The sequence below is a fragment of the Arthrobacter sp. M2012083 genome (assembly GCF_000281065.1).
Classification (GTDB): Bacteria; Actinomycetota; Actinomycetes; order Actinomycetales; family Micrococcaceae; genus Arthrobacter.
This window is the reverse complement of record NZ_AKKK01000008.1, coordinates 1-92,646: the sequence shown is the minus strand read 5'-3', so window position 1 is coordinate 92,646 and position 92,646 is coordinate 1. Positions and strand designations below refer to the sequence as shown.

The window sequence follows — 92,646 nt, the reverse complement described above, 5'->3', positions numbered from 1 at the left end:
CCGGGCACCCCGCCGTGACCAGCATGGCTAGGCTCGCCTATCCGCCGTCGGAGGTGGATGCGGGTGTAGTGGTGGGCGTCGGCAGCGAAGGTAGCTCGCCGACGTCGAACATGAGTCCCGGCAGCTCAGGTAGCGCCGCTCCCCAGGCAGTGCTCCTGCGGGCAGCGGCCAGAAGGCCGTCAACGGCCCACGTGCGGGTCTCATCCGTAGACAGTGCCACCAGATCACCGAGTCGAGGCAGTAAAGCACGTTCCACGGAACCCAGGAAAGCGGCAGGGTCCTGGGCGAACTGTTCCGGCAGCCGGTAGCCGGCCTCGCCATGAGGCGCTTCTGCGCAATTGGCGCTGGTGAGTGATTCTGCCTGCTGGAGCTGGGCCTCGTGCATTTGCAAGTACTTGGCAGCAGTCGCCGAGTTCGAAGTGTCCAGCCGCTTCAGTGCCACTTGGTAAACGTAGATCGCTTCTTGTTGCGAGCGAACCACGGCAGCCAGGGCTGTGTCGGTAGTGGCGGACGTCGGCTCCGGTGTGGGGCTGGCTGATGGGCAGGAGGCCGCCAAGGGCGTTTCCGCAGGAGAATGGGTGTCCGCTGCTGTTGGCCGCTGTGGCAGCAGTAGCTGCCACTCGGCAGCGAGCCTTTCCGCCTGAAGCAGCTGCGCGGTTCCGACGGCGGCGAGCAGCCGGGCGATCCCGCCGTCGGCCTCGCGGGCGTCGTCCAGTCGCTTTTGCCCGCTGTCAGCCAACCCGGTCAGGAAGGATGCGCGGCTGGTTGGTGTGGCTGCACTCTCTTGATCAGCAGTGGCCGGACCGGTGGAGGATGGGGCGCGGGACGCAACACCGCTGGGGCCCTGCAGAGCCTGCGCATGGGTTGTCAGCAAAGTCACAGCGTTGCCCAGTGTCGGCTTCCCGGCATCAGAAGCCGACGCCTCAGCGAGCAAGGTGGCTGATTCCCGCAGCAGCAGCGTGTCCTTCAGCGCTACGATCCGGGCGGTTTCGGAGAAGGGAACCGACGGGGGAGTGCCGGAATCACGCGGAATAAGCACCATTCCGGTGCCCGCAACAAGCAGCGCCACCACGGCAACCAGCACAACCCGGCCCCAGGGTGGTGTTCGTCTTTTTTCGCTTGTCTGCCCGTTCACAACAGACCATGGTGTCACGTGGACGGGGAAGTCCGTGCACCAAGTTGCCGGGAAAATCGTTAGGCTAGTAGTCACAACAACATCTATCGGGAGGCGGCGGGCAACGTGAGTGACTCGGAAGCCACGACTTCAACAGACCGTTCTGAATCGAACTCAACGGCCACCATCCACAACCCGGAAGAGAGCAGGCTTAAGGCCCTGCTTGAACCGGCCGTCCTTGCCAGCAGGCTCTACCTCGAGGATGTTTCCATCCACGTTGCCGGTTCACACCGCACGGTCCACGTCGTCGTGGACCTTCCGCAGGAGGAGACCGGGGGCGTTAGCCTTGACGCCATCGCGGACGTCTCCCGAGGCCTGTCCGATATTCTGGACAACGACCCCCATGACGACGGCCGTCCGTACGACCTTGAGGTTTCTTCCCCGGGAGTAGGCCGTCCCCTGACCGAACCGCGTCACTGGCACCGTGCCCGCGGCCGCATGGTCAGGGTCAATGTCATCCAAGGGGACAACCTCCTGGGCCGTATCGCCTCGGTTGGGGATGACGCCGTGACGCTCATTCCCGAGCACGAGGTCAAGAAGGGCATGAAGCCCAAACAGGGCGAACCCATCACTATTCCTTTCGACAGGATCCGCCAAGGAAAAGTCGAGATTGAATTCAGCCACCTCCACGAGGCTGCGCTGGAAGACGAGCACAACGGACCTTCCGAGGAGGCCTAATGGATATTGACATGAGCGCACTGAGACTCCTGGAGCGTGAGCGTGAAATCCCGCTGGATCTCCTGATTCCCACTATCGAGCAGGCGCTGCTGGTGGCGTACCACAAGACGCCCGGTGCCTTCGAAAAGGCCCGCGCTGAACTGGACCGCAAGAGCGGCCACGTGACCATTTGGGCCACGGAAATCGACGACGACGGCGAGCCCATCGGCGAGTTCGAGGACACTCCGGCCGGTTTCGGCCGCATCGCGGCAAGCACCGCCCGCCAGATCATCCTGCAGCGCCTTCGTGACGTGGAAGACGACAACGTGCTGGGCGAGTTCAAGGGCCGTGAAGGCGAGCTGGTAGCCGGCATGATCCAGCAGGGCAACAACCCGCACATGATTCAGGTCAACCTTGGAGCTGTGGAAGCGTTGCTGCCACCACCCGAGCAGGTCCCGGGTGAGAAGTACCTCCACGGAAGCCGCTTGCGTGCCTTCGTGGTGGACGTACACCGCGGTGCTAAAGGCCCATCAATCACGTTGTCCCGCTCGCACCCTGGCCTGGTCCGGAAGCTGTTCGAAATGGAAGTTCCGGAAATTGCGGACCACTCCGTGGAGATCGTGGCCCTGGCCCGCGAAGCCGGTCACCGCACCAAGATTGCCGTTAAGGCGAACACTCCCGGCGTCAATGCCAAGGGTGCCTGCATCGGTGAAATGGGATCCCGTGTCCGGGCAGTCATGACCGAACTCAACGACGAAAAGATCGACATTGTCGACTTCAGCGACGATCCCGCGACCTTCATCGCCAACTCGTTGTCGCCGTCGAGAGTGAATTCCGTCACCATCACGGATGAGTCCACCCGTTCCGCCCGCGTGGTGGTGCCCGATTACCAGCTTTCACTGGCGATCGGGAAAGAAGGCCAGAACGCCCGACTCGCGGCCAAGCTGACTGGCTGGCGCATTGATATCGTCTCGGACGCTGCTCCGGCCAAGACGGACTAGCGGTTCAACCGGCGGTCGTGCCGCCGGTTCCGCGCCGCGCTGGCGGCGTACTTGGTTTCGGGAGACCGGGGCCGGGGGGCTAGACTAGATGGAACCGGGCTTACGTCCGGTATCCGCGCGCTTTGGCGTGCCTCAGCTGCACGAGCAGGATGGGGGCCCGTCGGGTGCCAGTAGCGTAAGGCAGGTTGGACACGTCGTGGCTGAACTGCTTGAACATGGCCACGGGCCTGTTCGCACGTGCATCGGATGCCGGAAGCAAGGCTCCCGGTCCGAGCTTGTCCGGCTGGTCGCCCAAGGCAGCGGTTCGTCCGCTGTCCTGGTGGATGAACGACGCCGGATGGCCGGCAGGGGTGCGTGGCTGCATCCCAGCGAAAAGTGCTTGGCATTGGCGATCAAGCGGCGAGCTTTTGGAAGGGCCCTTGCGGGTGCTTCCGATATAGGCGCCGTGGAACGATACCTGATGTCCGGCACGCCACTTGTGGAGGCCCCGGCCGCCGCAGGAAAACCGTCCAAACCTGAAAGCGGGTCAGAAAACTGATGGAAACCCGATGAGTTCCCAGCGATGAGTGCGTAACGATGACAACTTTGTTGCGCTCTGCAATGGGCCTTTCAATCGCGCAAGCGGAGAAGGCCCGCAGTAAGAAGTAGACGGTTCGTGCCTGGCTCGGTGCGGACCGAGACAGGAGAAATGTGGCCAAGGTCCGCGTACATGAGCTCGCCAAAGAGCTCGGTATTACTTCCAAAGATGCAGTAACCAAACTGCAGGAATTGGGCGAATTCGTTCGCTCCGCCTCTTCAACCATTGAGGCCCCCGTCGTGAAGAAACTTCGCGACGCCTACCCGGGTGCCGGCGCTGCCAAAGCCGCCGCACCCGCTGCAGCCCCCAAAGCTCCCGCAGCATCCCGTCCGGCAGCGCCGGCACCGGGTCCTGCAGCGCCGAAGGCTCCGGCACCGGCACCTGCAGCCCCCGCTCCGGCTGCTACTACACCGGCAACTCCGGCTGCCACTACACCGGCAGCTCCTGCTGCCACTGCGCCGGCAGCCCCTGCCCCGGCGGCTCCCGCGGCTCCTGCCGCATCCACCCCGGTTTCGGCCAAGCCCGGCGCCCGTCCTGCTCCCAAAGCAGAGACTCCGGCCCCGGCACGTCAAGGTGGCCAGGCTCCGCGTCCCGGCGGTCCCCGTCCGGGCAACAACCCGTTTGCTACGTCCCAGGGCATGCCCCGGGGCCGTGGCGGCGATGGAGACCGTCCGCCGCGTCCGGGCAACAACCCGTTTGCACCGTCCCAGGGCATGCCCCGAGGCGAACGCCGCAACGATGGCGAACGCCCCGGTGGACCGCGTCCTGCGGCTGGCGCAGGCGGACCCCGTCCCGCAGCAGGTACCGGTGGGCCCCGTCCGGGCGCACCGCGCCCCGGTGCACCCCGTCCGGGCGCTCCGCGTCCCGCCGGAGGTCCGGGTGCCGGAAACCGTCCTACTCCGGGCATGATGCCCAACCGCACTGAGCGTCCGGCTCCCGGTGGCGCAGGCCGTCCGGGTGGCGCAGGCCGTCCAGGTGGCGGGCCCGGTCGTCCCGGTGGCGCACCTGGTGCAGGCACCGGTGGCGGCGCTCCCGCCGGCGGTGGCTTCGGCAAGGGTGGTCGCGGTCGCGGTGGCACACAGGGTGCCTTCGGTAAGGGCGGCGCCGGTCGTGGCAAGCAGCGCAAGTCGAAGCGTGCCAAGCGCCAGGAACTGGAGCAGATGAGTGCTCCGTCGCTGGGCGGCGTATCAGTACCCCGCGGTGACGGCGAGACCATCATCCGCCTTCGTCGTGGCTCGTCCATCACGGACTTTGCCGAGAAGATCGATGCGAACCCCGCATCGCTGGTAACCGTACTGTTCCACCTCGGTGAGATGGCTACGGCTACGCAGTCCCTGGACGAAGACACCTTTGGCCTGCTTGGCGCCGAACTCGGCTACAAGCTCCAGGTTGTTTCCCCCGAGGATGAAGAGCGCGAGCTGCTGGACCAGTTCGACATCAACATCCAGGACGAACTCGACGCCGAAGGCGACGACGTCCTTGAGGCCCGCGCACCGGTTGTCACCGTCATGGGTCACGTTGACCACGGTAAGACCCGTCTGTTGGATGCCATCCGCAACTCGAACGTTGTGGCCGGCGAGCATGGTGGCATCACCCAGCACATCGGTGCTTACCAGATCAGCCACGTCCACGAGGGCACGGCCCGCGATATCACCTTCATTGATACCCCCGGTCACGAGGCCTTCACGGCCATGCGTGCGCGTGGTGCCAAGGTCACTGACATCGCGATCCTGGTTGTCGCAGCCGACGACGGTGTTATGCCGCAGACGGTGGAAGCACTCAACCACGCCCAGGCAGCAAACGTGCCGATCGTCGTCGCCGTGAACAAGATCGACAAGGAAGGCGCCAACCCTGACAAGGTCAAGGGCCAGCTGACCGAGTACGGCCTGGTTCCCGAAGAATACGGTGGAGACACCATGTTCGTTGAGGTCTCTGCCCGCCAGAACCTCAACATCGACGAACTGATCGACGCCGTTCTTCTGACGGCCGATGCCGCACTGGATCTGCGCGCCAACCCGGACAAGGACGCTCGAGGCATTGCCATCGAAGCGAACCTCGACAAGGGCCGCGGTGCCGTTGCTACCGTCCTGGTGCAGTCCGGAACCCTGGCAGTGGGCGACACCATCGTGGCCGGCACGGCTCACGGCCGCGTCCGCGCCATGTTCGACGAGAACGGCGAGGCACTCGATGTCGCACTGCCGTCCCGCCCGGTCCAGGTCCTCGGCCTGTCCAACGTGCCGCGTGCTGGTGACACCTTCCTGGTGACACCTGACGAGCGTACGGCCCGTCAGATCGCTGAGAAGCGTGAAGCTGCCGACCGCAACGCTGCACTGGCCAAGCGGCGCAAGCGCATCAGCCTGGAAGACTTCGACCAGGCCGTTGCCGAAGGCAAGATCGACACCCTCAACCTCATCCTCAAGGGTGACGTGTCCGGTGCCGTGGAAGCCCTCGAAGACGCCTTGCTCAAGATCGACGTCGGGGACGACGACGTTCAGCTTCGCGTCATCCACCGCGGTGTGGGTGCCATCACGCAGAATGACGTCAACCTCGCCACGGTGGACAACGCCATCATCATCGGCTTCAACGTCAAGCCGGCCGAGCGTGTTGCTGAACTGGCTGACCGTGAAGGCGTGGACATGCGCTTCTACTCGGTCATCTACGCAGCAATCGATGACATCGAGATGGCCCTCAAGGGCATGCTCAAGCCGGAATACGAAGAAGTCCAGCTCGGTACTGCCGAGGTCCGCGAAGTCTTCCGTTCTTCCAAGTTCGGTAACATCGCCGGCTCGATCGTCCGCACGGGCATCATCCGCCGTAACTCCAAGGCACGTGTCAGCCGCGACGGCAAGGTCATCGGTGACAACCTCACCGTTGAGACGCTCAAGCGCTTCAAGGATGACGCCACCGAAGTCCGCACCGACTTCGAGTGTGGTATCGGTCTTGGCTCCTTCAATGACATCACTGAAGGCGACATCATCGAGACCTTCGAGATGCGCGAAAAGCCGCGTAGCTAACCAGGTTCCGTATGGAACGGGTCCGTCGGGTAGCCCCGGCGGACCCGTTCCTTCCCCTTTTCTACTTTCCAGGAGGAAGTCATGGCTGATCCCGCACGCGCTGCCAAGCTGGCACAGCGGATAAAGGTCGTCGTCGCTGAGGCCCTCGGACGCCGGGTCAAGGATCCGCGCGTCGAGTCCATCACGGTCACGGACGCCCGCGTCACCAACGACCTTCAGCACGCCACCATCTACTACACCGTTTTTGGTGACGACGTTGCCCAGGCAGATGCTGCCAGGGCGCTGGAGAAGGCCAAGGGTGTGCTGCGCCAGGAAGTCGGCCGCAACATCACTGTTCGCCTTACTCCGACACTCGAGTTTGTGGCCGACCAGATTCCGGTTAATGCTTCCAACCTTGAGGAGCTCCTCCGTGAAGCCAAGCGTCGCGACGCAGAGGTAGCCGCTTTGGCTGCCAGTGCCAAGCACGCAGGCGAGGCAGACCCTTACAAGGGCGACTCTCCGGAGGACCTCGACGAGGACGACTTCGACGAAGAGGACACTGACCTTTCCGGCGATAACGAACTCGACGAAGACGCCAACCGCTAGTTTCTGTGCAGCTGATGCCCCTAAGAACACTTCTTAGGGGCATTTGTTGTACTCAAACTCGCTATGATCGGGAGCATGTCGCCGCACAGTGCTCAGCAACGTGATGAATACCTGAATCTGGCCATCAAGCTGGCCGTGCACAACGTTTCCGACGGCGGCGGCCCTTTCGGCGCCGTCGTGGTCACCCCGGACGGAACCGTCCATGAGGGAGTCAACCGGGTCACGCGGGACCACGATCCCACAGCACATGCCGAAGTGGTGGCGATTCGCCGTGCCGCAGCTGCGACCAAGAGGTTCGACCTCACGGGTTCTGTTCTCTACGCCAGCTGTGAGCCATGCCCGTTGTGCTTATCCGCCACGCTCTGGGCAAGGATAGGGCACGTCTACTTCGCTGCAGATCGGCACGGAGCGGCCAGGGCAGGCTTCGACGACGCCGTGTTCTACGAGTATTTCGCAGGCACCCGGCCGGAGCTGCTGCCCGTGGAGCATGCGCAGTTGGACACTTCCGATGAACCCTTCGACGCATGGCGGAACCATGCGCACCGGACGGCCTACTGAGCCCCCCTTACTCAAGGAGCCGATAGTGGACCCTTGGCTGGGAGACGGCTGACGCCGTCGAGAAGGTCTTGTTGACCGCCGCAAAGGGCGATCCTGATCCAGCCTTCACCGATCGAGCCGAATGCCGTACCCGGAGCGAAGGACACTCCGGACTCAGCCAGGAAGGCCCGCACCCAGGCCCTGACGTCCCCGCCGCTCACGTGCGAGACGTCAGCCCAAAGGTAAAAAGCCCCTTGGGCACCCAAGAACGGAATTCCCTTCTTCGCCAGCACGCCGGAGGCTGCATCCCGGTTACTCCGGTAGTGGTCGCGAGCCTGGGAGACATAGTCCTGGGGCCCTGTCAGCGCGGCCAAGGCGGCGTACTGCGAAGGCGACGCGACGCAGGACACGATTGACTCCATCACGTTGTTCATCTTCCGCTCGAACCCTGGCGGGCAAATGAGCGCTCCAATCCGAAGGCCTGTTAGCCCATAGGTCTTGGACAGTGTCAGGGAAGTGAAGACCCGGGCCTCACCGGCGAGGTCGCTGTCGAAGCGGGCAGGACTGACATGGGGGACATCGAAAGTGAAAGCTTCATAGCACTCGTCGGAGATGATCCAAAGGTCATGGCGAACGGCAAGCTCCACCAGTTGGCGCGTGGACTCCTCGCTGAAGACGGCGCCCAAGGGATTGGAAGGGGAGTTCAATATGAGGACGCGGGTCCTTGGCGTGATAAGAGCCTCGATGTCCTCGATGCGCGGCTGGAAATTGTTGTGCGGATAGAGCGGATACTGAACCGGCACGGCGTGCAGCAGCCTGCTGGTCATGGCGAAGGTGGGGTAGCCGGGGTTGGGGATGAGAATCTCGTCGCCAGGGGAGAGGAGGAGGCTCATGGCGAAGTGCAGTCCCTGCTGGGCGCCGTCCACTACGTACACACGCTCCGCGCCGATATCCACGTTTTGCTGTTCTCGGAAGCGGGCGGCAAAGGCTTCGCGGAGGGCAGGGATCCCGGCGTTGGGTGTGTAGTTGGTCTCATCGCGATCCAGGCAGTCAATGCCGGCGTCGAGGATATGCCGGGGTAAGGCAAAACCCGGCTCCCCGATGCTGAGGACGATTGCTCCGGGAGTGGACCACGCAGCTTCGGTGATCTCACGGATCTGGTTCACAGGGACGTCGCGGACGTGCGCGGCAAGCTCAGGCATGGGAGCCATCCTAGCCACCCATATACTGGTAAGCGTGCTTTCTGGACTGGTAATCGTTGACAAACCGCAGGGATGGACCAGCCATGATGTGGTTGGCCGGATGCGGCGGCTGGCCGGCACCCGGAAAGTGGGCCACGCCGGCACGCTTGATCCCATGGCAACAGGCGTCCTGGTGCTCGGCATCAACAAGGCCACACGCCTGCTGACCTACATCGTGGGCACGTCCAAGACGTACACCGCCACTATCAGGCTGGGCGAAACCACCATCACTGACGACGCCGAGGGCGAGGTTACGGAGGCCCGCACGGCAGCGGACATTACTGATGAAGCCGTTGCCGCCGGTGTTGCCGCGCTCACCGGGCCCATCCAGCAGGTTCCCAGCAGCGTCAGCGCCATCAAGGTCAACGGCGAACGCTCCTACGCCCGCGTCCGCTCGGGCGAAGAGGTCAAGCTCGCGGCACGTCCGGTCACCATTCACCGCTTCGATGTCCATTCCATCAGCAGGATCGACGGCGGCAGGGTAGTTGACGTCGATGTCACCGTTGAGTGTTCTTCCGGCACGTACATCAGGGCGCTGGCCCGGGATCTCGGTAACGCCTTGGGCGTCGGTGGGCACCTCACAGCCCTGCGCAGGACCCAAGTTGGCCCCTACTCCCTCGATCAAGCGCGCACGTTGGAGGAGCTGGCAGAAGAGCTCGAGGTGCTGGAGATGTCCCTGGCCGCACGCTCCCTGATGCCCAACCGGGAGCTGAGCGAGGAAGAAACCACAGAGATCTCCTTTGGCCGTCGCATCGCTGCCGGCCCGGGAGCGGGAACGCCGGAGGCCGCAACGACGGAAAAGCCTGCCGCAGCGTTCGCGCCGTCGGGGGAGCTTGTGGCACTGCTGGCGGACGCGGGCAGCTTCGCCAAACCGGTCTTGGTCTTTGCTCCGGGAACTGGAACAGGGCAGGCGAAATAGGCATGGACGGATACTTTTACGCCATCCTCATCGTTGGATTGGTGTCCACGATCATGTGCGTCGTGGCTGGCTTGATGAAGAAAGCCCCGAATGACCCCACCATCTTTTCCGTGCTCGCCGTTGAGCTTGTACTGCTGGTGTATTTGGTGGGCTCGATCGTCCGCGTTGCCATGGGTGAGCAGATGGCCGGTGAAGCATGGGAATTCTGGGGCTACCTCATTGTTGCCCTGATGATTCCTTTGGGGGCCGTCTATTGGGCCATCCTTGAACGAACCCGCTGGAGCAACTTCGTCCTTGCTGCGGTGGGCGTTACGGCATTGGTGATGGCCGCCCGCATGAACCAGATCTGGTACTGACCATGAAGGAAGAACACAACGTGACTGGAACCGAGACCAACCCGGCCAACCGGCAGTCGGGGCAAAAGGACACCCGAAACACAGGGCCTGGACGCCTGCTGATCGCGGTCTACGCCGTGTTCGCGTTGTCCGCGACGGCACGTGCCGGCTACCAGATCGCCACAAAGTTCGCCGAAGCTCCGTTGGCGCACATCCTGTCTGCGTTCGCCGCCGTCGTTTACATCGTGGCCACCATCTCACTCGCAAAGCCGGGCAGGACCTGGTTCAAGGTTTCCCTGGCCGCTGTGCTCACTGAGCTCGTGGGGGTGCTGGTGGTAGGAGCCATCAGCCTCTTCGATCCGGTCGCGTTCCCGCACGACACCGTATGGTCCCTGTTTGGCCGCGGTTATGGTTTTGTCCCGCTGGTCCTGCCGATCCTTGGCCTTCTATGGCTCAACAAACGCCGGCCGTCCTGAGTCAAACACCCTAGCGGGTAACCTTAGAATGTTCCGGCGCCGGGAGGTTGCCGGGCGGAACGAACATCTGCAGTAAAAAGGCGAGGTTGATGGTCCACATCTGGAACGATCCCACCGAAGTCCCTCAGGACTTCGGACCTACTGTCGTTACCATCGGGAACTTTGACGGCGTCCATCGTGGCCACCAGCACGTCCTGTCGCAGTTGACCGACACGGCAAAGCGGCACAATATTCCGTCGGTTGCCGTGACGTTCGATCCCCACCCCGCCCAAGTGCACAGGCCGGATTCTGCTCCGGAGCTCATTATGGGGCTTCAGGACAAACTTGAGGCCCTCGGCGATACCGGCGTGGACGCTGTCCTGGTGATGAAGTACACCTTGGACCTCGCTGCGATGAGCCCGCTGGAGTTTGTCCGCGAGGTCCTTCTCGACGGACTTCACGCCGCACACCTCGTTGTAGGGCACGACCTCCGCTTCGGTGCCGGCAACGCCGGGGACGTAGTCACCATGCAGGAGCTGGGCGACCAGCTCGGCTTCGGGGTTCAGGTTGTTCATGAATACGGCGCGGGAGGCTTTCCGGTCCACGACGACGGCGATGCCGACCGCCGCTGTTCCTCTACCTGGGTGAGGGAGGCCTTGTCCGAAGGCGACGTAGTGACTGCTGCTGCGGTGCTGGGCCGGCCCCACCGCATGCGCGGGGAAGTGGTGCACGGAGCTGCCCGCGGGCGGGATCTTGGTTTCCCGACTGCAAACCTCTCCCACGATTCCACCGGTTATGTCCCGGCGGACGGCATCTATGCAGGGTGGCTGATCGACCAGGCCGGCACGCGCTGGCCCGCCGCCATCTCCGTTGGCTCCAACCCCACGTTCGATGGCGTCAGCCGACAAGTTGAGGCTCACGTGATCGACCGTCCTGAAGAGAACGTTGAAGACTTCGACCTCTACGGGCAGACCGTTGCAGTCGAATTCACGCAGCGCCTGCGGGGGATGGTGGCCTACCGGGGACCGGAAGCGTTGGTCGAACAAATGTGCCTGGACGTAGCCCAGGCGCATGAGCTGTTGACCCGGCACTAGGGGCATTTCGACAACACTGCTGACGTGCCGGTAAACTGATGAGTGGATCCGGCTGCAGTCCGTGGCGGCTGGACCTGTTTTTGTGTGCGGCAACGTACCAGGGACAACCCGTCAGCGAGGCGCTGCACCGGGAGGCACGGCACAACTCTAGGAGTTCACGTGGCACTTGACGCCGCTGTAAAGCAGTCCATCATCAAGGAATATGCAACCTCTGAAGGCGACACCGGTTCGCCCGAGGTTCAGGTTGCAGTCCTGACCCAGCGGATCAAGGATCTGACTGAGCACATGAAGGAGCACAAGCACGACTTCCACACCCAGCGCGGTCTGCTGGCCATGGTTGGTCGTCGCAAGCGCATGCTTTCCTACCTGAAGAACACTGACATCGCCCGCTACCGTGCGCTCATCGAGCGTCTCGGCCTGCGCCGCTAGTCTGCCTTTAGGGGCGGCCCGCTCCTTATCGGAACGGGCCGCCTTCTTTACCAACAACTAAAAACAGGAATCAACCGCATCGCGCATTCGCGGTCCTCGGTAGTGATTCCCGGGAAGCCATCTGTGACGATGAGCCCGTGGATCTCGATCGATGACCGGGTGTCGTACAGGCCAGGAATAAAGAAGAGGCCTGGGTTGATGCGGCGGACTTCCGCTAACAGAAACGGAGGTGACTCTCTATGGAGGGTCCCGAAATCCAGTTCTCCGAAGCCATTATCGACAACGGACGTTTCGGCAAGCGTGTTATTCGCTTCGAAACCGGCCGCCTTGCCAAGCAGGCAGCCGGCGCCTCGATGGTCTACATCGACGAAGACACCGCACTGCTCTCGGCAACCACCGCAGGCAAGCAGCCGCGCGAAGGTTTCGACTTCTTCCCGCTGACGGTTGATGTCGAAGAGCGTATGTATGCTGCCGGCCGTATCCCGGGTTCGTTCTTCCGCCGCGAAGGCCGCCCCTCCACGGAAGCCATCCTGGCATGCCGCCTGATGGACCGCCCGCTGCGCCCCGCCTTCGTGAAGGGCCTGCGCAACGAGGTTCAGATCGTTGTTACCGTCCTGGCCATCAACCCGGATGAGCTTTACGACGTCGTCGCCATCAACGCGTCCTCGATGTCCACGCAGCTTTCCGGTCTCCCGTTCTCCGGCCCGATCGGTGGCGTTCGCGTCGCCCTCATCGCCGACGAACAGGGCTCACAGTGGGTCGCCTTCCCCAAGCACTCCCAGCTTGAGAACGCCGTGTTCAACATGGTTGTTGCCGGCCGCATCGCCGGTGACGACGTCGCCATCATGATGGTTGAAGCCGAAGCCACGGACAACTCCTGGAACCTCATCAAGGAACAGGGCGCAACGGCTCCTACCGAAGAGGTTGTTTCCGAGGGCCTCGAGGCTGCCAAGCCGTTCATCAAGGCACTCTGTGAAGCACAGGCAGACCTGGCAGCCCGCGCTGCCAAGCCCACGGTTGAGTTCCCGGTCTTCCTGGACTACCAGGACGATGTCTACGCTGCTGTTGAAGCCGCTGCCGCTGACAAGCTGGCTGCTGTCTTCCAGATCGCTGACAAGCAGGACCGCGACAACGCCTCCGATGAGCTCAAGGATGAGGTCCTTGGCTCACTTGCCGGCCAGTTCGAAGGCCGCGAGAAGGAACTGTCCGCAGCTTTCCGCTCGGTCACCAAGCACGTTGTGCGCCAGCGCATCCTCAAGGACCAGGTCCGCATCGACGGCCGTGGCCTGACGGACATCCGCCAGCTGACTGCCGAGGTAGAGGTTCTGCCCCGCGTTCATGGTTCCGCGATCTTCGAGCGCGGCGAAACCCAGATCATGGGCGTCACCACGCTGAACATGCTCAAGATGGAGCAGCAGATCGACTCGTTGTCGCCGGTAACGCGCAAGCGCTACATGCACAACTACAACTTCCCGCCGTACTCCACCGGTGAAACCGGCCGCGTCGGTTCCCCGAAGCGCCGCGAAATTGGCCATGGTGCCCTCGCTGAGCGCGCCCTGGTACCGGTTCTGCCTACCCGTGAAGAGTTCCCGTACGCCATCCGCCAGGTATCCGAGGCCCTCGGTTCCAACGGCTCGACGTCCATGGGTTCGGTCTGTGCTTCGACGCTCTCCATGCTTAACGCAGGTGTGCCGCTGAAGGCAGCTGTCGCCGGTATCGCCATGGGCCTGGTTTCCGACCAGGTTGACGGCCAGACCCGCTACGCAGCCCTGACCGATATCCTCGGCGCCGAAGACGCATTCGGTGACATGGACTTCAAGGTTGCCGGTACGTCCGAGTTCGTCACGGCCATCCAGCTGGACACCAAGCTTGACGGCATTCCTGCTTCCGTGCTGGCAGCAGCCCTGAAGCAGGCCCGCGAAGCCCGCCTCCACATCCTCGAGGTCATCAACGCAGCGATCGACACCCCGGACGAGCTCTCCGAGTTTGCACCCCGCGTTATCGCCGTCAAGATCCCAGTAGACAAGATCGGCGAGGTCATCGGCCCCAAGGGCAAGATGATCAACCAGATCCAGGAAGACACGGGCGCGGACATCTCCATCGAAGATGACGGCACGGTCTACATTGGCGCCACCAACGGTCCGTCTGCAGATGCAGCCCGCTCCGCCATCAACGCCATCGCCAACCCTCAGGTGCCGGAAATCGGTGAGCGCTACTTGGGTACGGTCGTCAAGACCACCACGTTCGGTGCTTTCGTTTCCCTCACCCCGGGCAAGGACGGCCTGCTGCACATCTCCGAGCTCCGCAAGCTGGCCAATGGCAAGCGCGTGGACAACGTTGATGACGTCGTCTCCGTTGGCCAGAAGGTCCAGGTCGAGATCACCAAGATCGACGACCGCGGAAAGCTGTCCCTCTCCCCGGTAGTTGCCGAGGAAGAAGGAGCGGCCTCCGAGGACGCACCGGCCGAGGCCGCTGAAGAGTCAGCAGAGTAGTCTGTAAGCAGTACACCCGGCAGGGCCGGTGGGCTTGAAAAAGCTCCACCGGCCCTTCCGGCCTTAACCTGAAAGGCCTTAATGACTGTCGTACCCTTGCCGCTGGAGCAGACCCTTCCCGGTGGCGAATTGATCCATGGTGCCGAGGGTGGTTCCGTCGTGCGGCGCTCCGTCCTTCCCGGCGGTGTGCGCGTCTTGACCGAGGCGATGCCCGGCCAACGTTCGGCCACCATCGGGTTCTGGGTGGCAGTGGGTTCACGCGACGAAGCGGACGGCCAGCACGGTTCCACACACTTCCTTGAGCACCTGCTGTTCAAGGGCACCAAGCGGCGCACAGCCCTGGAGATCGCCTCCGCCTTTGACGAGGTGGGCGGCGAATCCAACGCGGCCACCGCCAAGGAAAGCACCTGCTACTTCGCCCGGGTCCTGGACACGGACCTGCCCATGGCCATCGATGTCATCGCTGACATGATCACCGGCGCGGTTCTCGATCCTGCCGAGTTGGAGCAGGAACGCGACGTCATCCTTGAGGAAATCGCCATGGATAGCGACGACCCCACAGACGTCGCCCACGAAAAATTCGTAGCGGCCGTGCTCGGCCACCACCCTCTGGCGCGGCCGATTGGCGGAACCCCGGATGCCATCAAGGCGGTGGCAAGGGATTCGGTTTGGGCGCACTATCAGCGCTACTACCGCCCGGAGGAACTGGTCATCACCGCGGCGGGCGGACTGGATCACGACGTCGTTTGCCAGCTCGTACTGGATGCCCTCAAAGCTGCCGGCTGGCAGCTTGACGCCGAAGCCGCTCCCGTCGACCGCCGGGGTACTGACCGGGCCATCATCACAGGCACATCAGGTCTGCATGTGGTGAAGCGCCCCGTGGAGCAAGCAAACATCATCATGGGTTGCCCCACGATCGTGGCCACGGATGACCGCCGGTTCGTCATGAGCGTGCTGAACGCTGTACTGGGTGGCGGCATGTCTTCCCGCCTGTTCCAGGAAATTCGTGAGAAGCGCGGCTTGGTGTACTCCACGTACTCGTTCACGGCAGCATATGCGGACGCCGGCTACTTCGGGATGTACGCCGGTTGTACGCCCTCCAAGGTTCGCCAGGTATTGGAACTCCTGGGCCTGGAGCTGGACAAGCTGGCCAAGGAAGGGATCACTGACGAAGAGCTCCGCAAAGCTGTAGGTCAGCTCAGCGGCGGGATCGTCCTCGCGCTTGAGGACACCGGATCGAGGATGTCACGGCTTGGCCGGGCAGAACTGGTGTCAGGGGAATTCCAGGACATTGACGAGACCCTGGCACGCATCAAGGCCGTCACGGTGGAGGACGTTCAGGAACTTGCCCGCGAACTGGCATCGGCGCCCCGCACGATCACCGTTGTTGGTCCGTTCGAGGAAACCGAGACTTTCGGCCTTTAGCTTCCCATCCGGAATCTCTGGACTACCGCACTGTAAACAGGGCAGCATGATCACACGATGATGCTGCCCTGACTACTTTGGAGACCTGATGGATCTGCCCTCAAGCGGCCACGTTGCGGAGATGCTGCGGGATTTCATCGGTCATTGGCGAGGCATCACGGAGATCGCTGCGTCCCCGTGGGGAACTGCGCGGACAGCCGAGGCAGAAGCGGTATTTACCAAGGCTGCCGGAGGCTATGCCGTGGTTCAGAGCTACAGGCACCGCGAAGCCGACGGCACGCACTTCGAAGGCCACGGCATGTTCACCGTGGACCGGGACCACGGAGACACGCTGTGGTACTACGTGGACAGCATGGGACGACCGCCAGCCAGCCCGGTTCGTGGTACGTGGCACGCAGGAACGCTGACCCTGGACCGGAGAACGGCCGACGGCGTAGCCAGGCATACGTTCCGCGTCGAAGACGGCGTCTTGGTGCACACCGCTGACTTGAGGCTCGAAGGAACTGCCGAGTTCAGCCCGTTGTTGAAGAGTGTGTTCCGGAGGGCCTGAGCAGGGCGGCGAGGCGGGTTGTTAGCTACTTGGTCCTAGCCGCCCGCGAAGGGGGGCAGGACGTCAATGATGTCGTCGCTTCCCAGGGGAGCCGCCCGGTCCCGGACAGCCACCTCGTTGCGGAGGAAACTGCTGCGGGCCACGATCCTGGCAAGCGGAGGGGTGCCTTCGGGAGGCAGTGGACGTTCGACGGCGAGCGCAGCTTCCAGCAGCGCCTCCAGGCTGGTGCCTTCCGGGAGGACGTGAAGTTCTTCTTCCACACCGGCGGCCGCGCGTGCGGCAGCGAAGTAACGGACAAGCAAGGGTTTAGCCTCCGATTGCGCTCATGCTGCGGTCCGGCTGGACGAAGTCCGCTGCGCCGAGACCTGTGTGATCCATGCCGTGGGCTTTGGGTTTGACCCACATGGCGTCCTGCCACCGTGATGCCAGTTGGTCATCCGTGGCGCCCCCACGGAGGAGGCCCAGGAGATCGAATTCTTCGCGGGAGAAAAGGCAGCTCATGATCTTGCCCTCAGCAGTGATCCGGGTACGGCGGCAGTCGGAACAGAAAGGCTCAGTGACGGAGGCGATGATGCCCACTGTACCGAGGACCGGACCCGTGGCAGCGCCCGTTGCCGTGTCCCGGCGTCGTACTTCAAAGCGTTCGGCTGGTGCGCCGTCCCGCTCGCGGGGGTCCTTGTCCAGCACAAAGTCGCGGGAGAGCAGGTCACGGATCTCTGCGGCGGTGATCATGTTGCGCCGTGTCCATCCATGGTCGGCATCAAGTGGCATCTGCTCGATGAAGCGAAGCTCGTAGCCGCGTCCCAGGGCCCACGCCAGAAGGTCCGGCGATTCGGCGTCGTTGATCCCGCGCATCAGCACAGCATTCAGTTTCACCGGGCCCAACCCGGCTGCCCAGGCGGCGTCTACGCCGGCCAGTACGCGGTCCAGGAAGGGGCGCCGGGTGAGTTTGGCAAAGGTTTCCTCGTGGAGGGAATCGAGTGAGACGTTGATCCGGGTGAGGCCCGCGGCCTTCAACGCGGCGGCCTTCTTATCCAGCCCCACGCCGTTGGTGGTCATGGAAATGGGGAGGTCCGGGTGGTCGTTCCGAATGCCGGCGATGATGTCCACCAGGTCTGCGCGGACCAAGGGCTCACCGCCCGTGAGGCGAAGCTCCCGTACGCCCAAAGCGTTGACGCCGATGCGGACGATGCGGATGATTTCGTCTTTGCTCATTACCGCTTGTTTCGAGAGCCATTCCAGCCCCTCGGCAGGCATGCAGTAGGTACAGCGGAGGTTGCACTTGTCCGTCAAGGACAGGCGCATATCCGTGGCACGCCGGCCATAGCGGTCCCACAGCCCGGCGGGCGTGCCTGTAGGACGTTGGGGCGGAACTGCCACGCCGCTTTCCGTGCTGCCTGTGGCACCGCCCGAAGGGGGTACCGGCATGCCCAGCTGAACACTCATAAATTCAGGCTACGCCACCACGGCTGGATCAGTGACACCGATTACAGTCATGAAGTTCTTACGGATTCCATACACTTGTGGCCTCGGGGCCCGGATCGGGTGCTGCGCGGCGTCCGCAAACCTATGCTGAAAGCGTGACCACAAATACGGCATCATCTGCGGAGCCAGGGAATCGCCGCATCCTTCTGGTAGAGGATGAACAGACCATAGCCGACGTTGTCCGCGATTATCTGCTGAAAGCAGGATTCCAGGTGGACATGGCGGGGGACGGCTTCACAGCGCTTAAGCTGGCAGCCTCACGCCAACCCGATCTGGTGATCCTGGACCGGATGCTGCCGGGACTGGACGGTGTTGAGGTGTGTCGCCGACTCCGCCAAAACATGAGCGTGCCCGTCATCATGGTCACGGCCCTGGGAACCGAGGACGACCGGATTCTGGGCTTGGAGATGGGGGCGGACGACTACGTCACCAAGCCCTTCTCACCCCGCGAGCTGGTCCTGAGGGTGAAATCGGTTCTGCGCCGGAGCATCAAGGAATTCACGCCCGAACCGCCGGTTGAAGCCGCGGGACTCGAACTCGATCCCGCTTCCCGGACAGTCACGCATGGCGGAGTTCCCTTGGCGCTGACCGTCCGCGAATTCGACCTCCTGGCTTTCATGATGCGCAGGCCCCACCAGGTCTTCAGCCGGGAAGAACTCATCAAGGCCGTGTGGGGATGGGACTTCGGCGATTTGTCCACGGTCACGGTCCACGTCCGTCGCCTGCGGGAGAAGATCGAAGCCAACCCCACCAAACCCGAGCTGCTGAAAACCGTATGGGGCATCGGCTACCGCTTCGACGGTAAGCGGTCTGACGCTGTCTCTGTGAGTCTGGACGAGGAAGGGGGTGACCATGGAGGGCAGTGAGCTGTGGACCATCCTCGCGTGGGTCCTGTTCTGGGCCGTGCTCATCGGGGCCACCACATGGGTGCTCCTCCGGCTTCTTCGACGGGCTTCGGTACTCGCCCAAATCTGCATGGTTGTTGTGGCTACCGTCGCCGTGCTGGTGGCGGGAATGGTCAGTGCTTTCAATGCGATGTTTATTTCCGCCAGGGACCTCGAAGTCATGTGGTACATCCTTGCCACTGCCTCGGGTGTTGCCGTTGCGTTGTCCCTCATGCTGGGTGCCGGTGTCTCCAGGAACGCTGCCCACTTGGTTGACGCCGCCCGGCGACTGGGCCGAGGTGAAACCCTGGAACACACAGTGGCCGAGGGGCGGGGCAGCGCTCCGGGCATGACGTCCGAACTCGCGGAACTAGCTAAGGAACTTGAGGCCAGCAGCCGGAGCCTGGCCGAGTCCCGGGAACGCGAGGCAGCCTTGGAGACTGCGCGACGCGAGCTTGTGTCGTGGATTTCCCATGACCTCCGAACACCCTTGGCCAGCATGCGCGCCATGACCGAAGCCCTTGAGGACGGCATGGCAACAGATGTGCAGGGCTACTACCGGAAGATCATCGGGCAGACCGAACAAATGACGGCCATGGTCAATGACCTCTCGGAACTGTCCAAGATCCAGGCCGGCACCCTCCGCCTGCGCGCTGAACCCTTGGACCTTTACGACCTCGTCAGCGATGCGCTCTCGGACCTCGCGCCCTTGGCTGAGAAACGCGGCATCAGGCTCGACGGCGGCGGGGAACGCGAGTGTATGGCCGTCGCCGACGGACCAAGCCTCGCCCGGGCTGTTCGGAACGTGCTCCTCAACGCCATCATCTACAGCAAACCAGGCAGCGACGTCCATATCAGTGTCGGACGGGACGGCCCTGAAGGGAAGAACGCTGGAAATGCCGTTATCGCCGTCCGGGACCAATGCGGCGGCATCCCGGACGAGGACCTCCCGCACTTGTTCGAAACGGGCTGGCAGAAAGATCCCGCCCGCCGCACCAGCGAAGCATTACAGGGCAGCTACAGCGGGGCCGGCATCGGTCTCAGCATGGTGGCCGGCATCGTCAAGGCTCATGGGGGATCGGTCACAGTGGACAACGTCGAGGGCGGCTGTCGCTTTGCGTTGTCACTTCCGGCCGGGGCAACCCCACCCGGGTCGTCGACGACTCCTGACCAACAACCCATCGCAATGGACAACCGCCTCGGAGGCATGACATGAGCACGCTCGCACCCGGTACCACCAAGCAGCGACGCCTCACGGGTAAGCCTGCCCTGTGGGCTGCTGCCGCGGGTGTGGCTGCCGGCGCCGCCGGGATCGCTGCAGGCGAACTGACCGCCGGCCTCTTGAGCCCTTTGGTTTCGCCCGTCACGGCCCTTGGCGGAGCGGTAATCGACGCCGTGCCGCCAGGGGTCAAAGACTTGGCAGTGCAGTTATTCGGAACCGCCGACAAGATTGTGTTGGTCGCTTGCATCGTGGGCGTGGCAGGAATTCTTGCAGCGCTCGCCGGTGTCTTGGAGCGTCGCCGCAATGGCTGGGGCCTGGCCCTCGCCGGACTGGCGGGTGTCGCAGGGCTGGCTGCCGTCGTGACCCGGGCCCAGGCCAGTCCCCAGGCAGCGCTTGCGCCGATTGTTGCCGCGGTACTCACCATGGTGCTGCTGCGAAACCTCGTGCGTCGGCTGGCAACCTGGGCTCCGTCGGAAGAAATCCCGGGCCGTGAGGAAGCGCCACTGGCTCGGCGGAGCTTCCTGAACGCCTTGGCTGGAACTTCCCTTGCCGCCGTCGTAGCCGGAACGGTGACCACCGTCCTTACGCGGGCCACAGCGGTGGCTTCAGGCTTCCGGGGCTCCATGACGCTCCCGGAACCCGCCACACCGCTGCAAACCATCCCGGCCGGCGCGTCCCTGTCCGTGGATGGCATCAGCCCTTTGGTTACACCAAATGCCGATTTCTATAGGATCGACACAGCATTGACCGTCCCGGCCATCGACCCCCCTGCTTGGAAACTGAGGGTCACCGGAATGGTGGAACGCGAGGTTGAAATCGACTTTGCTACCCTCCTCGCCAAGCCCATGACAGAGCGCCATGTCACTATCGCCTGCGTGTCCAACAACGTCGGCGGTGACCTCATCGGCAACGCCCTATGGCTGGGTTGGCCCGTGAGGGAACTATTGGCAATGGCAGGTCCCAAAGCCGGTGCTGACATGGTCCTGTCCACCAGTAACGACGGCTGGACGGCCAGCACTCCCTTGGAGGCCCTCACCGACGACCGTGATGCGCTCCTGGCCGTCGGCATGAACGGTGAACCGCTTCCGCTGGAACATGGCTTCCCGGTGCGGATGATTGTGCCGGGACTCTATGGTTTTGTTTCTGCCACCAAATGGTTAACCGAACTGAAAGTCACACGTTTTTCAGACGACACCGCGTACTGGACGCCTCGGGGTTGGAGCGATCACGGGCCCATCAAAACGCAATCGCGCATCGATGTACCGCGCAGCGGACGAAGCGTCCAATCGGGCAAGGTCCAATTCGGCGGTGTGGCTTGGGCCCAGCACAGGGGCATCAACCGCGTAGAGCTTCGCGTCAATCGGGGACCATGGCAGCAGGCTACGCTGGCCGGCGCGATCTCCACCGACACGTGGTACCAGTGGCAATTGGGCATCGACCTGACGCCAGGGGAGTACGAAGTGCAGGTCCGGGCCACCGATTCCACGGGACAACCCCAGACCGAAGACAAGGCACCAGTGGCTCCCGATGGTGCCACGGGCTATCACACGATCAACGTCAAGGTGGGCTGAGGCCCTAGTCTGGGTACGTCCGGAGAATTCCCGGAAGCCAGCGTGTCCACCCAGGAGGATGTCCGTGCCCAGATCTGTTGCAGTCCACCGCCAGGCAGTGGTGGAACTGCTCACCGACGTTTCTGCGGGCAAGGGCAACATCACCCTGCCACTGCTGGAGGCGTTGGGTAAAGCGCTCGCCGTCGATGTCTACGCGCCGCTCTCCTTGCCCCCGTTCGCCAATTCCCAAATGGACGGTTTTGCCGTCCGCTCAGCAGATATTCCCGACGGCGGTGCGGAGCTCCAGGTAGCGGAGCCGGTTCCGGCAGGCGCCGCGCCAGAAGCACTGAAGCCCGGCTTTGCCGCCCCCATCATGACCGGGGCAATGATCCCCGACGGGGCCGACGCCGTCGTGCCCATTGAAAAGGCGACGCCAAACTTTTTTCCGGATCCTGCCGCAGTGGAGGCTGTCGTGGAACTGCCTCCGGTCGCTCCCGGCACCTACGTGCGGGACAGCGGCAGCGACATCGGGAAAGGCACACTGGCGCTGCCCGCCGGTACCCGGATGGGACCCGCGCAGTTGGGGCTTTTGGCGGCGTTGGGGCTGACAACCGTCGAAGTCCGCGAACCTTGGTGCGTCCTGCTGGTCACCACCGGGGACGAGGTAGTGGAACCGGGGGAAGAACTCACCGCCGGCAAGATTTTCGATTCCAACGGAACACTGCTCGAAGCCTCCCTACGACAGGCCGGCCTGGACGTGGTCCGCACTGGAATATCCGATGACGACCCCTCCAAGCTGCTGGCGGTGCTCCGCCGTCACACCGCGCAAGCGGATAGCCGCGTCGATGTCATTGTCACCACCGGGGGAGTGAGCAAGGGAGCCTACGAAGTGGTCCGGCAAGCCATGGCGAACCAGCCAGTGGATTTCCTTCCGGTGGCCATGCAGCCAGGAGGACCCCAGGGATTGGGCACCTTTGACGGTGTTCCGTTCCTTGGCTTTCCGGGAAATCCGGTCAGCTGCCTGGTGTCATTTGAGATGTTTCTCAGGCCGGCCCTTTCGCAGGTACTGGGAACGCCCGCGCCGAGGCCGGTGCTGAAGGCCCGCTTGGCCGAATCCCTGGCCTCGCCGGAAGGCAAACACCAGGTCCGTCGGGGGACCGTGGACGCGGACGGAACGGTCCGGATGGAAGGTGGTGCGGGTTCGCACCTTGTCCATGCCTTGGCCCGGGCGAACGCCCTGGTTCAGATACCCGGCGACGTCACGGAACTCACCGACGGAGACGAAGTGGAAGTATGGATGCTGTGAAGCAAACTCCCGCGACTACAGAACACTCCGGCGGACTGACCCACCTCAGGCAGGACGGCACTGCACAGATGGTGGACGTCTCCGAAAAAGCCGTCACCACACGTGTAGCAACAGCTACAGCCACTGTCCGCAGCACCCCCAACGTACTGGCACTCCTTGGGGCCGGCGAACTGCCCAAGGGAGATGCCCTCGCCGTGGCACGCGTAGCGGGGATCATGGCGGCGAAGAAGACTCCTGAGCTGATTCCGCTATGCCATCCGTTGCCGATCTCCAAGGTCACTGTGGATTTCGAGCTGGGCACTGACTCGGTTGACATCCTGGCCACCGTCAAGACCCGGGGAGTGACCGGCGTCGAGATGGAAGCACTGACGGCGGCTTCCGTAGCGGCCTTGAGTGTCTACGACATGATCAAGGCCGTGGACAAGCACGCAGTGCTGACCGATATCCGCGTGCTGGCCAAGAGCGGTGGGAAAAGCGGCGACTGGGACATCTCCGGAGCATCAACAGTAGAGGAGGCCGGGGCATGAGCGCGTGCGAGCCGAACGTTCCGCGGAAGGCCGGCGTCGTCATCGCATCAACCCGTGCAGCCGCAGGCGTGTATGCCGACGAAACAGGTCCGATCATTCTCGATTGGCTCAACGAGCACGGCTTCGATACCTTCCCTGCCATGGTGGTACCGGACGGGGAGCCGGTTGGTGCTGCCCTGAGGGCCCTCCTGACACAGGAACCCGCGGTGATCATTACCAGCGGCGGAACGGGTCTTAGCCCGGATGACCGCACACCCGAAATGACGCTGCCGCTGCTCGAGCGCGAGATTCCGGGCATCATGGAGGGTATCCGGCACGCCGGTGCCACCAAAACCCCCATGGCCATGCTGAGCCGTGGCCACGCCGGGGCAGCGGGGAAGACGTTCGTCATCAACCTGCCTGGATCCCCGAAGGGCGTCATGGACGGTTTGGCTGTCCTGGACCCTGTGATCGGGCACCTCTGCGAGCAACTGGAAGGAAGCCATGGGCACTGAAGCAAACTTTGAGGTGGTCAGCGCTGTCCTTAGCGCCGAGCCCATTTCCGTGGATCAAGCCATAATGGCGGTGGAATCCGATACAGCCGGGGCAGTGGTCAGCTTCAGCGGCGTCGTTCGGAATCACGACGGCGGCAAGGCTGTGGACCGCCTAAGCTACAGCGCGCATCCCACGGCGCACCAGGTGATGTCAGACGTCGTTGCGCAGTTGGTTTCAGAGCACTCCGGTGAAGCTGCGCAACCCGTTCGCATCTGGGCCGCCCACCGGATCGGCATGCTGGAGATCGGTGATCCGGCGCTGGTATGTGCTGTAGCCGCTGCCCACCGCGGCCAGGCATTCGCTGTGTGTGCTGAGCTCGTGGACCGGGTCAAAGAGCAAGTCCCCATTTGGAAGGAACAGTTCTTCACTGACGGCACCGTGGAGTGGGTCGGAGCGGGGGAGTAGGCCGGAGTAACGGTTCCTGCCGGGCTCCGGCCCGGCGGTAGGGTTAACGGCATGACCGAACAACTTGCTGTTGCAGTGCTGGGCGCCCACGGGCGTATGGGAATTGAAGCCGTTAAGGCTGTTGAAGCAGCCGAAGACATGAACCTCGTAGCCGCTCTCGGCCGCGGCGATTCCCTGGAGAAACTGCTCGACGCCGGTGCGCAGTACGTTGTTGACCTGACCGTTCCGGACATCACGGAGACCAACGTTCGGTTCGCCGTGGAGCACGGCATCCACGCAGTTGTAGGCACCACGGGGTGGGATTCCCGCCGCCTTGATTCCTTGCGGAGCCTCTTGGAGCAGAAGCCGGACACCGGCGTTTTGATCGCCCCGAACTTCGCCCTCGGATCGGTGCTTGCGTCCGCGTTCGCTGCGAAGGCGTCGCAATATTTCGAGTCCGTGGAGATCATCGAACTGCACCACCCCAACAAGGTGGATGCTCCGTCCGGAACTGCAGTGCGCACGGCACAGCTGATAGCCGAGGCGCGCCAGGAAGCCGGCGTCCCGGCGAGCCCGGACGCCACTGAAACATCGTTGGACGGTGCGCGTGGCTGCGACGTGGACGGGGTTCGTGTCCACAGCGTGCGCCTCCGTGGCCTGGTTGCTCATCAGGAAGTGCTTTTCGGAGGCCCGGGTGAGCAGCTGACGTTGCGCCACGATTCGTTCGACCGTGCCTCCTTTATGCCTGGCGTCCTGCTTGGGCTGCGGAAAGTTGCAGCCAACCCCGGCCTCACCGTGGGCCTGGACGGTTACTTGGACTTGGGGCTCTAGGACCATGGGCAATTTCTGGACTTCCTTGAAGAAGAACCGCACCAAGATCTGGGTAGGAGCCATCACCCTGCTGTTGGTGCTTTACCTGGTGGTTTCCGTGCAGCGTTCGTTCCTCTTGCTCGCCGACCCCAACCTGGTAGCCAAGGGGATCGGCGCGGCCTACCTGGTCCTGCCGGTGGTGGGCGCATGGGCACTCATCCGTGAGCTGCTTTTTGGTGCCCGTACCGAGCAGATGGCCAAGGTTCTCGAGGCCGAGGGCGGTTTGCCGGTGGATGACCTTCCGCGCACTCCGGGCGGACGAATAGTCCGGGCTGCAGCTGACGCCGAGTTTGAGAAGTACCGGGCAGAGGCCGAGGCCGCTCCGGATGACTGGCGTTCCTGGTTCCGACTGAGCTGCGCCTACGATGCCTCAGGCGACCGCAAACGTGCCCGTGCGTCGATGCGTGACGCCGTGAAGCTCTTCCGCTCTCAGCCCACTGCAGCAGGCCGGTGACGGCCCAGGCTTGATGCCGTGTGGGCTACCCACTCCAGTGGTCCGCGGCGTCGGAGAACGGCGAAACAGACGCCAATGACAACCGCGGTGACTGCTTGGGCCCAGTACATGCCTTCGTCCGTCCACCCCGAGGGCAGTGGCTGGTTGGTGAACCCGGACACTACCCAGACATGGGCTGAGTAGAGGCTCAAGGTCATGGCCCCGGGGCCGCTCAGCAGGATCAGGAAGTTAACCTTGATCCGTTCCGCCAGGGTGCCGAGCAGCAGGAACAAACCGACCACTGCCGCCGCTACGCCACCGCTATGCAGCAGGTCCAGGCTGGTCCCGGCATGCGGGGCCGCCGTCGCCAGCCACCACCAGGAGCCGGTCTGCTCCAGGCCGGTGACATTGACCTGAAGCATGCTCTCCAACGGGTATCCCCTGGTGACCTGGAGGGCTGACAATGCAGCCCGCCCACCCCACGCCTCCATGGCCAGGATCCCGACGATTTTCGCCAGGCCGGCTACCGCGATTCCGCAAGTGAGCAACAGAACCTGAACTCTCGCCGTCGTCAGTGCCAATCGTCCGAGTACCAATCCGATCAGCAGGTATGAGATCCATTGGAATGCGGGGTAGTACCCGGTGAAGAAGAGGTCGGCAAGGAGGCGTCCGGGCGTCCCGAAATCATCCCAGTTGGGGTTGTGGCCCAACGTCAGGGGAGGGTTCGCGTCCAGTAGTAGAGGCCGTACCAGATAGGCCAGCAGCGGGGACAGCAGGACCCAGCCGAGCGCCCAGAAGCAGAGCGCCTTGAGCCGGAGGCCAAGGAACGGCAGGATGCATAGGAACAGGACGGCGTAGTGAACCAGAATTATGGCGACGTTGACGTCCAGGCCGCCCAGCATCAGTCCGACGACGGCGATCACCACAGCGCGCATGGCAACCCCACCTCGTGCCGCCCACAGTTCCGTGCCGCTACGGGGCTGCTGCTTACCTGTACTGAGAGCCAACCCGATGCCGGCAAGTACGGCAAAGAGGGCCGCGGACCGGCCTGAAAACACCAAACCTACGAACGTCGGGTCCCACTGGGGGGAGGGTCCGAACGTGGGCATCAAGTGCGTGGCCATCATTCCCAACAAGGCCGCGCCCCTGGCAGCATCTATCCCTGTGAGCCGAGGGGAGATCAGTCGGCCGCCGGGTGCTTTTCGCGTCGGGGCCGTCTCTTGCGAAGTCATGCAGCGATCGTCTCATAAGCCGCTGAGTGGCAACTGTGATGTGACGGAAACCCCTTGTGTTCGAATATATGTTCGAATAGCATTGCCGCATGAACGATGTTCCAAAGCCGCCGGAAGGCCTTCACGGACCCATGAAAGCGATGAGCCCCGGCGTCGTCGATTTCCTTTTCAGGCAGCTCGTGGCCGGCGAGCCTCCGGAAGACACCCAGTGGCGCCGCGAAGGTACTGCCCTTGCGGAGCAGGTACCGGGAGCGGAGCTGGCGCGCCGGTTATCCGAGGCGGACCTGGCATCATTGACTCCCCTTGAACTGTTTGAGTACGTCCGTGCCTCGCAGCGTCTGGTGGCTTGGGCGGAGCAACTCAAGGAGCGGGCCGTGGCGCACTACTGTGCGGAGGATCCCGCGCGGACGCCGAAACCCGCGTGACAACCGCCGAATAGGAGGACGGGGTGATCCACGCACAGCGAACCGTCCACGTCCCATGGCAAAGTTGAAGCGGTCCAGCCTCGATCGCTACAGGTCGACCCCCAGTGAATGAGGACCATCACGCGGGACCCATTCTTCCAACCAGCCTGTCACAGGGTAACGTTTTTCGTATGTCTGACTTGCGCGCCCACGTTCCCGCCCTTGGTACCCTGCTGACCGCTATGGTCACCCCGTTCACTGAGGACGGCAAGGTGGACTATGACCAAGCCGCAGCGCTGGCGGAAAAGCTCGTTCAGGATGGTTGCGATGGACTCGTGGTCACCGGTACCACTGGAGAGACCTCAACCCTTACGGACGATGAGAACCTCGGCATGTTCCGGGCCGTCAAAGAGGCCGTTGGTGGCAAGGCTGCCATCATTGCCGGGACCGGCACCAACGACACCGCCCACTCCGTGCACCTCTCCCAGCGTGCAGCTGAACTCGGCGTCGATGGTCTGCTGATCGTCACCCCGTACTACAACAAGCCCAGCCAGGCAGGCGTTCGTGCCCATTTTGAGACGATTGCGTCGGCCACGGACCTTCCCGTCATGCTCTACGACATTCCGGGCCGTTCCTCCATTGCGATCGCTCCCGAGACCATGATTGGGCTCGCGAAGCACCAGAACATCGTGGCCGTCAAGGACGCCAAAGCGGACTTTGCTGCCGCAACGCGCGTCATGGCTGAGACGGACCTGCTCTTCTACTCCGGTGATGACGGATTGACGCTGCAATGGATGGCGCTGGGCGCCGTCGGCCTGGTAGGTGTTACCACCCACGTCGCAACACGCCGCTTCCGTGAGCTCATCGACGCCGTCAACGCCAGCGACCTCGCCAAGGCAAGGGCCATCAACTTTGAACTGGAACCCGTCATTCGTGCAACCATGACGCGGGTCCAAGGCGCTGTAGCCGCCAAGCAGATTCTCAAGTGGCAGGGAGTCCTGCCCAACTCGGTTGTCCGTTTGCCCCTCGTGGAGCCGGACGCGGCCGAGATCGAAATCATCCGCGGGGATTTGGCGGAAGCCGGAATGGACTTTGAGGTCCAGGACGGTTCCGCCGGAAAGTAGCAAAACATGACCCAAACCGCCCTTCCCGGACTGGTTACTCCGCCGAAACTGCCGAAAGGCACGCTGCGGATTGTCCCGCTCGGTGGACTGGGAGAGATTGGCCGCAACATGGCGGTCTTCGAAATCGACGGCAAACTGCTGGTGGTTGACTGTGGCGTGCTCTTTCCCGAGGAAACCCAGCCCGGCGTCGACTTGATCCTGCCTGATTTCTCCTACATTGAGGACCGCCTGCAGGACATCGTAGGCGTCGTCCTGACCCATGGCCATGAGGACCACATTGGCGCTGTTCCCTACCTCTTGCGCCTCAAGGCCGACATCCCGCTGATCGGATCCCAGCTGACCCTTGCCCTGGTGGAAGCAAAGCTTCAGGAACACCGGATCAAGCCGTACACCCTGACGGTGACGGAGGGGCAGGTTGAGCAGTTCGGCCCGTTCGAGTGTGAGTTCGTGGCAGTCAACCACTCCATCCCGGATGCGTTGGCAGTTTTCATCCGCACAGAGGGTGGAAACGTCCTTCACACGGGCGACTTCAAGATGGATCAGTTGCCGCTGGATGGCCGCATCACGGACCTCCGGCACTTCGCCCGCTTGGGAGAAGAAGGCGTGGACCTGTTCATGGCAGACTCCACCAACGCGGACGTGCCGGGCTTTACCACTGCCGAGAAGGAAATTGGTCCCACCCTGGACCGCTTGTTCGGACAGGCCAGGAAGCGCATCATCGTAGCCTCCTTCTCGTCCCACGTGCACCGTGTCCAGCAAGTCCTGGATGCCGCAGCCAAGCATGGGCGCAAGGTGGCCTTCGTTGGCCGTTCCATGGTCCGCAACATGGCCATCGCAGCCAAGCTCGGCTACCTCGATGTCCCGGAGGGCATCTTGGTGGACATCAAGAACATCGACAACATGCCGGATGACCGCGTGGTCCTCATGTCCACCGGCTCTCAGGGTGAGCCGATGGCTGCGCTTTCCCGTATGGCCAACGGCGACCACCGTGTGATCGTGGGCAAGGGCGATACCGTAATCCTTGCCTCCAGCCTCATCCCGGGCAACGAGAACGCCGTTTTCCGTATCATCAACGGCCTCCTCAAGCTCGGTGCCGACGTGATCCACAAGGGCACTGCGAAGGTTCACGTGTCCGGGCACGCAGCCGCCGGTGAGCTGCTCTATTGCTACAACATCCTCGAACCCCTCAACGCGATGCCGGTGCACGGTGAAACCCGCCACCTGATTGCCAATGGCAACATCGCGCTCGAATCGGGCGTTCCGTCCGACGGCATCATCCTGAGCGACAACGGCACAGTTATCGACCTCAAGGACCACAAAGCAAACGTGGTCGGCCAGGTGGAAGTCGGTTTCGTTTACGTAGATGGTTCCAGCGTGGGCGAAATTACCGATGCCGACCTCAAGGATCGCCGCGTCCTGGGCGATGAAGGCTTCATTTCCGTTATCACGGTCATCAGCCGCACCACCGGCAAGATCGTGTCCGGCCCGGAGATCCACGCCCGTGGCGTGGCCGAGGATGACTCCGTCTTTGACGAGATCATTCCCAAGATCAACGCCGCCCTCGAAGAAGCCGTGCTTAACCACACGGATCACACCAACCACCAGTTGCAGCAGGTGGTCCGCAGGATCATCGGCACGTGGGTGAATCGAAAGCTTCGCCGCCGTCCCATGATTATCCCGGTCGTCCTGGAAGCGTAGCCAGCCAGCAACATGCATGCCCAAGGGGGCCTGAAATCCGCGGATTTCAGGCCCCCTTGGGGTAGCGTGGCACTTATGGCGACCCGTACTACCTCCACGCCACGAGGCAGCTCCAGCAGTAAATCCGGCGGCACAGGCCGGAGCACAGCCGCATCCAAAACCAGCGGTGCTGCTTCGAAAAGCAGCGCAGCCGCGACCAAGAGCGGGCGTGGCAGCACTGCCCGTACCAAGCAAGCGGCCGCCGTCGAACCGCATGCTCCGCTGCCGCTGCGAATGCTCTCAGGTTTCTGGCAGGGGATTGGCCATGTGGTAGGTGCCGGGGTGCGGCGAATCGGCTATGACGTCAGCGATCTGGACCCCGATGACCGTCGGGATGGCGCAGCCCTGTTCAATTTGGTGTTGGGCATCGCGATCGCCACCTTCGCTTGGTGGGGTCTGACCGGCTGGCTGCCTGACATGGTCTACAGCGTGGTCAACGGCACGTTCGGGTGGATGTCCCTGATCCTGCCCTTCATGCTGTTCGTCTGTGCATTCAGGCTTTTCCGGAAGCCACAGGACGGTCGTGGGAACAACCGCGTGGGCATCGGTTTCATGATCATGACGCTGGCCGGTTCGGGCCTGGCACACGTCATCGGAGGTCTGCCCACCGTTGCGGATGGCTTCGACGGCCTGCGCAAGGCGGGCGGAATGCTGGGCTTCCTCGCAGCGGCGCCCTTGGCTGCAATTCATGTGGCTGTCCCTGTTGTCCTTTACGGACTCCTGGCGTTTGTGTCCGTGTTGATCGTCACGGCCACACCGTTTGGTGCCATCCCGTCCCGGATCAGGGGCGCTTACGAACACCTTATGGGCGTTGACCTGATGGACGAGTCCGGCAAGGACGCCCATGACCGCAGCTACCTTTACGAGAACAACGCTCTCGCTAAGCCGAAGAAGAAGCGCATGCGCTTCTTCGGTAAGGACGAGGAAACAGATACGAGCTTGGAGGGTTACGTCGGGGACGAAGCCTTCGAGCACGCAATAGTCGACGACGACGAAACCCCGGATGCGTCCGCACCGCGCGTTCCGCCGGGCGTACGTCGTCCAACGCAGGCAGAGATCGCCGTCGGGAAGATCAAGGCGGCCCAAGGCCTGGGCGCCACGCCCGGGATCGAGAACCCAACCGAAGCCATTCCCATTCTTACTCCGGAGATGACCGCACCCGCGGCTCCCGTGGCACAGGTTCCGGCGAAGCCTGCAGGGGCGCCCCTCCCACAGACGCCCATCCCGCAGCGCACGGAGCAACTGTCCCTGGCGGGGGATGTCACGTACACCCTGCCGGCATCGGACTACCTGACGCCCGGCTCCATTCCCAAGGAGCGTACGGAAGCCAATGACGCCGTCGTCGCTGCACTGACGGACACCCTCACGCAGTTCAATGTAGAGGCCGCTGTGACTGGCTTTAGTCGTGGTCCCACTGTGACGCGTTATGAAATCGAGCTGTCTCCGGGTACCAAAGTGGAGCGCGTCACCGCGCTGTCCAAGAACATCTCCTACGCCGTGGCGTCCAGTGACGTTCGCATCCTGAGCCCGATTCCCGGCAAGTCCGCCATCGGCATCGAGATTCCCAACACAGACCGCGAAACCGTGTCGCTGGGCGATGTACTGCGAAGCCAGAACGCACGCCGGACCGACCACCCGATGGTCATGGGCGTCGGCAAGGACGTTGAGGGTGGCTACGTGGTGGCCAACCTCGCCAAGATGCCCCACTTGCTTGTTGCCGGTGCCACCGGTGCTGGTAAGTCGAGTTTCGTGAACTCCATGATCACCTCCATCCTCATGCGCGCTACGCCGGATGAAGTGCGCATGGTCATGGTGGACCCCAAACGCGTGGAACTCACGGCCTATGAGGGCGTGCCGCACCTCATCACGCCCATCATCACCAACCCCAAGAAGGCCGCTGAAGCCTTGCAATGGGTGGTTCGCGAGATGGATGCCCGCTACGACGACCTCGCCAATTACGGCTACAAGCACATTGACGACTTCAACAAGGCGGTCAGGGCGGGCAAGGTTGTGCCGCCGGTGGACTCCAAACGAGTCATCAAGCCCTACCCATACTTGCTGGTGATCGTTGACGAGCTCGCCGACCTCATGATGGTTGCCCCGCGCGACGTTGAAGACTCGATTGTCCGCATCACGCAGCTCGCACGTGCCGCCGGCATCCACCTGGTGCTTGCGACACAGCGCCCCTCCGTGGACGTGGTGACAGGCCTCATCAAGGCCAACGTGCCATCGCGTATGGCGTTCGCTACGTCGTCCGTTACGGACTCCCGCGTGGTGCTTGACCAGCCGGGCGCCGAGAAGCTCATTGGCCAAGGTGACGCCCTGTTCCTTCCCATGGGTGCCTCCAAGGCAATGCGTGTCCAGGGTGCCTGGGTTACGGAATCCGAGATCCACAAGGTTGTGGAGCACGTCAAGGGACAACTGCAGGCCGTCTACCGGGACGACGTCGCTGCGGAGGCGCCCAAGAAGCAGATCGACGACGACATTGGAGACGACCTCGAGGTCCTGCTTCAGGCAACAGAGCTTGTGGTGACCACGCAATTCGGCTCAACGTCCATGCTCCAGCGAAAGCTTCGTGTGGGCTTTGCCAAGGCCGGCCGCCTCATGGACCTCCTTGAGTCCCGTGGCGTTGTTGGTCCTTCGGAGGGCTCCAAGGCGCGCGATGTCCTGGTCAAGCCCGACGACCTCGCCGCGGTGCTTGCCGCGATGAAGGGCCAGGATTCACCCGCGGCGCCCGACGCACACACGGCGGCCTTGAGCGATAACGCGAACTCGAACATCGCCGTCGGAGGCTATGCGGAAGACCTTGTCCAGGCGGACCTGGACAACCGGACGCAGGCCATCGAATACTACGACGGCGCCGATGGTCCGAACGACGACGAAGAGGGTGGCGAGGACGCCTGGTCGCTGACGGGGCGTTAGCCCAAAGAAGGTAGCCTTGTGGGGTGACTACAGCCGAGGGTGATAACGCGACTTCCAGCAGCTCCGACGTCTGGAACCTACCCAATATCCTCACGATGCTCCGCATCGTCCTGGTTCCATTCTTCGTATGGTTCCTGGTGGCGGACGACGGTGAGTACGGGATCTGGCGTTGGGCAGCTGTTGTGGCCTTTGCGGTCGCCATCTATACGGACAAGCTCGACGGCGACATCGCCAGGGCGCGGGGCTTGATCACCAATTTCGGCAAGATTGCCGATCCCATCGCCGACAAGCTGCTTATCGGTTCCGCGCTGGTTCTGCTGTCCATCCTGGGTGAGCTGCCTTGGTGGGTCACCATCCTCATCCTGGTGCGGGAATGGGGGATTACCGCGCTTCGGTTCGTCGTTATCCGGTACGGCGTCATGCCGGCCTCCCGCGGTGGCAAGCTGAAAACAGTAGTCCAGACCGTGGCCATATTCCTCTACATCCTGCCGCTGAAGGCGATCGCTCCCTGGCTGGGCGACGTCGCCTTCTGGGTGATGATGGTGGCGCTGGGCATCACCTTGTGGACCGGCGTCGAATATGTCATCCAAGCGTTGAAGCTTCGCGCGGCCGGGCGGCGTGCATGACGCTCCATGTCGGCCTATCCGCCGCCGCGCAATCGTCGACGGCGGCAGTCGCTATGGCTGTTGGGAACAAACTCACCGTGGCCACGGCTGAATCCCTCACCGCGGGGATGGTTGCGGCAACGCTGGCGAACACGCCTGGAGCATCCGGGATGCTGCAAGGCGGCGTGGTTGCTTACCAGAACTCCGTGAAGGCTGGTGTCCTGGGGGTGTCGCAGGAGCTGCTTGCCGAGGTCGGTTCCGTTGACGGTCAGGTGGCCGAAGCCATGGCCGACGGCGCCCGGCGCGTCTGCGGCGCCGATCTTGGAATTTCCACGACGGGTGTGGCCGGACCCGAGCCGCACGACGGCAAAGCAGTAGGAACTGTGTTCATCGGGATTTCGGGCAAATCCGGAACCGAAGCGTTTGAGTACAGTTTTTCGGGGGACAGACAGTCCATCAGGGAGCAGGCCTGCGAGGCCGCCTTGGCGCGTCTGCTTGCTGCACTGAGTGACGTTGGTTACCGTTCGTAAAGTAGTCGGGAACAAAAACTGATTACCAATAGTTGTGTCATTGTGTCGCTTCGGAAGAGCCGGGGCGCCTAGGATGTATAAACCAACCCGGTCCGCCAGCCAGCGAACCGGATGAATGAGGGAGCAAGGCGATACAGATGGTAAAGCAGCCCGTATCCGTGAACGGCGTTGTCCGCTGGAAGGATGTGGGCTTGGCTGATCAGGCACAGAGCGAACAGAAGGAGCGCAAAATGGTTGTACTACGCCACGAGATCGGTGATGTACTGCGCGATGTCCGCCAGCGTCAGGGCCGTACCCTCCGCGAGGTTTCGCACAGCGCCCGCGTCTCACTTGGTTACTTGAGTGAAGTTGAACGCGGCCAGAAGGAGGCTTCTTCCGAGCTCCTGTCCTCTATCTGCACAGCCCTCGATGTTCCGTTGTCCCACATGCTTCGCGAAGTCAGCGACCGTGTGGCCGTCGCAGAAGGTGTTGCAGTTCCGGACACCGTTCCGCAGGAATTCTCCCAGCGTTACGGTCGCGATCTCGACCTCACGGACGATTTCCCGCAAGGAATGCTTTCCGGAGCCCGGTAACGATCCAGCAAGACCATGGAAAAGGTCCCCAGCCTCAGGCTGGGGACCTTTTTCGTTGAGGTTGGGCGTCGGTTGAGGCTAGGCGCTGCTCAAACGCCTGCGGGCTTGTCCTCGACGTCGCTTTCGGGTTCTTTCACGTTGAGCACGCCGTCCCCGTAAATGGCGTTGAGGCGGCCCATGTAGTCAGCAAGCGTCTGGACATCCTCCAAGGGCCATTCGCCGAGTCGCTCACGGAAGACCTGCCTGCGGGCATCTTGGACCTGGTGCATCTTCTGTTCGCCCTTATCCGTCAAACGGATGGACTGGGCCCTGCCGTCCTGGGGATCTGCTTCCTTGTAGACGAGGCCGATGCTCTCCAGGAAAGCGATCTGGCGGCTCACGGAAGGCTTGCCCACTCCGATGCAGGTGGCCAGGTCCGTGAGGCGGATGGGACCCTCCCTGCGGATGACCGTGAGAAGCCCATAGGCGGCCGGTTCCATGTCGGGATGTACTTGGCGTGACAACTGATGCGAGATGGAGCGGGCGCGGCGCCAGAGCAGGCTCAGCTGGTGTTCCACCTGCTGGAGGGCGTCGTCCACGGCGTCGCCTGGCAATGCCGGACCTGGCTTGCTCTGGAGAGGATTGCTCATGGCAACCATTCTAGAGTCCGGCGCCATGAGAGACTCTATCCGTGAGGGCAAGTGACTTTTGGCGATTAATGGACGACGAATTCGGGACAGGCTACTCCCGGGTCCTGGCCAACTCCCTGGTACTCGCCGGCGTTGGCGGGCGAACTGCCGTAGAGGCTTTGGCCTCCGGTTATCAACCTCGCGACGTCTGGTTGGCCGTGTGCGAGGTTCAGGACGTTCCCCCCGAGCGCAGGCTTGGCAGGGACATCAAACCGGCTTCCAACTGAAGTCCGACACGTGGCGGTTACTGCCCGAAGGGTAGGGACACGCCGGAACATTGTTCGAATATCTGTTCGGATAGGGATATGCTCCTGTGAGAGGAAAATTGATTTCGAAGGACGCATTCCAGAGGTTCCGGCAGCCCAGGTTATCCACATAGCCAGTGCCGGCTACTAAAAATGTCAGAGCACCGCACTAGCGTCAGACATGACAGGAAAGCGGCCTTTCGGGCCACTCCACAGCGAGAAAGCATCAGAGGTGTGAACCATGGCGGCAACCCCGGATCGTGAAAAGGCGCTCGAAGCAGCGCTTGCCCAGATCGACAAGCAGTTCGGCAAAGGCTCCATCATGCGCCTGGGTGATGACACCCGCGCCCCGATTGAGGTTATTCCCACCGGCTCCATTGCACTGGATGTCGCTCTTGGCATTGGCGGCCTGCCCCGGGGGCGCGTGGTGGAAATCTACGGTCCGGAATCCTCGGGTAAGACCACCGTTGCACTTCATGCTGTAGCCAACGCACAGCGGGCAGGTGGCATCGCAGCGTTCATTGACGCCGAGCACGCACTTGACCCGGACTACGCCGCCAAGCTTGGCGTGGACACGGATGCACTCTTGGTGTCACAGCCGGACACCGGTGAGCAGGCATTGGAGATCATGGACATGCTGGTGGGCTCCGGCTCGCTCGACATCGTCGTCATTGACTCCGTGGCTGCCCTGGTACCCCGCGCCGAAATCGAAGGCGAAATGGGTGACTCCCACGTTGGCCTCCAGGCTCGACTCATGAGCCAGGCCCTGCGTAAGATCACGGGCCGCTTGAGCCAGACCAAGACAACCGCCATCTTCATCAACCAGTTGCGTGAAAAGATCGGTGTGTTCTTCGGATCACCCGAAACCACCACCGGTGGTAAGGCCCTGAAGTTCTACGCGTCAGTGCGAATCGACGTTCGTCGCATCCAGACCTTGAAGGAAGGTGCCGACTCTGTCGGTAACCGCACCAAGGCAAAGATCGTCAAGAACAAGATGGCTCCGCCCTTCAAGATCGCCGAGTTCGACATCATCTACGGTCAGGGCATCTCCCGCGAGGGAGGCATCATTGACATGGGTGTGGAGCACGGCATCATCAAGAAGTCGGGCTCGTGGTTCACGTATGACGGCGATCAGCTGGGTCAAGGCATGGAGAACTCGCGCAGATTCCTGCGCGACAACCCTGAGCTCGCCCAGGAACTGGAGCGCCTCATCAAGGAAAAGCTTGGCGTGGGCGTTGTGAAGGCTGAAGAAGATTCCCCGAAGCTGAAGGCCGTTGACGGCTAGGAGAGGGCCGGATCCGGATTCTTCCGTTGCGGCCGATCCCGAACCTGATCCTGAATCCGTGGCGCGTGCCATCGTCCTGAGGCAGTTGACGATGGCGCCGCGGAGCCGGCTGCAACTGTCCCGGAAACTCGCTGAACGGAATGTTCCCGAGCATGTGGCTGAGGCAGTCTTGGACCGCTTCGAAGAAGTTCAGCTGATCGACGATGCTGAATTTGCCAGGATGTGGGTCCGCAGCCGATCCCAGAGCAAGAAGCTCGCCAAGGGCGCCATTCGTCGAGAATTGGCAGACAAAGGCATAGAGCTGGATGCAGCGGAGGAAGCCCTATCGCAGGTCAGCGACCAAGACGAAGAACTGGCTGCCCGGGAGCTCGTTCATCGCAAGCTGCGGCCAAGCATGGACCTGTCGGATCGGGCCGAGCGGGACAAATACACCCGACGGCTTGCGTCGATGCTGGCACGCAAGGGCTACGCCCCCTCCATGGCGTTCAGGATCGTCGGTGAGGTGCTGGCGGAAGCCGGTACCCTTGAGTAGTGAGTTTGACCATTCCTTCCCCCACAGTTGCCGCCACTCCTTCCGCCGAGCCCAGGACGTACCAGGTTCGGACATTTGGCTGCCAGATGAACGTCCATGATTCTGAGCGCATGGCGGGGCTCCTTGAAGAAGCAGGGTACGTGCCTGCGGACGGTGAGGTGGCCGACGTCGTGGTCTTCAACACGTGCGCTGTGCGGGAGAACGCAGACAACAAACTCTATGGAAACCTTGGGCAGCTCCGGCAGGTCAAGGAAGCTAACCCCGGAATGCAGATTGCCGTCGGTGGTTGCCTGGCCCAGAAGGACCGCGAAACCATTGTGAAGAAGGCGCCGTGGGTTGACGCCGTGTTCGGAACGCACAACGTGGGAGCCCTGCCGGCCCTGCTGAACCGTGCCCGGCACAACAATGAGGCTCAACTCGAGATTCTCGAATCCTTGGATGTGTTCCCGTCAACGCTCCCCACCAAGCGCGACTCTGTGTATGCAGGGTGGGTGTCAATCTCTGTGGGTTGCAACAACACGTGCACGTTCTGCATCGTGCCCTCGCTTCGTGGCAAGGAGAAAGACCGGCGTCCAGGCGAGATTCTGGCGGAAATCCAGGCGCTCGTGGATGACGGGGCTGTGGAAGTCACGTTGCTCGGCCAGAACGTGAATTCCTATGGTGTGGAATTCGGTGACCGCCAGGCGTTCTCCAAACTCCTGCGGGCATGCGGCGAAATCGAAGGCTTGGAACGGGTTCGTTTCACCAGCCCCCACCCCGCCGCATTTACGGACGATGTCATTGACGCCATGGCCGAAACACACAACGCCATGCCCCAGTTGCACATGCCGCTGCAGTCCGGCTCGGACAAAGTGCTGAAGGACATGCGCCGTTCGTACCGTTCCAGCAAATTTTTGGGAATCCTGGACAAAGTGCGGGAACGCATCCCGCATGCCGCCATCACCACCGACATCATCGTGGGCTTCCCGGGCGAAACCGAGGAAGATTTCCAAGCAACCCTGGATGTGGTGGAGAAGTCGCGTTTTGCGTCCGCCTTCACGTTCCAATACTCCAAGCGGCCTGGCACGCCGGCTGCGAACCTTCCGGAGCAACTGCCCAAGGCCGTGGTGCAAGAGCGCTACGAGCGCCTCACAGCGCTGCAGGACCGTATTGCCGCAGAAGAGAACGCCAAGCAGTTGGGGCGGAAGGTGGAAGTCCTGGTCACAGCGCAATCAGGACGAAAAGCCGGCGAAACACACCGGCTGTCCGGCCGTTCGAAGGACCAAAGGCTGGTGCACTTCTCCGTGCCGACCGGAGCCGAAACTCCTCGGCCGGGTGACTTCGTCACTGTGACTATTACTGAGGCCGCTGCCTTCCACCTGGTAGCTGATCCGGCAACAGTGGAAGAGTACTTTTTGCGCCGCTCCCGTGCAGGCGATGCCTGGGATCGTTCGCAGGCTGATTCTTGCGGGGTCCCGGCAGCAGGATCGGCGTCGGGCAAGACCGGCGTGTCCTTGGGCATGCCGTCGTTGCCGGTTCGCCGCGCCTAGGTACGTGAGCCAGGACCACATGTCGTTCTCCAGTCCGGAACCCCTTCTGCCTGTCATTGCCGTTGTCGGTCCCACAGGTTCCGGTAAGTCGGATCTGGGCGTCAACCTCGCTCTGGCCCTGAATGGCGAGGTGATCAACGCCGACGCCTTGCAGTTCTACCGTGGCATGGACATCGGAACTGCCAAGATCACGGTGGAAGAGCGCCAAGGTGTGCCGCACCATTTGCTGGACACCATGGACGTTACGCAGGAAGCCAGTGTGGCCGACTTCCAAAATGCATGCCGCGCAATCATCCATGACATCCACTCACGGGGAAAACGTGCCGTCCTTGTGGGCGGATCAGGGTTGTATGTGCGGGCGGCGCTTGACGTGCTGGAATTTCCGGGCACAGATCCGGTGCTCCGCGGGAATCTGGAAGAAGAGTTCGAAACCAAGGGGCTGGGGCCGCTGAGAGCCCGCCTTGAGGAAGTCGACCCCGTCTCTGCTGCCCGCCTGGGAGACGCCCGGCGCGTGATCCGGGCTTTGGAAGTGCACGGTCTCACCGGCCGCCCTTTCAGCTCGTTCATGCCACAACGCGAGTATTTCCAGCCGGCACTCCAGATCGGCCTGGAGGTTGATCGGGAGCAACTGCGGGAACGTTTGGCACTGAGGGTGCATCGGATGGTGGATGCCGGGCTCCAGCAGGAAGTTGAACGACTCGACGCCGTGGGGTTGCGGAGGGGCAAGACAGCTTCGCGCGCTTTGGGATACGCCCAATTCCTGAAAGTCCTGGACGGCGGGATGACAGCGGACGCCGCCGCGGAGGAAACCATCGTGGCTACCAGGCAGTTTGCAAGGCGGCAGCTGACATGGTTCCGGGCGGATCCACGAATCACTTGGCTCGACTGGCAGGATCCGGAGCTTGTGGCTAAGGCAGTCAAAGCAGCAAATGCGGCAACTGCGGCCAGCGCGCCCTAACCGCTGCAATTTCTGGCCAAAGAGGCGTGGCAGGTAGCCTAGATCCATGGATGAAACCGCCGCAGTTCCCGCCCCGCAGCCCGCAACTGCCGGTGCTCCAGTGCCAGCTTCCAGCCTCGCCGGCCTGGAGTTCTCCAAGGGCCACGGAACGGGCAATGATTTTGTCCTTATCGCTGATCCCGGTGACGCCCACGAGATCACGGCCGAGCAGGTGGCGCAGTTGTGCGACCGACACATTGGCATCGGGGGTGACGGCCTCATTCGGGCAGTTCCTTCCCGTTTTCTCCCGGAAGGTCGTGTCGCCCTTGAGCAGGATCCCGATGCAGAGTGGTTCATGGATTACCGCAACGGAGACGGTTCGCTCTCCGAAATGTGCGGCAATGGCGTACGCGTTTTCGTCCATTTCCTGATTGCGGAGGGCCTGGTGGATTTGGGCCCCGGTCAGACACTCACCATCGGCACACGTGGCGGCGTCAAAAAGGTTGTAAGGACAGTCAACGGTTATGCCGTGGACATGGGCCCATGGGAGTTCATCTTCCCCAAGGAAGCCACCAGCAAGGCCATGGATGCACTGGTAAGCGCCGACGGCCTGGAAGTGGCACGGCCCGGCCTGTCTGTCAGCATGGGCAATCCCCACACGGTAGTTGCCCTTGCGGAGCTCAGTGAGCTTTCAGCCACACAATTGTTCAAGGCACCCGTGGTGGATCCCAAGCCCGCAAATGGAACCAACGTGGAGTTCGTGGTTCCCGCGGAGCCGCTGGTGGAGGACGGCGTAGGAACCATCACCATGCGCGTTCACGAGCGTGGAGTGGGAGAGACGCAATCCTGCGGCACCGGCGCGTGCGCTGCCGCCGTCGCGATTCGTCACTGGGCGGGCGAGACGGCTCCCAACGACTGGCACGTCAACGTGCCGGGCGGCGTCGTGGGTGTGAAGTTCTTCCCAGGTGCAGGTGGCCGCGAGCATGTTGAACTCAGTGGCCCGGCCGTCATCGTGGCTACTGGGACGCTTTCCTGACACGGATGATGCGGAACGTCTTGGATGTGCTTTCACGGGTGACCGTGTAGGAGCTGTCCAGTTCGGTGGCGAGCCACCGCTGGAGGGAGTCGGAGCCCAGGTTCTTCTGAACAACCAACCACGCATTGCCTCCTGGAGCCAGCCGAGGCAGCCATGTCAGCAGCAGCGTGTGGAGTTCGTCCTTGCCGATGCGGATGGGCGGGTTGGACCAGATGGTGTCAAACTCGACGGCGGGGTCCACCTCGTCCGGGAGGCTGGCCATGACGTTGGTGAGGCCTAGCGCCGCCGCATTCTCGTTGGTCAGCGTGATGCAACGCTCATTCACATCCACCGCATGAACCTGGGCATGTGGCGCCATCAGCCCCAAGGTGAGGGCAATCGGACCCCAGCCGCAGCCGATGTCCAGCAGGTGACCCTTAGGTGACGGCGGCGGGACCTCGGAGAAAAGTACCGCCGTGCCTTTATCCACGCCGTCGGGACTGAAGATTCCCGACGAGGTCTGCAACTGGCGTGTGGCTCCTGCGAGTTCCACTGTGAGTGGCTTGCGGGTGAATGGTCCGGCCGGTTGGGCGGTGAAATAGTGTGCAGACTCCATAATTTGCCAGATTAGTTGGCTATCGTCGGCTTGGGAAACCGCCTCCTTCCACAGCAGGTTTGACAATGACTGCTAAAGTGGAATGCATGTTCTTGATCTTCGAGTAATCAGCCCACAAACGCCCGAGTCATCAGGCGTTTGACGGTACCGCCCGCGACGCAGGCCCGCTTGGCATTTCAGCCAGGTCGGCCTTTCCGCCCGGCAGGTCACCTCTGGCTCAGTCCGGCCAATCCTGTACACGGAGCCGGACGCTCTGAAGATACCGATCCACACCACATCCGCTTTGGGCCGCTGGGTTCTGCCCGGCCAATCGATGGTGTAGGAAGAGCATCCTCACGTTGGCCAAAGGACCCTCCCGCGGAGTCATACACGCCACATCCCGGCAGTCCCTGCCGCCGAAAGGCACCGACTGCCCAGCACATAGGAGGCCCTTTTGGCCGATGCCCGTCAGCCCAGCGCGAATAGCGCCCCATCGAGCACTAAACCGCACTATTCTGGAATTGCCGAACAGTCTAAGGAGACCATGACCACCCAGAAGCACTCCGGATCCGATTCCGACGCCCAGGACATGAGTCCTGAACAAATCCAGGCCGTCATCGACCGGATTCTTTCCAAGGATGTACCTGCGCAGGCACCCGACGACGAAGCCAACAGTGTGTTCGGCAAGGCGCAGGCGATTTCCACGCTGGACCAGGAACACAGCATCTACGACGGCGACCAGGAAGACTTGGCTGAACGTCGCGCCCTTCGCCGTACCGCAGGACTGTCCACCGAGCTTGAAGATGTCACGGAGGTCGAGTACCGGCAGTTGCGCCTTGAGCGCGTTGTACTGGCAGGCCTGTGGACTGAGGGAACCCTGGCAGATGCGGAGAACTCCCTCCGCGAACTCGCAGCACTTGCGGAGACGGCCGGATCTGAGGTGCTGGATGGCCTCGTCCAGCGTCGGCAGAAGCCGGACCCCGGGACCTTCCTGGGTTCCGGTAAGGCCCAGGAGCTTAAGGACATCGTTGCGGCAACAGGCGCCGACACAGTGGTAGTGGACACTGAGCTGGCGCCGTCGCAGCGACGCGGCCTTGAGGACATTGTGAAGGTCAAGGTTGTTGACCGCACCACGCTGATCCTGGATATCTTCGCCCAGCACGCCAAGAGCCGTGAAGGCAAAGCGCAGGTGGAGCTCGCCCAGCTCGAGTACCTGCTTCCGAGGCTTCGTGGTTGGGGCGATTCCATGTCCCGCCAAGCCGGAGGCCAGGTGGGTGGAGCAGGGGCCGGAATGGGTTCGCGTGGTCCTGGTGAAACCAAGATCGAACTTGATCGGCGTCGAATCCGCACCCGCATGGCTAAGCTGCGTCGTGAAATCGCCGCGATGAAGCCTGCGCGTGAGACCAAACGTGCCAACCGTCGTCGGAACGCGGTTCCGTCTGTTGCCATCGCCGGGTACACGAACGCCGGAAAATCGTCCCTGCTCAACCGCCTCACTGACGCAGGCGTCCTGGTGGAGAACGCCTTGTTCGCCACCCTGGATCCCACAGTCCGCAAGGCGCAAACCCCGGACGGCATCGGCTATACCCTCGCAGACACCGTTGGGTTCGTTCGTTCACTCCCAACCCAGCTCATCGAGGCTTTCCGGTCAACGCTGGAGGAAGTTGCTGATGCGGACCTGATCCTCCATGTGGTGGATGCATCCCACCCCGACCCTGAGGGCCAGATCGCGGCGGTAAGGGCCGTTTTCACCGAGGTGGATGCCCGAAAGGTCCCGGAGATCATCGTCCTCAACAAGGTGGACGTCGCGGATCCCTTTGTGGTGGAGCGCCTCAAGCAGAAAGAACCCCGCCACGCTGTTGTGTCCACCCGCACGGGCCAGGGCATCGCGGAACTGTTGGAAGACATCAGCCGGTCCATTCCCCGGCCTGGTGTCCGCCTTGAACTGCTCATTCCCTACGATCGTGGGGAAATGATCAACAAGTTGCACAATTCCGACTCGGAAATCCTCAGCCTTGAGCATGAGGAGAACGGGACTCGCGTAGTTGTCATGGTGCGCGAAGGCCTGGCCGCCGAACTGGAGTCGTTCGTCAGTAATGGTTGAGAAGGTGGCGGCGGACGCCGTCGAGTCGGTGGGGGAGAAGACCACTCTCGAGCTGTTGGATCGGGCTGTTGCCGGAATGGGCGGGCAAAGCCGCGCCGGCCAGCACGAGATGGCCAAGCATGTTACCCGGGCCATCGAGACCGGGGAGCATCTGCTGGTCCAGGCGGGAACGGGAACAGGTAAGTCGTTGGCTTACCTGATTCCGCTGATCGCCCATGCCATGGACAGCGATAAACCGACTCTCGTGTCCACCGCCACCCTGGCACTCCAGACCCAAATCGTGGGCCGTGACCTTCCCCGGCTGCTGGAGACCATCAACCCTGCCCTGGAGCGCCCGGTCAATGTGGCGCTGGTCAAGGGCAGGGCAAATTATGTGTGCCTGCAGAAACTCGAAGGAGGGTTCCCCAGCGAAGAGCCTTCCGAAGGGCAGCTGTTCTCCCTTGGCGAGGACACCAGCGTGCCCCACTTTGCTGCCTCCATGGGCGGGCCGCAATCCCAGCTGGGTAAAGAAGTAGTCCGTCTTCGGGAATGGGCGGAGAAAACCGCCACCGGCGACCGCGATGAACTCATGCCAGGAGTCACCGACAGGGCCTGGCGCCAGGTTTCCGTGACCTCCATGGAGTGCCTGGGCGCCCAGAAGTGCCCCGTGGCAGAAGAGTGCTTCAGCGAGCTGGCGCGCTCACGGGCGAGTGAAGCCGACGTCGTGGTCACCAACCACGCCATGTTGGCAGTCAGCGCCTTTGAAGGCCTGGCCGTGCTGCCTGAATATGACGTCGTGGTGGTTGACGAAGCGCACGAGCTTCAAGACCGCGTGACTGGCGCCGTTTCAGGCCAGTTGTCCGTGGCCATGGTTCATGCTGCTGCATCAAGTGCCCGCAAGCACACAGCCATCACAGTGGACGCCCTCAACGCTGCAGCGGAGCGGCTGGATATGGCCATCGCCGGCGTGCCCAATGGGCTCTTGCCCAACGGACTCAACGACGAACAGCTGGATTGCCTGGACCAGTTACGGGACGCCGCCCGCGCTGCGCTCTCGGATTCGAAGACGGATTCGTCAAATGCAGTCGACGGCGGACGGCAGCTGGCCCGTTCACGGCTCATGCTGATCCTGGAATTGTGCGAACGCATGCTGGCCGCCAAGGAGAACCGCGAAGTGGTCTGGTTTTCCCGGAACAGCACGTTCGACCCCCAGCAGGGGTATTCGCACCCTGATGAGACCGCCCCGGCCTTGATCAACATCGCCCCACTCAGCGTTGCCGGGCGGCTTCGCGAAGGCCTCTTTGCCGACCACACCGTGGTGCTTACCTCCGCCACGCTAGCCATCGGCTCGGCTTTCGAACCGGCAGCGGGCGGCCTCGGCCTTATTGGCGACGGTGCCCCGAGCTGGACAGGCATCGATGTGGGTTCGCCCTTTGATTATCCCAAACAGGGTGTCCTGTATGTAGCGAAGCACCTCCCGAAACCAGGTCGCGGTACCTCGCCCGAGGCGCTCGACGAATTGGAAGACCTCATCCGCGCGTCCGGCGGGGGAGCCCTTTGCTTGTTCTCTTCGCGGCGTGCGGCCGAAGAAGCAGCCGACGCAATGCGGCTCCGGCTGGATGTGAATATCCTCTGCCAAGGCGAATCCACCATGGCGGCCCTCGTGAAGCAGTTCGCCGATGAGCCTGACACATGCCTCTTCGGAACCATGTCACTGTGGCAGGGCGTAGACGTTCCCGGCGGCTCGTGCCGCTTGGTGGTCATTGACCGCATACCCTTCCCGCGGCCTGATGATCCCCTGATGACTGCGCGCTCCCGGGCAGTGGCGCAATCAGGCGGGAATGGCTTTATGGCCGTATCGGCTACGCATGCTGCCATCCGACTGGCACAGGGTGCTGGCCGCCTGATCCGTTCGACAGGTGACAAGGGAGTAGTCGCTGTGCTCGACTCGCGACTTTCAACGGAACGCTACGGAGGCTTCCTGCGTGCGGCCCTGCCGCCGTTCTGGGCAACGACGGACCGGACAGTAGTGCGTGGCGTTCTGGAGCGCCTGGGCCCGTCCAAGGCCCCCTAGCGCCCCTAAAGGGAGCGCAGTACCGAAACTACCTTGCCCATGATGGTGGCTTGATCGCCCAGGATGGGTTCGTATTGGGTGTTCTGCGGTAGCAGCCACGTATGGCCGTCCCGCTGCCGGAAGGTCTTCACGGTTGCTTCGTCATCCAGCAGGGCTGCCACTATGTCACCGTTGATGGCGTCGTTCTGGCGGCGGACCACTACCCAGTCACCGTCACAGATTGCTGCGTCAATCATGGAATCTCCGGCTACCTTCAGCATGAACAATTCGCCATGCCCCACAAGTTGCCGGGGGAGCGCGAGGACGTCTTCCACCGTCTGGTCGGCCAGAATGGGGCCACCGGCCGCAATGCGGCCCACCAGCGGCACCATGGCGGTATCACTTGCACTGGCCAGCTCTGTGACGGCAAGGCCACCCGCGCTGCGAAGGGTGGTGGGCGCTTCCACGCCGGGTATGGTGCCACCGTCCAGGGTCAGAGGCATGAGGACTTCCATGGCGCGAGGACGCTTCGGGTCCCTGCGGAGGTAGCCAAGCTTCTCCAGTTGGGACAACTGATGAGTGACGCTCGACAAACTGGCCAGACCCACCGTGTCCCCGATCTCGCGCATGCTGGGCGGGTATCCGTTGTCATTGACCGACCGCTGGATGGTCTCCAGGATCTTTTTCTGCCGGACAGTCAGGCTCTTGGGACTCTTTTGAGGCTGCTGGCTCCGCAGGGGTGCCCCGCCGCCCGTGGCTTTCGCTGCCATCTTCGCCAATGCCTTTCCATGTCGCCCCGAAGCGAGCCCGGGGGTCGTCGGGTCTGCAAAAAATGTCAGACCCTCCTGTTCCACTGAAACAGTGCTGTTTCTTCACTCAAACGTAGGGCAGGCACAGGCGTTTATCAAACATTTGTTCTAGCGAGTCTCGACACCGTTCGTTGATAAGTGCTAAAAATGTCATAGCAAGGTTCGAATATGTGTTCTATAAACCTGATGCTGACGCCGAATGTTCGAACAGAGTGTTCGAACATCCGGAATCAGATGAGGGGAACGCAAAGAATTGGCCGCCAGGCACCGGGCACCCCGGAGCCTGGCAATAGCTCAGAAGGGCTCAGCTCATGTCCGCAATCACTACGTTCGCTGATTTCCGCACCACTCAGGCACCTGCTCGCCTGCGTCTGACCCGGCGGGGACGGATTGTCTTCTTCGGCATCCCGGCAATGCTGTTGGTGGCGGCGCTGTTGACCCTCGCCGGCTTCATCAACTCCCCGGCCAAGGCGTCGGACTCCCAGTCCCAATTGCGTCCGCCCGTTGCAGTCACGGTCACGGTCCAGCCGGGCCAATCCCTTTGGGGCATCGCCGGAGCTGCCGCACCCGAGAGGGACCCTCGTGATGTCATCGCAGAGATCATCCAGCTGAACGACCTCCGTGGCGGCCGCATCCTGCCAGGCCAGCAGCTGTTTGTTCCTGCGAACTAGTGGTCCACCATCCGCAGGAACCGTTGGCCTGGCGTCACAGTTAGTCGGCAGTCCCGAGTGCCCCTTAAACTGTGATGGTGAGTGACCAGCTTGAGCGACTTGACAGACTTCCCCTCCGGACCAACCTGCGTGGACTGAGCCCCTATGGCGCACCGCAGCTTGACGTTCCCATCCTGCTCAACGTCAACGAAAACACTCATGGCGTCCCGGCGGATGTCCAAGCCGCCATCACCGAGGCTGTCGCCGCTGCCGCCACAGGACTGAACCGCTATCCGGATCGCGAGTTTACCGAACTACGTGAAGCCCTGGCCGAGTACCTTGGCCACGGACTCTCTCCTGACAACATCTGGGCGGCCAACGGATCCAACGAAGTCCTGCAGCAAATCCTCCAGGCATTCGGTGGACCGGGACGCAAGGCGCTCGGCTTCCCGCCCACGTACTCCATGTACCCCCTCCTGGCTAGCGGCACCGATACAGAGTATGTCCGCGGGGTGCGAGCTGACGACTATGGGCTAGACGCCGAATCGGCCGCCGCGCAGGTTCGGGAAACGGGTGCCAACATCGTGTTCCTCTGCTCACCCAACAATCCCACCGGTACAGGGTTGGGCCTGGACGTTGTGGAGGCCGTCTACGAGGCGGGCGAAGCGAGCCAAGCCATCGTGATTGTGGACGAGGCCTACCACGAGTTTGCGCACGACAATACTCCGAGCGCCTTGACGTTATTGCCCGGACGCGAGCGGTTGATCGTCTCGCGCACCATGAGCAAAGCATTCGCCCTGGCAGGCGCCCGGCTCGGCTACATGGCGGCAGCCCCGGAAGTCACGGACGCCATCAGACTGGTCCGCCTCCCGTACCACCTGTCTGCCGTCACGCAGGCAACTGCCCTGGCCGCGCTCAACCACCGCGAAGCCCTCATGGCCGACGTCGAGGACATCAAGGTCCAACGCGACCGGATTGTGACTGAGTTGCTGCGCATGGGCCTCAAGCCTGCGGCGTCCGACTCCAACTATGTCTTCTTTGGCGGCCTCGAGGAGCCGCACAAGATTTGGCAGGGCCTGCTCGATGCCGGTGTGCTGATTCGCGACGTCGGCATCCCTGGACACTTGCGTGTCACCGCTGGAACCGAACCGGAAACCACAGCCTTCCTTGAGGCTTTGGAAGCACTGCTGGACAGCACGGCGCCACAGCGCGCCTAAACTTGTCCATAGACCCAACCCATCCTCCGTGTATAAGGACGTCCCAATGAGCGAAACCGGCGCCAAGCCGACCGCTGCCCGCACCGCGCGCATGGAGCGCACCACCAGCGAGTCTTCAGTCCTGGTGGAGATTAATCTGGACGGTTCCGGTGTCTCGGACATCAGTACCTCTGTTCCGTTCTATGACCACATGCTGACGGCTCTGTGCAAGCACTCCCTGATCGACATGACCGTCAAGGCCACTGGCGATACCCACATTGATGCGCACCACACGGTGGAAGATGTCGCCATCACCTTTGGCGAGGTCCTGCGGACGGCATTGGGCAACAAGGCCGGCATCCGTCGCTTCGGTGAAGCAACGGTTCCCCTGGACGAAGCATTGGCGCACGCCGTCGTCGATGTTTCCGGACGTCCCTACCTGGTACACGGTGGTGAGCCGGCCGGGCAGGAGTACCACCTGATAGGTGGACACTTCACGGGCTCGTTGACACGCCACGTCTTTGAAGCGATCACGCTGCACGCCGGGATCTGCCTGCACATGAATGTCCTGGCTGGCCGGGACCCGCACCACATCGTCGAGGCCCAGTTCAAGGCCTTCGCACGCGCGCTGCGCGCAGCCGTGGAGTCCGATCCCCGTGTGGAGGGCATTCCTTCCACCAAGGGCGCACTATGAGCGGCCAGGTTCTGAAGAACGGAGCGGTGGTTGACGCGACTGCATCGGTGAAGCCGGAGTCGCCGGAAGGCAAGCCCACTGTCACCGTGCTGGACTATGGATCGGGCAACGTGCGGTCGGCTGTGCGTGCACTTGAGCGCGCCGGCGCCCACGTGGTTCTGAGCTCCAAGCCTGAGGACGTGCTCAACGCTGACGGCCTGGTGGTGCCCGGAGTGGGTGCCTACGAGACGGTGATGAAGGAGCTTAAGTCCGTCGATGCCATCCGCATGATCGGACGCCGGGTTGCCGGAGGCCGTCCTGTGCTGGCCATTTGCGTCGGCTTGCAGGTCCTTTTCGAAGCCGGTGTAGAGCACGGTACCGAATCCGAAGGCATGGCCGAGTGGCCGGGCAAGGTTGAACTCCTTCCCGCTCCCGTGGTGCCGCACATGGGCTGGAACACCGTGGACGTACCGGAGGGCTCCAAGCTGTTCGCCGGCGTCGAGCAGGAACGTTTCTACTTTGTGCACTCCTACGGTGTCCAGGAGTGGAACTTCGATGTCGTTCAGCCCCGCATGGCTCCTCCCATGGTCACTTGGTCCGAGCACGGTGCGCGCTTCATTGCTGCCGTCGAGAACGGCCCGCTCTGTGCTACGCAGTTCCACCCTGAGAAGTCAGGCGATGCCGGAGCCCGGCTCTTGCGAAATTGGGTGGACAGCCTCCGTAAGCCGGCTCCGGAAGCATCCGGAAGCGGTGCCGCCTAAATGTGGTGGTCGGTGATACTGATGGGCCTTGCCGGCCTGCTGGTGGGTGGGGGTATCTCCTTCCATCAGCAGAAAAAGCCCCGGTGGGTATCCATCTCTTTCTATGTGCTGGCCGGGATGTCCCTGCTTGCCGCCTATCTCCTGACGCTGGGTAACTGAACCAGTCGTTCAACAAACCGCGTCACCTTCGAACTCCAAGGACACACATGACCACCTCCGCCCAGTCCGTTCTGGAACTCCTTCCCGCCGTCGACATCGTTGATGGCCAGGCAGTCCGCCTCCTGCAGGGAGAAGCCGGCTCGGAAACCAGCTACGGTACACCGCTGGAAGCAGCATTGAACTGGCAGAACGCCGGTGCCGAATGGGTGCACATGGTGGACCTCGACGCCGCGTTCGGCCGTGGAAACAACGCAGCGCTGATCAGCGACGTTGTGTCGCAGCTCAACGTCAAGGTGGAACTCTCCGGTGGCTTGCGGGACGACGAATCCCTCGAGCGGGCACTGGAGCTGGGCGTCGCACGCGTGAACCTCGGAACGGCAGCGTTGGAGAATCCGGAGTGGACCCGAAAGGCAATCGACCGCTTCGGTGACAAGATCGCCGTCGGCCTTGACGTCCGCGGGACAACCCTTGCCGGACGCGGTTGGACCAAGGAGGGCGGTGACCTTTGGGAGGTTCTGGCACGCCTCGAGGACGCAGGCTGCGCCCGCTACGTTGTCACAGACGTCACCAAGGACGGGACCCTTCAGGGCCCGAACGTGGAACTCCTTCGCCAGATGGTGGAGAAGACCGGCAAGCCCGTTGTCGCTTCGGGCGGTATCTCCAGCCTGGAGGACCTGCGCGTTCTGCGGGAACTGGTACCGCTGGGTGTTGAAGGCGCGATCGTAGGCAAGGCGCTCTACGCTGGTGCCTTCACGCTGCCCGAAGCGCTGGACGTGGCCGGCCGACGCTGATGGCCCACAGCGCAGGACATCAGCACGACGATCAGGGCCACAGCAGGCGCGAGCTTCCCGGCCACATTGCGGCGGCCTTGGCCGGTGCCGGTGGCGCTACCGACTCTGCCGGCCAGCCTTGGTCCGGGAGGAGCCTCAGTGGTGACGACGCCAAGATCCACAATTTTGAGGACGACGACGGCTCGGCGGATGCCGGTTATGGAGCCGCCATCGCGGCACTGATCAACGGAACCGGCAGTGAGGCAGACGTTGTAGCCTCCCTTGCGACGGCCAGGGTTTTCGTTCCGGTAGTTGCCCAGTTGGCTGAGGAAGCGGAAGGCGTCGATGGCCTCCACGCCGACAAGCAGGCGGATATGGCTTTGGTCACACTAAAGGCCCCCGATGGGCGCATGGCCATGCCGGTCTTCACTTCGGCAGCTGCCCTTGAGGCATGGCATTCCGAGGCGCGCCCGGTGGCGGTATACGCTGCGCGCGCAGCGCTTTCTGCAGTGTCCGAGGGTGCGCAAATGTTGGTGATGGACCCGGGCTCCGACTTCGCTTTTGTTGTGCGGCGCCCGGCGATGTGGGCCCTTGCCCAGCAGAAGGACTGGACGCCGTCATACCTTGATGATCAACTGGAGGCTGCTCTCGTTTCAACGATCTCGGCATTTCGGACCGTCCGTCGCTTGGAGACGCAGCCCGGTGGCGGTGTTGCGTCCCTCACGGCCGACGGTCGTCAGGTACCTGGCGGCGGTGCAGGGCCGGAACTGCGTGTGGTGCTCTTCCTCGAAGATGGACTCGACGCCGTGGCTGTGCAGACGCTCCTTGCCCACTTGAACGATGCGTGGGCAAGGATGGATTCCTTTGCCGAGGGCGTTGATTCCATGGAAGTAAAACTGCAGCGCGCAGCACAGGAGCCCGCGCGGCATTAATGGCAGTGCCGGTTCCCCGGGGCTGCCCTGGGGAACAAGAGGATTTAGCCAGTGAACTTCGCTCTCTATAAAGAGATGCTGTCCATCCGCCCTGTCCGGCGTTTGTTGGTTGTGGGCATGATTGCGCGCATTCCACATTCAGCGGCGGGCGTGCTCCTTACTCTGCACATCGTGCTGACGCTGGGCCAGGGCTACGCCGCCGCCGGTGCCGCGGCCGCCGTCATGACCATCGGCATTGCGCTGGGTGCACCCTGGCGTGGTCGCCGGGTGGACATGGTGGGACTGAGGAAGGCCCTGATCCCTTCGGTTGTGTCAGAAACTGTCATCTGGTCGGTAGTCCCGCACGTTTCGTATGAATGGCTGCTGCCATTGGTGTTTGTCGGCGGTCTTTTCACGCTGCCCATCTTCAGTGTTGTCCGCCAGTCACTGGGCGTCATGGTGGATGGCGAGCAGCGGCGATCGGCCTTTGCCCTCGATTCCATCGCCACCGAGCTGGTTTTCATGATCGGCCCGGCTGTCGGCGCCATCGTTGCAACCAGCGGCTTCTCGGCGATCGGCCTGACGGCAGTAGGAATTTCGGTCTCCGTTGCCGGGCTGTTCCTTATGTGGTTCAACCCGCCAACCCGGAGCGAAGTGCTCTGCACCCCGCAGGAGACGGCGGACAGGGCAGCGGCTGATCTCGCTGCTGCGGAGGCTGCCATGGTGGCCTCCGCGCCTGCCCACGTCCAGGAGGCGGCCTCCGAAATGGCCTCGGCAACCTCGCGCACATCAGCCCTCCGGAGTCGCGTCGCCAGGAACTTTACGTGGTTCACGGTTTCCGTTGCGGCGCTCTTCGCCGTAGCCGCGGGATCGGGCATGGTGCTGAGTGGTTCCGATGTCAGCATCGTCGGGCTGTTGGAACGTGGTGGCCATGAGAATGAAATAGGCATCGTGTTCTTCTTCTGGTGCGCAGCGTCCGTGGTCGGTGGACTCATCTACGGGTCAATGAAGCGGACCATTTCCCCCATGCTCTTGCTCCTGGGCATGGCCGCTCTCACGATTCCAATGGGCTTTGCCCAGGACACCTGGACCCTCGCATTACTGTCGCTTCTTCCCGGCCTGTTATGCGCCCCCGTCTTGTCGGCATCGTCCGAGATGGTGGCTGACCTGGTGGACGAGGAGCGCCGGGGTGAAGCGATGGGCTGGTACGGCTCGGCGCTGACTGCAGGCGTTGCGTTGGGTGCGCCTCTGGCCGGGGTCTTTATTGACACCGTGGGTCCATCGGGTGGCTTTGCCGCCGTCGGCGTTGCCGGTGTCGCTCTCTGCGCTACGGGACTCATCCTGACGTCCTTGCGCCGCAGGGCCGCCCGCGTCTGAAGCCCTGAAATCCGGAGCCTGGAACTACACAAGCGACGACGGCGGGCCGACCATATATGGTCGACCCGCCGTCGTTGACTGTTGCGGAAGTTGGGGCTAGTTCACGGGTCCCGTGAACTTTTCGCCCGGGCCCTTGCCAGGGGCGTCGGGGATGAGGGAAGCTTCGCGGAACGCCAGCTGCAGGGAGCGAAGGCCATCGCGCAACGGGCCGGCATGCTGTGAACCGATTTCCGGGGCGGCCGCTGACACCAGCCCGGCGAGGGCTGTGATCAGCTTGCGGGCTTCGTCCAAGTCCTTAAGGTCCTCGGCGTTGGGGTCATCCGCCAGGCCGACCTTGACGGCTGCTGCGCTCATGAGGTGAACGGCGCCGGTAGTTATAACTTCAACGGCCGGAACTTCTGCGATGTCGCGGATCTGCCGGGACACCCCGGCATCAGCGGCGGGGGCGGCGTCTTCGCCATAGGAGTTACGGGAATTGCTGTCTTCAGTGCTCATACTGGTAAGCTTGTCACAGACCGACTGGAAGTCGTTATTCACAGTCAACATCTGCAGTTCTTGCTCCCGCCTTCCGCAATGTGCGCTTGGCGGGTTGTTTCTGTAGAATTGACTTTCAGTTTGCAAGCGGAGTTCTCTCCCACCCGCGTCAGCCGTTCCCCTTGGGGACAGGATCCCTTTTCGGGACAAGAGGTTGCCGGGTACCTGGTCGGACACTGATGGAGGCATTGCCTCCGGGGGTGCGTACTTCCCAAAGGGGAGTGCAGCCGATCTTCGAGGCCTTCGATTGCACCAGCAATTGGGGGCCTTCTCTTTTTGCCGGTGACATCACCACAACCACAGGAGCTTTAACATTAGCGAGCCAAGAATCAATGAGCGTATCCGCGTCCCCGAGGTGCGGTTGGTCGGTCCTGCCGGCGAACAGGTAGGAATTGTCCGCATCGAGGACGCCCTGCGTCTTGCTGCCGAGTCCGATCTCGATCTCGTTGAAGTTGCCCCGCAGGCTAAGCCTCCTGTTTGCAAGTTGATGGACTTCGGCAAGTACAAGTACGAAGCTGCCGTCAAGGCCCGCGAGGCCCGCAAGAACCAGACCAACACGGTTCTGAAGGAAATCCGCTTCCGCCTGAAGATCGACAAGCACGACTACGAAACCAAGCGCGGACACGCACTTCGCTTCCTTGGCGCCGGCGACAAAGTCAAAGCCATGATCCAGTTCCGCGGCCGTGAGCAGCAGCGTCCTGAGATGGGTATCCGTCTGCTGCAGCGTTTCGCTGAAGACGTTGCCGAGGTTGGCATCATCGAGTCCAGCCCGCGCATCGATGGCCGAAACATGGTCATGGTGATCGGACCGCTGAAGAACAAGGCTGAAGCCAAGGCCGAAGCCCGTCGCGCTACACAGCGTGCTGAAGCCAAGGCGCAGAACGAGGCCAAGGCATCGGGACGCGTTGACACCACGGGCGAGCAGGCTCCGCTGACGCAGAGCCTCGCTGACCTTCTTCCCGAGGGCTTCAAGGTCACCGAAGAGGAGACCAAGCAGGAAACTGTTGAAGCCCCCGAGGCCGAGGCCACGGTTGCTGAGGAAGCTCCGGTTGCTGAAGAAGCTCCGGTTGTTGAAGAAGCTCCCGTTGCTGAGGAAGCTCCGGTTGTTGAAGAAGCCCCTGCTCCGGTTGTTGAAAAAGCACCCGTGGCCGAGGCTCCTGTAGCTAAGGCAGCTCCGGCCAAGGCAGCCCCCGCACCGGCCGCCAAGGCAGCACCGGCAGAAGCAGCTCCGAAGCCGGCTGTCCCGGCAGCCGCCCCGAAGCCTGCAGTTCCTTCGGCTCCGAAGCCCGTTGCCAAGCCGGCAGCTCCCAAGCCGGCAGCTCGGCCCGCGGCCCCCAAAGCTGCCCCGAAGCCTGCATCACGCAAGACCAACTAGTTCAACGCCACGGAGGCCCCGCTTCCATCGGCAAGCAACCAGCACGCCGGCCCTCGTAGGCCGGCTGCGCGATAGAATCGCGGACTCGTCCGTGGATACGTAAGGAGATCGGTTCCCATGCCGAAGATGAAGACCCACAGCGGTGCTAAGAAGCGCTTCAAGCTGACCGGTACCGGCAAGCTGAAGCGTCAGCAGGCCAACCGCCGTCACTACCTTGAGCACAAGTCCTCCAGGCTGACCCGTCGCCTCGCCGGCGACAAGCTCGTCTTCAAGGGCGATGCCAAGGTCATCAAGAAGATGCTCGGCGTCTAAGTTCCAAGTTCTTTGGTTACTGCCATCCGGCAGGGACCGACTACACCAAAAGCCTTCTCAGGCCGGCCGGGTTTCCGGCAGTAGCAGCTTGGGATAAAGATTTCTGAAGGAGTACGCACGTGGCACGTGTGAAGCGGGCGGTAAACGCCCACAAGAAGCGCCGGGTTGTCCTCGAACGCGCAAAGGGTTACCGCGGACAGCGTTCGCGCCTGTACCGTAAGGCCAAAGAGCAGCTGCTGCACTCGTTTGTGTACAGCTACGGCGACCGCCGCAAGAAGAAGGGTGACTTCCGTCGCCTCTGGATCCAGCGCATCAACGCTGCATCCCGCGCCAACGGCCTCACCTACAACCGCCTGATCCAGGGTCTCAAGGCCGCTGAGGTTGAGGTTGACCGCCGTATGCTGGCCGAGCTGGCTGTCTCTGACGCCAACGCTTTCGCCGCTCTGGTGAACATTGCCAAGGCTGCACTCCCGGCTGACACCTCCGCGCCGGCCGCTGCTGCTCCCAAGGCTGCCAAGGTTGCTCCGGCTGCTGCCACCGCAACGGCTGTCAAGGCTGTCGTTTCCGAGAAGCCGGCCATCGACGGCGCAGTTGCTGCTGATGGCGACGAGGCTCCGGAAGGCTACGCCATCAAGGGCAACGCTGAGTCCAAGAAGTACCACGTTCCGGGTTCCACCTGGTACAACACCACTGCTGCTGAGTACTGGTTCTCCACCGTTGAGGCTGCAAAGGCTGCCGGCTTTGAGCCTGCAGGTGGCGAAGCCCGCCAGCAGATCAAGAACTAGTCGCAACTGCCACTAAAGTTCTATATATGAACGAAACCGGGCGCCCGCAAGACTTTCCGATGACCAACCCCCGAGCTGATCGGGTGAGGGACGTCGCCAAGCTTGCCGGGCGCCCGGCGCGTTTAAAACGCGGGCGATTCCTTGCTGAAGGTCCGCAGGCGGTGCGTGAGGCTTTGACCCTGCACCGTGAGCGCGCTGCGGCCGGAGGTCCCGCCGTCGTCCACGAAGTTTTTGCCAGCGAAGCGTCCCTGGAGCGCCTCCCTGAGCTTGCCGACTTGGCGCGGGAAACGCAGCTCCGGCTTGCGAATGACGAAGTACTTGCCGCCATGGCGGATACCGTCAATCCGCAGGGGATCGTGGCTGTGTGTAGTTTTGTGGATGTCGGCCTGGAGGCAGTGCTCGACGCCGGTCCACGCCTGCTCGCTGTCATGTGCCAGGTGCGCGATCCAGGTAACGCCGGGACGGTCCTCCGCGCTGCGGATGCCGCGGGCGCCGACGCCGTTGTCCTTACAGGTTCGAGCGTGGATATCTACAACCCCAAGGCTGTTCGTTCGACGGCTGGCTCCCTATTCCACCTGCCGGTTGTGCTGGGAGCTGATGTTGAGGACTTGGTGGCACGCTGCCGGGAACGCGGCATTGGCGTTTTGGCCGCGGATGGATATGGAACCGTGAACTTGGACAAACTGCAGGACGAGAATGCGGCGCGGAGACTTGGAAATGAATCTGTAGCGTCGGACTATGCGCTTGAGTCACCTACGGCCTGGCTGTTCGGCAACGAAGCACAGGGTTTGTCGGAGGGAGAACTTGCGCTGGCCGATCATCGCGTGGCGGTTCCGGTCTATGGGGCAGCTGAAAGCCTGAACCTGGGTACCGCCGCCACGGTGTGTCTTTACGCCAGCGCCCGTTCCCAGCAGGGCGCCCGACTGGCGACATAGAGCGCGTCCAGGCGCCACAGTGTTAGCCGTTCCGTATACGTTCCGTCCGGATGAGCTGTTTCGATACGTGGTTAAAGAAGATGGGCTCCGCCGTGGCGGAGCCCATCTTGTTGTATGCGGTTTCCCGCCTATCCAGCGCTCTTGGGGCGGATCAGGAGGCCAGCGGCTTTTTTCGCTCCAGCAGACCACTGATGAGGGCCACTCCGAGGCCCAGGAGGGCAAGGACTGCGCCTACCAACGCGGGAGCCACATATCCCCAGCCCCAGGCAATAACAGTGCCGCCCAGGAAGGCACCAAGCGCGTTGGCGATGTTGAGGGCGGAGTGGTTCAGTGAGGATGCGAGTGATGCAGCGCCCGGAGCCGCGTCCAGGAGGCGGGTTTGCAACGCGGGAGTGAGCATGGAGCCCACGCCGCCCACAACGAACGCCATGATGAAGGCCGCCCAGGCCCAGTGCGCAGCAATGGCGTAGACCACCAGGGCCACGGCGATTCCTGGCATTACCCAGTAGATGGTGCCCATCACGGACTTGTCGGCCAGGCGTCCACCGAAGATGTTTCCTACCACCATGCCCAGTCCGTAGAGGGCCACAACGGCGGGGATCAGGTTCTCCGGTATGCCCGCCACAGAGGTCATGGTGTGCGCAATGTAGGTGTAAACGGCGAAGAAGCCACCAAACCCAATGATTCCGATCAGGAGCGCCAGCCAAACTTGGAGCCGTTTGAGGGCTCCAAGTTCGCGACGGATGCTGGCTTCGGGATGGGCTGCCTCGAAGGGGACGAACTTCCACACCATGGTGACGGTCAGCAATCCGATGGCCCCCACAATGACGAAGAGGAGCCGCCACCCGAACGTCTGCCCTACCCACGTGGCCAACGGCACCCCGATGACGTTGGAGACCGTAAGTCCCGCCATCACCATGGAGATTGCCCAGCCCCGTTTGGTAGGAGCGACGAGTCCTGCTGCGATGACTGCTGCCACTCCGAAGAAAGCTCCGTGGGGAAGTCCGGAAGCAAAACGGGAGAGGAGCATGAAGCCGTAATCCGGTGCGATGAAGGACGTCAGGTTCGCCAAGGACAGGAACAGCATGAGCCCCAACGCAAGGTGCTTTCTGGGAAGTTTCGCCCCGAACGCAGCGAAGAGGGGCGCGCCGATAACGACGCCCAAGGCGTAAGCCGAGATGAGGTTGCCGGCTTCGGGCGTGCTGATGCCCAGCCCTTCCTCGATTTCCTTCAGCAGGCCCATCATGGCGAATTCGGTGGTACCAATGGCGAACCCGCCCATGGCCAAAGCCAGGATGGCCAAGCCAAGGTGTTTCCGTGCTGCTTTGGCGGTGGCGGGGGTGGACACGGTGGTAGTCATAAGCCTGCTTCTTGAGGGTGCCTTGTGGGCTAGGGAAACTGGAGAAAATCCGATAACAAGTTTAGTCCGGGGCCCCGTGACTTGTCGCAGCTATGTGACGATGCCCATTCATCGGGCCCCAATAGACTGTTTCGGTGACTGCACTGATTAATGTCGTGGGCGCTGCCGTCGTCGACTCCTTGGACGCCCCCACCCGCCTTCTTGTTGCTCGGCGCACCGCGCCGCCCCGGTTTGCGGGCATGTGGGAATTCCCGGGCGGCAAGGTGGAAGCCGGTGAGACCGCGGAGGCTGCCCTGCACCGTGAGCTCGCGGAAGAACTGGGAATTGAAGTGCAGCTGGGGCCGGAGCTGGATTCGGGCAACGTCGCTGGGTGGACGCTCAATGACCGTGCCTCCATGCGTGTCTGGTTCGCTGAACTGGTGTCGGGAGAGCCAAGGCCGCTGGAGGATCACGACGAATTGCGTTGGGTGTCGTTGGCTGACCGTGACGAAGCTCTCGGCCTTCCGTGGATTCCGGCGGACCTTCCAATAGTCCGGGCGTTGCTTAGCCGGGTAGCCGCTCCCGCGTGAGGACCTGGTGCTGGGATGGAAGGGATGGCGGCTTCCCGTAGCCGGTGGCCTTCAACCTAGAAAAGCGTCTGTTGTCCTGGAAGGGGAGCGGAGGCGTGCACGGTGGCGTCCGCCGACCCAGCGGCGGCGCGAGCATTCCGGTGGCTGAAGCCGGAAGTTCCGGTGAAGCCGTACTTCGCCTTGAAGTAGGTGATCCTGCCGGTGAGCCACGCACGGTACTCCTTGGAAGCATAGGAGCCTTGTCCATAGAGTCGCCGGTACTTGCCCACCAACTCCGGGTGTTGGGTTGCCAGCCACTTCATGTACCACTCACGGGTTCCGGGCTTTAGGTACAGGGCGCCGGCAGTGACTCCTGTGGCGCCCGCCTTGGTCAGTTCCGCGAACAGGGAATCCAGGGCTTCGTCCGAGTCCGTGAGCCAAGGCAGGATGGGCATGGCCATGACGCCGCACCCCAGGCCGGCGTCGCGGAGCCGTGCGATGAGCTTGAGCCGGGCCTTGGGTGAAGGAGTGCCAGGCTCTATGAGCTCTGCGAGGTCCTGGTTGGTCATTGCCAGCGAGATGCCAAGGTCTACGGGGACCTGGGTGGCGGCGTGCTTGAGCAGGGGAATGTCCCTTGCCAGCAGCGTGCCCTTGGTCAAGATGGAGAATGGCGTGCCGGAGTCTGCGAGGGCCCGGATGATTCCAGGCATGAGCATGTAGCGGCCCTCTGCGCGTTGATAGGGATCGGTGTTGGTGCCGAGGGCGACTTGGGGCCGTTCCCAAGAAGGCTTGGCCAGTTCCTTGCGGAGAACCTCGGCGGTATTGATTTTGACCACCACCTGCGAATCGAAGTCCCGGCCGGCGTCGAACTCCAAATAGGTGTGGGTCTTGCGGGCGAAACAGTACACGCAGGCATGGCTGCATCCGCGATACGGGTTCACCGTCCATTCAAACGGCATGTTGGAACCGGAAGGCACCTTGTTGAGCACTGACTTTGCGGTGACCTCATGGAAGGTGACTCCGGAGAATTCGGGTGTCGAGACGGAACGCACAAGCCCGGCAAGCGGCAGCAAGGCGTCCAAGGCCGGGGCAGGGCCCGGCGCCTCGATACCACTGGGTTCTGCCGCCGGTCCACGTGTAGGTGAAAGTGCTTGTGCGTCCCATCTCATGGACTCCATTCGAATGTATGTTCGAATGAATGTCAAGGCCCGGAACGCCAGCTGCGGATAACCGGGACGGGAGCATTGCTAAGGTTGGGCCATGATTCTGCTGACTGGATTCGAACCCTTTGGCGAGGATGATGTGAATCCTTCCTGGCTTGCAGCACGGCGGGCGGCAGAGTTGCTCGGACCAGAAGGCATCGCCGTTGAAGCCGTGCAGCTGCCATGTGTCTTTGGTGAGTCGGGGAAAGTCCTCACGGACGCGATAAGCCGCCTGAATCCGGACGTAGTTCTCTGTGCCGGCCTGGCGGGAGGCCGTGGGCGGCTCTCCCTGGAACGCGTCGCCATCAATTGCGATGACGCCCGGATGCCGGACAACAAAGGCCAGCGCCCCATCGATGAGGAAGTCATCCGAGGCGGTCCTGCGGCATACTTTTCAACCCTGCCCATTAAGGCCGCGCTGAGAGCCCTCCAGGTCGCCGGAATCAGGGGCGAGGTCTCGCAGTCTGCTGGGACCTACGTCTGCAACCACGTTTTTTATGCCTTGATGCATGGCATCGCGTCGAAGCCGGGTATTCGTGGCGGTTTCGTCCATGTTCCCTATTTGCCGGAACAGTTGCCGGAAGGCAGCCCAACTCCGTCCATGCCTTTGGAATTAATGGCGGAGGGTCTTGCCGTCATTGTCCGGACGACGCTGCATACACAGACAGACGTGAAAATGTCAGCCGGAGCAATCCGCTAAACCAGTTCCCATTCCACCTTGATGCTTGCCGAGACTGAGGACTCTCCAGCTTCCACGGGCAACGCCTCCGCAGTGAAGGATGCCCTCACCATTCCACCCAGGGGAATGGGGCCGCCGTGCAGGGGCTCCTGGGATATGGACACCACCTGCCCAAGCCGGGCAGATGCCAGCGAAGCATACTGTTCGGCCCGCGCCACGGCGTCCTGCCAGGCTGCCTCCTGAGCCCGGGCTGTGACCGAGGAGGCATCGGCAAATCCTTGTTCGATCCCGTTGATCCGGATGTGGTCTCCGCCAGCCGCAACAGCAGCGGCGATGGCAGCGGGAGCATCCGCCTGGGAACGGATTCCCACCTGCAGGTTCGTGGACGCCACGTACGCAGTCACCTTTTGTCCTTGCCCTTCCACCCACACCAGATCGGCACGAAGGTTCAAACCGCTGGTTCGAAGGTCTGCGTCGGATACACCCGCTGCGCGCAAACTGGCCGCGACAGCGTTAGCCGCTTTGCCGGCGTCGTCGTAGGCCTTCGCGGCAGTGTCCCGACGCGTCTCCACGCCAAGCGTCAACGTCACCAGATCCGGGACGGCCTGTGCGCTCGCGGTCCCGGTAACAGTGATGGTTCGGTTCATGCTCAAGCCTCGATTCCGTTGCCTGCAGGGCCGTCCTGCCGGCGGTGGTAGTTGCCAATGTAGCCGCCGGCCACGAGGCCGGCCTGCCGTTCGAAGAAATTCCGCGAGGCTGGATTCCCGCTGCGAAGCATGGACCACCCGGCGGCCACGCCGTAGAGGGCAAGGAAAGGAAGCCCCATGCAGTAGGCGTACTGAGTGCTGTGCCGCTCCTCATGCCCCAGGAGAACTGTGTTGGTTCCGGCCACACCTTGAGGCGCCCGGTACAGGATGACATTCCCCACCGTAAACGCGCCTGCGTGGGGGAGCTTCCAGCTGTACCCGGCAGCGATCAGAAGCCCTCGCGGGCCGTGGGAAACGGTGGAACGGGACACGGCTGCTACCGCCAGCCCCAACGGGGTGGACAGGTTCAGGACGTTTGCGATCTGCCGCAAGCGTTGCGCCGGAGTCATGATGCCATGCTAGCGCCGTAGTGTATGACGCGGCGTGAGTAGCGATACGCTGTTCGAGCACGCGCCGGTGCCAAAACAAAAATTGGGGGACGAGGGAAATGAACGCGAAACGCGCCTTGGGCGTAGTCGGTGTACTGATCGCACTCATGTTGGCATTGACTGGTTGCGTCAAGCTCAACATGTCCGTGAAGGTCAACAATGAAAAGAGCGTGGACTACGAAGTTGTCTACGCCATCCAAAAATCCGTGCTGGGCGAAAAGTCCTTCGACGAATTCATGGAGTCGAACGGTAGCGGAAGCCAGCAGATGGACATCCCGGACGGCGCAACCGTGGTGGACTACGAGGACGAGAAGTACAAAGGCAAACGAATCACGGCCGTCAACCTCGACCCTGCAAAGATCGCTGACTCATCCAGCTCCGACAACCCTTTCGAACTGAAGAAGGAAGGGGACTTCTACGTCATCTCCATGGGCGGAGTGACCGGTGCTGGAAGCGGTGACGCCTCGTCGTCGGCCATGGCAAAGTCAATGTTCGACGAAGCCTCCGTCACGTTCACCTTCCCAGGCAAGGTGGTGGAAGCCACGGGCGCAACTGTCGATGGCAATACGGCCACCTTCGACATGCTCTCCATTAACGAGTCAGTTGTCCAAGCCAAGGCGGAGGCAAATGCAGGAATCCCGATGTGGATCATCTGGGTCCTCGTTGCAGTTCTCGTCATTGCCGCCGCGCTGATTCTGCTGTTTGTGCTGTTGCGCAAGAGGTCAGCCAGGCAGGCGCCGGCGCTCGCAGGTGCTACTCCTTATGGCCAGCCGGGTTACGCGCCCCAGCAGGGGCACGCAGGTTACGCTCCTCACCAGCAGCCGGCTTACAACCCGCAGCAACCATATGCACCGCAGCAACCGCCCTACTCGCCGCAGCCCCCGGTTCAGCAGCCCCCGGTTCAGCAGCCCTCGGTTCAGCAGCCGGGGCAGACGCGCGACGACGGTCAGTTGCCACCGCCGCCACCGGCACCGCCCGCTTCGGGTGCCTAAGCACCCAGGGCGACTGCCGCCGTCGTGACTTTCGCATGGCGCGACGCATTCCGGTGGGTTAAATCGCGCCTGTGAGGTTCAACTAGACTGAAGGGTAGTGCCTGCCGTCCGCGGCGAGCACTACCCTTTCGTTTTGCAGGTCCGCCTTGCCGGGCCGCTCCCTACTCGTAGCTAAGAACAGTAGATGACTGACACTTTGCCAGGCGCTGCCATCCCGGATCCGCTGGATGAAGCCGCCATTACCGCTGCCGTCGAGGACGCCATTGCCGCCATTTCGGCTGCTTCCTCCCTCGAAGAACTCAAGGCTGTCCGCCTCGCCCACACAGGTGAGAAGTCGCCGCTGAGCCTGGCCAACCGTGAAATCGGTGGCTTGGCCAAGGAGCACAAGGCTGCCGCCGGCAAGCTCATGGGTTCCTCCCGTGGCCGGGTCAACAAGGCGCTCGCAGCCAGGACTGAAGTTCTCGAGGCCGAGAATGACGCCCGCATCCTGGTGGAAGAAACCGTTGATGTTACGGCCGCTCCGCGTCGCCGTCGCGCCGGTGCCCGCCACCCGCTGTCCACGTTGCAGGACCGCGTCTCGGACATTTTTGTTGGCATGGGCTGGGAAATCGCCGAAGGCCCCGAGGTGGAGTCTGAGTGGTTCAACTTCGATGCCCTTAACTTCAAGCCGGATCACCCGGCACGCGAAATGCAGGACACGTTCTTTGTGGAGCCACCCGAAGCGCACCTGCTCATGCGGACGCACACGTCCCCGGTGCAGGTCCGTTCCATGTTGGAACGCGAAGTGCCTATCTATGTGCTGTGCCCTGGCAAGGTCTTCCGCACGGATGAACTGGACGCAACGCACACCCCTGTCTTCCACCAGTTCGAGGGATTGGCGATCGACAAGGACCTGAGCATGGCGGATCTTCGTGGCACGCTGGAACACTTTGCCCGCCAGATGTTCGGAGACGAAGCTTCCATTCGCCTGCGCCCCAACTACTTCCCGTTCACGGAGCCTTCCGCTGAGCTCGACATCTGGCACCCGGGTGCCAAGGGTGGTCCCCGCTGGATTGAGTGGGGCGGCTGCGGGATGGTCAACCCCAACGTCCTCCGGGCAGCCGGCATCGATCCGGACATCTATTCAGGTTTTGCCTTCGGCATGGGCATCGAGCGCACGCTCATGTTCCGCAACGAGGTTGGCGACATGCGCGACATGATCGAAGGCGACATACGTTTCAGCGAGCACTTCGGGATGGAGATCTAACAGTGCGTATCCCACTTTCCTGGCTGCGCGAATTCGCGCAGGTTCCGGCCGATGCTACGGCCGAAGACGTCATGGCTGACCTGGTCAAGGTCGGCTTTGAAGAAGAGGGAGTCCACCGTCCCACGGACGAGCTCACGGGTCCCATTGTGGTTGGCCAAGTACTGAGCCTGGTCAAAGAACCGCAGACCAATGGCAAGACCATCAACTGGTGCCAGGTTCGAGTTGTTCCGGAAGGCCAGCAGCAGACCCTTACCGGCAAGGGAATTGATCCTTCGGGCGTGCAAGGCATCATTTGCGGTGCGCACAACTTCGTGGAAGGCGACAAAGTTGTTGTCACCCTCCCCGGTGCCGTGCTGCCAGGTAACTTCCAGATCTCCGCACGGAAGACCTACGGTCACCTTTCCGCGGGCATGATCGCTTCCGTCCGTGAGCTCGGCATCGGCGATGACCACGACGGCATCCTGGTGCTCTCGCGCATCGGCCTGGATCCGGAAATCGGCACTGATGCGATGGAACTGCTGGGTCTGTACGACCAAGCAGCGGAAATCAACGTCACACCGGACCGCGGTTATGCCTTCTCCATCCGTGGTGTGGCACGCGAGTACGCCCACGCCACCGGAACCACCTTCGTGGACCCGGCGTCCAGGGTCACGGCTCCGGCCACCCTGCAGGGCGGCTATGGCGTCAAGCTCAACGACGACGCTCCCATCTACGGTAAGCCTGGCTGCGACCGCTTCGTGGCCCGCACAGTTCGTGGCGTTGACGCTTCCCGTCCCACCCCGCCGTGGATGTCCGCGCGACTTCGCTTGGCCGGCGTTCGCTCCATCTCGTTGCCGGTTGATATCTCCAACTACGTCATGCTTGAGCTCGGGCAGCCGAACCACTGTTACGACCTCGACAAGCTCGCGGGCGACATCGTGGTGCGTCGCGCAGTGGCGGGGGAGAAGATCACCACCCTGGACGACAAGGAGCGCACGCTCGATGTCGAGGACCTGCTGATCACCGATGACTCCGGCGCCATCGGCATTGCCGGTGTCATGGGTGGTGCCCACACCGAGGTTTCCGACTCCACCACGAACATCCTGGTGGAAGCGGCGCACTTCGATGAGGTCTCAATCGCGCGTTCCCGTCGCCGCCATAAGCTGCCGTCCGAAGCCTCCAAGCGCTTCGAGCGTGGCGTGGACTGGCACGTGGCCCACATCGCTGCCCAGCGTGTGGTGGATCTGTTGGTCGAGCTCGCCGGTGGCACGGCGGACGAGGCGGGGACCGACGTCGGAACCGCACCTGACGCCGTGACTATCGACTTGCCTGCTGAGTTCGCTGCCGCCCGTATCGGCATTGACTTCACGGACGAGCAGATCACCACTTCGCTTGAGGACCTTGGCGCTGCGGTGGAAAGGACGTCCACCGGTTACCGGGTTACTGCTCCGAGCTGGCGCAACGACCTCGAAACCAAGGAAGACCTGTCCGAGGAAATCGCCCGGCTTGTTGGCTACGACAACATTCCTGCCACTCTTCCGGTTGCGCCTCCGGGTCGTGGGCTCAGCCGAAGCCAGCAGCAGAAGCGCCGGGTTGTCCAGGCGCTGGCGGATGCGGGGCTCACCGAAGTATTGTCCTACCCGTTCGTCTCCAAAGCTGCCAATGACACTTTCGGTGTTCCGGCTGAAGGTGGCGCTCGTCCGGCGCTGAAGCTGGCGAACCCCATCAGTGAGGAACAAGGATTCCTCCGTACGTCCATCCTGCCGGGACTGATCGAGGTTGCCCGCCGCAATCACTCGCGCGGCTTCCGCGATCTGGCATTGTATGAGGCGGGTTCGGTCTTCCTTCCCGGCGACAAGCTGGGCACGGATTCCATTCCGCCGCTGGGCGTCAAGCCGGCCGATGACGTACTGGATGCACTGTACGACGGCGTTCCGCACCAGCCGTTGCACATCGCCGCTGTTATGACCGGCCACGATTCTCCCGCCGCTGCCACGCACACCCCGCGTGCCTGGGATTGGGCTGACGCTGTTGATGTGGCACGCCTCATGGCGGATGTCCTGGGCGTGGAACTGGTTGTTAGCCAGGGTAGCCACCAGGCGTTCCACCCCGGACGCGCGGCTCAGCTTGCGCTGCGCAACGGCGATGTTGTGGGTTACGCGGGTGAACTTCACCCGAAGCTCCTCGCTGCGCACGATATGCCTGCGCGTTCTGTCGCTGTTGAGGTCAATGTGGAAGCGTTGTTTGACGCGGCCGCTGACGTGATCGTGGCAAAGCACATCTCCGGGTACCCCGTGGCGACACAGGACGTTGCCCTTGTTGTCGCGCAGGAGGTTCCGGCAGACCAGGTACTGGCTGCCCTCCGCGAAGGAGCAGGTGTACTTCTTGAGGATGTTTCGTTGTTCGACGTTTATGTTGGTCCCGGCATCGAGGACGGCAAGAAGTCGCTGGCCTTCGGCCTGCGCTTCCGTGCAGACGACCGCACCCTGACCGCTGACGAGGCTTCCGAAGCACGCGCAGCTGCTGTGGCCGTGGCGACCGAGCGCTTTGGAGCGGTCCAGCGCTGATCCTTACCGCAATTGATTAAAATCCCCGGGACCTTTTGGTCCCGGGGATTCCTCTTTAACGAGATTGCACTCCCAGCATCTTGACAGACTATTCACATGTGTATGACAGTTCTGTCATACACATGTGAAGCATGTGTATCACATTCCACGCACGGTTCGCTGAGAGCCGTCCCTTGAAAGGTACCCATGAAGAAGCAGAATGTTGCTTTGCTTGTCGGGGCTGCAGTTATGGCTTTGACGTCCTCGCTGGGCGGAGCCGCAGTAGCGTCAGAGTCGACGCCACAAGTGGCTGTAGCAGACGTCCAGCCTGTGTCGCACACCGTGGACCAGTCGCAGGTTTCCGGTTCCGCCGCCTCGCCGTTGGCGGATAAGTACGCCATCGCCGCCCCGTCCAAGACCGGAGGGGCGTCCACGGACTCAGTTATCGGCGCTGATGGCCGGGTTCGGATCACCAACACCACGGCTGCCCCCAACCGCTCCATCGTGCAGATCGAGTTCAATGGTGGATACATTTGCTCCGGAGCCTTGATTTCCGATGACACCGTGTTGACGGCAGGTCACTGTGTGCACGAAGGCGGCACGGGTTCTGAGGCCGATTACTCGTGGGGCGTCAAAGTTGCTCCGGGCCGCAACGGCTCAACCGACCCCTACGGCACTTGCGGAGCAACGGAGATCTTCACCGACCAACGCTGGATCGACTCCGCAAACACTAACGCCGACTGGGGTGTCATCAAACTGGACTGCACCATCGGCAACACCACCGGCTGGCTCAACTACGCCGGCACCACGGCCAGCCTGAACGGAACCAGCACCACGGTCCGTGGCTATCCGGGGGATAAAGCCTTTGGCACCATGTGGTCGATGACCGGCCCCATTGAGAGCACAACGACGGAAAAGGTCTACTACAAGATGGACACCTACGGCGGACAAAGCGGTGCCCCCGTCTACAACAGCTCCAACACGATCATGGCCATCCATACCAACGGTGGCAGCTACAATTCAGGCACGCGCATCACACCCACGCTGGCGAATTACCTCACCTCAGTGAAGTAGCGCGGCTGTACCACGCCGCTAAAAGTGTTTCCCGCAGCGTCCACGTGGCTGCGGGAAACACTGCTGTCCGGAGCCATAAGCGCTGAGCAGATAGAGTTTTGCCTGAGGCGAGCCGGCAATATCTGTGAGAGAACCTGAATGACAAGACATAGTCCACGTAGGGAAATGCAGGGCATGGTCCGCCCTGGAAGACGACACCTGGCCTGGAAGCCGTGATGGCCAGCCCAATACTTGAGCTGCAGAAGCTCGACGCCTTGCTCGTTCCGGACATCCGCGTCCAAGCCCTCGGCCAACCAGCCCTGGATCGTGCCGACACATTCACCAACCCTGAGGATCGGGCAGAATTTGTGGCTGGCCGGCTGGCCTTGCTGAACTTTGCCGCTTCGCTCCTCGAGGTGGATCCTGCTCGACTCGTCCCCGACTATCACTGTCCGCAGTGCGGGCCGGGGCAGGACCACGGCCGGCCTGGGTTTACGCTCGACGGCGGTCCTGCACCTTTGGCGCTAAGCGCATCGCGGGCAGCCGGCTGGGTGCTGCTGGCCGGCGTCGAGCATCGAGCGGATGGCCTCCGGCTGGGTGTGGACCTTGAAACGGTAGGCGGGGTCGCGTTCGGAGGCTTCGACGACGTCGCCTTGACCGCAGCCGAGAAGAAATCCCTGGCGTCCGTCCCGCAACAGGACCTAGCCACGCAACGTGCCCGGCTGTGGGCGCGCAAGGAAGCGTGGTTGAAGATGACCGGGGAAGGGCTGCGGCATAACCCCGCGGAGCTGGAGGTGCTGGACCGGCCCGGCCTGCGCGATGTCACCGAGTGGGAATTGCCTGACGGTTTTGTTGCCGCCCTGGCACTCGGCTAACGCACGGAAGGCAGCGGCGGCAGCGCGGTTTCGTACAGCCATGGTCGCAGGATGGCCGCGGCATCAAACCCCGGTATGAAGGCGTCAGCAGCTTCGATGAAAGACACGGTTGACACTGATCCGTGCCGGTTGGCATTCGTCCAATGCTGCAGGAAATCGAAGAACGCCGCATCCCCGACGGCCGTCCGCACAGCGTGAACGGCCAAAGCCCCGCGCTTGTAGACACGGTCGTCGAACATCAGCTCAGGGCCGGGGTCACCCACCAGAAGGTCCTGCGGACCGGCGTCGAGCCTTTTCCAAGCAGCCAGCGCACGGGCCGCAACCGTCATGGTCCGGGATTCCTCGGACCACAGCCACTCGGCATAGCAAGCGAAGCCTTCATGCAGCCAGATATCTTTCCAGCTGCTGACGGTCAATGAATTGCCAAACCACTGGTGGGAGAGTTCGTGGGCGATCAGGCGCTGCGAATCCCAAGCGTCCCGCATGTGGTTGCGTCCAAAAATTGAGACAGTCTGCGCTTCCAACGGAATTTCCAATTCGTCCTCCGTGACCACTGAGGTGTAGTCGGCGAACGGGTAGGGACCGAAACAATCCTCGAACGTGCGCATCATGTCGGGCTGCCGCCGCAGGCCTTGGAGAGCATCCACGGCCATTTCGGAAGTGACTGCGACGAACTGGGGGACCCGGTGGTCGGTGTCGTCCACGTGCAGCGGCATCCTGGCGTATCGGCCGATCTGCACAGTGGCCAGGTACGTTGCCATGGGCTCCGCCTGTTCGTAGACCCACGTTTCCCGGCTTGACTTGCGGGAATGGGCTACCAACGTGCCGTTGCACACCGGACGGTAGTTGTCGTCCGTGGTGACGGAGATGAGGAAGCTGGACTTGTATCGGGGATGGTCATTGCAGGGGAACCAGGACGCCGCGCCGTTGGGCTGGCCGGCGACCAGTACGCCGTCGTTCAATTCCTCCCAGCCCACGTCTCCCCAGAGGCCGCGACGCGGCTGGGGGTTTCCGTCGTAGCGGATCTCCAGCGAGAACTGCTGCCCCGGTTTCAGCGCGGATGCCGGCGACAGCACGAGGTGCTCGGCCCTCTGGCTGAACTTCTGGACCTTCTTGCCGTCCAGCTGAACCTTGGATGCCCTCAAGCCCACCAGGTCAAGGACAATCTGTTTGACCGCTTCCAATGCCGTGCAACGGAGGACCGCCTTGCCGATCAGCTTGTTGCTGCCGAGCCTGACGTCGAGGTCCAACTCATACCGGTCCACGCGGTAGCTGGTGCTGCCGTGGTCCAGGGTGTAGGGGTCGGGCAAGGTCCGGGGGGCGCTGGTGGGTGCGGTCATTGTGTCCCAATCTACTTGAGACGGGGCGCTTGTGCAGGCGGGCCCACCCACGGGCTCACAGGGTTACCCATCCAATACGTCCCCGCCGGGACGGTTTCGCCACGCATGACCAACGACGCCGGACCAACAGTTCCGCCGTCGCCGATGCTGGCTGCGGGAAGGATGACGCCGTGCGGGCCCATCGTTGCCCCATTTCCAAGCGTCACTGTATCCATGCTCATCACGCGGTCATGGAACAGGTGCGTTTGAACAACGCAGCCACGGTTGACTGTGGAGTTCTCACCAAGGGACACGAGATCGGCCTCGGGGAGCCAATAGCTCTCACACCACGTTCCCCGGCCGATCTTGGCGCCCAGCCCACGGAGCCACCACACCAAGGCAGGAGTTCCGGCGGCAGAGCGGGCAAACCACGGCGCACTGACCATTTCAATGAAGGTGTCCACAACCTCGTTGCGCCAAATGAACGAGCTCCACAGCGGGTGCTCGCCCGAGCGGATGGTTCCTACCAGAACCCACTTTGCCACCATGGAGCTGAGCGCCGCCACGGCTCCCGCTGCCAGCATCACTACACCGCCGAGGACTGCCGCAATCCAGTAACCCCAGCCACGTGCTATCCAGTCCAGGACCAGCATGACGCTGACAGCGATCGCCACGGTGAGGATGACGGGCACCAGTCGGCACAGTTCCCACACAGCGCGCGCCACCTTGAGCTTGAGGGGTGGCTGGAAGGTTCGGGTCTGGTCGGCGTTTACGGCCGTGCGGCGCAATCTGACAGGCGGGCTGCCAAGCCAGGAGGTTCCGGATTTTGCTTTCGCGGGGGTGGCAGACAGTACCGCGACAAGGGAGTTCTTGGGCACGTTCCGTCCAGCAGCGGTCATCCCGGAGTTGCCAAGGAAGGATCGCTTCCCGATTTTGGCTGGAGCAATTTTCATCCATCCACCGCCAAGCTCGTATGAGGCCACCATAGTGTCGTCAGCCAGGAAGGCGCCGTCGCCGATGGTGGTCATTTTTGGAACCAGCAGCACCGTGGAGGCCTCCACGTTCTTGCCAACTTTGGCCCCGAGGAGACGCAACCAGAGCGGCGTGAAGAGGCTCGCATAGACGGGGAAGAGGAGGTCTCGAGCCATGTCGAGAAGGCGCTCCGTGGCCCAGACTTGCCAGCCGATGCGGCTGCGCACGCGGTAGTAGCCCTCTTTCAGGCCCAAACCGAGAAGCCTCGCAACGATCAGGATGAGCATCAGATTGCCGAAGAACCACACCAGGGCCGCAAGGGGAACGGCCAGGGCGATCTGTGGCAGCGCTGTTTCCAGCGACTCATGGCCCTGGATGAAATTCAGGACCACCAGTGCGCCCGCGAACGCAGAGATGTAGGGGATAAGGACCAGCAGGGCCGACGCGCTGGCGAAGGCGGAGAACCAGAGCCGGTCGACGACGGGCCGTCGGCTGGTTGCTGCCGGCCATTCGTGCTTGGCTTTCCCGCGACGTTCTGCGGGGGAGCCGGCCACGAGGTGCCCGGCTTTCACTTTGCCCAGCACAGCGGATCCGGCATCGACGTGGGCGCCTGCGCCGATGGTCGCTCCGGGCATGAGGGTGCTGCGTGCGCCCACAACGGCACCGGCTCCCACATGGATTTGGCCGATGTGGACTGAATCGCCGTCCACCCACCAGCCCGATAGGTCCACTTCGGGCTCGATGTTTGCTCCACTACCCAAAGACAGCAGGCCCGTGACAGGGGGCAGGGAGTGCAAGTGGACGTCCTTGCCGATCTTTGCACCCAAGGCACGCGCGTAGTAGGGGACGAACGGGGCGCTGGCAAGGCCGATGGCACCTGAGAGATCCTGAATTTGTTCTGCGAGCCACAGCCGCAGATGGGTCTTGCCCGATCGCGGATATGTCCCGGGTTCAATCCTGCCGAGCAGCACCCTTGCCGCCACCACGGAGATCGCCATCCGGCCCAAGGGGCTGACGAAGACCAGCCACGACGCTGCGATCCACCACCAGGAGGCCACGGGTGCCGCCGCGAATCCGGCGAAGTCTGCCAGGAGTTTGTTGGCGGCCATCAGGTAAGTCAGCCATCTCATTCCCACGAGAATGTGCAGCGGGACGCCCATGAGGACCTGGAAGATTTGTGACTTCAAGGCGGTAGCACGGACGGTGCGCTCAGCAGCGGGCCCCAGCGATCCGCCGTCGGGAAGTGACTGCCTTGCAGCGTCAATCAGCGCCCCCACGCGGGGCGTCGCATAGATATCGGCGACGGTGATAGTGGGGTACCGAACGCGGAGGGCCGAAACGAGCTGGGCGGCGGCCAAGGACCCGCCGCCATAGGCGAAGAAATCGGCGTCGAGTGAACTGACCGGGCTTCCCAGCACGGACTCCCACTGGTCTACCACCCAGCGGGCATCATCGGGAAGGTTCAGTGGAGCGTTGCTTGCCTCGGCGGCACCGGCTCCCGCAAGCGGCCAAGGAAGGGCATGACGATCTACTTTTCCGCTGGTTTTGGTGGGGAGGGAATCGACGATGGTCAGCAAGGGGACCAGGGCTGCCGGGAGGCTTTCGCCCAGCAGCCTGCGGGCCTCGTTCAGGTCCGGCTCGTAACCGTCAACGGGAGCCAGGTAACCCACCAGGATTTGGTTGCCGGCCGCGGTGGTCTGTACTGCAGCAGCCGCGCCGGCTATGCCGGGCAAGGACTGAAGCGCTGCATCCACTTCGCCGAGTTCGATCCGGCGTCCACCCAGCTTGACCTGTTCATCGGCCCTTCCCATGAAGATCAGGCCCTCTGAGTCGTATCGCACCAAGTCGCCCGAACGGTAAGCGCGATCCCATGCCAGTGTGGTCATAGGGGCATACTTCTCGGCGTCTTTGGCGGGATCGAGGTAGCGGGCCAGCCCTACCCCGCCGATGATCAGTTCGCCGATTTCGCCTTCGGCCACCGGAACGCCCAGTGGATCGACGACGGCCAGGTCCCAACCGTCCAACGGCAGGCCGATCCGCACGGGGCCGGGTCCACCCAAGGGCGCGGCGCAGGCAACGACCGTGGCCTCAGTGGGCCCGTAGGTGTTCCACACTTCACGACCGTCCACTGCCAAGCGCTCGGCCAATTCAGGCGGGCAGGCTTCGCCGCCGAAGATGAGCAAACGGACGTTTTCCAATGCTTCGGCCGGCCACAGCGCGGCAAGGGTGGGCACAGTTGAAACTACGGTAATGCCGTGGTTGATGAGCCAGGGACCGAGGTCCATGCCGGTTCGAACAAGGGCCCGTGGTGCGGGTACCAGGCAGGCTCCGTGCCGCCAGGCCAGCCACATCTCCTCGCAGGAAGCATCGAAAGCTACGGAAAGGCCGGCAAGTACGCGGTCCTGCGGGCCGATCGGCTCAGCTTGGAGGAAGATCCGGGCCTCCGCATCAACGAACGCTGCTGACGAACGGTGCTTCACTGCGACGCCCTTGGGAGTCCCGGTGGATCCGGAGGTAAAGATGATCCACGAGTCGTCGTCCAATCCGGGCACGGATGGCGTTGAGACACCTTCCTTTGCCGGGCCGGAGAGCTGGATGTCAAGGCCCCCGGCAATGACTGCCCCCACCCTGGCTTCGCCGAAAACCAGACGGGCCCGCTCTTCGGGGTCATCCGCATCCACGGGAACATAGGCAGCACCAGCCATGAGGATTCCAAGTATGGCGATGTAGAGCTCATTGGTGCCGGACGGGATCCGGACGCCGATTTTGTCTCCTCGGCCAAGCCCCGCATTATTCAATTGCGTGGCAAAAGCGCGAACGGCCTTGAGTAACTCGGTGTAGCTCAACGACCTGTGCCCATCATCCAGGGCCGACGCCTCGGGGAATGATGAAGCGGTTTCTTCCAGGATGTCAACGAGAGTTCGCTCGGCGGGAGCCGCGGCCCCTCCCGGTAGCTGGGGACGGTACGTCATCAGGGCAGGCGTCGTACCGGCCCCAGCGGGATGTTCTGTGCTCACGTCTGTCAGCTTTCCGCAGAAAGATGAACAAAAGGTGTCCGCCGCTTCCTGCACGTCAGGCTTTGTTCCCCCACTGTTCGCTTTTTGCACAGATGGCGTTCAAGAGGGTCAGGGAACCAGAAGGACTTTTCCGGTGGTACGGCGGCCTTCAAGGTCCCTGTGAGCCTGGGCGGCTTCCGCGAGCGGGTAGGTTGCGCCCACCCTGACAGCAAGGGTGCCGTTGGCGGCGGCGTCAAAAATCTCCGCTGAGCGCCACCGGCGTTCCTGGGCGTTCTGAACAAAGTGCGCCATGGTGGGCCTCGTCAGAGTGAGCGAACCTGCGGCGTTCAAACGCTGTGGATCGAACGGCGGTACAGGGCCGGAGGCAGCACCGAAGAGCACCATGGCACCCCGGATGCGCAGGCTCTTAAGGGAGTCGTCGAACGTGTCCTTGCCTACGCCGTCGTACACTACGTTGACGCCTTCGCCCTCGGTGAGTTCACGGACCTTGTCAGCGAAGCCCTCGTAGCGGAGCACTTCATCGGCGCCTGCCAGCGTGGAGAGGTCGGCCTTCTCATCGGAGGAGACGGTGGTAATGACGCGCGCGCCGCGGGCCTTGAGCAGCTGTGTCAGCAGCAGGCCCACGCCGCCGGCACCTGCATGCAGGAGAACTGTGTGGCCGGGCTCCACCCGGAAGGATGAATTCATCAGGTAATGGGCCGTAATTCCCTGGAGGGGCAGGGCCGCGGCAGTGTGATCATCGACGCCGGCCGGAACCGGCAGAGCCTTGCTCGCGTCAACCAGTGCGTATTCCGCGTAGGTCTTGGTTCCCTCGGCCGTGGCAATTCGGTCGCCGACGGAAAATTCCTCAACCCCCGCTCCGACGGCCTCCACGGTGCCGGCTGCCTCGGCGCCCGGAGTGAACGGGTAGTCCACCTTGTAGGTGCCGCTGCGTTGGTAGGTCTCAATGAAATTGACCCCGGCAGCTGCGACCTTGATCAACAGCTGGCCGGGGCCAGGCGACGGTACTTCCACGGATGCGTACTCGAGGACCTCAGGTCCTCCGGACTGCTTTGCAACGATGGCGTGCGTCATGGTGGCTCCTTACTCCGGGGCGGTCCTTCCGGTGCCCGGTTTCAGAATCCATCCTAGGGAGGTTGGGGCCTCCCGTGTCGAACGCCTAGCGGCGTCCGTGCGTCGACGCGACGGGGCAGTCGAAGCCGCGGCCTGCTGCCAGGCCTACTTCATTCAGGTATCTGACCACGATGCCGTAGGACTGCACCAACGTGGTTTCGGTGTAGGGAATGGAGTGTTTGGCGCAGAACTCGCGCACGATTTTGGTGGCCTTGTACAAATGGGGACGTGCCATGTCCGGGAACAGGTGGTGCTCCACCTGCCGGTTGAGTCCGCCCAGGAGGAAGTCCATGAAGAGGCCACCGGAGATGTTGCGCGAGGTCAGGATCTGGCGGTTGAGGAAGTCCACCCGGCTGTCCTTGGGAAGGACCGGCATGCCCTTGTGGTTCGGGGCGAACGAGGCACCCATGTAGAAGCCATAGACCATGATTTGCACGCCCAGGAAGGCGAACGCCATACCGATGGGCAGGAATGTGAAAGCCAGAACCGGGAGGGCGGCGAGCCTCGCTACGAGGATAGGCGTCTCTACCCAGCGGTGACGAACTTTCTGCTTGCCGAAAACAAAGCGAAGGGAGTCGAATTGCAAGCTCAAGCCCAGGAGCGTCAGGAGCGGGAAGAAGAACCAGCCCTGCTTCTTGGTGAGGAAGGCCAGGCGGCCTTTACGTTCAGCTGCAGCGTCTTCGTAGAACACCAAGGCGTTGTTCCGGATGTCCGGGTCTTTGGAGATGACGTTGGGGTGGTTGTGGTGGGCTCCATGCTTCTGTTCCCACCAGGAGTAGCTGATGCCGGCCACACCGGTGGCCAGGAGGCGGGCGGACCAGTCGTTGGCGCGCCGCGAAGCGAAGATCTGCTTGTGACCTGCCTCGTGGGCAAGGAAGCTAAGCTGCGTGCACAGGATGCCCACAGCCGCAGCAATCAAGAGCTGGTACCAGGAATCGCCGATGAGTGCGAAGCCGAGCCAGGTGCCGGCCATGAGCAGTACCAAGGCCACGAAGACCCAGATGTAGAAGCCGCTACGGCGTTCGAGGAGTCCGGCTGCCTTGACGCTCTTGAGGAGCTCTGAGTAGCTCTGGACGACGGGATTTGGTTGAATTGCGCGAGCTTTGGGGCGCTCAGCGGTGGACGTGGGTGACATAAATGTGCCCCGTATCGCTAACGGGCAACGCTGCAGCCGACGTTCGGACTGCACGGTCTGGATCACCCTCCACTAAGCATACGGCTAATCTCCAAAATAATGGGACTGCTCACCAATGCATGCATAAATATCGGACAGCATGAATATTCTTGCTGTACAGTGGAGTCATGACTATTTCTGTTGCCGTCTCCGGTGCCAGCGGCTACGCCGGGGGAGAAGTCCTGCGCTTGCTGGCAGGCCATCCAAACGTCACCATCGGTGCCATCACCGCGCACAGCAACGCCGGTTCCAGACTAGGGGAGTTGCAGCCGCATCTCCACGGTTTGGCCAGCCGGATCCTGGAAGACACCACGGTGGAGAACCTGTCGGGCCATGACGTCGTGTTCCTTGCCCTGCCACACGGTGCCTCAGCCGAGATCGCTGCGCAGTTGCCTGAAGGCACAGTAGTCATCGACGCCGGTGCTGACCACCGTTTGCAGGACGCCGAGGCGTGGGAAAAGTTCTACGGCTCCGCCCACGCGGGCACCTGGCCATATGGTCTTCCGGAGCTCCCCGGCCAGCGCGAAGCCCTCAAAGGTGCCACGCGCATCGCCGTTCCCGGGTGCTACCCGACGTCGGCCCTGCTCGCCTTGACGCCGGGGTTCGCCAACAGCCTCCTCCTGACGGACGACGTCGTGATTGTCTCCGCCTCGGGGACCTCAGGCGCGGGCAAGGCTGCCAAAGTCAATTTGATTGGCTCTGAAGTCATGGGTTCCATGAGCCCTTACGGTGTTGGCGGCGGACACCGGCACACACCTGAGATCGAGCAGGGATTGTCCAATGCGGCTGGAGAGTCGGTAAATGTCTCGTTCACGCCAACACTGGCTCCGATGAGCCGCGGCATCCTGACCACGGCAACGGCCAAGGTTGGCCACGGCGTTTCCTACGCGGAGCTTCGCCAAGCCTGGGCAGATGCCTACGACGACGAACCGTTCGTGCACCTCCTGCCGGAGGGGCAGTGGCCCACCACCAAGTCGGTCCAGGGCTCCAACCATGCGGTGATGCAGCTGGCCTTCGACGCCCACACGGGCCGCGTGATCGTGACGTGCGCTATCGACAACCTCACCAAGGGAACCGCTGGCGGCGCCGTGCAGTCCATGAACATTGCCCTCGGCCTGGACGAAACCGCCGGCCTGAACCTCCAGGGAGTTGCACCGTGACCATTACCGCCCCCAAGGGATTCCGCGCCGCAGGCGTCAAAGCCGCCATTAAGGCCTCGGGCAACCCGGACCTGGCCCTGGTAGTCAACGACGGACCACAAAAGTCCGCCGCCGCCGTCTTTACCTCCAACCGCGTGGCTGCTGCACCAGTCCACTGGTCACGCCAAGTGGTCAGCGACGGACGAGTGGATGCCGTGGTCCTGAACTCCGGTGGAGCCAACGCCTGCACCGGTCCGCAGGGCTTCCAGAACACCCACGCCACGGCCGAGAAAGTGGCAGATGTGCTGGGAGTATCTGCTTCCGACGTCGTGGTCTGCTCAACTGGGCTGATCGGCGAGCAGTTGCCCATGGACAAGATCCTTCCCGGCGTCGAGGCCGCTTTCCGCGACCTGTCGGAGGACGGCGGCTCCGCTGCCGCCACGGCGATCATGACCACGGACAGCGTGTCCAAGGAAGCCGTCTTCACGGGCACCGACGCCGAAGGCAAGCAGTTCACCGTGGGTGGCATCGCCAAGGGTGCCGGCATGTTGGCGCCGGGCCTGGCTACGATGCTGGTGGTCCTCACTACCGACGCCGAGGTTCCTGCTGATGAACTCGACGTCGTCCTGCGGGATGCCACGCGCGTCACCTTTGACCGGGCAGACTCGGACGGCTGCATGTCCACCAACGACACCGTGGTGCTGCTGGCATCCGGGGCGTCCGAGGCGTTGCCATCTGCCGAGCAGTTGAGCGAAGCGGTCACCCAGGTCTGCGCCGAACTGGCCCGCAAGCTCATCGGTGACGCCGAAGGCGCCAGCCACGACATCGCCATCCGGACGTTCAACGCTGCCAGCGAACGCGATGCCGAAATCGTTAGCCGCAGTGTTGCCCGCTCCAACCTGTTCAAAGCCGCCATCTTCGGCAAGGACCCTAACTGGGGCCGTGTGCTCTCGGCCGTGGGAACGACTGACGCCGTCTTCGAGGCGGACCAGCTCAACGTCGCAATGAACGGTGTGCAGATCTGCCGCAACGGCGCAATCGGCGATGACCGTAACCTGGTGGACCTTGAGCCGCGCGAAGTGCTGGTCGAAATCGACCTGCAGGCCGGCGATGCCGAAGCCACCATTTGGACCAACGACCTCACGCACGATTACGTGCACGAGAACAGCGCATACTCGAGCTGAGCGGATGACTATGACTGCGCACACCCGCGAAACCACCTCCATGAGTGACGCCCAGGACAAGGCCGGCACCCTGATCGAGGCCCTTCCGTGGATCCAGCGTTTTGCCGGTACCACCATGGTGATCAAGTACGGCGGCAACGCTATGGTCAACGACGACCTTCGTCGTGCCTTCGCCGAGGACATTGTGTTCCTCCACCACGTTGGCATCCACCCCGTGGTGGTCCATGGCGGTGGCCCCCAGATCAACTCCATGCTGAGCCGCCTGGGCATCGAGTCCGAGTTCAAGGGCGGCCTGCGCGTCACCACCCCTGAAGCCATGGATGTGGTCCGCATGGTCCTCACGGGCCAGGTTGGACGCGAGCTTGTTGGCCTCATCAACTCCCACGGTCCCTACGCCGTGGGCATGTCAGGCGAAGATGGCGGACTACTGCGCGCCGTCCGCACAGGCACGGTTGTTGATGGCGAAGAGGTGGACCTGGGCCTGGTGGGCGAAGTAGTGGGTGTGGATCCCGCGGGAATCAAGGACATTCTCGACGCCGGCCGCATTCCCGTGATCTCCACGGTCGCCCCGGAAATTCTCGACGACGGCAACGGTTCCGGTCCCACCACCGGACAGGTCCTCAACGTCAACGCGGACACAGCAGCTGCCGCCGTCGCCTCCGCCCTGGGCGCCACCAAGCTGGTCATCCTGACCGACGTCGAAGGCCTGTATGCCAACTGGCCGGACAAATCGTCGCTGATCTCATCACTGACCGCATCGGAACTCCGCGAGATGTTGCCCAATCTCGAGTCGGGAATGATCCCGAAGATGGCTGCCTGCCTCAAAGCCATTGACGAAGGTGTGGAACGCGCACACATCGTTGACGGCCGCCTCCCGCACTCGATGCTGCTGGAAACCTTCACGACGGCGGGCATTGGCACGCAAGTAGTACCCGACGAGGAAGTGAACGCATGAGCACCGAACTGAGCCATACCGCCGAAAGCCGCAGCAGCGATGGTGGGCCGGGTGCGGTCGGACACCGCGAAGCGGGCGGGGCCCCCATCGCTGTGGAGGCTGCCGCAACCACGCTCGTTTCACAGAGCTCAGGCGCTGACTGGCTTGCCCGTTACTCGTCGTCGCTCATGGGCGTCTTTGGCACCCCACAGCGCGTCTTGGTTCGCGGCGCCGGTTGTCTCGTATGGGACGCCGACGGCAAGGAATACCTGGACCTCCTGGGTGGTATTGCGGTAAACGCGTTGGGTCACGCCCACCCCTTCGTCACGTCAGTGATTTCCAGCCAACTGGCCACGCTTGGGCATGTCTCGAACTTCTTCACGAGCCCCACGCAAATTGCCTTGGCCGAAAAGCTCCTGGCCCTCGCCAATGCTCCGACAGGGTCCAAGGTCTTCTTTGCCAACTCCGGTACAGAGGCCAACGAGGCAGCGTTCAAGCTCGCCCGACGGAATAACTCCGATGGAAAGCGCACCAAGATCATCGCCTTGGAGGGCGCCTTCCACGGCCGCACCATGGGCGCCTTGGCGCTCACGGCCAAAGAGGCTTACCGTGCACCGTTTGAGCCACTGCCCGGTGGCGTGGTCCACATCCCGTTCGGCGACATCGAAGCCTTGCATGCCGCCGTCGACGATTCCACAGCGGCCGTTTTCCTGGAACCCATCCAGGGCGAAGCGGGCGTCCGCCCACTCACTGCGGAATACCTGCAAGCGGCCCGCGAGGTGACCACCGCAGCGGGTGCCTTGCTGATCCTGGACGAAGTACAGACCGGCATCGGCCGGACCGGTAAATGGCTGGCCAGCGAAGACGCCGGCATTGTTCCCGACGCCGTGACCCTCGCAAAGGGCCTCGGCGGCGGTTTCCCGGTAGGCGCCTTGGTTACCTTCGGAAGCACGACGTCGGCCCTGCTCACCGCCGGGCAACACGGCACCACGTTCGGCGGGAATCCGGTGGCTACGGCCGCCGCGCTGGCCACGCTCCACGCGATCGAAAGCCAAGGTGTCCTGCAGAACGTGCTGACTGTCGGCGCCCACCTTCGTGAGGGACTGGCCGCCATCGCGGCCGTCACTGAAGTCCGTGGCGAGGGTCTGTTGATCGGCTTCGATGTGAACGCCGACATCGCACCCGCCATGGTGACCGCAGCTTTGGACGCCGGCTTCATCATCAACAGCCCGGGCCCGAGGACCATCCGCCTCGCGCCGCCGCTGATCCTGACCGTCGATCAAGCGAACCGTTTCCTGGACGCTCTACCCACCCTGATCGCTACGGCTACGGCCAACACCGCTAAGGACGCACAGTGACTACTACCAACACCACCCGTCACTTCCTCAAGGACACGGATCTGAGCCCTGCCGAGCAGGCTGAGGTTTTGGAACTCGCCGTCCGTATGAAGGCCGCGCCGTACAGCGTGCAGCCCTTCGCCGCCGAGGGTAACGGCCGTAAGACAGTGGCAGTGATCTTTGACAAGACCTCCACCCGCACGCGTGTTTCCTTCGCCACCGGCATAGCGGACATGGGCGGCAACGCGCTGATCATCAACCCGGGTGAAGCCCAGATCGGCCACAAGGAATCCGTGGAGGACACGGCGAAGGTCCTGGAGCGAATGGTGTCCACCATCGTATGGCGGACAGGTGCGCACTCCGGCCTGGTTGCCATGGCGGAAAACTCCAAGGTCCCCGTCATCAATGCCCTGTGCGACGACTACCACCCCTGCCAGCTCCTGGCCGACCTCCTGGCCGTCAAGGAACACAAAGGCGAACTGGCCGGATTGAGCATGGCCTACCTGGGTGACGCCGCCAACAACATGGCCAACTCCTACTTGCTGGCCGGAGTTACTGCCGGAATGCATGTGCGCATTTCCGGCCCCGAAGGCTATCTTCCGGCACCTGAAATCGTGGCTGCGGCAGAGGAGCGTGCGGCCGAGACAGGCGGCTCGGTGCTCATCACCAGTGATGCAGCCGAAGCGCTCAAGGGCGCCGACGTCGTAGCAACGGACACGTGGGTTTCCATGGGCCAGGAAGCCGAAAAGGAAGCCCGGCTGCAGCTCTTTCGCGAGTACTCCGTGGATGAGGCCGCCATGGCGCAGGCCGCGCCGGACGCCGTCGTGCTTCACTGCCTTCCGGCCTACCGGGGCTACGAAATTTCCGCCGGAGTGATCGACGGGCCGCAGTCGATTGTCTGGGACGAGGCGGAGAACCGCCTGCACGCCCAGAAGGCGCTGATGGCCTGGCTGATGCACCGCTCCGGTCTCGCTTTCGTGGACGGTCTTTCTCCCGTCGAAGGAACCGGGGAGAGCACGTTCTAGTGTCCACCAACCCGTCCGTGCCGGGCGCCAGCCCAGCCACCAAGACTGCCCGACAGGCGCGCATCACCGCGATCCTGACGGGTGAGTCCGTGCGTTCACAAGCAGAGCTTGCAGCCCTGCTGGCGGACGACGGCGTCCAGGTCACCCAGGCCACCCTGTCCCGCGACCTCGTGGAACTGGGCGCAGTCCGGGTCCGGGGCAAGGAAGGCGCACTTGTTTACGCTGTCCCGGGGGAGGGTGGGGACCGCAACGCCAAGAGCGGCGTCACCCAGGAAATCCTGGATGCGCGGCTGACCCGGCTTTGCGGCGAACTCCTGGTGACAGCGGAGGCATCGGGCAACATCGTGGTACTCCGCACCCCGCCGGGAGCAGCCAATTTCCTGGCCTTGGCAGTTGACCACTCGGTGATGCCGTCGGTATTGGGTACGATCGCAGGCGACGACACTTTGCTGCTGGTCGCACGGGATCCCGATGGCGGGGCAGAACTGGCAGCGCGTTTCCTGCGCATGGCCGAAGAAGCCGGGCCTGGCAACTAATTGATCTTTTTCAGCATTGATTCACACAGCATTGATTCGAATGAACCAAGCAACAACAAAGGAGCACTCTCGTGACTGAGCGCATTGTTCTGGCCTACTCCGGTGGCCTTGATACTTCCGTAGCCATCGGCTGGATCGGTGAAGCCACCGGCGCCGAGGTCATCGCTGTGGCCGTCGACGTCGGACAGGGCGGCGAGTCGCTGGAGACCATCCGCCAGCGCGCCCTCGGTTGCGGTGCCGTCGAAGCCTACGTTGCCGACGCCCGTGACGAGTTCGCCAACGAGTACGCCATGCCTACCCTGAAGGCCAACGCCCTCTACCAGGGCCACTATCCGTTGGTTTCCGCTATTTCCCGCCCGGTCATCGTGAAGCACCTCGTGAAGGCTGCCCGCGAATTCGGTGCCACCACCGTTGCCCACGGCTGCACCGGCAAGGGCAACGACCAGGTCCGTTTCGAAGTTGGCATCCAGACCCTCGGCCCGGACCTGAAGTGCATTGCACCGGTCCGCGACCTCGCGCTGACCCGCGACAAGGCCATCGCCTTCGCCGAGGAAAAGGGACTGCCGATCGAGACCACCAAGAAGAACCCGTACTCGATCGACCAAAACGTCTGGGGACGCGCCGTCGAAACCGGTTACCTCGAGGACATCTGGAACGCTCCCACCAAGGACATCTACGATTACACCGCCACCCCGGAATTCCCGCCGGCGCCGGATGAGGTCATCATCTCCTTCCAGGCCGGTGTTCCGGTCGCCATCGACGGCGTCAAGGTCACCCCGCTGCAGGCCATCCAGGAACTGAACCGCCGTGCAGGCGCGCAGGGCGTTGGCCGCATCGACGTCGTCGAGGACCGCCTCGTCGGCATCAAGTCCCGTGAAATCTACGAAGCCCCGGGTGCCATGGCGCTGATCACCGCCCACAAGCACCTCGAGGACATCACCATCGAGCGTGAGCAGGCCCGCTTCAAGGCAACTGTTGGCCAGCGCTGGGCAGAGCTGGTCTACGACGGCCAGTGGTTCTCCCCGCTCAAGCGCTCCCTGGACGCGTTCATCGAAGACACGCAGCAGTACGTTTCCGGCGACATCCGCATGGTCCTCCACGGCGGCCAGGCAATCGTCAACGGTCGTCGCTCCGAGACCTCGCTGTACGACTTCGACCTCGCCACCTACGACACCGGCGACACCTTCGACCAGTCCATGGCCCGCGGTTTCATCGAGCTGTGGGGCATGTCCTCCAAGGTTGCCTCGGGCCGCGACCTTCGCGTCGCAGGGCAGTGAGTCCTCAGCAGGGTCCCGGGACGCAGGGATCCCCGGCCGAGCGGAGCGAGGTTGGGGAGCGTTCAGGGACAAACGAAGGTGCACTGTGGGGTGGCCGGTTCGCCGGCGGCCCCGCAGATGCGCTGGCCGCACTGAGCAAGTCCACGCACTTTGACTGGCGGCTGGCCCGCTACGATATCGCCGGTTCCAAGGCGCACGCCCGCGTGCTGGCCAAGGCCGGACTGTTGGACGACGCCGAGCTCGAAGGTATGCTCGCCGCCCTCAACCAGTTGGACGAGGATGTGGCGAGCGGTGCCTACCTGCCGGCCGAGAGCGATGAGGATGTTCACGGTTCACTTGAGCGTGGCCTGATCGAGCGTGCAGGAACACAGCTGGGCGGCAAGCTCCGCGCCGGCCGTTCCCGTAACGATCAGGTTGCCACTCTCGGCCGCATGTTCCTGCGTGACCACGCCCGGATCATAGCCGGCGGAGTCCTTGCTACCATCGACGCCCTCGTCGAGCAGGCCAAGGCCCACCAGGGAGTTGCCATGCCTGGCCGGACGCACCTGCAGCACGCCCAGCCGGTATTGCTGAGCCATCACCTTCTTGCCCACGCGTGGGCATTGCTGCGCGATGTGCAGCGCCTCCAGGACTGGGACAAGCGTGCTGGCGTTTCGCCATACGGTTCGGGTGCCCTGGCAGGTTCGTCGTTGGGACTGGACCCAGAGGCCGTTGCAGCTGATCTTGGCTTCTTCTCGGCTGTCCATAACTCGATCGATGGCACCGCCTCCCGCGATGTCTTCGCCGAGTTCGCCTGGGTGTGCTCCATGATTGGCGTGGATCTGTCCCGGATCTCCGAGGAAGTCATCTTCTGGGCAACCAAGGAATTCTCCTTCGTGACCCTGCACGACTCGTACTCCACGGGGTCCTCGATCATGCCGCAGAAGAAGAACCCGGACGTTGCCGAGCTCGCGCGCGGCAAGGCAGGACGCCTCATTGGCAACCTGACCGGACTGCTGGCAACGCTCAAGGGCCTGCCGCTCGCGTACAACCGCGATCTGCAGGAAGACAAAGAACCTGTCTTCGACGCCGCCGACACCTTGGAGCTGCTGCTTCCGGCCGTGTCCGGCATGATTGCCACGCTGAAGTTCAACACGGAGCGCATGGAAGCACTGGCTCCCCAGGGCTTCGCGTTGGCCACGGACATTGCTGAGTGGCTTGTCCGCCAGGGCGTTCCCTTCCGTGAAGCCCACGAGCTGTCCGGCGCTGCCGTCAAACAGGCCGAAGGCCGGGGCGTGGAGCTGTGGGACCTGACGGACGAGGAATACGCAGCAATCTCGGAGCACCTGACTCCCGAAGTTCGCAGCGTCCTGAGCACCGAAGGTTCCCTCAACAGCCGCAACTCCCAAGGCGGAACGGCGCCCGCCGCCGTCGAACGCCAATTGACTGCCCTTGAAGCGGAACTGGACACAGCGCGTTCCTACGCCAGCTAGACCACTCGGGACGGCACGTCGCGGCCATGCCTTCGGGCAGGGGAACGCGAGGTGCCGTCCCGCAGTGCGTTAACATGGCGCTATGACTCAGATCACCCCCGAGATGTTGCCCGCAGAGCTTCACAAAGCCGCCGGCACCGTCACCCGCCTCCTCGCCAAACTGGACGACTCATCCGTCGCTGAACCGTCAGAGCTTCCAGGCTGGACCCGGGGCCACGTCCTTGCCCACCTTGCAGGTATTTCCAACGCCATGGCGCGGCAACTTGAGTACGCGCGCCGCGGCGAGACTGTTGAGCTTTACGACGGCGGAATGGACGGCCGTACCAAGGCGATAGAACTCGCGGCCGGGCACAGCCTCGTCCAGCACAGGGAGTCCGTCACCACCTCCGTGAGTGCGGCGATTTCGGCGTTCGACGCTCTGGGACCGGATGATTGGCAAGCGCGCATCGCCTATCGGAACGGCACAGTGTTCGATGGCGGGCTGGCCCTGTGGCGCGAACTCACCATTCATGCTGCCGACCTTGGCCTGGGTTACGGTCCGGAGACGTGGAGCCGTCCGTTCTGCGAGCACCTCATAGGGTTCTTGGCGGCACGCGTCCCGGAATCCTTCAAATTTGTCTTGCAGCCTACGGGCCTGCCACAACTGAGCATTGGTACCGGCGGCACCTCCATTGCCATCACCGGTATGCTGACCGACATCGCCGCGTGGCTTGCGGGCCGCGAGCCCAGCCTTGGAAGCCTCAGGGCTACTGCTGCCGCTGACGGAGTGGACCTGCCGGAGCTGCTGCCTTGGCCGGCCGCGCAGCCGGCGGCCCGCTGAACCCCGGACGCTCTCTCACTTCCCGCGGGCTTGAGCTGGACGCTCTCTCACTTCCCTCGGGCTTGAGCTGGTCGCTCTCTCACTTCCCCCGGGCTTGAACTGGTCGCTCTCTCACTTCCCGCGGGTTTGGTCTTCACCGCTGCTGCCCGCCACAAGTGCATGGTGGCGTACGAACGCCACGGGCTGACCTCCCTGAAGTCTGCGCTGAGTCCCAAGCCCACGGGCAGCGCCTTCACGCCGTTCCTTACTGCCGCGTCATTGGCCAGGAACACATCCGGAGCGCCAAGCACCCGCATGGCAACGTACCCCACGGTCCATGGCCCAACGCCTGGTAACGGAAGAAGTTTGCTGCCGAGGCTGGCCGGGTCGTCGCCGTAGCCGAAGTCCAGTTCCCCGCTGGCCATGGCCTCGGCGGCGGCCACGATGGAGTCGATGCGGCGCTGTGGTCCTCGGAGTAAGGCACGCCCGTGTTCGGCGAGTTCTGCTGCTGCAGGAAATAGTCGATCAAGGTCTGGCGCAGCGCCATCGACGGCGGATCCGGCCGCAGACAACTGGGTAAGGGCAGTTCGGGCAGCAGCGACGGTGATCTGTTGTCCGATCATTGCCCGAATAAGCAGTTCCTGGGGCTCCACAGCCCCCGGCACGCGCATCCCCGGGAGTGCGGCCACGCTGGCCGTAAGCCTCGGATCCGCTGCCAGGGCACCATCGACCGCTTGCGGATCGGCGTCCAGGTCGAACAGCCTGCGGACCCGGCTCAACAGTGCCGGGAGGTCGTGCAGGTCCACGGCCGTGGCAGTGAGTTGCAACGGTTTGCCGGGTGTTGAGGGGCTGTAGGCAACCGAAAAGGATGCGCTGCCTCGGGGGAGCCGGAGCGTGCGGGCGTAGGTCCGGCTCCCGTCACTGTCAGTCGTTGCTCTTTCGATGCCCGGTACCGCACGTACTGCCAGGAAGTCGAAAATGCCCGGATCGAAGGGCTCCCTGTAAGGCAGGTTGAGTGTCAGCGCGGACGGTGCTGCCCCAGCTGTCCCGGGACCTCGTCGAGTAGCGGACTTCGCCGCGGTGGCACGGACCGCCGTCGGGGTCATCGCGAACACCTCGCCAATGGTGTCGTTGAATTGCCGCACGCTGTTGAACCCGGAGGCGAACGCAACGTCGGCCAGGAGCATGTCGGTGGAGACCAGCAACGTCCTGGCGGTCTGCGCCCTGCTTGCCCGTGCCAGCGAGAGGGGACCCGCGCCGAGTTCGTGGCTGAGGATGCGGTTGAGCTGCCGCGCTGAGTAGCCCAGACGGTGGGCGAGGCCGTCGACGCCCTCGCGAGTGATCACGCCGTCGTTAATCAATCTCATCGCGCGTCCGGCAATGTCGGAACGGATGTTCCATGCAGGCGTTCCAGGGACAGCCTCGGGCAGGCATCGCTTGCAGGCGCGATACCCGGCCTCATGGGCGGCTGCGGAAGTTTCGTAGAAGGTGACGTTCTCAGCCTTGGGCGTTCGGGCAGGGCACGATGGCCGGCAATAAATGCCCGTGGAGCTGACGGCAGTGAAGAATTGACCATCAAACCGGGTGTCGCGGGCGTCGATCGCCCGGTAACGCTGCCAGAAGTCCATGGCTTCATCCTGCCAGCCGTTCGAAGCAGTCGCTAGCGGAAATCGGACATGGCCGTTCGACGGTTTCTTGCTAGGGTCTGCTCATGAGCTCGTCCATGGACAACGGAATCAGCAGCCCGTCCGAGGTGCGCAAGTTCCTTGAGGGGGATCCCCGTGTCATCGCCCCGCTGATACTTGGCGCGGTACTTACCCACTGCTCAGAAGCCGGTCCAGTCTCGGTCAGGCTCACAGAGGTGGAGGCCTATATGGGCCCGCGCGATTCAGAGCACCCCGACCCCGGCTCCCACACCTTCGGTGGTCCTACCGCCCGGAATGCACCCATGTTTGGGCCGCCGGGATTCCTGTACGTCTACTTCACCTACGGCATGCACTACTGCGCCAACATCGTCTGCGGTCCTGACGGCTCACCGTCCGCACTGCTCCTGCGGGCCGGAGAGATTGTTGACGGGGATGAGCTCGCTACCCTTCGCAGGCCGGCCTCCAAAGCACACAGGGAACTGGCCAGTGGACCTGCCAGGCTTGCCTCCGCGCTGGGACTCACGACGGCGGATACTGGCCGTGACGCGCTCGCCTCACCGTTCAGCCTGTGGTTGCCGACGACGCCCGCAGCCGCCGTCGCCAGCGGACCACGGGTGGGCGTAGCGGGTCCTGGCGGAAGCACGGAATATCCTTGGCGGTTTTGGATTGAGGACGATCCCACCGTTTCCAGGTACAAGGCTGCCCGGCCCCGGACCCGCAACGCTACCGGGTGACTTTCGACGCTGGTGGTTCAGCGGTAAATGAACTTCATGTGACGGAGTCCGCCATATGACGGGAACCCCCCACGTTTACCAAAATCGCTGTAGAATGGACGGTCTGTCTTTTGCGATAGGGGTTACGGTTCGATGCACGACGCTGATTTGGTCCACGAGCAGGAATATGTTGCCGGGCTGTACGCCCGGCTCGATGAGCTGCGCGCCGAAAAGCGCGCCCAGCTGGCGCAGGTGCGCAAGGCCGGCGCGGTGGGAACCATGCAGAACGTCTCAGAGCGGGACGCGTTCGCGGCACTGTACGAGGACCGCCTTGCCCAGCTCGACGCCGTCGACGACCGACTGGTGTTCGGCCGTCTGGATCTCGATTCCGGAGAGGCTCAATACATCGGGCGCATCGGGCTTTCCACAGCTGATCTGCAGCGGCTTATGGTCGACTGGCGTGCCCCGGAAGCCGGCCACTTCTATCAGGCCACCGCGTTCGACCGTCAAGGCGTGCGCCGTCGTCGACACCTGATCCTTCAGGGGCGTGACGTCAAAGCGATTGAAGACGACGTCCTGGACGCAGGTATGCTCGCGGACAACGACTCACTTCAGGGCGAAGGCGCCCTGTTGGCTGCGCTCAATTCCAAGCGCACGGGCCGCATGTCGGACATTGTAGGCACCATCCAGTCCGAGCAGGACCGGATCATCCGTTCCTCCATTTCCGGTGCGCTGGTAGTCCAGGGCGGTCCCGGAACAGGGAAGACCGCCGTGGCCCTGCACCGCGCTGCCTATCTGCTGTACACGCACCGCGAGCGGCTCAAGAGCGCCGGTGTGCTGCTTGTCGGGCCGTCGTCGTCCTTCATGCACTACATCGAACGAGTGCTGCCTTCGCTCGGTGAGACGGGTGTGGTCATGGCCAGCCTGGGACGCCTCATGCCCGGGATCCACGCTATTCCCGAGGAAGATGCGGATGTTGCCGCCCTCAAAGGGAAGCTGGACATGGCAACCGTCGTGGCAAATGCCGTGGCCAACCGGCAGCGAACGCCTGCAGAGGACCGCATCCTCGAAGTTGATTCGCGGAAGCTGACACTGACGGTCCGGCAGGTTCGCCGGGCTCGGGAAAAGGCCCGTGCCACAGGAAAGCCCCACAACGAAGCGCGGCTCACGTTCGTCAAGATCCTCCTGCGTGAGCTCACGGAACAGTTGACGGACCTCGTGGAGGAAGGCAACATCGGCAACAACGCCGATCGCGCCTACCTGGCGGAAGACGTTCGGTCCGCCCGCGACGTACGCATTGCGCTGAACCTCTGTTGGATGCCCATGACTCCGGAGAAGCTCATCTCTGAACTCTTCAGCAAGCCGGCCATCCTCGAAGCCTGCACGCCGCACCTGACTCCGGAACAGCGCGCCCTGCTGCAACGTCCTGTGGATGCCCCTTGGACGGAAGCGGATGTTCCGTTGCTCGATGAGGCTGCAGAGTTGTTGGGTGAACTGGATCCGGCCGCCGGCAGGGGATTGGCGCAGCAGGAAGCCGACCGTGCCCGCGATCTAGCCAACGCCAAGCAGACCCTCGCTAACATGGAAGCGATGGGCGTGGACGTACTGGTAACGGCGGAAGAGCTTGCCGAACAGAACCAGGAACGCGAAGGGCGGCTGACCGCTGCTGAACGAGCGACGAGCGACCGCTCATGGGCCTTCGGCCATATCGTGGTTGACGAGGCCCAGGAACTCTCGCCCATGCAGTGGCGGCTCCTGGTGCGGCGTTGCCCGCTGAAGTCCTTCACCATCGTGGGTGATATCGCCCAAACGAGTGCAGCAGCCGGTGCCAATTCGTGGCAAAGCGCGCTGGCGCCGTCGTTCGGTGACCGCTGGACGCTGGAAGAACTTACCGTGAACTACCGCACGCCGTCGCAAATTGCCGAAGCGGCCGTCCGCATGGCCAACCGCGCCGGCCTGGTCGTCTCGGCTCCCAAGGCCGTCCGCGAAGGCAAATGGTCGCCCATCATTGACCATGTGGAGGCGGACGGCATCGTGAATCGCTTGGTTGAAGTCCTGCCGGAGGAAATTGAAGCGATCGACGGCGGCCTGCTGGCTGTCATCGCCGACGGGCCGCTGCTGCCGCAGGCCACGGCAGCGCTGCGTGAGGTCTACGGACGCCGCATCGGCAGCGGCGCAGGCAGTTACCAGCAAGACATCGTGGTGATCAGCCCCAAGGAAGCCAAGGGCCTGGAATTCGACGGTGTTGTGGTCCTGGAACCGGCTGCCATGCTGAACCACGAGCACGGCAAGGTGGGCGACCTCTACGTCGCCATGACCCGTGCCACGCAACGCCTGCGCCTCATCGCGGCGGCGCCGGTGCCTGCCGGCATCGAGCGCTAGGACAAAGCGAACCATCAATCCTGCTAACTTAGATCTCGTGTCACACGTAAACAACCTCGAGTCCCAGCACAACGATCCCGCCTTTGCCAACGTCTGGCAGGAGCTCAAATGGCGCGGCCTTGTCCACGTTTCCACTGATGAAACTGAACTGGAAAAGCTGCTCGCCGGGGACCCGATCACGTATTACTGTGGCTTCGATCCCACAGCGCCGTCACTGCACCTGGGCAACCTGGTGCAGTTGCTGGTGATGCGTCGCCTGCAGCTGGCCGGCCACAAACCGCTCGGTTTGGTGGGCGGTTCCACCGGCCTGATCGGTGACCCCCGTCCGACGGCGGAACGCACCTTGAACACCAAGGACACCGTCGCGGAGTGGGTTGGCTACCTTCAGGGCCAGGTTCGACGCTTCCTCAGCTTCGAGGGCGGGAACCCAGCCCGCATGGTCAATAACCTGGACTGGACGGCACCGCTCAGCGCCATTGATTTCCTCCGCGAGATCGGCAAGCACTTCCGCGTGGGTACCATGCTCCGCAAGGATGCCGTGGCGTCACGCTTGAACTCCGACGAAGGCATCAGCTACACAGAGTTCAGCTACCAGATCCTGCAGGGCATGGACTACCTCCAGCTGTTCCGCGACTACGGCTGCGCGCTGCAGACCGGCGGCTCGGACCAGTGGGGCAACCTCACCAGCGGTACCGAACTGATCCGCAAGGTGGAAGGCAAGAGCGTCCATGCCCTCGGCACGCCGCTCATCACCAACTCTGACGGCACCAAGTTCGGCAAGAGCGAAGGCAACGCCATTTGGCTGGACCCGGACATGTGCAGCCCGTACACGTTCTACCAGTTCTGGCTGAACACCGCTGATGCCGATGTGGTTGATCGGCTCAAGGTATTCACCTTCCTGTCGCGCGCAGAAATCGAGGCACTTGGCCAGGCTGTGGAGGAGCGCCCGTTTGCCCGCGAAGGCCAGAAGAAACTCGCCTTCGAAGTGACCTCCCTGGTGCACGGCGTAGACGCAACCGAGAAAGTCATAGCCGCATCGGCTGCACTTTTCGGCAACGGCGACCTCACGGTACTGGATGAGCGCACCCTCGAAGCAGCCACTGCGGAACTTCCCTCCGCGACTGTTGGTGCCGACGGCCTTGGCATCATCGACCTCTTGGTCGCTTCGGGGCTCTCGGACAGCAAGTCGGCTGCTCGTCGAACAGTTGGCGAGGGCGGTGCGTACGTGAACAACACCAAGGTGTCCGATCCCGACGCCGTCATTGCCCGCGACGAACTGCTTCACGGCCGTTATTTGCTCCTCCGCCGCGGCAAGAAGAACCTGGCCACCATCGAGGTCTCGGCTTAGGCTTCTCCAGTAATCCAGTTCCGAAAGGGCCGGCAACCGTTATGGTTGCCGGCCCTTTTTGCGTTTAAGCGAGTTTGTCAGTGGGTGCGTGCCGCCTTTCCGGTCGCTCTCTCATTTCCCTCGGGCTTGCGCCCGTCGCTCTGTCAGGTCCTTCGGCTTTGCGCTCGTCGCTCTCTCAGGTCCTTCGGGTTTGGGTTGAGTGTTCGACGGCGGTGGTGTGCGTGGGAGCGGTGCGTTGGGTTGGTGGCTGGCTTGGTCTTGTGACGGGCTTCACGTGGGCTGGTTTTGGCGGGTTTTGGTTGGTTTGGGGTCTTGGTGGGGTTGTTTGGCTTGTGTTTGCGGGGGTTTTGGGTGGTGTTGGGGTGGATTTGTGCCCGGGCTTATGGACGTGTAATGTCTTCTGAGTCGCCGCGAGTGAGACAGCCTGGAGCTGAGAGCCGCGGGGGCCGACCCCCTTGATAACAGCCTGGAAAATGGCACGCTTTTGAGTGTGCCTGGTGCCGGGTGGGGCCGGGACTTTGATCGAGAATCGCGGAAACGTTGATTTGCGAAGATCGGGTTGATCGGGTAAGTTTGAAAAGTTGCTCCGGAGCGATCCTGGTCCCTTGTGTGGGGTTTGGTGGTGCCGGTAGTGTCTGTTGTTTGAGAA

Annotated in this window: 88 protein-coding genes; 69 read left to right on the top strand and 19 right to left on the bottom strand. The window is 62.8% G+C overall.

Annotated features, from left to right (window positions below; genetic code table 11):
* Positions 1 to 37: 37 nt before the first annotated feature.
* Positions 38 to 1,135: a DUF4439 domain-containing protein gene (locus tag A477_RS0105605; protein ID WP_237715732.1), complete on the bottom strand. Its 1,098-nt coding sequence runs from the start codon at positions 1,133 to 1,135 to the stop codon at positions 38 to 40.
* A gap of 105 nt (positions 1,136 to 1,240) precedes the next feature.
* Here A477_RS0105605 and rimP point away from each other — a divergent pair, with 105 nt between their 5' ends.
* Positions 1,241 to 1,852: a ribosome maturation factor RimP gene (gene rimP / locus A477_RS0105600; RefSeq protein WP_017198039.1), complete on the top strand. Its 612-nt coding sequence runs from the start codon at positions 1,241 to 1,243 to the stop codon at positions 1,850 to 1,852.
* Positions 1,852 to 2,832 (top strand): transcription termination factor NusA, encoded by a 981-nt coding sequence (gene nusA, locus A477_RS0105595; RefSeq protein ID WP_011774271.1) that lies wholly within the window; start codon positions 1,852 to 1,854, stop codon positions 2,830 to 2,832. The genes rimP and nusA overlap by 1 nt, the downstream gene beginning before the upstream one ends.
* A gap of 100 nt (positions 2,833 to 2,932) precedes the next feature.
* On the opposite strand, the gene A477_RS23970 is transcribed toward nusA, so the two are convergent.
* Positions 2,933 to 3,196: a hypothetical protein gene (locus tag A477_RS23970; protein ID WP_017198038.1), complete on the bottom strand. Its 264-nt coding sequence runs from the start codon at positions 3,194 to 3,196 to the stop codon at positions 2,933 to 2,935.
* Here A477_RS23970 and A477_RS22910 point away from each other — a divergent pair.
* From A477_RS22910 to A477_RS0105575, 4 genes are all read left to right on the top strand, one after another.
* Positions 3,116 to 3,370: a YlxR family protein gene (locus A477_RS22910; protein ID WP_353579762.1), complete on the top strand. Its 255-nt coding sequence runs from the start codon at positions 3,116 to 3,118 to the stop codon at positions 3,368 to 3,370. The two genes, A477_RS23970 and A477_RS22910, sit on opposite strands and share 81 nt — an antisense overlap.
* 152 nt (positions 3,371 to 3,522) lie before the next feature.
* A complete protein-coding gene (infB, locus tag A477_RS0105585) occupies positions 3,523 to 6,423 on the top strand; it encodes a translation initiation factor IF-2 (protein ID WP_017198037.1) in 2,901 nt (966 codons plus the stop codon).
* Positions 6,424 to 6,504: 81 nt separating this feature from the next.
* Complete coding sequence (gene rbfA, locus A477_RS0105580; RefSeq protein ID WP_017198036.1) at positions 6,505 to 7,008, top strand: 30S ribosome-binding factor RbfA; 504 nt, start codon at positions 6,505 to 6,507, stop codon at positions 7,006 to 7,008.
* Between the two features lie 75 nt (positions 7,009 to 7,083).
* Complete coding sequence (locus A477_RS0105575) at positions 7,084 to 7,566, top strand: nucleoside deaminase (RefSeq protein WP_044568358.1); 483 nt, start codon at positions 7,084 to 7,086, stop codon at positions 7,564 to 7,566.
* 11 nt (positions 7,567 to 7,577) lie between these two features.
* Here A477_RS0105575 and A477_RS0105570 read toward each other — a convergent pair whose 3' ends face one another.
* A complete protein-coding gene (locus A477_RS0105570; RefSeq protein ID WP_192811978.1) occupies positions 7,578 to 8,747 on the bottom strand; it encodes a pyridoxal phosphate-dependent aminotransferase in 1,170 nt (389 codons plus the stop codon).
* A gap of 34 nt (positions 8,748 to 8,781) precedes the next feature.
* Between A477_RS0105570 and truB the strand changes: the two genes are divergently transcribed.
* From truB to A477_RS0105530, 8 genes are all read left to right on the top strand, one after another.
* Positions 8,782 to 9,705 carry a tRNA pseudouridine(55) synthase TruB gene (gene truB, locus A477_RS0105565; protein ID WP_026005373.1) on the top strand — a complete coding sequence of 308 codons (924 nt, stop codon included), beginning with the start codon at positions 8,782 to 8,784 and terminating at the stop codon, positions 9,703 to 9,705.
* A gap of 2 nt (positions 9,706 to 9,707) precedes the next feature.
* Entirely contained in the window at positions 9,708 to 10,061 is a 354-nt protein-coding gene (locus A477_RS0105560) for a hypothetical protein (protein ID WP_017198033.1), read from the top strand.
* A 2-nt stretch (positions 10,062 to 10,063) separates the two neighbouring features.
* Positions 10,064 to 10,516 carry a hypothetical protein gene (locus A477_RS0105555; RefSeq protein ID WP_017198032.1) on the top strand — a complete coding sequence of 151 codons (453 nt, stop codon included), beginning with the start codon at positions 10,064 to 10,066 and terminating at the stop codon, positions 10,514 to 10,516.
* 89 nt (positions 10,517 to 10,605) lie between these two features.
* Positions 10,606 to 11,589, top strand: a complete 984-nt coding sequence (locus A477_RS0105550; RefSeq protein ID WP_017198031.1) for a bifunctional riboflavin kinase/FAD synthetase — start codon at positions 10,606 to 10,608, stop codon at positions 11,587 to 11,589.
* Positions 11,590 to 11,748: 159 nt separating this feature from the next.
* A complete protein-coding gene (rpsO, locus tag A477_RS0105545) occupies positions 11,749 to 12,018 on the top strand; it encodes a 30S ribosomal protein S15 (protein ID WP_017198030.1) in 270 nt (89 codons plus the stop codon).
* 239 nt (positions 12,019 to 12,257) lie between these two features.
* Complete coding sequence (locus tag A477_RS0105540) at positions 12,258 to 14,510, top strand: polyribonucleotide nucleotidyltransferase (protein ID WP_017198029.1); 2,253 nt, start codon at positions 12,258 to 12,260, stop codon at positions 14,508 to 14,510.
* An 81-nt stretch (positions 14,511 to 14,591) separates the two neighbouring features.
* Positions 14,592 to 15,935: a M16 family metallopeptidase gene (locus A477_RS0105535; RefSeq protein WP_017198028.1), complete on the top strand. Its 1,344-nt coding sequence runs from the start codon at positions 14,592 to 14,594 to the stop codon at positions 15,933 to 15,935.
* 88 nt (positions 15,936 to 16,023) lie between these two features.
* Positions 16,024 to 16,485: a DUF1579 family protein gene (locus tag A477_RS0105530; RefSeq protein WP_017198027.1), complete on the top strand. Its 462-nt coding sequence runs from the start codon at positions 16,024 to 16,026 to the stop codon at positions 16,483 to 16,485.
* Between the two features lie 35 nt (positions 16,486 to 16,520).
* Here A477_RS0105530 and A477_RS0105525 read toward each other — a convergent pair whose 3' ends face one another.
* Together A477_RS0105525 and moaA are read right to left on the bottom strand one after the other, a co-directional pair.
* The gene (locus tag A477_RS0105525; protein ID WP_017198026.1) at positions 16,521 to 16,787 is read right to left on the bottom strand and encodes a MoaD/ThiS family protein; all 267 of its coding nucleotides are present in this window, start codon (positions 16,785 to 16,787) and stop codon (positions 16,521 to 16,523) included.
* Positions 16,788 to 16,791: 4 nt separating this feature from the next.
* A complete protein-coding gene (gene moaA, locus A477_RS0105520; RefSeq protein ID WP_017198025.1) occupies positions 16,792 to 17,931 on the bottom strand; it encodes a GTP 3',8-cyclase MoaA in 1,140 nt (379 codons plus the stop codon).
* Between the two features lie 134 nt (positions 17,932 to 18,065).
* Here moaA and A477_RS0105515 point away from each other — a divergent pair, with 134 nt between their 5' ends.
* From A477_RS0105515 to A477_RS0105475, 9 genes are read left to right on the top strand one after another with little or no spacing between them, the layout of a single operon-like run.
* Entirely contained in the window at positions 18,066 to 18,836 is a 771-nt protein-coding gene (locus tag A477_RS0105515; RefSeq protein ID WP_044568366.1) for a response regulator transcription factor, read from the top strand.
* Positions 18,823 to 20,070: a sensor histidine kinase gene (locus A477_RS0105510; RefSeq protein ID WP_020372801.1), complete on the top strand. Its 1,248-nt coding sequence runs from the start codon at positions 18,823 to 18,825 to the stop codon at positions 20,068 to 20,070. Before A477_RS0105515 ends, A477_RS0105510 begins: the two co-directional genes overlap by 14 nt.
* On the top strand, positions 20,067 to 21,647 hold the full coding sequence (locus A477_RS0105505) for a molybdopterin-dependent oxidoreductase (RefSeq protein WP_017198022.1): 1,581 nt from the start codon (positions 20,067 to 20,069) through the stop codon (positions 21,645 to 21,647). Before A477_RS0105510 ends, A477_RS0105505 begins: the two co-directional genes overlap by 4 nt.
* 58 nt (positions 21,648 to 21,705) lie before the next feature.
* Positions 21,706 to 22,932: a molybdopterin molybdotransferase MoeA gene (locus tag A477_RS0105500; protein ID WP_017198021.1), complete on the top strand. Its 1,227-nt coding sequence runs from the start codon at positions 21,706 to 21,708 to the stop codon at positions 22,930 to 22,932.
* Positions 22,920 to 23,459, top strand: coding sequence for a cyclic pyranopterin monophosphate synthase MoaC (gene moaC / locus A477_RS0105495; protein ID WP_017198020.1), 540 nt, complete (start codon positions 22,920 to 22,922; stop codon positions 23,457 to 23,459). The genes A477_RS0105500 and moaC overlap by 13 nt, the downstream gene beginning before the upstream one ends.
* Positions 23,456 to 23,953 (top strand): MogA/MoaB family molybdenum cofactor biosynthesis protein, encoded by a 498-nt coding sequence (locus A477_RS0105490; RefSeq protein WP_017198019.1) that lies wholly within the window; start codon positions 23,456 to 23,458, stop codon positions 23,951 to 23,953. The genes moaC and A477_RS0105490 overlap by 4 nt, the downstream gene beginning before the upstream one ends.
* Complete coding sequence (locus A477_RS0105485) at positions 23,943 to 24,398, top strand: molybdenum cofactor biosynthesis protein MoaE (RefSeq protein WP_017198018.1); 456 nt, start codon at positions 23,943 to 23,945, stop codon at positions 24,396 to 24,398. Before A477_RS0105490 ends, A477_RS0105485 begins: the two co-directional genes overlap by 11 nt.
* A gap of 51 nt (positions 24,399 to 24,449) precedes the next feature.
* Positions 24,450 to 25,208 carry a 4-hydroxy-tetrahydrodipicolinate reductase gene (gene dapB, locus A477_RS0105480; protein WP_017198017.1) on the top strand — a complete coding sequence of 253 codons (759 nt, stop codon included), beginning with the start codon at positions 24,450 to 24,452 and terminating at the stop codon, positions 25,206 to 25,208.
* Between the two features lie 4 nt (positions 25,209 to 25,212).
* A complete protein-coding gene (locus A477_RS0105475) occupies positions 25,213 to 25,701 on the top strand; it encodes a hypothetical protein (protein WP_017198016.1) in 489 nt (162 codons plus the stop codon).
* Here A477_RS0105475 and A477_RS0105470 read toward each other — a convergent pair.
* Positions 25,677 to 26,912, bottom strand: a complete 1,236-nt coding sequence (locus A477_RS0105470) for a heparan-alpha-glucosaminide N-acetyltransferase domain-containing protein (RefSeq protein WP_017198015.1) — start codon at positions 26,910 to 26,912, stop codon at positions 25,677 to 25,679. The two genes, A477_RS0105475 and A477_RS0105470, sit on opposite strands and share 25 nt — an antisense overlap.
* An 89-nt stretch (positions 26,913 to 27,001) precedes the next feature.
* Between A477_RS0105470 and A477_RS0105465 the strand changes: the two genes are divergently transcribed.
* From A477_RS0105465 to A477_RS0105435, 7 genes are all read left to right on the top strand, one after another.
* A complete protein-coding gene (locus A477_RS0105465; RefSeq protein WP_017198014.1) occupies positions 27,002 to 27,337 on the top strand; it encodes a hypothetical protein in 336 nt (111 codons plus the stop codon).
* Between the two features lie 170 nt (positions 27,338 to 27,507).
* Positions 27,508 to 28,440 (top strand): 4-hydroxy-tetrahydrodipicolinate synthase, encoded by a 933-nt coding sequence (dapA, locus tag A477_RS0105460; RefSeq protein ID WP_017198013.1) that lies wholly within the window; start codon positions 27,508 to 27,510, stop codon positions 28,438 to 28,440.
* A gap of 6 nt (positions 28,441 to 28,446) precedes the next feature.
* Positions 28,447 to 30,138, top strand: coding sequence for a ribonuclease J (locus A477_RS0105455; protein ID WP_017198012.1), 1,692 nt, complete (start codon positions 28,447 to 28,449; stop codon positions 30,136 to 30,138).
* Positions 30,139 to 30,213: 75 nt separating this feature from the next.
* Positions 30,214 to 33,099: a DNA translocase FtsK gene (locus tag A477_RS0105450; RefSeq protein WP_026005372.1), complete on the top strand. Its 2,886-nt coding sequence runs from the start codon at positions 30,214 to 30,216 to the stop codon at positions 33,097 to 33,099.
* Positions 33,100 to 33,122: 23 nt separating this feature from the next.
* Positions 33,123 to 33,725 (top strand): CDP-diacylglycerol--glycerol-3-phosphate 3-phosphatidyltransferase, encoded by a 603-nt coding sequence (gene pgsA, locus A477_RS0105445; RefSeq protein ID WP_017198010.1) that lies wholly within the window; start codon positions 33,123 to 33,125, stop codon positions 33,723 to 33,725.
* Complete coding sequence (locus A477_RS0105440) at positions 33,722 to 34,234, top strand: CinA family protein (protein ID WP_017198009.1); 513 nt, start codon at positions 33,722 to 33,724, stop codon at positions 34,232 to 34,234. The genes pgsA and A477_RS0105440 overlap by 4 nt, the downstream gene beginning before the upstream one ends.
* A gap of 137 nt (positions 34,235 to 34,371) precedes the next feature.
* Entirely contained in the window at positions 34,372 to 34,806 is a 435-nt protein-coding gene (locus A477_RS0105435; RefSeq protein WP_014921288.1) for a helix-turn-helix domain-containing protein, read from the top strand.
* 89 nt (positions 34,807 to 34,895) lie between these two features.
* On the opposite strand, the gene A477_RS0105430 is transcribed toward A477_RS0105435, so the two are convergent.
* A complete protein-coding gene (locus tag A477_RS0105430) occupies positions 34,896 to 35,435 on the bottom strand; it encodes a MarR family winged helix-turn-helix transcriptional regulator (protein WP_044568364.1) in 540 nt (179 codons plus the stop codon).
* A gap of 41 nt (positions 35,436 to 35,476) precedes the next feature.
* On the opposite strand from A477_RS0105430, the gene A477_RS0105425 reads away from it, so the two are divergent.
* From A477_RS0105425 to dapF, 6 genes are all read left to right on the top strand, one after another.
* Positions 35,477 to 35,701: a DUF3046 domain-containing protein gene (locus tag A477_RS0105425; RefSeq protein WP_026005370.1), complete on the top strand. Its 225-nt coding sequence runs from the start codon at positions 35,477 to 35,479 to the stop codon at positions 35,699 to 35,701.
* A 259-nt stretch (positions 35,702 to 35,960) separates the two neighbouring features.
* On the top strand, positions 35,961 to 37,004 hold the full coding sequence (recA, locus tag A477_RS0105420; RefSeq protein ID WP_017198006.1) for a recombinase RecA: 1,044 nt from the start codon (positions 35,961 to 35,963) through the stop codon (positions 37,002 to 37,004).
* Positions 37,005 to 37,062: 58 nt separating this feature from the next.
* Positions 37,063 to 37,536 (top strand): RecX family transcriptional regulator, encoded by a 474-nt coding sequence (locus tag A477_RS0105415; protein ID WP_017198005.1) that lies wholly within the window; start codon positions 37,063 to 37,065, stop codon positions 37,534 to 37,536.
* The gene (miaB, locus tag A477_RS0105410) at positions 37,536 to 39,065 is read left to right on the top strand and encodes a tRNA (N6-isopentenyl adenosine(37)-C2)-methylthiotransferase MiaB (protein ID WP_017198004.1); all 1,530 of its coding nucleotides are present in this window, start codon (positions 37,536 to 37,538) and stop codon (positions 39,063 to 39,065) included. The genes A477_RS0105415 and miaB overlap by 1 nt, the downstream gene beginning before the upstream one ends.
* A gap of 19 nt (positions 39,066 to 39,084) precedes the next feature.
* The gene (gene miaA, locus A477_RS0105405; RefSeq protein WP_017198003.1) at positions 39,085 to 40,023 is read left to right on the top strand and encodes a tRNA (adenosine(37)-N6)-dimethylallyltransferase MiaA; all 939 of its coding nucleotides are present in this window, start codon (positions 39,085 to 39,087) and stop codon (positions 40,021 to 40,023) included.
* 46 nt (positions 40,024 to 40,069) lie between these two features.
* Complete coding sequence (dapF, locus tag A477_RS0105400) at positions 40,070 to 41,038, top strand: diaminopimelate epimerase (RefSeq protein WP_017198002.1); 969 nt, start codon at positions 40,070 to 40,072, stop codon at positions 41,036 to 41,038.
* Here dapF and A477_RS0105395 read toward each other — a convergent pair.
* On the bottom strand, positions 41,019 to 41,633 hold the full coding sequence (locus A477_RS0105395; RefSeq protein WP_017198001.1) for a class I SAM-dependent methyltransferase: 615 nt from the start codon (positions 41,631 to 41,633) through the stop codon (positions 41,019 to 41,021). The two genes, dapF and A477_RS0105395, sit on opposite strands and share 20 nt — an antisense overlap.
* Before the next feature lie 523 nt (positions 41,634 to 42,156).
* Here A477_RS0105395 and hflX point away from each other — a divergent pair.
* Together hflX and A477_RS0105385 are read left to right on the top strand one after the other, a co-directional pair.
* Positions 42,157 to 43,716, top strand: a complete 1,560-nt coding sequence (gene hflX, locus A477_RS0105390) for a GTPase HflX (protein WP_026005368.1) — start codon at positions 42,157 to 42,159, stop codon at positions 43,714 to 43,716.
* On the top strand, positions 43,709 to 45,769 hold the full coding sequence (locus tag A477_RS0105385; protein ID WP_017198000.1) for an ATP-dependent DNA helicase: 2,061 nt from the start codon (positions 43,709 to 43,711) through the stop codon (positions 45,767 to 45,769). Before hflX ends, A477_RS0105385 begins: the two co-directional genes overlap by 8 nt.
* 5 nt (positions 45,770 to 45,774) lie before the next feature.
* On the opposite strand, the gene lexA is transcribed toward A477_RS0105385, so the two are convergent.
* The gene (gene lexA / locus A477_RS0105380) at positions 45,775 to 46,518 is read right to left on the bottom strand and encodes a transcriptional repressor LexA (RefSeq protein WP_026005367.1); all 744 of its coding nucleotides are present in this window, start codon (positions 46,516 to 46,518) and stop codon (positions 45,775 to 45,777) included.
* A 350-nt stretch (positions 46,519 to 46,868) separates the two neighbouring features.
* On the opposite strand from lexA, the gene A477_RS0105375 reads away from it, so the two are divergent.
* The 8 genes from A477_RS0105375 to A477_RS0105340 all read left to right on the top strand — a co-directional run bounded on the left by A477_RS0105375 (position 46,869) and on the right by A477_RS0105340 (position 53,054).
* A complete protein-coding gene (locus tag A477_RS0105375) occupies positions 46,869 to 47,228 on the top strand; it encodes a LysM peptidoglycan-binding domain-containing protein (RefSeq protein WP_017197998.1) in 360 nt (119 codons plus the stop codon).
* A gap of 77 nt (positions 47,229 to 47,305) precedes the next feature.
* Positions 47,306 to 48,424 carry a histidinol-phosphate transaminase gene (locus tag A477_RS0105370; protein WP_026005366.1) on the top strand — a complete coding sequence of 373 codons (1,119 nt, stop codon included), beginning with the start codon at positions 47,306 to 47,308 and terminating at the stop codon, positions 48,422 to 48,424.
* A gap of 46 nt (positions 48,425 to 48,470) precedes the next feature.
* Positions 48,471 to 49,097: an imidazoleglycerol-phosphate dehydratase HisB gene (gene hisB, locus A477_RS0105365; RefSeq protein ID WP_017197996.1), complete on the top strand. Its 627-nt coding sequence runs from the start codon at positions 48,471 to 48,473 to the stop codon at positions 49,095 to 49,097.
* Positions 49,094 to 49,837: an imidazole glycerol phosphate synthase subunit HisH gene (gene hisH, locus A477_RS0105360; RefSeq protein ID WP_017197995.1), complete on the top strand. Its 744-nt coding sequence runs from the start codon at positions 49,094 to 49,096 to the stop codon at positions 49,835 to 49,837. The genes hisB and hisH overlap by 4 nt, the downstream gene beginning before the upstream one ends.
* Positions 49,838 to 49,996: a CG2302 family histidine operon protein gene (locus tag A477_RS23465; RefSeq protein ID WP_011774318.1), complete on the top strand. Its 159-nt coding sequence runs from the start codon at positions 49,838 to 49,840 to the stop codon at positions 49,994 to 49,996.
* A 47-nt stretch (positions 49,997 to 50,043) separates the two neighbouring features.
* On the top strand, positions 50,044 to 50,787 hold the full coding sequence (priA, locus tag A477_RS0105350) for a bifunctional 1-(5-phosphoribosyl)-5-((5-phosphoribosylamino)methylideneamino)imidazole-4-carboxamide isomerase/phosphoribosylanthranilate isomerase PriA (protein WP_017197994.1): 744 nt from the start codon (positions 50,044 to 50,046) through the stop codon (positions 50,785 to 50,787).
* Complete coding sequence (locus A477_RS0105345; RefSeq protein WP_017197993.1) at positions 50,787 to 51,698, top strand: SseB family protein; 912 nt, start codon at positions 50,787 to 50,789, stop codon at positions 51,696 to 51,698. Before priA ends, A477_RS0105345 begins: the two co-directional genes overlap by 1 nt.
* A 51-nt stretch (positions 51,699 to 51,749) precedes the next feature.
* Positions 51,750 to 53,054, top strand: a complete 1,305-nt coding sequence (locus tag A477_RS0105340) for an MFS transporter (protein ID WP_017197992.1) — start codon at positions 51,750 to 51,752, stop codon at positions 53,052 to 53,054.
* Between the two features lie 96 nt (positions 53,055 to 53,150).
* Here A477_RS0105340 and A477_RS0105335 read toward each other — a convergent pair whose 3' ends face one another.
* On the bottom strand, positions 53,151 to 53,549 hold the full coding sequence (locus A477_RS0105335) for a DUF1844 domain-containing protein (RefSeq protein WP_026005365.1): 399 nt from the start codon (positions 53,547 to 53,549) through the stop codon (positions 53,151 to 53,153).
* Between the two features lie 394 nt (positions 53,550 to 53,943).
* On the opposite strand from A477_RS0105335, the gene infC reads away from it, so the two are divergent.
* The 4 genes from infC (at position 53,944) to A477_RS0105315 (ending at position 56,995) form a co-directional block, all read left to right on the top strand.
* The gene (gene infC / locus A477_RS0105330) at positions 53,944 to 54,963 is read left to right on the top strand and encodes a translation initiation factor IF-3 (RefSeq protein ID WP_017197990.1); all 1,020 of its coding nucleotides are present in this window, start codon (positions 53,944 to 53,946) and stop codon (positions 54,961 to 54,963) included.
* 117 nt (positions 54,964 to 55,080) lie between these two features.
* Positions 55,081 to 55,275, top strand: a complete 195-nt coding sequence (gene rpmI, locus A477_RS0105325; protein WP_011774324.1) for a 50S ribosomal protein L35 — start codon at positions 55,081 to 55,083, stop codon at positions 55,273 to 55,275.
* 119 nt (positions 55,276 to 55,394) lie between these two features.
* Positions 55,395 to 56,060: a 50S ribosomal protein L20, sunset domain variant gene (gene rplT, locus A477_RS0105320; RefSeq protein WP_017197989.1), complete on the top strand. Its 666-nt coding sequence runs from the start codon at positions 55,395 to 55,397 to the stop codon at positions 56,058 to 56,060.
* Positions 56,061 to 56,086: 26 nt separating this feature from the next.
* The gene (locus tag A477_RS0105315; RefSeq protein WP_017197988.1) at positions 56,087 to 56,995 is read left to right on the top strand and encodes a TrmH family RNA methyltransferase; all 909 of its coding nucleotides are present in this window, start codon (positions 56,087 to 56,089) and stop codon (positions 56,993 to 56,995) included.
* A 151-nt stretch (positions 56,996 to 57,146) separates the two neighbouring features.
* Here A477_RS0105315 and A477_RS0105310 read toward each other — a convergent pair whose 3' ends face one another.
* Positions 57,147 to 58,355: an MFS transporter gene (locus A477_RS0105310; protein WP_026005364.1), complete on the bottom strand. Its 1,209-nt coding sequence runs from the start codon at positions 58,353 to 58,355 to the stop codon at positions 57,147 to 57,149.
* Between the two features lie 134 nt (positions 58,356 to 58,489).
* Between A477_RS0105310 and A477_RS0105305 the strand changes: the two genes are divergently transcribed.
* Entirely contained in the window at positions 58,490 to 58,924 is a 435-nt protein-coding gene (locus tag A477_RS0105305) for a (deoxy)nucleoside triphosphate pyrophosphohydrolase (RefSeq protein ID WP_017197987.1), read from the top strand.
* A 56-nt stretch (positions 58,925 to 58,980) separates the two neighbouring features.
* Here A477_RS0105305 and A477_RS0105300 read toward each other — a convergent pair whose 3' ends face one another.
* Positions 58,981 to 60,072: an Rv2578c family radical SAM protein gene (locus tag A477_RS0105300; protein WP_017197986.1), complete on the bottom strand. Its 1,092-nt coding sequence runs from the start codon at positions 60,070 to 60,072 to the stop codon at positions 58,981 to 58,983.
* Positions 60,073 to 60,163: 91 nt separating this feature from the next.
* On the opposite strand from A477_RS0105300, the gene pcp reads away from it, so the two are divergent.
* Positions 60,164 to 60,805 carry a pyroglutamyl-peptidase I gene (pcp, locus tag A477_RS0105295; protein ID WP_017197985.1) on the top strand — a complete coding sequence of 214 codons (642 nt, stop codon included), beginning with the start codon at positions 60,164 to 60,166 and terminating at the stop codon, positions 60,803 to 60,805.
* On the opposite strand, the gene A477_RS0105290 is transcribed toward pcp, so the two are convergent.
* Both A477_RS0105290 and A477_RS0105285 read right to left on the bottom strand, forming a co-directional pair.
* Positions 60,802 to 61,431 carry an SIMPL domain-containing protein gene (locus A477_RS0105290; RefSeq protein WP_017197984.1) on the bottom strand — a complete coding sequence of 210 codons (630 nt, stop codon included), beginning with the start codon at positions 61,429 to 61,431 and terminating at the stop codon, positions 60,802 to 60,804. The genes pcp and A477_RS0105290 overlap by 4 nt on opposite strands.
* 2 nt (positions 61,432 to 61,433) lie before the next feature.
* Complete coding sequence (locus A477_RS0105285; protein WP_017197983.1) at positions 61,434 to 61,880, bottom strand: hypothetical protein; 447 nt, start codon at positions 61,878 to 61,880, stop codon at positions 61,434 to 61,436.
* A 98-nt stretch (positions 61,881 to 61,978) separates the two neighbouring features.
* On the opposite strand from A477_RS0105285, the gene A477_RS0105280 reads away from it, so the two are divergent.
* From A477_RS0105280 to A477_RS0105260, 5 genes are all read left to right on the top strand, one after another.
* On the top strand, positions 61,979 to 62,911 hold the full coding sequence (locus A477_RS0105280; protein ID WP_017197982.1) for a resistance to Congo red protein: 933 nt from the start codon (positions 61,979 to 61,981) through the stop codon (positions 62,909 to 62,911).
* Between the two features lie 184 nt (positions 62,912 to 63,095).
* A complete protein-coding gene (pheS, locus tag A477_RS0105275; protein WP_017197981.1) occupies positions 63,096 to 64,157 on the top strand; it encodes a phenylalanine--tRNA ligase subunit alpha in 1,062 nt (353 codons plus the stop codon).
* A gap of 2 nt (positions 64,158 to 64,159) precedes the next feature.
* Complete coding sequence (pheT, locus tag A477_RS0105270) at positions 64,160 to 66,703, top strand: phenylalanine--tRNA ligase subunit beta (RefSeq protein WP_017197980.1); 2,544 nt, start codon at positions 64,160 to 64,162, stop codon at positions 66,701 to 66,703.
* Between the two features lie 186 nt (positions 66,704 to 66,889).
* Positions 66,890 to 67,756 (top strand): trypsin-like serine peptidase, encoded by an 867-nt coding sequence (locus A477_RS0105265; RefSeq protein WP_017197979.1) that lies wholly within the window; start codon positions 66,890 to 66,892, stop codon positions 67,754 to 67,756.
* Positions 67,757 to 67,971: 215 nt separating this feature from the next.
* Positions 67,972 to 68,610: a 4'-phosphopantetheinyl transferase family protein gene (locus A477_RS0105260; RefSeq protein WP_017197978.1), complete on the top strand. Its 639-nt coding sequence runs from the start codon at positions 67,972 to 67,974 to the stop codon at positions 68,608 to 68,610.
* Here the strand turns inward: A477_RS0105260 and A477_RS0105255 are convergent.
* From A477_RS0105255 to A477_RS0105240, 4 genes are all read right to left on the bottom strand, one after another.
* A complete protein-coding gene (locus A477_RS0105255) occupies positions 68,607 to 69,950 on the bottom strand; it encodes a M1 family metallopeptidase (RefSeq protein WP_017197977.1) in 1,344 nt (447 codons plus the stop codon). The two genes, A477_RS0105260 and A477_RS0105255, sit on opposite strands and share 4 nt — an antisense overlap.
* A gap of 11 nt (positions 69,951 to 69,961) precedes the next feature.
* A complete protein-coding gene (locus tag A477_RS0105250) occupies positions 69,962 to 73,873 on the bottom strand; it encodes a Pls/PosA family non-ribosomal peptide synthetase (protein ID WP_017197976.1) in 3,912 nt (1,303 codons plus the stop codon).
* Between the two features lie 153 nt (positions 73,874 to 74,026).
* Positions 74,027 to 74,992 carry a quinone oxidoreductase family protein gene (locus A477_RS0105245; protein ID WP_017197975.1) on the bottom strand — a complete coding sequence of 322 codons (966 nt, stop codon included), beginning with the start codon at positions 74,990 to 74,992 and terminating at the stop codon, positions 74,027 to 74,029.
* An 85-nt stretch (positions 74,993 to 75,077) separates the two neighbouring features.
* Positions 75,078 to 76,166 carry a fatty acid desaturase family protein gene (locus A477_RS0105240; protein ID WP_017197974.1) on the bottom strand — a complete coding sequence of 363 codons (1,089 nt, stop codon included), beginning with the start codon at positions 76,164 to 76,166 and terminating at the stop codon, positions 75,078 to 75,080.
* 167 nt (positions 76,167 to 76,333) lie between these two features.
* Here A477_RS0105240 and argC point away from each other — a divergent pair, with 167 nt between their 5' ends.
* The 9 genes from argC to A477_RS0105195 all read left to right on the top strand — a co-directional run bounded on the left by argC (position 76,334) and on the right by A477_RS0105195 (position 85,929).
* Positions 76,334 to 77,365: an N-acetyl-gamma-glutamyl-phosphate reductase gene (gene argC / locus A477_RS0105235; RefSeq protein ID WP_017197973.1), complete on the top strand. Its 1,032-nt coding sequence runs from the start codon at positions 76,334 to 76,336 to the stop codon at positions 77,363 to 77,365.
* Positions 77,362 to 78,528, top strand: coding sequence for a bifunctional glutamate N-acetyltransferase/amino-acid acetyltransferase ArgJ (gene argJ / locus A477_RS0105230; RefSeq protein WP_017197972.1), 1,167 nt, complete (start codon positions 77,362 to 77,364; stop codon positions 78,526 to 78,528). Before argC ends, argJ begins: the two co-directional genes overlap by 4 nt.
* 10 nt (positions 78,529 to 78,538) lie before the next feature.
* Complete coding sequence (gene argB, locus A477_RS0105225) at positions 78,539 to 79,483, top strand: acetylglutamate kinase (RefSeq protein ID WP_026005363.1); 945 nt, start codon at positions 78,539 to 78,541, stop codon at positions 79,481 to 79,483.
* Complete coding sequence (locus A477_RS0105220) at positions 79,480 to 80,820, top strand: acetylornithine transaminase (RefSeq protein ID WP_017197970.1); 1,341 nt, start codon at positions 79,480 to 79,482, stop codon at positions 80,818 to 80,820. The genes argB and A477_RS0105220 overlap by 4 nt, the downstream gene beginning before the upstream one ends.
* On the top strand, positions 80,817 to 81,824 hold the full coding sequence (argF, locus tag A477_RS0105215; RefSeq protein WP_017197969.1) for an ornithine carbamoyltransferase: 1,008 nt from the start codon (positions 80,817 to 80,819) through the stop codon (positions 81,822 to 81,824). The genes A477_RS0105220 and argF overlap by 4 nt, the downstream gene beginning before the upstream one ends.
* Entirely contained in the window at positions 81,824 to 82,360 is a 537-nt protein-coding gene (locus A477_RS0105210; RefSeq protein ID WP_011774347.1) for an arginine repressor, read from the top strand. The genes argF and A477_RS0105210 overlap by 1 nt, the downstream gene beginning before the upstream one ends.
* A gap of 71 nt (positions 82,361 to 82,431) precedes the next feature.
* Positions 82,432 to 83,637, top strand: coding sequence for an argininosuccinate synthase (locus A477_RS0105205; protein WP_017197968.1), 1,206 nt, complete (start codon positions 82,432 to 82,434; stop codon positions 83,635 to 83,637).
* Positions 83,634 to 85,109, top strand: coding sequence for an argininosuccinate lyase (gene argH, locus A477_RS0105200; protein ID WP_017197967.1), 1,476 nt, complete (start codon positions 83,634 to 83,636; stop codon positions 85,107 to 85,109). Before A477_RS0105205 ends, argH begins: the two co-directional genes overlap by 4 nt.
* Positions 85,110 to 85,191: 82 nt before the next feature.
* Positions 85,192 to 85,929 carry a maleylpyruvate isomerase family mycothiol-dependent enzyme gene (locus tag A477_RS0105195; RefSeq protein WP_017197966.1) on the top strand — a complete coding sequence of 246 codons (738 nt, stop codon included), beginning with the start codon at positions 85,192 to 85,194 and terminating at the stop codon, positions 85,927 to 85,929.
* A 47-nt stretch (positions 85,930 to 85,976) separates the two neighbouring features.
* On the opposite strand, the gene A477_RS0105190 is transcribed toward A477_RS0105195, so the two are convergent.
* On the bottom strand, positions 85,977 to 87,536 hold the full coding sequence (locus A477_RS0105190; protein WP_017197965.1) for an AlkA N-terminal domain-containing protein: 1,560 nt from the start codon (positions 87,534 to 87,536) through the stop codon (positions 85,977 to 85,979).
* A 95-nt stretch (positions 87,537 to 87,631) separates the two neighbouring features.
* On the opposite strand from A477_RS0105190, the gene A477_RS0105185 reads away from it, so the two are divergent.
* The 3 genes from A477_RS0105185 to tyrS all read left to right on the top strand — a co-directional run bounded on the left by A477_RS0105185 (position 87,632) and on the right by tyrS (position 91,997).
* Positions 87,632 to 88,288, top strand: a complete 657-nt coding sequence (locus tag A477_RS0105185) for a DNA-3-methyladenine glycosylase (protein ID WP_017197964.1) — start codon at positions 87,632 to 87,634, stop codon at positions 88,286 to 88,288.
* 132 nt (positions 88,289 to 88,420) lie between these two features.
* Positions 88,421 to 90,649, top strand: a complete 2,229-nt coding sequence (locus A477_RS0105180; protein ID WP_017197963.1) for an ATP-binding domain-containing protein — start codon at positions 88,421 to 88,423, stop codon at positions 90,647 to 90,649.
* A gap of 37 nt (positions 90,650 to 90,686) precedes the next feature.
* A complete protein-coding gene (tyrS, locus tag A477_RS0105175; protein WP_017197962.1) occupies positions 90,687 to 91,997 on the top strand; it encodes a tyrosine--tRNA ligase in 1,311 nt (436 codons plus the stop codon).
* The last annotated feature ends 649 nt before the right edge of the window (positions 91,998 to 92,646 follow it).

Bases quoted from the DNA above. Each gene is read 5' to 3' on its own strand.
- A477_RS0105395 (WP_017198001.1), bottom strand. From the start codon at position 41,633: ATGGAGTCTGCACACTATTTCACCGCCCAACCGGCCGGACCATTCACC.
- rbfA (WP_017198036.1), top strand. From the start codon at position 6,505: ATGGCTGATCCCGCACGCGCTGCCAAGCTGGCACAGCGGATAAAGGTC.
- A477_RS0105500 (WP_017198021.1), top strand. From the start codon at position 21,706: ATGTCCGTGCCCAGATCTGTTGCAGTCCACCGCCAGGCAGTGGTGGAA.
- A477_RS0105485 (WP_017198018.1), top strand. From the start codon at position 23,943: ATGGGCACTGAAGCAAACTTTGAGGTGGTCAGCGCTGTCCTTAGCGCC.
- A477_RS0105335 (WP_026005365.1), bottom strand. From the start codon at position 53,549: ATGAGCACTGAAGACAGCAATTCCCGTAACTCCTATGGCGAAGACGCC.
- argB (WP_026005363.1), top strand. From the start codon at position 78,539: ATGACTGCGCACACCCGCGAAACCACCTCCATGAGTGACGCCCAGGAC.
- dapA (WP_017198013.1), top strand. From the start codon at position 27,508: ATGTCTGACTTGCGCGCCCACGTTCCCGCCCTTGGTACCCTGCTGACC.
- argC (WP_017197973.1), top strand. From the start codon at position 76,334: ATGACTATTTCTGTTGCCGTCTCCGGTGCCAGCGGCTACGCCGGGGGA.
- priA (WP_017197994.1), top strand. From the start codon at position 50,044: ATGACCACCTCCGCCCAGTCCGTTCTGGAACTCCTTCCCGCCGTCGAC.
- A477_RS0105570 (WP_192811978.1), bottom strand. From the start codon at position 8,747: ATGCCTGAGCTTGCCGCGCACGTCCGCGACGTCCCTGTGAACCAGATC.
- A477_RS0105440 (WP_017198009.1), top strand. From the start codon at position 33,722: ATGACGCTCCATGTCGGCCTATCCGCCGCCGCGCAATCGTCGACGGCG.
- A477_RS0105300 (WP_017197986.1), bottom strand. From the start codon at position 60,072: ATGAGATGGGACGCACAAGCACTTTCACCTACACGTGGACCGGCGGCA.
- A477_RS0105220 (WP_017197970.1), top strand. From the start codon at position 79,480: ATGAGCACCGAACTGAGCCATACCGCCGAAAGCCGCAGCAGCGATGGT.
- dapB (WP_017198017.1), top strand. From the start codon at position 24,450: ATGACCGAACAACTTGCTGTTGCAGTGCTGGGCGCCCACGGGCGTATG.
- A477_RS0105530 (WP_017198027.1), top strand. From the start codon at position 16,024: ATGGATCTGCCCTCAAGCGGCCACGTTGCGGAGATGCTGCGGGATTTC.
- A477_RS0105285 (WP_017197983.1), bottom strand. From the start codon at position 61,880: ATGACTCCGGCGCAACGCTTGCGGCAGATCGCAAACGTCCTGAACCTG.
- A477_RS0105260 (WP_017197978.1), top strand. From the start codon at position 67,972: ATGGCCAGCCCAATACTTGAGCTGCAGAAGCTCGACGCCTTGCTCGTT.
- A477_RS0105470 (WP_017198015.1), bottom strand. From the start codon at position 26,912: ATGACTTCGCAAGAGACGGCCCCGACGCGAAAAGCACCCGGCGGCCGA.
- A477_RS0105490 (WP_017198019.1), top strand. From the start codon at position 23,456: ATGAGCGCGTGCGAGCCGAACGTTCCGCGGAAGGCCGGCGTCGTCATC.
- A477_RS0105540 (WP_017198029.1), top strand. From the start codon at position 12,258: ATGGAGGGTCCCGAAATCCAGTTCTCCGAAGCCATTATCGACAACGGA.
- A477_RS0105435 (WP_014921288.1), top strand. From the start codon at position 34,372: ATGGTAAAGCAGCCCGTATCCGTGAACGGCGTTGTCCGCTGGAAGGAT.
- A477_RS23465 (WP_011774318.1), top strand. From the start codon at position 49,838: ATGTGGTGGTCGGTGATACTGATGGGCCTTGCCGGCCTGCTGGTGGGT.
- lexA (WP_026005367.1), bottom strand. From the start codon at position 46,518: ATGGCAGCGAAAGCCACGGGCGGCGGGGCACCCCTGCGGAGCCAGCAG.
- moaC (WP_017198020.1), top strand. From the start codon at position 22,920: ATGGATGCTGTGAAGCAAACTCCCGCGACTACAGAACACTCCGGCGGA.
- A477_RS0105245 (WP_017197975.1), bottom strand. From the start codon at position 74,992: ATGACGCACGCCATCGTTGCAAAGCAGTCCGGAGGACCTGAGGTCCTC.
- A477_RS0105575 (WP_044568358.1), top strand. From the start codon at position 7,084: ATGTCGCCGCACAGTGCTCAGCAACGTGATGAATACCTGAATCTGGCC.
- A477_RS0105280 (WP_017197982.1), top strand. From the start codon at position 61,979: ATGAACGCGAAACGCGCCTTGGGCGTAGTCGGTGTACTGATCGCACTC.
- hflX (WP_026005368.1), top strand. From the start codon at position 42,157: ATGACCACCCAGAAGCACTCCGGATCCGATTCCGACGCCCAGGACATG.
- A477_RS0105385 (WP_017198000.1), top strand. From the start codon at position 43,709: ATGGTTGAGAAGGTGGCGGCGGACGCCGTCGAGTCGGTGGGGGAGAAG.
- A477_RS0105315 (WP_017197988.1), top strand. From the start codon at position 56,087: ATGAACGAAACCGGGCGCCCGCAAGACTTTCCGATGACCAACCCCCGA.
- A477_RS0105180 (WP_017197963.1), top strand. From the start codon at position 88,421: ATGCACGACGCTGATTTGGTCCACGAGCAGGAATATGTTGCCGGGCTG.
- hisB (WP_017197996.1), top strand. From the start codon at position 48,471: ATGAGCGAAACCGGCGCCAAGCCGACCGCTGCCCGCACCGCGCGCATG.
- A477_RS0105455 (WP_017198012.1), top strand. From the start codon at position 28,447: ATGACCCAAACCGCCCTTCCCGGACTGGTTACTCCGCCGAAACTGCCG.
- A477_RS0105430 (WP_044568364.1), bottom strand. From the start codon at position 35,435: ATGAGCAATCCTCTCCAGAGCAAGCCAGGTCCGGCATTGCCAGGCGAC.
- rpmI (WP_011774324.1), top strand. From the start codon at position 55,081: ATGCCGAAGATGAAGACCCACAGCGGTGCTAAGAAGCGCTTCAAGCTG.
- A477_RS0105195 (WP_017197966.1), top strand. From the start codon at position 85,192: ATGACTCAGATCACCCCCGAGATGTTGCCCGCAGAGCTTCACAAAGCC.
- dapF (WP_017198002.1), top strand. From the start codon at position 40,070: ATGGATGAAACCGCCGCAGTTCCCGCCCCGCAGCCCGCAACTGCCGGT.
- hisH (WP_017197995.1), top strand. From the start codon at position 49,094: ATGAGCGGCCAGGTTCTGAAGAACGGAGCGGTGGTTGACGCGACTGCA.
- A477_RS0105345 (WP_017197993.1), top strand. From the start codon at position 50,787: ATGGCCCACAGCGCAGGACATCAGCACGACGATCAGGGCCACAGCAGG.
- A477_RS0105290 (WP_017197984.1), bottom strand. From the start codon at position 61,431: ATGAACCGAACCATCACTGTTACCGGGACCGCGAGCGCACAGGCCGTC.
- A477_RS0105505 (WP_017198022.1), top strand. From the start codon at position 20,067: ATGAGCACGCTCGCACCCGGTACCACCAAGCAGCGACGCCTCACGGGT.
- A477_RS0105465 (WP_017198014.1), top strand. From the start codon at position 27,002: ATGAACGATGTTCCAAAGCCGCCGGAAGGCCTTCACGGACCCATGAAA.
- A477_RS0105560 (WP_017198033.1), top strand. From the start codon at position 9,708: ATGGACGGATACTTTTACGCCATCCTCATCGTTGGATTGGTGTCCACG.
- A477_RS0105535 (WP_017198028.1), top strand. From the start codon at position 14,592: ATGACTGTCGTACCCTTGCCGCTGGAGCAGACCCTTCCCGGTGGCGAA.
- A477_RS0105375 (WP_017197998.1), top strand. From the start codon at position 46,869: ATGTCCGCAATCACTACGTTCGCTGATTTCCGCACCACTCAGGCACCT.
- A477_RS23970 (WP_017198038.1), bottom strand. From the start codon at position 3,196: ATGCAGCCACGCACCCCTGCCGGCCATCCGGCGTCGTTCATCCACCAG.
- pheS (WP_017197981.1), top strand. From the start codon at position 63,096: ATGACTGACACTTTGCCAGGCGCTGCCATCCCGGATCCGCTGGATGAA.
- A477_RS0105310 (WP_026005364.1), bottom strand. From the start codon at position 58,355: ATGACTACCACCGTGTCCACCCCCGCCACCGCCAAAGCAGCACGGAAA.
- A477_RS0105450 (WP_026005372.1), top strand. From the start codon at position 30,214: ATGGCGACCCGTACTACCTCCACGCCACGAGGCAGCTCCAGCAGTAAA.
- A477_RS0105240 (WP_017197974.1), bottom strand. From the start codon at position 76,166: ATGTCACCCACGTCCACCGCTGAGCGCCCCAAAGCTCGCGCAATTCAA.
- A477_RS0105250 (WP_017197976.1), bottom strand. From the start codon at position 73,873: ATGACGTACCGTCCCCAGCTACCGGGAGGGGCCGCGGCTCCCGCCGAG.
- A477_RS0105190 (WP_017197965.1), bottom strand. From the start codon at position 87,536: ATGGACTTCTGGCAGCGTTACCGGGCGATCGACGCCCGCGACACCCGG.
- A477_RS0105475 (WP_017198016.1), top strand. From the start codon at position 25,213: ATGGGCAATTTCTGGACTTCCTTGAAGAAGAACCGCACCAAGATCTGG.
- A477_RS0105550 (WP_017198031.1), top strand. From the start codon at position 10,606: ATGGTCCACATCTGGAACGATCCCACCGAAGTCCCTCAGGACTTCGGA.
- moaA (WP_017198025.1), bottom strand. From the start codon at position 17,931: ATGAGTGTTCAGCTGGGCATGCCGGTACCCCCTTCGGGCGGTGCCACA.
- recA (WP_017198006.1), top strand. From the start codon at position 35,961: ATGGCGGCAACCCCGGATCGTGAAAAGGCGCTCGAAGCAGCGCTTGCC.
- nusA (WP_011774271.1), top strand. From the start codon at position 1,852: ATGGATATTGACATGAGCGCACTGAGACTCCTGGAGCGTGAGCGTGAA.
- A477_RS0105510 (WP_020372801.1), top strand. From the start codon at position 18,823: ATGGAGGGCAGTGAGCTGTGGACCATCCTCGCGTGGGTCCTGTTCTGG.
- A477_RS0105185 (WP_017197964.1), top strand. From the start codon at position 87,632: ATGGACAACGGAATCAGCAGCCCGTCCGAGGTGCGCAAGTTCCTTGAG.
- A477_RS0105265 (WP_017197979.1), top strand. From the start codon at position 66,890: ATGAAGAAGCAGAATGTTGCTTTGCTTGTCGGGGCTGCAGTTATGGCT.
- pcp (WP_017197985.1), top strand. From the start codon at position 60,164: ATGATTCTGCTGACTGGATTCGAACCCTTTGGCGAGGATGATGTGAAT.
- miaA (WP_017198003.1), top strand. From the start codon at position 39,085: ATGTCGTTCTCCAGTCCGGAACCCCTTCTGCCTGTCATTGCCGTTGTC.
- A477_RS0105555 (WP_017198032.1), top strand. From the start codon at position 10,064: ATGAAGGAAGAACACAACGTGACTGGAACCGAGACCAACCCGGCCAAC.
- A477_RS0105255 (WP_017197977.1), bottom strand. From the start codon at position 69,950: ATGACCGCACCCACCAGCGCCCCCCGGACCTTGCCCGACCCCTACACC.